Source organism: Prauserella flavalba (genome assembly GCF_003202235.1).
GTDB lineage: Bacteria > Actinomycetota > Actinomycetes > Mycobacteriales > Pseudonocardiaceae > Prauserella_A > Prauserella_A flavalba.
This window is the reverse complement of record NZ_MASU01000003.1, coordinates 1-113,892: the sequence shown is the minus strand read 5'-3', so window position 1 is coordinate 113,892 and position 113,892 is coordinate 1. Positions and strand designations below refer to the sequence as shown.

114 protein-coding genes and 2 rRNA genes are annotated in these 113,892 nt (G+C 71.1%); 56 read left to right on the top strand and 60 right to left on the bottom strand.

The genetic code is table 11. The features are described 5' to 3' along the window. The first annotated feature begins 19 nt into the window (after window positions 1-19). The 3 genes from BA062_RS06490 to BA062_RS06480 are packed head-to-tail and all read left to right on the top strand — an operon-like array spanning window position 20 to window position 2,983. Window positions 20-1,318, top strand: a complete 1,299-nt coding sequence (locus tag BA062_RS06490) for a magnesium transporter MgtE N-terminal domain-containing protein (protein WP_110335146.1) — start codon at window positions 20-22, stop codon at window positions 1,316-1,318. Then, entirely contained in the window at window positions 1,311-1,841 is a 531-nt protein-coding gene (locus BA062_RS06485; RefSeq protein ID WP_110335145.1) for a DUF1003 domain-containing protein, read from the top strand. Before BA062_RS06490 ends, BA062_RS06485 begins: the two co-directional genes overlap by 8 nt. Continuing rightward, a complete protein-coding gene (locus BA062_RS06480; RefSeq protein ID WP_110335144.1) occupies window positions 1,838-2,983 on the top strand; it encodes an Mrp/NBP35 family ATP-binding protein in 1,146 nt (381 codons plus the stop codon). The genes BA062_RS06485 and BA062_RS06480 overlap by 4 nt, the downstream gene beginning before the upstream one ends. A gap of 106 nt (window positions 2,984-3,089) precedes the next feature. On the opposite strand, the gene tatB is transcribed toward BA062_RS06480, so the two are convergent. From tatB to sigE, 4 genes are all read right to left on the bottom strand, one after another. After that, a complete protein-coding gene (gene tatB, locus BA062_RS06475; protein ID WP_110335143.1) occupies window positions 3,090-3,512 on the bottom strand; it encodes a Sec-independent protein translocase protein TatB in 423 nt (140 codons plus the stop codon). A 43-nt stretch (window positions 3,513-3,555) separates the two neighbouring features. After that, on the bottom strand, window positions 3,556-5,085 hold the full coding sequence (locus tag BA062_RS06470) for a trypsin-like peptidase domain-containing protein (protein ID WP_110335269.1): 1,530 nt from the start codon (window positions 5,083-5,085) through the stop codon (window positions 3,556-3,558). Window positions 5,086-5,196: 111 nt separating this feature from the next. Further along, window positions 5,197-5,874, bottom strand: coding sequence for an anti-sigma factor (locus BA062_RS06465; protein WP_110335142.1), 678 nt, complete (start codon window positions 5,872-5,874; stop codon window positions 5,197-5,199). Continuing rightward, entirely contained in the window at window positions 5,871-6,509 is a 639-nt protein-coding gene (gene sigE, locus BA062_RS06460; RefSeq protein WP_110335141.1) for an RNA polymerase sigma factor SigE, read from the bottom strand. Before sigE ends, BA062_RS06465 begins: the two co-directional genes overlap by 4 nt. 180 nt (window positions 6,510-6,689) lie before the next feature. On the opposite strand from sigE, the gene BA062_RS06455 reads away from it, so the two are divergent. Then, complete coding sequence (locus tag BA062_RS06455; RefSeq protein WP_110335140.1) at window positions 6,690-7,340, top strand: O-methyltransferase; 651 nt, start codon at window positions 6,690-6,692, stop codon at window positions 7,338-7,340. Here BA062_RS06455 and BA062_RS06450 read toward each other — a convergent pair. Beyond that, entirely contained in the window at window positions 7,294-8,511 is a 1,218-nt protein-coding gene (locus BA062_RS06450; protein WP_245959708.1) for an MFS transporter, read from the bottom strand. The genes BA062_RS06455 and BA062_RS06450 overlap by 47 nt on opposite strands. 105 nt (window positions 8,512-8,616) lie before the next feature. Here BA062_RS06450 and BA062_RS06445 point away from each other — a divergent pair, with 105 nt between their 5' ends. After that, window positions 8,617-9,534 (top strand): LysR family transcriptional regulator, encoded by a 918-nt coding sequence (locus BA062_RS06445; RefSeq protein ID WP_110335139.1) that lies wholly within the window; start codon window positions 8,617-8,619, stop codon window positions 9,532-9,534. Here the strand turns inward: BA062_RS06445 and BA062_RS06440 are convergent. Both BA062_RS06440 and BA062_RS06435 read right to left on the bottom strand, forming a co-directional pair. Then, window positions 9,519-10,988, bottom strand: a complete 1,470-nt coding sequence (locus tag BA062_RS06440; RefSeq protein WP_110335138.1) for a leucyl aminopeptidase — start codon at window positions 10,986-10,988, stop codon at window positions 9,519-9,521. The genes BA062_RS06445 and BA062_RS06440 overlap by 16 nt on opposite strands. Before the next feature lie 75 nt (window positions 10,989-11,063). Continuing rightward, on the bottom strand, window positions 11,064-11,231 hold the full coding sequence (locus BA062_RS06435; RefSeq protein ID WP_009152618.1) for a DUF3117 domain-containing protein: 168 nt from the start codon (window positions 11,229-11,231) through the stop codon (window positions 11,064-11,066). A 189-nt stretch (window positions 11,232-11,420) separates the two neighbouring features. On the opposite strand from BA062_RS06435, the gene BA062_RS06430 reads away from it, so the two are divergent. After that, window positions 11,421-12,215: an enoyl-CoA hydratase-related protein gene (locus BA062_RS06430; RefSeq protein WP_110335137.1), complete on the top strand. Its 795-nt coding sequence runs from the start codon at window positions 11,421-11,423 to the stop codon at window positions 12,213-12,215. Window positions 12,216-12,221: 6 nt separating this feature from the next. Here BA062_RS06430 and BA062_RS06425 read toward each other — a convergent pair whose 3' ends face one another. The 4 genes from BA062_RS06425 to BA062_RS06410 all read right to left on the bottom strand — a co-directional run bounded on the left by BA062_RS06425 (window position 12,222) and on the right by BA062_RS06410 (window position 14,542). Then, window positions 12,222-12,791, bottom strand: a complete 570-nt coding sequence (locus BA062_RS06425; RefSeq protein ID WP_110335136.1) for a DNA-3-methyladenine glycosylase I — start codon at window positions 12,789-12,791, stop codon at window positions 12,222-12,224. After that, window positions 12,788-13,240 (bottom strand): SRPBCC family protein, encoded by a 453-nt coding sequence (locus BA062_RS06420; protein WP_110335135.1) that lies wholly within the window; start codon window positions 13,238-13,240, stop codon window positions 12,788-12,790. The genes BA062_RS06425 and BA062_RS06420 overlap by 4 nt, the downstream gene beginning before the upstream one ends. Next, window positions 13,237-13,557: a DivIVA domain-containing protein gene (locus tag BA062_RS06415; protein ID WP_110335267.1), complete on the bottom strand. Its 321-nt coding sequence runs from the start codon at window positions 13,555-13,557 to the stop codon at window positions 13,237-13,239. The genes BA062_RS06420 and BA062_RS06415 overlap by 4 nt, the downstream gene beginning before the upstream one ends. A 67-nt stretch (window positions 13,558-13,624) precedes the next feature. Further along, window positions 13,625-14,542 (bottom strand): glucosyl-3-phosphoglycerate synthase, encoded by a 918-nt coding sequence (locus BA062_RS06410; RefSeq protein WP_110335134.1) that lies wholly within the window; start codon window positions 14,540-14,542, stop codon window positions 13,625-13,627. Between the two features lie 47 nt (window positions 14,543-14,589). On the opposite strand from BA062_RS06410, the gene BA062_RS06405 reads away from it, so the two are divergent. Next, complete coding sequence (locus tag BA062_RS06405) at window positions 14,590-15,258, top strand: lysophospholipid acyltransferase family protein (RefSeq protein ID WP_110335133.1); 669 nt, start codon at window positions 14,590-14,592, stop codon at window positions 15,256-15,258. Between the two features lie 72 nt (window positions 15,259-15,330). Here BA062_RS06405 and BA062_RS06400 read toward each other — a convergent pair whose 3' ends face one another. Genes BA062_RS06400 through dapE form a run of 3 tightly spaced genes read right to left on the bottom strand, consistent with a single transcriptional unit; the run spans window position 15,331 to window position 17,776 of the window. Continuing rightward, entirely contained in the window at window positions 15,331-15,897 is a 567-nt protein-coding gene (locus BA062_RS06400; RefSeq protein WP_110335132.1) for an LOG family protein, read from the bottom strand. Continuing rightward, window positions 15,897-16,682: an LOG family protein gene (locus BA062_RS06395; protein ID WP_245959698.1), complete on the bottom strand. Its 786-nt coding sequence runs from the start codon at window positions 16,680-16,682 to the stop codon at window positions 15,897-15,899. Before BA062_RS06395 ends, BA062_RS06400 begins: the two co-directional genes overlap by 1 nt. Before the next feature lie 17 nt (window positions 16,683-16,699). Beyond that, complete coding sequence (gene dapE / locus BA062_RS06390) at window positions 16,700-17,776, bottom strand: succinyl-diaminopimelate desuccinylase (protein ID WP_110335265.1); 1,077 nt, start codon at window positions 17,774-17,776, stop codon at window positions 16,700-16,702. A 37-nt stretch (window positions 17,777-17,813) separates the two neighbouring features. Here dapE and BA062_RS06385 point away from each other — a divergent pair, with 37 nt between their 5' ends. Next, entirely contained in the window at window positions 17,814-18,257 is a 444-nt protein-coding gene (locus tag BA062_RS06385) for a hypothetical protein (RefSeq protein ID WP_110335131.1), read from the top strand. A gap of 22 nt (window positions 18,258-18,279) precedes the next feature. After that, window positions 18,280-19,263, top strand: a complete 984-nt coding sequence (gene dapD / locus BA062_RS06380) for a 2,3,4,5-tetrahydropyridine-2,6-dicarboxylate N-succinyltransferase (RefSeq protein WP_110335130.1) — start codon at window positions 18,280-18,282, stop codon at window positions 19,261-19,263. Window positions 19,264-19,549: 286 nt separating this feature from the next. Here the strand turns inward: dapD and dapC are convergent, their stop codons facing one another. The 3 genes from dapC to BA062_RS06360 all read right to left on the bottom strand — a co-directional run bounded on the left by dapC (window position 19,550) and on the right by BA062_RS06360 (window position 21,253). Continuing rightward, a complete protein-coding gene (gene dapC / locus BA062_RS06370) occupies window positions 19,550-20,641 on the bottom strand; it encodes a succinyldiaminopimelate transaminase (protein ID WP_110335129.1) in 1,092 nt (363 codons plus the stop codon). Beyond that, a complete protein-coding gene (fdxA, locus tag BA062_RS06365; RefSeq protein WP_110335128.1) occupies window positions 20,638-20,958 on the bottom strand; it encodes a ferredoxin in 321 nt (106 codons plus the stop codon). Before fdxA ends, dapC begins: the two co-directional genes overlap by 4 nt. A gap of 109 nt (window positions 20,959-21,067) precedes the next feature. Continuing rightward, a complete protein-coding gene (locus tag BA062_RS06360) occupies window positions 21,068-21,253 on the bottom strand; it encodes a hypothetical protein (RefSeq protein WP_110335127.1) in 186 nt (61 codons plus the stop codon). Window positions 21,254-21,290: 37 nt separating this feature from the next. On the opposite strand from BA062_RS06360, the gene BA062_RS06355 reads away from it, so the two are divergent. The 5 genes from BA062_RS06355 to BA062_RS06335 are packed head-to-tail and all read left to right on the top strand — an operon-like array spanning window position 21,291 to window position 25,291. Continuing rightward, window positions 21,291-22,034 carry a GNAT family N-acetyltransferase gene (locus tag BA062_RS06355; protein WP_245959697.1) on the top strand — a complete coding sequence of 248 codons (744 nt, stop codon included), beginning with the start codon at window positions 21,291-21,293 and terminating at the stop codon, window positions 22,032-22,034. A 16-nt stretch (window positions 22,035-22,050) separates the two neighbouring features. Further along, the gene (gene cofD / locus BA062_RS06350) at window positions 22,051-23,046 is read left to right on the top strand and encodes a 2-phospho-L-lactate transferase (protein WP_110335125.1); all 996 of its coding nucleotides are present in this window, start codon (window positions 22,051-22,053) and stop codon (window positions 23,044-23,046) included. Further along, complete coding sequence (locus tag BA062_RS06345; RefSeq protein ID WP_110335124.1) at window positions 22,982-24,376, top strand: coenzyme F420-0:L-glutamate ligase; 1,395 nt, start codon at window positions 22,982-22,984, stop codon at window positions 24,374-24,376. The genes cofD and BA062_RS06345 overlap by 65 nt, the downstream gene beginning before the upstream one ends. Beyond that, a complete protein-coding gene (locus BA062_RS06340; protein WP_110335123.1) occupies window positions 24,376-24,909 on the top strand; it encodes an NUDIX hydrolase in 534 nt (177 codons plus the stop codon). The genes BA062_RS06345 and BA062_RS06340 overlap by 1 nt, the downstream gene beginning before the upstream one ends. Window positions 24,910-24,928: 19 nt before the next feature. Then, window positions 24,929-25,291: a GntR family transcriptional regulator gene (locus tag BA062_RS06335; RefSeq protein ID WP_110335122.1), complete on the top strand. Its 363-nt coding sequence runs from the start codon at window positions 24,929-24,931 to the stop codon at window positions 25,289-25,291. A gap of 121 nt (window positions 25,292-25,412) precedes the next feature. Here BA062_RS06335 and BA062_RS06330 read toward each other — a convergent pair whose 3' ends face one another. The 4 genes from BA062_RS06330 to BA062_RS06315 all read right to left on the bottom strand — a co-directional run bounded on the left by BA062_RS06330 (window position 25,413) and on the right by BA062_RS06315 (window position 29,076). After that, window positions 25,413-26,177 (bottom strand): putative hydro-lyase, encoded by a 765-nt coding sequence (locus BA062_RS06330; RefSeq protein ID WP_210406787.1) that lies wholly within the window; start codon window positions 26,175-26,177, stop codon window positions 25,413-25,415. Window positions 26,178-26,179: 2 nt separating this feature from the next. After that, window positions 26,180-27,055, bottom strand: a complete 876-nt coding sequence (locus BA062_RS06325; protein ID WP_110335121.1) for a 5-oxoprolinase subunit C family protein — start codon at window positions 27,053-27,055, stop codon at window positions 26,180-26,182. Window positions 27,056-27,208: 153 nt separating this feature from the next. Further along, window positions 27,209-27,820 (bottom strand): 5-oxoprolinase subunit B family protein, encoded by a 612-nt coding sequence (locus tag BA062_RS06320; RefSeq protein ID WP_110335263.1) that lies wholly within the window; start codon window positions 27,818-27,820, stop codon window positions 27,209-27,211. A gap of 2 nt (window positions 27,821-27,822) precedes the next feature. Then, on the bottom strand, window positions 27,823-29,076 hold the full coding sequence (locus BA062_RS06315; protein WP_110335120.1) for an NRAMP family divalent metal transporter: 1,254 nt from the start codon (window positions 29,074-29,076) through the stop codon (window positions 27,823-27,825). A 115-nt stretch (window positions 29,077-29,191) separates the two neighbouring features. Here BA062_RS06315 and BA062_RS06310 point away from each other — a divergent pair, with 115 nt between their 5' ends. Next, a complete protein-coding gene (locus BA062_RS06310) occupies window positions 29,192-29,890 on the top strand; it encodes a GntR family transcriptional regulator (protein WP_110335119.1) in 699 nt (232 codons plus the stop codon). Here the strand turns inward: BA062_RS06310 and BA062_RS06305 are convergent. Both BA062_RS06305 and manB read right to left on the bottom strand, forming a co-directional pair. Further along, window positions 29,875-30,786, bottom strand: coding sequence for a DNA-3-methyladenine glycosylase family protein (locus BA062_RS06305; RefSeq protein WP_110335118.1), 912 nt, complete (start codon window positions 30,784-30,786; stop codon window positions 29,875-29,877). The genes BA062_RS06310 and BA062_RS06305 overlap by 16 nt on opposite strands. Further along, window positions 30,779-31,858, bottom strand: coding sequence for a mannose-1-phosphate guanylyltransferase (gene manB, locus BA062_RS06300; RefSeq protein ID WP_110335262.1), 1,080 nt, complete (start codon window positions 31,856-31,858; stop codon window positions 30,779-30,781). Before manB ends, BA062_RS06305 begins: the two co-directional genes overlap by 8 nt. 150 nt (window positions 31,859-32,008) lie before the next feature. Here manB and BA062_RS06295 point away from each other — a divergent pair, with 150 nt between their 5' ends. Continuing rightward, window positions 32,009-32,365: a hypothetical protein gene (locus BA062_RS06295; protein ID WP_110335117.1), complete on the top strand. Its 357-nt coding sequence runs from the start codon at window positions 32,009-32,011 to the stop codon at window positions 32,363-32,365. Between the two features lie 85 nt (window positions 32,366-32,450). Here the strand turns inward: BA062_RS06295 and BA062_RS06290 are convergent, their stop codons facing one another. Beyond that, window positions 32,451-33,314: a glycosyltransferase family 2 protein gene (locus tag BA062_RS06290; protein WP_210406783.1), complete on the bottom strand. Its 864-nt coding sequence runs from the start codon at window positions 33,312-33,314 to the stop codon at window positions 32,451-32,453. Window positions 33,315-33,401: 87 nt separating this feature from the next. On the opposite strand from BA062_RS06290, the gene BA062_RS06285 reads away from it, so the two are divergent. After that, window positions 33,402-33,935, top strand: coding sequence for a hypothetical protein (locus BA062_RS06285; protein WP_110335115.1), 534 nt, complete (start codon window positions 33,402-33,404; stop codon window positions 33,933-33,935). Between the two features lie 119 nt (window positions 33,936-34,054). Here the strand turns inward: BA062_RS06285 and BA062_RS06280 are convergent, their stop codons facing one another. Then, window positions 34,055-35,188, bottom strand: coding sequence for a glycosyltransferase family 4 protein (locus tag BA062_RS06280; protein WP_110335114.1), 1,134 nt, complete (start codon window positions 35,186-35,188; stop codon window positions 34,055-34,057). A 24-nt stretch (window positions 35,189-35,212) separates the two neighbouring features. Further along, window positions 35,213-36,316: a glycosyltransferase family 4 protein gene (locus BA062_RS06275; RefSeq protein ID WP_110335113.1), complete on the bottom strand. Its 1,104-nt coding sequence runs from the start codon at window positions 36,314-36,316 to the stop codon at window positions 35,213-35,215. Between the two features lie 17 nt (window positions 36,317-36,333). Between BA062_RS06275 and BA062_RS06270 the strand changes: the two genes are divergently transcribed. Genes BA062_RS06270 through BA062_RS06260 form a run of 3 tightly spaced genes read left to right on the top strand, consistent with a single transcriptional unit; the run spans window position 36,334 to window position 40,855 of the window. Further along, entirely contained in the window at window positions 36,334-37,242 is a 909-nt protein-coding gene (locus BA062_RS06270) for a glycosyltransferase family 2 protein (protein WP_110335112.1), read from the top strand. 33 nt (window positions 37,243-37,275) lie between these two features. Then, window positions 37,276-39,777: a glycosyltransferase gene (locus tag BA062_RS06265; protein ID WP_110335111.1), complete on the top strand. Its 2,502-nt coding sequence runs from the start codon at window positions 37,276-37,278 to the stop codon at window positions 39,775-39,777. Further along, window positions 39,770-40,855, top strand: coding sequence for a glycosyltransferase family 4 protein (locus tag BA062_RS06260; protein WP_210406782.1), 1,086 nt, complete (start codon window positions 39,770-39,772; stop codon window positions 40,853-40,855). The genes BA062_RS06265 and BA062_RS06260 overlap by 8 nt, the downstream gene beginning before the upstream one ends. On the opposite strand, the gene BA062_RS06255 is transcribed toward BA062_RS06260, so the two are convergent. Beyond that, window positions 40,852-41,298, bottom strand: a complete 447-nt coding sequence (locus BA062_RS06255; protein ID WP_210406781.1) for a DUF6194 family protein — start codon at window positions 41,296-41,298, stop codon at window positions 40,852-40,854. The genes BA062_RS06260 and BA062_RS06255 overlap by 4 nt on opposite strands. A 37-nt stretch (window positions 41,299-41,335) precedes the next feature. On the opposite strand from BA062_RS06255, the gene BA062_RS06250 reads away from it, so the two are divergent. Then, complete coding sequence (locus BA062_RS06250) at window positions 41,336-42,112, top strand: MerR family transcriptional regulator (protein ID WP_110335110.1); 777 nt, start codon at window positions 41,336-41,338, stop codon at window positions 42,110-42,112. Here the strand turns inward: BA062_RS06250 and rfbD are convergent. Both rfbD and rfbB read right to left on the bottom strand, forming a co-directional pair. Continuing rightward, window positions 42,101-43,006 carry a dTDP-4-dehydrorhamnose reductase gene (gene rfbD, locus BA062_RS06245; RefSeq protein WP_110335109.1) on the bottom strand — a complete coding sequence of 302 codons (906 nt, stop codon included), beginning with the start codon at window positions 43,004-43,006 and terminating at the stop codon, window positions 42,101-42,103. The two genes, BA062_RS06250 and rfbD, sit on opposite strands and share 12 nt — an antisense overlap. Window positions 43,007-43,012: 6 nt before the next feature. After that, the gene (gene rfbB / locus BA062_RS06240; RefSeq protein WP_110335108.1) at window positions 43,013-44,005 is read right to left on the bottom strand and encodes a dTDP-glucose 4,6-dehydratase; all 993 of its coding nucleotides are present in this window, start codon (window positions 44,003-44,005) and stop codon (window positions 43,013-43,015) included. Between the two features lie 146 nt (window positions 44,006-44,151). Between rfbB and BA062_RS06235 the strand changes: the two genes are divergently transcribed. From BA062_RS06235 to BA062_RS06225, 3 genes are all read left to right on the top strand, one after another. Further along, a complete protein-coding gene (locus BA062_RS06235) occupies window positions 44,152-45,732 on the top strand; it encodes an LCP family protein (RefSeq protein WP_110335107.1) in 1,581 nt (526 codons plus the stop codon). A gap of 41 nt (window positions 45,733-45,773) precedes the next feature. Further along, entirely contained in the window at window positions 45,774-47,045 is a 1,272-nt protein-coding gene (locus tag BA062_RS06230; protein WP_110335106.1) for an LCP family protein, read from the top strand. A gap of 61 nt (window positions 47,046-47,106) precedes the next feature. Further along, entirely contained in the window at window positions 47,107-47,811 is a 705-nt protein-coding gene (locus BA062_RS06225) for a TIGR03089 family protein (protein WP_110335105.1), read from the top strand. 42 nt (window positions 47,812-47,853) lie between these two features. On the opposite strand, the gene BA062_RS06220 is transcribed toward BA062_RS06225, so the two are convergent. After that, complete coding sequence (locus BA062_RS06220; RefSeq protein WP_110335104.1) at window positions 47,854-48,291, bottom strand: DoxX family protein; 438 nt, start codon at window positions 48,289-48,291, stop codon at window positions 47,854-47,856. A gap of 108 nt (window positions 48,292-48,399) precedes the next feature. Further along, window positions 48,400-48,894 carry a GNAT family N-acetyltransferase gene (locus BA062_RS06215; RefSeq protein ID WP_245959695.1) on the bottom strand — a complete coding sequence of 165 codons (495 nt, stop codon included), beginning with the start codon at window positions 48,892-48,894 and terminating at the stop codon, window positions 48,400-48,402. Between the two features lie 72 nt (window positions 48,895-48,966). Between BA062_RS06215 and BA062_RS06210 the strand changes: the two genes are divergently transcribed. From BA062_RS06210 to BA062_RS06190, 5 genes are all read left to right on the top strand, one after another. Further along, the gene (locus BA062_RS06210) at window positions 48,967-49,623 is read left to right on the top strand and encodes a class I SAM-dependent methyltransferase (RefSeq protein ID WP_110335259.1); all 657 of its coding nucleotides are present in this window, start codon (window positions 48,967-48,969) and stop codon (window positions 49,621-49,623) included. Window positions 49,624-49,697: 74 nt separating this feature from the next. Beyond that, window positions 49,698-50,045, top strand: a complete 348-nt coding sequence (locus BA062_RS06205) for a hypothetical protein (protein ID WP_110335102.1) — start codon at window positions 49,698-49,700, stop codon at window positions 50,043-50,045. After that, on the top strand, window positions 50,042-50,434 hold the full coding sequence (locus BA062_RS06200; RefSeq protein ID WP_110335101.1) for a hypothetical protein: 393 nt from the start codon (window positions 50,042-50,044) through the stop codon (window positions 50,432-50,434). Before BA062_RS06205 ends, BA062_RS06200 begins: the two co-directional genes overlap by 4 nt. Before the next feature lie 55 nt (window positions 50,435-50,489). After that, complete coding sequence (locus BA062_RS06195) at window positions 50,490-50,690, top strand: hypothetical protein (RefSeq protein ID WP_110335100.1); 201 nt, start codon at window positions 50,490-50,492, stop codon at window positions 50,688-50,690. Beyond that, a complete protein-coding gene (locus BA062_RS06190) occupies window positions 50,690-51,172 on the top strand; it encodes a type II toxin-antitoxin system VapC family toxin (protein WP_210406780.1) in 483 nt (160 codons plus the stop codon). Before BA062_RS06195 ends, BA062_RS06190 begins: the two co-directional genes overlap by 1 nt. On the opposite strand, the gene BA062_RS06185 is transcribed toward BA062_RS06190, so the two are convergent. Further along, window positions 51,162-52,334, bottom strand: coding sequence for an acyl-CoA dehydrogenase family protein (locus BA062_RS06185; protein ID WP_210406779.1), 1,173 nt, complete (start codon window positions 52,332-52,334; stop codon window positions 51,162-51,164). The genes BA062_RS06190 and BA062_RS06185 overlap by 11 nt on opposite strands. A 99-nt stretch (window positions 52,335-52,433) precedes the next feature. Between BA062_RS06185 and BA062_RS06180 the strand changes: the two genes are divergently transcribed. Next, window positions 52,434-54,083: a class I adenylate-forming enzyme family protein gene (locus tag BA062_RS06180; RefSeq protein WP_110335098.1), complete on the top strand. Its 1,650-nt coding sequence runs from the start codon at window positions 52,434-52,436 to the stop codon at window positions 54,081-54,083. Between the two features lie 429 nt (window positions 54,084-54,512). On the opposite strand, the gene purE is transcribed toward BA062_RS06180, so the two are convergent. The 4 genes from purE to BA062_RS06155 form a co-directional block, all read right to left on the bottom strand. Further along, window positions 54,513-55,013, bottom strand: coding sequence for a 5-(carboxyamino)imidazole ribonucleotide mutase (gene purE / locus BA062_RS06170; RefSeq protein WP_245959694.1), 501 nt, complete (start codon window positions 55,011-55,013; stop codon window positions 54,513-54,515). Between the two features lie 14 nt (window positions 55,014-55,027). Next, on the bottom strand, window positions 55,028-56,209 hold the full coding sequence (locus tag BA062_RS06165; protein WP_110335096.1) for a 5-(carboxyamino)imidazole ribonucleotide synthase: 1,182 nt from the start codon (window positions 56,207-56,209) through the stop codon (window positions 55,028-55,030). A 41-nt stretch (window positions 56,210-56,250) separates the two neighbouring features. Further along, a complete protein-coding gene (locus tag BA062_RS06160; protein WP_210406786.1) occupies window positions 56,251-57,579 on the bottom strand; it encodes a glycosyltransferase 87 family protein in 1,329 nt (442 codons plus the stop codon). A gap of 129 nt (window positions 57,580-57,708) precedes the next feature. Beyond that, window positions 57,709-58,575, bottom strand: coding sequence for a PleD family two-component system response regulator (locus tag BA062_RS06155; protein ID WP_110335095.1), 867 nt, complete (start codon window positions 58,573-58,575; stop codon window positions 57,709-57,711). A gap of 205 nt (window positions 58,576-58,780) precedes the next feature. Here BA062_RS06155 and BA062_RS06150 point away from each other — a divergent pair, with 205 nt between their 5' ends. Together BA062_RS06150 and BA062_RS06145 are read left to right on the top strand one after the other, a co-directional pair. Continuing rightward, the gene (locus BA062_RS06150) at window positions 58,781-61,039 is read left to right on the top strand and encodes a sigma-70 family RNA polymerase sigma factor (RefSeq protein WP_110335094.1); all 2,259 of its coding nucleotides are present in this window, start codon (window positions 58,781-58,783) and stop codon (window positions 61,037-61,039) included. Window positions 61,040-61,071: 32 nt separating this feature from the next. Then, the gene (locus BA062_RS06145; RefSeq protein ID WP_110335093.1) at window positions 61,072-61,602 is read left to right on the top strand and encodes a GtrA family protein; all 531 of its coding nucleotides are present in this window, start codon (window positions 61,072-61,074) and stop codon (window positions 61,600-61,602) included. Here BA062_RS06145 and BA062_RS06140 read toward each other — a convergent pair whose 3' ends face one another. Continuing rightward, the gene (locus tag BA062_RS06140) at window positions 61,603-62,886 is read right to left on the bottom strand and encodes an ATP-binding protein (protein WP_110335092.1); all 1,284 of its coding nucleotides are present in this window, start codon (window positions 62,884-62,886) and stop codon (window positions 61,603-61,605) included. Window positions 62,887-62,889: 3 nt separating this feature from the next. Then, the gene (locus BA062_RS06135) at window positions 62,890-63,573 is read right to left on the bottom strand and encodes a response regulator transcription factor (RefSeq protein WP_110335257.1); all 684 of its coding nucleotides are present in this window, start codon (window positions 63,571-63,573) and stop codon (window positions 62,890-62,892) included. 48 nt (window positions 63,574-63,621) lie between these two features. On the opposite strand from BA062_RS06135, the gene hisN reads away from it, so the two are divergent. Next, window positions 63,622-64,407 (top strand): histidinol-phosphatase, encoded by a 786-nt coding sequence (gene hisN, locus BA062_RS06130; RefSeq protein ID WP_110335091.1) that lies wholly within the window; start codon window positions 63,622-63,624, stop codon window positions 64,405-64,407. A 144-nt stretch (window positions 64,408-64,551) separates the two neighbouring features. Here the strand turns inward: hisN and BA062_RS06125 are convergent, their stop codons facing one another. The 7 genes from BA062_RS06125 to BA062_RS06095 form a co-directional block, all read right to left on the bottom strand. Further along, a complete protein-coding gene (locus BA062_RS06125) occupies window positions 64,552-64,824 on the bottom strand; it encodes a hypothetical protein (RefSeq protein ID WP_110335090.1) in 273 nt (90 codons plus the stop codon). Continuing rightward, window positions 64,821-66,893 carry a TNT domain-containing protein gene (locus tag BA062_RS06120; protein WP_110335256.1) on the bottom strand — a complete coding sequence of 691 codons (2,073 nt, stop codon included), beginning with the start codon at window positions 66,891-66,893 and terminating at the stop codon, window positions 64,821-64,823. Before BA062_RS06120 ends, BA062_RS06125 begins: the two co-directional genes overlap by 4 nt. A gap of 10 nt (window positions 66,894-66,903) precedes the next feature. Further along, window positions 66,904-67,233: a WXG100 family type VII secretion target gene (locus BA062_RS06115; RefSeq protein WP_110335089.1), complete on the bottom strand. Its 330-nt coding sequence runs from the start codon at window positions 67,231-67,233 to the stop codon at window positions 66,904-66,906. After that, on the bottom strand, window positions 67,230-67,673 hold the full coding sequence (locus BA062_RS06110; protein WP_110335088.1) for a YbaB/EbfC family nucleoid-associated protein: 444 nt from the start codon (window positions 67,671-67,673) through the stop codon (window positions 67,230-67,232). Before BA062_RS06110 ends, BA062_RS06115 begins: the two co-directional genes overlap by 4 nt. 150 nt (window positions 67,674-67,823) lie before the next feature. After that, on the bottom strand, window positions 67,824-68,768 hold the full coding sequence (locus BA062_RS06105) for a hydroxymethylglutaryl-CoA lyase (RefSeq protein WP_110335087.1): 945 nt from the start codon (window positions 68,766-68,768) through the stop codon (window positions 67,824-67,826). 4 nt (window positions 68,769-68,772) lie between these two features. Beyond that, the gene (locus BA062_RS06100; protein ID WP_110335255.1) at window positions 68,773-69,354 is read right to left on the bottom strand and encodes a PH domain-containing protein; all 582 of its coding nucleotides are present in this window, start codon (window positions 69,352-69,354) and stop codon (window positions 68,773-68,775) included. Between the two features lie 64 nt (window positions 69,355-69,418). Further along, window positions 69,419-70,243 (bottom strand): biotin--[acetyl-CoA-carboxylase] ligase, encoded by an 825-nt coding sequence (locus BA062_RS06095; RefSeq protein WP_110335086.1) that lies wholly within the window; start codon window positions 70,241-70,243, stop codon window positions 69,419-69,421. A gap of 78 nt (window positions 70,244-70,321) precedes the next feature. Here BA062_RS06095 and BA062_RS06090 point away from each other — a divergent pair, with 78 nt between their 5' ends. Then, window positions 70,322-71,962, top strand: coding sequence for an acyl-CoA carboxylase subunit beta (locus BA062_RS06090; RefSeq protein WP_110335085.1), 1,641 nt, complete (start codon window positions 70,322-70,324; stop codon window positions 71,960-71,962). After that, the gene (locus BA062_RS06085; RefSeq protein ID WP_110335084.1) at window positions 71,959-72,195 is read left to right on the top strand and encodes an acyl-CoA carboxylase subunit epsilon; all 237 of its coding nucleotides are present in this window, start codon (window positions 71,959-71,961) and stop codon (window positions 72,193-72,195) included. Before BA062_RS06090 ends, BA062_RS06085 begins: the two co-directional genes overlap by 4 nt. On the opposite strand, the gene BA062_RS06080 is transcribed toward BA062_RS06085, so the two are convergent. Then, window positions 72,148-73,437 carry an MFS transporter gene (locus BA062_RS06080; RefSeq protein ID WP_245959693.1) on the bottom strand — a complete coding sequence of 430 codons (1,290 nt, stop codon included), beginning with the start codon at window positions 73,435-73,437 and terminating at the stop codon, window positions 72,148-72,150. The genes BA062_RS06085 and BA062_RS06080 overlap by 48 nt on opposite strands. Before the next feature lie 59 nt (window positions 73,438-73,496). Here BA062_RS06080 and BA062_RS06075 point away from each other — a divergent pair, with 59 nt between their 5' ends. The 4 genes from BA062_RS06075 (at window position 73,497) to BA062_RS06060 (ending at window position 77,249) form a co-directional block, all read left to right on the top strand. Further along, window positions 73,497-74,153, top strand: a complete 657-nt coding sequence (locus BA062_RS06075) for a GntR family transcriptional regulator (protein WP_110335083.1) — start codon at window positions 73,497-73,499, stop codon at window positions 74,151-74,153. A gap of 67 nt (window positions 74,154-74,220) precedes the next feature. Then, complete coding sequence (locus BA062_RS06070) at window positions 74,221-74,847, top strand: Maf family protein (protein WP_110335082.1); 627 nt, start codon at window positions 74,221-74,223, stop codon at window positions 74,845-74,847. A gap of 578 nt (window positions 74,848-75,425) precedes the next feature. Further along, window positions 75,426-75,806 (top strand): hypothetical protein, encoded by a 381-nt coding sequence (locus tag BA062_RS06065; protein ID WP_110335081.1) that lies wholly within the window; start codon window positions 75,426-75,428, stop codon window positions 75,804-75,806. A 90-nt stretch (window positions 75,807-75,896) separates the two neighbouring features. Further along, window positions 75,897-77,249 (top strand): dicarboxylate/amino acid:cation symporter, encoded by a 1,353-nt coding sequence (locus BA062_RS06060; RefSeq protein ID WP_110335080.1) that lies wholly within the window; start codon window positions 75,897-75,899, stop codon window positions 77,247-77,249. 248 nt (window positions 77,250-77,497) lie between these two features. Here the strand turns inward: BA062_RS06060 and BA062_RS06055 are convergent, their stop codons facing one another. Continuing rightward, window positions 77,498-78,205 (bottom strand): hypothetical protein, encoded by a 708-nt coding sequence (locus BA062_RS06055; RefSeq protein ID WP_110335079.1) that lies wholly within the window; start codon window positions 78,203-78,205, stop codon window positions 77,498-77,500. Window positions 78,206-78,280: 75 nt separating this feature from the next. Here BA062_RS06055 and BA062_RS06050 point away from each other — a divergent pair, with 75 nt between their 5' ends. The 5 genes from BA062_RS06050 (at window position 78,281) to BA062_RS06030 (ending at window position 82,824) form a co-directional block, all read left to right on the top strand. Then, entirely contained in the window at window positions 78,281-78,571 is a 291-nt protein-coding gene (locus BA062_RS06050) for an SAV_915 family protein (RefSeq protein ID WP_110335078.1), read from the top strand. A 69-nt stretch (window positions 78,572-78,640) separates the two neighbouring features. Further along, on the top strand, window positions 78,641-80,416 hold the full coding sequence (locus tag BA062_RS06045; RefSeq protein WP_110335077.1) for an acetyl/propionyl/methylcrotonyl-CoA carboxylase subunit alpha: 1,776 nt from the start codon (window positions 78,641-78,643) through the stop codon (window positions 80,414-80,416). Between the two features lie 71 nt (window positions 80,417-80,487). Then, entirely contained in the window at window positions 80,488-80,901 is a 414-nt protein-coding gene (locus BA062_RS06040) for a DUF1707 SHOCT-like domain-containing protein (protein ID WP_110335076.1), read from the top strand. 10 nt (window positions 80,902-80,911) lie between these two features. Further along, window positions 80,912-81,430, top strand: coding sequence for a GNAT family N-acetyltransferase (locus tag BA062_RS06035; protein ID WP_110335075.1), 519 nt, complete (start codon window positions 80,912-80,914; stop codon window positions 81,428-81,430). Further along, on the top strand, window positions 81,427-82,824 hold the full coding sequence (locus tag BA062_RS06030; protein ID WP_110335074.1) for a class I adenylate-forming enzyme family protein: 1,398 nt from the start codon (window positions 81,427-81,429) through the stop codon (window positions 82,822-82,824). Before BA062_RS06035 ends, BA062_RS06030 begins: the two co-directional genes overlap by 4 nt. Window positions 82,825-82,852: 28 nt before the next feature. On the opposite strand, the gene BA062_RS06025 is transcribed toward BA062_RS06030, so the two are convergent. Beyond that, window positions 82,853-84,562: a glycerol-3-phosphate dehydrogenase/oxidase gene (locus tag BA062_RS06025; RefSeq protein ID WP_110335073.1), complete on the bottom strand. Its 1,710-nt coding sequence runs from the start codon at window positions 84,560-84,562 to the stop codon at window positions 82,853-82,855. Between the two features lie 182 nt (window positions 84,563-84,744). On the opposite strand from BA062_RS06025, the gene BA062_RS06020 reads away from it, so the two are divergent. Continuing rightward, window positions 84,745-85,737 carry an MIP/aquaporin family protein gene (locus BA062_RS06020; protein WP_110335072.1) on the top strand — a complete coding sequence of 331 codons (993 nt, stop codon included), beginning with the start codon at window positions 84,745-84,747 and terminating at the stop codon, window positions 85,735-85,737. A 21-nt stretch (window positions 85,738-85,758) separates the two neighbouring features. Then, on the top strand, window positions 85,759-87,270 hold the full coding sequence (gene glpK, locus BA062_RS06015) for a glycerol kinase GlpK (RefSeq protein WP_110335071.1): 1,512 nt from the start codon (window positions 85,759-85,761) through the stop codon (window positions 87,268-87,270). Between the two features lie 93 nt (window positions 87,271-87,363). Here glpK and BA062_RS06010 read toward each other — a convergent pair whose 3' ends face one another. Together BA062_RS06010 and BA062_RS06005 are read right to left on the bottom strand one after the other, a co-directional pair. Further along, window positions 87,364-88,146, bottom strand: coding sequence for a VOC family protein (locus tag BA062_RS06010; protein WP_110335070.1), 783 nt, complete (start codon window positions 88,144-88,146; stop codon window positions 87,364-87,366). A gap of 71 nt (window positions 88,147-88,217) precedes the next feature. Then, window positions 88,218-89,618 (bottom strand): NAD(P)H-quinone dehydrogenase, encoded by a 1,401-nt coding sequence (locus BA062_RS06005; RefSeq protein WP_110335253.1) that lies wholly within the window; start codon window positions 89,616-89,618, stop codon window positions 88,218-88,220. A gap of 98 nt (window positions 89,619-89,716) precedes the next feature. Between BA062_RS06005 and BA062_RS06000 the strand changes: the two genes are divergently transcribed. After that, window positions 89,717-90,169, top strand: coding sequence for a gamma-glutamylcyclotransferase family protein (locus tag BA062_RS06000; RefSeq protein ID WP_110335252.1), 453 nt, complete (start codon window positions 89,717-89,719; stop codon window positions 90,167-90,169). 102 nt (window positions 90,170-90,271) lie between these two features. Here BA062_RS06000 and BA062_RS05995 read toward each other — a convergent pair whose 3' ends face one another. The 6 genes from BA062_RS05995 to mutA all read right to left on the bottom strand — a co-directional run bounded on the left by BA062_RS05995 (window position 90,272) and on the right by mutA (window position 98,237). Then, entirely contained in the window at window positions 90,272-91,171 is a 900-nt protein-coding gene (locus BA062_RS05995) for a DUF559 domain-containing protein (protein WP_110335069.1), read from the bottom strand. A 171-nt stretch (window positions 91,172-91,342) separates the two neighbouring features. Beyond that, complete coding sequence (locus tag BA062_RS05990; protein ID WP_110335068.1) at window positions 91,343-92,635, bottom strand: M20 family metallopeptidase; 1,293 nt, start codon at window positions 92,633-92,635, stop codon at window positions 91,343-91,345. 243 nt (window positions 92,636-92,878) lie between these two features. After that, the gene (locus BA062_RS05985; RefSeq protein WP_245959692.1) at window positions 92,879-93,166 is read right to left on the bottom strand and encodes a hypothetical protein; all 288 of its coding nucleotides are present in this window, start codon (window positions 93,164-93,166) and stop codon (window positions 92,879-92,881) included. A gap of 33 nt (window positions 93,167-93,199) precedes the next feature. After that, on the bottom strand, window positions 93,200-94,201 hold the full coding sequence (gene meaB, locus BA062_RS05980; RefSeq protein ID WP_110335067.1) for a methylmalonyl Co-A mutase-associated GTPase MeaB: 1,002 nt from the start codon (window positions 94,199-94,201) through the stop codon (window positions 93,200-93,202). A 2-nt stretch (window positions 94,202-94,203) separates the two neighbouring features. Beyond that, window positions 94,204-96,372: a methylmalonyl-CoA mutase gene (gene scpA / locus BA062_RS05975; protein ID WP_110335066.1), complete on the bottom strand. Its 2,169-nt coding sequence runs from the start codon at window positions 96,370-96,372 to the stop codon at window positions 94,204-94,206. After that, the gene (gene mutA / locus BA062_RS05970) at window positions 96,372-98,237 is read right to left on the bottom strand and encodes a methylmalonyl-CoA mutase small subunit (RefSeq protein ID WP_110335065.1); all 1,866 of its coding nucleotides are present in this window, start codon (window positions 98,235-98,237) and stop codon (window positions 96,372-96,374) included. Before mutA ends, scpA begins: the two co-directional genes overlap by 1 nt. A 182-nt stretch (window positions 98,238-98,419) precedes the next feature. On the opposite strand from mutA, the gene BA062_RS05965 reads away from it, so the two are divergent. Continuing rightward, window positions 98,420-100,042 carry a serine/threonine-protein kinase gene (locus BA062_RS05965; protein WP_245959707.1) on the top strand — a complete coding sequence of 541 codons (1,623 nt, stop codon included), beginning with the start codon at window positions 98,420-98,422 and terminating at the stop codon, window positions 100,040-100,042. A gap of 61 nt (window positions 100,043-100,103) precedes the next feature. On the opposite strand, the gene BA062_RS05960 is transcribed toward BA062_RS05965, so the two are convergent. Further along, the gene (locus BA062_RS05960) at window positions 100,104-100,745 is read right to left on the bottom strand and encodes a MerR family transcriptional regulator (protein WP_110335063.1); all 642 of its coding nucleotides are present in this window, start codon (window positions 100,743-100,745) and stop codon (window positions 100,104-100,106) included. A gap of 86 nt (window positions 100,746-100,831) precedes the next feature. On the opposite strand from BA062_RS05960, the gene BA062_RS05955 reads away from it, so the two are divergent. Genes BA062_RS05955 through BA062_RS05945 form a run of 3 tightly spaced genes read left to right on the top strand, consistent with a single transcriptional unit; the run spans window position 100,832 to window position 103,069 of the window. Next, the gene (locus tag BA062_RS05955) at window positions 100,832-101,833 is read left to right on the top strand and encodes a hypothetical protein (RefSeq protein WP_110335062.1); all 1,002 of its coding nucleotides are present in this window, start codon (window positions 100,832-100,834) and stop codon (window positions 101,831-101,833) included. Further along, on the top strand, window positions 101,830-102,291 hold the full coding sequence (locus BA062_RS05950; protein WP_110335061.1) for an ABA4-like family protein: 462 nt from the start codon (window positions 101,830-101,832) through the stop codon (window positions 102,289-102,291). The genes BA062_RS05955 and BA062_RS05950 overlap by 4 nt, the downstream gene beginning before the upstream one ends. After that, window positions 102,263-103,069 carry a purine-nucleoside phosphorylase gene (locus BA062_RS05945; RefSeq protein ID WP_110335060.1) on the top strand — a complete coding sequence of 269 codons (807 nt, stop codon included), beginning with the start codon at window positions 102,263-102,265 and terminating at the stop codon, window positions 103,067-103,069. The genes BA062_RS05950 and BA062_RS05945 overlap by 29 nt, the downstream gene beginning before the upstream one ends. 296 nt (window positions 103,070-103,365) lie before the next feature. On the opposite strand, the gene BA062_RS05940 is transcribed toward BA062_RS05945, so the two are convergent. Next, complete coding sequence (locus tag BA062_RS05940; RefSeq protein ID WP_110335059.1) at window positions 103,366-104,568, bottom strand: PucR family transcriptional regulator; 1,203 nt, start codon at window positions 104,566-104,568, stop codon at window positions 103,366-103,368. A 69-nt stretch (window positions 104,569-104,637) separates the two neighbouring features. Between BA062_RS05940 and BA062_RS05935 the strand changes: the two genes are divergently transcribed. From BA062_RS05935 to hisS, 5 genes are all read left to right on the top strand, one after another. After that, entirely contained in the window at window positions 104,638-106,293 is a 1,656-nt protein-coding gene (locus BA062_RS05935; protein ID WP_110335058.1) for a phospho-sugar mutase, read from the top strand. 105 nt (window positions 106,294-106,398) lie between these two features. Beyond that, entirely contained in the window at window positions 106,399-106,854 is a 456-nt protein-coding gene (locus tag BA062_RS05930) for a flavodoxin family protein (RefSeq protein ID WP_110335057.1), read from the top strand. A 38-nt stretch (window positions 106,855-106,892) separates the two neighbouring features. Beyond that, window positions 106,893-107,573 carry an LppX_LprAFG lipoprotein gene (locus tag BA062_RS05925; protein WP_110335056.1) on the top strand — a complete coding sequence of 227 codons (681 nt, stop codon included), beginning with the start codon at window positions 106,893-106,895 and terminating at the stop codon, window positions 107,571-107,573. Beyond that, the gene (locus BA062_RS05920; RefSeq protein ID WP_110335055.1) at window positions 107,570-109,081 is read left to right on the top strand and encodes an MFS transporter; all 1,512 of its coding nucleotides are present in this window, start codon (window positions 107,570-107,572) and stop codon (window positions 109,079-109,081) included. Before BA062_RS05925 ends, BA062_RS05920 begins: the two co-directional genes overlap by 4 nt. A 9-nt stretch (window positions 109,082-109,090) precedes the next feature. Further along, entirely contained in the window at window positions 109,091-110,383 is a 1,293-nt protein-coding gene (hisS, locus tag BA062_RS05915) for a histidine--tRNA ligase (protein ID WP_110335054.1), read from the top strand. Between the two features lie 105 nt (window positions 110,384-110,488). On the opposite strand, the gene rrf is transcribed toward hisS, so the two are convergent. Next, window positions 110,489-110,605 (bottom strand): 5S ribosomal RNA (gene rrf, locus BA062_RS05910). 79 nt (window positions 110,606-110,684) lie between these two features. Beyond that, window positions 110,685-113,808, bottom strand: a 23S ribosomal RNA gene (locus tag BA062_RS05905). Between the last annotated feature and the right edge of the window lie 84 nt (window positions 113,809-113,892).

Genomic DNA, 113,892 nt, shown 5'->3' with positions numbered 1-113,892 from the left:
GACGGCATAGTCTGGCCTCATGGCTGCCGTGAACAGGGTCTTCGCAGCTCAGCTGGCACGGCTGCCGGTGTTCGGCCCCGACGGCGAGTCGATCGGCAAGGTGCGCGATCTGGTCGCCGGTCTGCGTCTCGACCAGCAGCCGCCGCGCGTGCTGGGCCTCGTGGTCGAGCTGGCCACGCGCCGTCGCGTCTTCGTGCCCATGCTGCGGGTCACCGCGATCGAGCCGAACGCCGTGACGCTTGCCAGCGGCTCGGTGAACATGCGCCGGTTCACCCAGCGCCCCAACGAGGTGCTGGTGCTGGGCCAGCTGTTCGACGCGCGGGCGACGCTCTCCGCCACCGGTGCCAGGGTCACCGTCGTCGACGCCGCGATGGAACAGGCCCGTACGCGGGACTGGGTGCTCGCGAAGCTCGCGATCCAGGAACGCAGCGGACCGCTCGGCATCGGCAGGCGGCGCTCGGCGCTGCGTGTGCTGCCCTGGGCGGACGTCTCCGGCCTCGGGCTCGCCGACCTCACCGCCCAGCCGCAGGGCGCGGGCCAGCTGCTGATGCTGTTCGACACGATGCGCGCGGTGGACGTGGCCGCGACCCTGCGCGACCTGCCGCTCAAACGCAGGCAGGAGGTCGCCGACGCGATGGATGACGAACGGCTCGCCGACGTGCTGGAGGAGCTGCCCGAGGACAACCAGAAGGAGCTGCTCTCCCACCTCGCCGAGGAGCGCGCGGCCGACATCCTCGAGGCGATGAACCCCGACGACGCCGCCGACCTGCTCTCGGAGCTGACCCCGGCCGACCAGAACCGGCTGCTGGAGCTCATGCATCCGGACGAGTCGGAGCCGGTCAAGCGGCTGCTGGAGTACTCCTCGGACACGGCTGGCGGGCTCATGACTCCGGAGCCTGTCGTGCTGACGCCCGACGCGACCGTGGCCGAGGCGCTCGCGCACATCCGCAACCCCGACCTGACGCCCGCGTTGGCGAGCATGGTGTTCGTGTGCCGCCCGCCGAGCGCGACGCCCACCGGGCGCTACGTCGGCTGCGCGCATTTTCAGCAGCTGCTGCGCGAGCCGCCCGCCGACCTGGTGGCCGCCGCGGCCGACACCGACCTGCCTCCGCTGCGCGCCACCGCGTCGCTGACGGACGTCACGCGGTACTTCGCGGCGTACAACCTCACGTGCGCACCGGTCGTGGACGCCGAGGACCATCTGCTCGGCGCGGTGACCGTGGACGACGTGCTCGACCACCTGCTGCCGGAGGGCTGGCGCGAGACCGGGCTGCACGACGTGGGCACCGCGACGACACAGGAGGCCGAACATGCCTGAGCTGCTGAGCCGCCGACGCCTCGACCAGCCACGGCAGCCACGGCGGCTGGCGCTCAACGTCGACGTGGAGGCCTTCGGCCGGTTCTCCGAACGGCTCGCGCGCTTCCTCGGTACCGGGAAGTACCTGTTCTGGCAGACGCTCGTGGTGATCGTGTGGATCACGCTGAACCTGGCGGCGGTGTCGCTGCGCTGGGACCCGTACCCGTTCATCCTGCTCAACCTGGCTTTCTCCACCCAGGCCGCCTACGCGGCGCCGTTGATCCTGCTGGCGCAGAACCGGCAGGACGACCGCGACCGCGTCTCGCTGGAGGAGGACCGCCTGCGGGCGGCGCAGACCAAGGCCGACACGGAGTACCTGGCCCGGGAGCTGGCGGCGTTGCGGCTGGCGGTCGGCGAGGTCGCCACGCGCGACTACCTGCGCAGTGAGCTGGACAAGTTGCGGGAAGACCTGAATGGGCAGCCACGTAGCATGAGGAGAGCAACCGCAACCGCCAGCGACAGAAGGTCGGTGCCCGAGCAGTGACCACTACGCAAGAGACCCCCAGCGTCGAGGACGTCCGAACTGCGTTGAAGGACGTCCAGGACCCGGAGATCCGCAAGCCGATCACCGAGCTCGGCATGGTCAAGGACGTCACCGTCGGCGACGACGGTGCGGTGACCGTCGCCGTGTACCTCACGGTCGCGGGCTGTCCGCTCAAGGAGACCATCACGCGCGACACCACGGCGGCCGTGTCGAAGCTGCCCGGGGTCACGGACGTCCGCGTCGAGCTCGACGTGATGAGCGACGAGCAGCGCACCGAGCTGCGCAAACGGTTGCGCGGCGATTCGGCGGAGCCGGTGATCCCGTTCGCGCAGCCCGGCTCGATGACCAGGGTGTACTGCGTCGCGTCCGGCAAGGGCGGCGTCGGCAAGTCGAGCGTGACGGTGAACCTCGCGGTCGCGATGGCCGAGCGCGGACTGTCCGTCGGCGTCGTGGACGCCGACATCTACGGGCACTCGGTGCCGCGCATGCTCGGCGCGAGCGAGAAGCCCACCAAGGTCGAGCAGATGATCATGCCGCCGCAGGCGCACGGCGTGAAGGTGATCTCCATCGGCATGTTCACCCCCGGCAACACGCCGGTGGTGTGGCGCGGACCGATGCTGCACCGCGCGCTGCAGCAGTTCCTCGCCGACGTGTTCTGGGGCGACCTGGACATCCTGCTGCTCGATCTGCCGCCGGGCACCGGCGACATCGCGATCTCGGTGGCGCAGCTCATCCCGAACGCCGAGATCCTCGTGGTCACCACGCCGCAGCAGGCCGCCGCCGAGGTGGCCGAGCGGGCGGGCGCGATCGCGTTGCAGACGCGGCAGCGGATCGCCGGCGTGATCGAGAACATGTCGTGGCTGGAAACCCCGGACGGCTCGCGGATGGAGATCTTCGGTGCGGGCGGCGGTCAGACCGTGGCCGACTCGCTGTCGAAGTCCGTCGGCTCGGAGGTTCCGCTGCTCGGCCAGGTGCCGCTCGACCCGCGGCTGCGCGAACAGGGCGACGCGGGAACTCCGCTGGTGCTCGCCGAGCCGGACGCCGCCGCTTCGAAGGTGCTGAAGGGCGCCGCCGAGAAGCTGACGGTCCGCGCCCGCGGCCTCGCCGGCATGATGCTGAACGTCAGCCCCGCAGGCCGCTAGCCGCGAGTCTCCTGCTCAGGCCCCGCGAGTTTCCCACTCGTGCTTCGCCTGAGGTGACGCGAACGCGGAACTCGCGGGCACGAGCGGGGGACTCGCGGGCAGTCGGCTACGTCGCGTCGGGGTCCACCGGGGGCTTCTCACCCGGCTTGAGAGGTTCGGGCGCCGGCGCGGCCGCGGCTTTGGGGATGCCGTTCGCGTGGCCGTTCGAGCCGTTGGAGTGCCCGTTCGTGCCGTTGATGTTGTTCAGACCGAGCGGGTCCGGGTCGCCGTCGAAGAGGTGCTGGGTCACGGCGCGCTTCGGGTCGAAGTTGCGCAACGCGCGAAGGTCCTCGATGGGCTTGCGGTACTCCTCGAATTCGGGACCCATCTCGTCGCGCAGCTGCTGTCGCGCACCGGAGGCGAAGTCCCTGACCTTGCGCACCGACCGGCCGAGCCAGGCGGCCGCCTCGGGCAGACGCTCGGGGCCGAGGATGAACAACGCGGCAACGAGCAGGACGAGGATCTCGCCCCAGCCGATGTTTTCGAACACGCTGCGAACCTCCGCTCGGACCCGTCGCGACCAGCGTACCCCGTTAGTCTGAACCCAAGGTGACGTCGACGGTAAGGGGACGACCGTTACGGACCACCCTGACCGGCACCACCTCGCCGATGTCGTGCTCGCGGACGGCGACGGTCAGCTCGGCGGCGTTGCGTACCTGGCGGTCGCCGACCTTCGTGATCACGTCGCCTTCCTTGATGCCCGCGTTCGCGGCGGGGCCTCCGTCGACCACGTTCTGGATCTGCGCGCCCTCGGAGGTGTTGGCCGCGACGGACGACGCGTTGACGCCCAGGTCGGCGTGGTTGACCTTGCCGTCGCGCACGAGCGCCTCGCTGATCCGCATGGCCTGGTCCACCGGGATCGCGAAGCCGAGGCCGATGCTCCCGCCCTCCCCGCCGGTGCCGACGGTGCGGATGAGGGAGTTGATGCCCACGAGGGCACCGGTGGAGTCGACCAGGGCGCCGCCGGAGTTGCCGGGGTTGATCGCGGCGTCGGTCTGGATCGCGTCGTAGGTGACGGGCGGGTCGCCGTTCTCGCCGGGCGCCGTGACCGGCCGGTCCAGTGCGCTGACGATGCCCTCGGTGACGGTGTTCTCCAGGCCGAACGGTGAGCCGACGGCGATCACCGCGTCCCCTGGCGCCAGGTCGGACGACTTGCCGATCTCGATCACCACGGGGTTCGAGACGTTCACCTTGATCACGGCGAGGTCGGTCTTGGGGTCCGTGCCGACGATCTCGGCCTTCGCCCTGGTGCCGTCGATGAACACGGCGGTGATCTCTGCCTGCTCGTCGCGCGTGGCCTGGGAGACCACATGGTTGTTGGTGATCACGTAGCCCTGCGGGTCGATCACCACGCCGGAGCCGAAGCCGCCCGACTGCCCGGACTTGACCTCGATGGACACGACCGCGGGCGACACCCGCTTCGCGATGTCGGCGATGGAGCCCGCCGCCCGTTCCTTGCCCGCCTCCGCCTCGGCGATGTTGAGCTCACCGGTCAGCGAGTCGCCCGCGCTGGCCAAACCCCAGCCGACGAGGCCGCCCGCCGCGCCGACGAGCAGGGCGATCGCCCCGAGCAGGGCCAGCGCGGTGGGCTTGACGCGGCGGCCGAACAGCACCTCGGGCAGGCTGAGCAGCGCTCCGCGCGGACGTTCCTGCTCGTCGGGCTCGTCGTCCTCCGCGAGCACCGCGGGGCCGCCGAGCACCGCGCCGGAGCCGGGGTCTCGCCACGGATCACCCGACGAGGACCACAGCGGTTTACCCGGTTCCTGGCCGGGGTGGGCCCCGTTGTCGTCGGGTGGCCGCTGGAGGAGCACGCTCTCCGAGCCCGGCGGCTTGCCGAACGCCTCGGCCAGCGACTCCGGAGGCGGCGGTGTGACGGCGCCGCCGTTGCGGTGGCTCGCGCTGTCGGGGGTGTAGAGCTTGTCGAAGGGACCGTCGACCCCGCGCGGCCTGCCGAACGTCGCGGCGAGTGCCGGATCGACGGAGGGGCGGGCGATGGGCCTCGGCCGCAGCCGAGGGCCCTGCTCGCCGGGTTCCTCCTGGGGCGGGTTCGGTGGCTGGTTCATCATTCCCCGACAGACAGACGGCTTCAGTGCTCGGTGTGGTTGCTCGAAGCGACCCTACGCGCCGAGCTCAGCACTCGAATTCTGCCGCCCCCACAGTGAAGTGGGCGTTGCTCAGCGCGGACCTTCCATCGGCACGGCGGCCGGGGTGGTGCTCAGCGCCGGAGCCGGGGTGGTCGTACTGACGCTGGTGGTGGTCGGCGTCGGGGCGGGGCTGTTGCCGAACTGCGCCCGCAGTACCCCGGCGGGGGCCGTGCCGCCCTGCTCGCCGTCCGGGTCGTCGGCTCCGACCGTGGCGACGAGCGCGAGCGCGCTCAGCACCAGCCCGGACACGACGACACCGGCACCCTGTGCCGCGCGGCGCCGCGAGGAGCCGAGACGTGCACCGCTGCCCAGCACGTTGGCCGAGTTGCCCAGCGGGGCCGAGCTGCCCAGCGGTCCGCTCGGCAGGCCGTTGCGCAGGCCCGCGACGCGGTCCGGCCGCTGGATGGCGACGAGCTGGCCGTCCTCGGTGATCGCGAGGTTGTCCGGCGTGGTCGTGATGTCGGTGTGCTCCGGTATCGAGCGCAGGCTCGCGAGGAACCCTGGCGACATCGAGGGAGCCTGTGCGTGCTGCACGGCGGAGCGGGCCTGCCGCTGCGCGCGGACGTCGGCCGCGCAGCCTGGACACCGGGCGATGTGTGCCGCGGCGCGCTCGTGGGCGCCCAGCGACAGCTCCCTGTCGACGAACGCGACCACCGCGTCCGGCAACAGATGCGACTCGGGGAGCCCCCACCCCCGGTGTTCGGTCATACCGTGGCCTCCAGCTTGAGCGCGCGGCGACGCTCCAGGGAAGCCTTCAGTGCCTGGCGGCCGCGGTGGATCCTGCTGCGCACGGTGCCGAGCTTAACCCCGAGGGTAGCGCCGATCTCCTCGTACGAAAGACCTTCGACGTCGCACAGCACGACGGCGGCGCGGAACTCGGGAGGCAGCTCGTCGAGCGCGTCCTGCAGGTCGGGGTCGAGATGCGTCTCGGAGTAGACCTGCTCGGGGCTCGGGTCGTCACCGACGATGCGGTCGGTGTCGTCGGGCAGTCCCTCCATGCGCACGCGCGAGCGGCGTCGTGCCATGTCGAGGAACAGGTTGGTGGTGATGCGGTGCAGCCAGCCCTCGAACGTGCCGGGCTTGTACGACGCGAGCGAGCGGAACACCCGGATGAAGGTCTCCTGGGTGAGGTCCTCGGCGTCGTGCGTGTTGCCCGTGAGGCGGTAGGCCAGCCGGTAGACGCGGTCGGCGTGCTCCCGCACGACCTCGTCCCACGACGGCGGCGTCCACGCGGCGTCCCCCTGATCGCCCGCGGCGCTCACCGTGGTCGGCTCCGCCACCTCGGTATCGGTCGGCTTCGGCGCGGTCTGCGTGCTGTTTCGCGACAGCTGAGGCACCTCCATCGGCCTGTCTCCCCCTTTTCTACCCTGCCCAACGCAGTGCTTGCGTGGAGTGTTCCCATCCTTGGGACGTAGTTTTCCGTGCTTCCTTATGGTTCTAGTGAGATACGTCTGAGAGCAGCCTGAGAAGACGGTTCAGCGTGGTTGACCGAGTCGCCGGGACTCCCGCGCTAACCTCTGCGCGTGAACTCCGAGACGAGCATCACGGGGCCGGTCGACCTCGGCGACTTCGTCGAGACCTACCTCCCCGACGACGAGCTCCTCGCCGCCACGCGAGCGCGGGCCGAGGAGCTCGGCTGCCTGCCGGTGTCGTGCGCGACCGGCGCCGCGCTGGGTTTCCTCGCCGCGACGCTGCAGGCCAGAGCCGTCGTGGAGATCGGAACGGGCACCGGGGTGAGTGGCCTGCACCTGCTGAGAGGCATGGCCGCGGACGGGGTGCTGACCACGATCGACCTCGAACCGGAGTTCCACCGTTCGGCGCGCAGGGTGTTCCTCGACGCGGGCTTCCCGCCGGGTCGGATGCGGCTGATCATGGGCAGGGCGCTCGATGTGCTGCCGAGGCTCACCTCGGGCGGCTACGACATGGTGTTCGCCGACGCGGCGCGGGTCGAGTACCCGGGGTACTTCGACCTCGGGGTGCAGCTGCTGCGGCCGGGCGGCGTGATCGTGTTCCACAACGTGCTGGTCGGCGGCAGGCTCGGCGACCCGGCGCGGCGGGATCCCGAGCTGCTGGCCCTGCGCGAGGTGGCGAGGGCGGTGCGGGAGGACGAGCGGCTGCGCCCGGCGATCATCCCGGTCGGGAGCGGGCTGCTCGCGGCCGCGGTAGGCAGCTGAGCATCGCGAGCGCGAGCCAGGTGGTGACGACGGCGACGAGCCAGCCCCACCCCGCGTGGCCGTAGACGACGCTGCCGAGGGTGCCGCCGACGCTGCTGCCGAGATAATACGCGAGCGTGTAGAGGCCACCCGCCTGGCCGCGTGCCCCGTCGGGAGCCTCCGCGGCGGCCCACCCGTTGGCGACGGCGTGCGCGGCGAAGAACCCTGCCGTGAGCAGCAGGAACCCGGCGATGACGAGCGGCAGCGAGTCGGGCAGCGTCAGCAGGGTGCCCGCGATGGTCGTCGAGAGACCGAGCAGCAGGGCGCGGCGGCGGCCGAGCCGCCCGACGAGCCTGCCCGCCGTCGCGGACGACACCGAGCCCAGCGCGTAGGCGAGGAAGACCAACGAGGCGACGGCGGGGCGGAGCCCGAGCGGCTCCCCGGTGAGGCGGAACCCGGCGGCGTTGTAGAGCGCGACGAAAGAGCCCATCGCGAGCAGGGCGACCGCGTACTGGGCGAGCAGCACCGGCTTCCGCAGCGCCAGCCCGATCCCGGCGAACACGCTCCGCAACCTCCCCGACCCCGCCTCTCGGGGAGCAAGGGAGCTTTGCTCTCGTTTCGCGGTAGTAAAGCTCCCTTGCTCCCTACGCGAGCGGGGGCCGGGCGGCAGGGTGAACACGGTGAGTAGTGCGCAGAGGAGAGCCAGGAGCGCCACCGCGGCGAGTGCGCCGTGCCAGCCGAGCCAGTCGGTGGTGAAGCCGCTCGCCAGCCTGCCCGCCATGCCGCCGATGGTGTTGCCGGCGATCATCATCCCGACCGCCGCCGCGACGCCGGTGCGGCCGAGCTGCTCCACCAGGTACGCCGCGGCCACCCCTGGGAAGCCCGCGATCGCGATGCCCTGCAGCACCCGCAGCGCGAGCAGGGTCTCGAAGGATGGCGCGAACGGCAGCGCCAGCCCCAGCGCGGCCGACGCGAGTACCGACGCGACGATGATCGGGCGCCGCCCGACCAGCTCCGAGAGCACCGCGACCGGCAGCACCGCGATCGCGAGCGCTCCCGTCGCGACGCTCACCGCGAGCGACGCCCTCCCCGGGTCGAGCCCGAACTCCGCCGCCAGCTGCGGCAGCAGCGGCTGCGGCGCGTAGAGCAGCGCGAACGAGCACACGCCCGCCGCCGCCATCGCCAGGCTGATCCAGCGGGTCCCCACCGCGCGTTCCCGCGCCAACGTCGCCACTCCGGCGACGCTAAGCACCGGCAACCAATACGTCCAATACGCGGATCAGCGATAATCGATACCGTGCTGGATGAATCGGCGGACGCCCCGCTCACGGCCGAGATCGCCGCGCACGCGCCGCTGCTGCGCGTGCTCAGGCTCACTCGCAACGTCACCCGCGCGGCACAGGAACTCGGCATCCCGCAACCCACGGCCAGCAGGCGGCTCGCGGCACTCGGCGAGCACCTCGGCGCCCCGGTGATCGTCCCGGAGGGACGCGGCATCCGGCTGACGCGCGCGGGCGAGCTGCTCGCCGAGGCCGCCGACCGCGCGCTCGACGTTCTCGCGAGCGGAGTCCGCCAGGCCCGCGAGGAGATCGACCCGCAACGCGGGCACGTCGTGCTGGGCTTCCTGCACCTGCTCGGCCGCTCGCTCGTGCCCCGCCTGCTGCGCGACTTCCGCGTCGCGTACCCGCACGCCCGGTTCAGCCTGGTCCAGGGCTCCCGGCAGGACATCGTCGAGCGCCTGCGCGCGGGCACGATCGACCTCGCGCTGGTCGCCCCGCCGCCAGCGGACCCCGACGTCGAGGCCGTCACGCTCGCCGAGGAGGAGCTGTTTGTGTCGGTCCCGGCGGAGCACCGCTTCGCAGGCCGGGGGCACGTGCGGATGACCGACCTCGCCGACGAGGACTTCGTGCTGCTCGAACACGGCTACGGCCTGCGCACCATCACCGACGACCTGTGCCGCCGCGCCGGGTTCACGCCGGCGATCGCGTTCGAGGGGCAGGAGTCCGACACCGTGCGCGGCCTGGTCGCCGCGGGACTCGGCATCGCGCTGCTGCCGAAGTTCGAGCCGGGCACCCCGGCGGGCGTCGCGGAGGTACCGCTCGCGCCGAGGGTCACCCGCGCCATCGGGCTCGTCTGGCCGGTGCGCCACCCGCTGCCGCCTGCCGTGGCGGCGTTCCGGGACTTCGTCGGTGACCGGGCTCAGCCGGTGACGTAGGAGGCGGCAAGCTCCACCAGCGTGCGCGCCGCGAACCCGGTGCCGCCCGGCACCACCTCGTCGTAGTTCTTCTCCGAGCGCGCAGGGCCCGCGATGTCCAAGTGCGCCCACGGCAGCCCCGCGGTGAACTCGCGCAGGAACAGCGCCGCGGTGATCCCGCCGGGCCCGGGCGGGGCCTGCCGGACGTCGGCGATGTCGCTGTGCACGTCGGCGGCGTGGTCCTCCAGCAGCGGCATCCGCCACCACTGCTCACCGGCCCGCTCCCCGGCGGCCCGCACGCGCTCGGCCAGTTCGTCGTCGCTGGCGAAGAGACCACCGGTACGCAGGCCGAGCGCCACCTTCATCGCACCCGTCAGCGTCGCGACGTCCACGACGGCGTCCGGCCGGTACCGCTGGACGCCGTAGGCGATCGCGTCGGCCAGCACCATCCGGCCCTCGGCGTCGGTGTTGGCGACCTCCGTGGTGCGCCCGCCGTAGTGCCGCACGACGTCGCCGGGCCGGTAGGACGAGCCGGACACGTGGTTCTCCGCGGCAGGCACGAGGCCCGTCACGCGCACGCCGAGCCGCAGCGCCGCGATCGCCCGCATCGCCGCGATCACCGCGCCGCCGCCGGACATGTCGGTGCGCATGAGGTGCATGCCCTGAGCGGGCTTGATCGAGATCCCGCCCGTGTCGAACGTGATGCCCTTGCCGACGAGCAGCAGGTGTGTGGTGGCTCCGCGAGGCCGGTGGTTCAGCTCGATCAGCCTCGGCGGGCTCACCGAGCCGCCGCCCACCGCGAGCACGCCGCCGAAGCCCTGCGCCGCGAGCCACTCCTCGTCCCGGACCGTGACCGAGAGTCCCGGCACCTCGTCGGCGGCCTTCTCGGCCACGTCGGCCAGCCACGCCGGATTCTTGACGTTCGCCGGGGTGTTGGCGAGATCGCGGGCCAGCGCGGAGGAAGCCGCCAGCTCGCGCGCCCTGCTCACGGCGCCCTCGTGCGTGGACGCGGCCTCCGTCAGCAGGCGCACCGTCCGCACGCTCGCCTTCGGCTCCTCGGAGCTGACGCGGTAGCGGTAGCCGCCGAGCAGGGCGCCTGTCGCGAAGGCGGCGTACTCCTCGGATCCGGCATCGGCGGGCAGCTGGACGTGCACCCGCTTCGGCGCCTTGCGCCCCGCGTCCGACTCGGCCTCCGCGAACGCGTTGGCCGCGCGGATGAACGCCGCGCCCGCCGCCCGGTACTGCTTCTCCTCGCCGCCGCCGACGCCGACGAGCCACCTCGGCCCGTCGTCACCGGGCACCACGTGCACCTCACCCGCCTTGCCGGTCGCGCGCACCCGGTCCGCGACGTCGGCGAACGGTGACTCGCCGTCAGAGGTGAGCACCGCGGCGAGCGGCTCCCCCTTGCGCGCGGTGTCGCCGACCTCGACGTCGAGCAGCCGGCTGGGTACGGACGGGAGCGGGGAGCGCGTCATCAGCGGCCTCCAGGCACGATGAAGACAGCCAGCCCGAAAGGACTCGACGCTGGCGGGTACGGGCAGAGAACGTGATTAGCTGGTGGCCTCCTGAAGGGCCGCACCGAGGTCCTTGGCCTCCTCGGCCGACAGCTCGACGACGAGTCGCCCACCGCCCTCGAGCGGTACGCGCATCACGAGGCCCCGCCCCTCCTTAGTAACTTCGAGGGGACCATCTCCGGTCCGGGGCTTCATGGCCGCCATAGCGTGCTCCCTCCGTCTTCAAGCAGTGCCCGGCTCGCGCTCCTGGGAACAACCGGGTCGTGACCATTGTCCCCCATCAGCAGCGGGCCGTGAACGCGGACCGATCTTAGCGTCGGCGCATCCCTGCTGGTATGCGGCTCGCGGGGCTGCCAGACTCGCGTGGCGACCCAGACGAACGGAGGGTTTTTCGTGACCACCGAGGACGTGCTGCTGCGCAGCGACAGCGGCCGCGTGCGCACCCTGATCCTGAACCGCCCCAAGGCATACAACTCGCTCACGGTCGAGCTGAAGGAGCGGCTGCTCGCCGAGCTGCGGGACGCCTCGGCCGATCAGGAGGTCCGGGCGATCGTGCTCACCGGCGCGGGCAAGGCGTTCTGCGCGGGGCAGGATCTCAAGCAGCACATCGGGCTGCTGCAGGCGGGCGACGACGCACCACTGCGCACGGTCACCCAGCACTACAACCCCATCGTGCGGGCGATCGTCGAGGCACCCAAGCCCGTGATCGCCGCCGTGAACGGCCCGGCCGCCGGGGCGGGCGCCGCGTTCGCCTACGCCGCCGACCTGCGGATCGCCGCGGCCTCCGCCAACTTCCTGATGGCCTTCGCCAGCGTCGGCCTCGGTCCCGACTCGGGCGCGTCGTGGACCCTGCAGCGGTTGGTCGGCTACGGCCGCGCGGCGGAGCTGATGCTGCTCGCGCGTCCGGTCGACTCCGCCGAGGCGCTGCGCATCGGCCTCGTCGGCGAGGTCGTCGCCGACGAGGACCTCGCGGCGAGGGCGCAGGAACTGGCAGCGAAACTCGCCGGGGGGCCGACCGCGGCCTACGCCAGAATCAAGGGCACCCTCACGGCCGCCGCCGAGAGCACGCTGGAGGAGGCGCTCGCCGAGGAGGACGCCGCGCAGACGGCGCTCGGCGCCACCGCCGACCACCGCGAGGCCGTGGACGCGTTCGTCAACAAGCGCAAGCCCGACTTCACCGGCGCCTGAGCCTGCTCAGCCCGCGCGGAAGCAGCCCTCGACGTGGTCGTCGACCATGCCGGTGGCCTGCATCATCGCGTAGCACGTGGTGGGGCCGACGAAGGCGAAGCCGCGCTTCTTCAACGCGCGCGCCATCGCCTTCGACTCGGCCGTCACCGCGGGCACGTCCGACATCGTGGCCGGCCGGACGCGGACTTCCGGGTCCGGCGCGAACGACCACAGCAGCTCATCGAGCGGCACGTCGAGGTTCGCGATGGCCCGCGCGTTGGTGATGGTCGCGTGGATCTTCGCACGGTTGCGCACGATCGAGGCGTCGGCGAGCAGGCGCGTCACGTCGTCCTCGCCGAAGGCGGCCACGCGCTCGGGGTCGAAGCCGTGGAACACCCGCCGGAACGCCTCGCGTTTGCGGAGGATCACCAGCCACGACAGCCCGGACTGGAACGCCTCCAGCGAGAGCCGCTCGAACAGCGCCACCTCGCCCCGCAACGGCACGCCCCACTCGGTGTCGTGGTAGGCGGCGTAGTCGGGCGCGGAGTTGCCCCACGAGCACCGCGCGACGCCATCCTGGCCCAGCAGCTCGCTCATCCGCCCACCACATACGACTCGGCGAACTTCGCGAAGTTGTGCAGCGAGCGGCGCAGGCCAAGGGAGAACACGGGCTTCACCACCGGCCAGCCGAGCCGCCCCACGACCCCGAACGGCAGGTCCAGCTGTTCCGACCAGATCAGCACCGAACGGTTCTGACCCCGCTCCTGCACGTGGAAAGAACCGGTCCCGCGCACCAGGAATCCCAGGTGACGCACGGTGCAACGCACGGGCGGCTCCCAGCTCATGATCTCCATCGAGTCGGTGAAGCCGACACCCGCGACACCGGTGAACGCCTCCAGCTTCGAACCGACGCTGCGGCCGTTGCCGGACACCACCCGAACCTCGGTGCCGAGCATCCACTCGCGCTGCCGGTGCCAGTCGGTGAGCGCCAGCCACGTCGTCCCCGCCGGCGCCGCGACGTCGACGGACGACACCAGATCGCTCACTGGGACGCCTCGCGTTCGTTGCGCTGGGCCAGCTGCGCCTCGAGCTCGGCCACCCGCGCGCGCAGACTGTCGATCTCGCCGCCGAGCCGTCCCATCACCCAGTCGACCTCGGACATCTTGTAGCCGCGCAGCACGAGCTGATACTTCACGGCGCTCACGTCCTCACCGGTGATGTCCTCGGCAGGCAGCCGGGTCGGCGAGCTGCCGGGCGCCAGCGGTGCCAGCTCCTCGCCCCGGCCGAACACCACGGCCGCGAGCAGGAACACCACGGCGGCCACGAGCAGCATCACGACGAGATAGATGAGCGCGGTGGTCACGCCCCGATCGTGGCACACGGCACCGACACCCGCGGGAGAGCCACCACCCGGGCCACCGTCGGCCACCTCAGCGGCGGGCGGCGAGCACCTCGCGCATCGGCGGGCGGTCGGTGACGGCCACCTCGGTGTGCTCGGGCAGCCACTCCCCCGCCACCTGCGTGAACTGGGTCAGCCCAGCGCCGGACGCGTCGATGTCGCAGCGGGAGAGTGCCGTGCCGAGGATCTGCCGCGCCATGACGCCGAGCTGCAGCAGCGAACGGTTGCGGTGCTTGCGCACGCCCAGGTTCACCTGCGCGAGCGCGTCGAGCCCGTACCGGGATTCGGCGTCGAGCAGCAGGCCGATCTCCACGCCGTACCCGGTGGCGAACGGCACCGACTCCAGCAGGTCCCGTGTGCCCGCGTACTCGCCGCCGAGCGGCTGCACGAGTCCGGACAGCGCGGGCCGCAGCGCTGCCAGCAGCGGCCTCGCGAGCAGCTCGGTGACGCGGCCTCCGCCGGTGCCCAGCTCGGCCGATTCGAGCCGCAGCGGCCTGCGGTAGAAGCCCTTGACCAGCTGGACGCCGTCCTCGCACAGCAGCGGACCGAGCAGCGACGGCACGAACCCGGGATCGGGGTCGACGAGGTCGGAGTCGAGGAACACCACGACGTCGCCGGTGGTCGCCGCCAGCGACCGCCACAGCACCTCGCCCTTGCCGGGCAACGGCGGCCAGTCCGGCAGCACGTCCTCGCGGTGCACCACGCGCGCCCCCGCGCGCTCGGCGACGTCGGCCGTGCCGTCGGTGGAGCCCGAGTCGACCACCACGAGCTCGTCGACGAGCGTGCCCAGCAGCGGGCGCACCGACGCGACGACGTCACCCACCGTGCCGGCCTCGTCCAGCGCGGGCAGCACCACGGACACCGTGCGCCCGCCCTTGGCGAGCCGCAGCTCATCGGCCGTCCACTGTGGAGCCTGCCAGGTTCGCCGGGCGAACCACTCCTCGTTCATGAGAACCGATCGTGCCATGCTGGACGGACAACGCCGCTGGAGGAGACGTGCTGCAACTGCTGATCCGCCGGATACTCGCGCCGCTGGCCAGGCTCGTGTACCGGCCGGTCGTCGTCGACGCGGACAAGGTGCCACTGAACGGGCCGGTGATCCTGGCCGCCAACCACCGCTCCGCCGCCGACACCTTCGTGATCCCCATCGTGACGCCGCGGCCCGTGGCGTTCCTCGGCAAAGCCGAGTACTTCACCGGCAAGGGACCGAAGGCGCGGCTGATGGCGGCGTTCCTCTCCGCCCTCGGCTACGTGCCGGTGGAGCGCGGCAACGCGGCGGCGGGCCTGGCCGCGCTCGGCGCCGCCCGCAGGGTGCTCGATGACGGCGGCGCGTTCGGCATCTACCCGGAGGGCACGCGTTCGCTCGACGGCCGCCTGCACCGGGGGCACACCGGGGTCGGGGCGCTCGCGCTCGCGACGGGTGCGCCTGTGGTGCCCGTGGCGCTGACCGGCACCGACCGGCTCCTCCCACATGGCAAGAAGGTGCCGAGGCTCGTGCGGGTCACCGTGCGCTTCGGTGACCCGCTGGAGTTCTCCCGTTACGACGGACTCAGGGATTCGCCTGCCATCCGCCGCGCGGTGACCGACGAGATCATGTACGCGATCATGGAACTGTCGAAGCAGGAGTACGTGGACGCCTATCACAAGCGTCCCGACGCGGCCTGAGTCCTCAGCAAGTGGCCCCCAAGGCCACCTTTGTTGCGTTCAACGCAACAAAGGTGGCCTTGGGGGAGGTCATCAAGCCCACTTGTCGACAGGGACCGCGTCGTGCTTCTCGAAGGCGTCGAGCAGCGCGGCCGGGTCCGCGTCGATCGTGATCAGCTCGCGGCTGGCCCGGTTGAGGAAGCCCTCGGCCGACATGTGGTCGATGAACTCGGCGAGCTTGGCGAAGTAGCCCCCCGAGTCGACGAGGCCGATCGGTTTGGCGTGCAGCCCGAGCTGGGCCCACGTCCACACCTCGAACAGCTCCTCCAGCGTCCCGGCCCCGCCCGGCAGCGCGAGGAACGCGTCCGACAGCGCGGCCATCGTCGCCTTGCGCTCGTGCATGTCCTCCACGACATGCAGCTCGGTGAGGTTGTGGTGCGCGATCTCCACCCGCATCAGGTGCTTCGGGATCACACCGATCACCTCACCACCCGCGGCCAGCGCGGCATCGGCGACGGCACCCATCAGGCCCACGCTCGCCCCGCCGTAGACCACGCCCAGGCCGCGTTCGGCGAGCAACGTGCCCACCTTCGCGGCCTCCTCCGCGTAGTCGGAGCTGTTGCCGGCCGACGAGCCGCAGAACACGCATACGCGTCGCACTAGTGAGTGTCCTCCCACGCCTTGTACGCCTCGAGCACGACGCCCACCGCGTCGTCGATGTCGTCGGTGACGTGGAGCAGAGCGGCGTCGCGCTCCCCGATCTTGCCCTCCGCGAGCACCGTGTTGCGAACCCATTCGTAGAGCCCGCCCCAGTAGTCGCGGCCGAAGAGCACCACGGGGAACTTGGTCACCTTCTTCGTCTGCACGAGCGTCAGCGCCTCGAACAGCTCGTCCAGCGTGCCGAACCCGCCCGGCAGGCAGATGAACGCCTGCGCGTACTTGATGAACATCGTCTTGCGGGTGAAGAAGTAGCGGAAGTTGACGCCGAGATCCACCCACGGGTTCAGGCCCTGCTCGAAGGGCAGCTCGATCCCGAGGCCGATGGACAGCCCGCCGGCCTCCGACGCGCCCCGGTTGACGGCCTCCATCGAACCGGGCCCGCCACCGGTGATCGCGGCGAAGCCCGCGTTGGCCAGCGCGGTGCCGATGTCGCGGCCCAGCTGGTACTCGGGGTGGTCGCGCGGCGTGCGCGCGGAACCGAACACCGTGACGGCACGCGGCACCTCGGCCAGCGCGCCGAAGCCCTCCACGAACTCGGCCTGGATGCGCAGCACGCGCCACGGATCGGTGTGCACCCAGTCGCTGGGGCCCCTCGAGTCCAGCAGGCGCTGGTCGGTGGTCGAGTCCTCCGCCTGCCGGGACCGGCGCAGCACCACCGGACCGCGGTGCCGCTCGGGAGGGTGTTCCGCGTCGTCCTGGACGCTGTGTGTCACCTGGTCACTCACAGCGCCCAGCCTAAAGGTCAGGACGACAGGAACGCCCCGAGAACCTTCGCGACGCGGCGGATCTCGGCGGCGGCGACGTGCTCCTGCCGCGTGTGCGCGAGCGTCGGGTCGCCGGGGCCGAAGTTCACCGCGGGCATCCCGAGCGCGGCGAAGCGGGCGACATCGGTCCAGCCGAGCTTCGCCGCGACCTCGCCACCCGCGGCCGCCACCAGCTCCGCCGCAGCGGGCTCACCGAGCCCCGGCAGCGCACCGGGTGAGCTGTCGACCACGGTCACGTCGAAGCCGTCGAACACCTCGCGCAGGTGCTGCTCGGCCTGCTCGGGGCTGCGGTCGGGGGCGAACCGGTGGTTGACGGCGAGCAGGGCCGCGTCCGGCACGACGTTGCCGGAGACCCCGCCGCCGATGCGCACGGCCTGCAGGCCCTCGCGGTAGGTGAGCCCGTCGATCTCCACGACCCTCGGCTCGTAGGCGGTGAGCCTGCGCAGCGGTTCGGCGAGTGCGTGGATGGCGTTGCTGCCCATCCACGCCCGTGCCGTGTGCGCCCGCGTACCGGCCGTGCGCAGCTCGATGCGCATGGTCCCCTGGCAGCCGGCCTCGATCACGGCGTTGGACGGCTCCCCGACGATCGCGAGGTCACCGCCGAGCCACTCGGGCAGCTCACGCTCGATCCGGCCGAGACCGTTGCGGACGGCCTCCACCTCCTCGCAGTCGTAGAACACGAACGTCACATCGTGCCTCGGCTCCGGAAGGGTGGCGGCGAGGTGCAGGAACACGGCGTCGCCGCCCTTCATGTCCACGGTGCCGAGGCCGTGCAGCACCTCGCCGGCTCCGTCTCCGGTGCGCTTGCCGGGGAGATTGTCGTTGACGGGCACCGTGTCCAGGTGCCCGGCGAGCACCACCCGTGACGGCCTGCCGAGCGACGTGCGCGCGAGCACGGCGTCGCCGTTGCGAACCACCTCGAGGTGCGGTGCCTGGGCACGGAGCGCGGACTCCACGGCGTCGGCGATCACCGCCTCCTCCCCCGAGACGCTCGGGATGTCCACCAGCGCGGCGGTGAGGTCGACGGGATCGGTACGCAGGTCGAGCAAGGGCATGAGCAGCACCGTATCTCGCGGTGCGTACCGTGAAGTCGTGCGTACCCGTGCTCTTCTGGTCACCGCCGCCGCGGTGGTGTTGCTGCCGCTGTCCGCTTGTTCCCGCGAGGCGGGCCCGACCCCGAAGGCTGCCGCGCCCGACCCCGGCCCCGCGGAACTCCGCGTGAAGCTCGAGGCACTGACGGTGGACGTGTGCTTCACCGACCCGAGGGAGATGGACCCGCCCGGCTGCCAGAAGTACGTCACCCAGCTCGGCACCATCCCCGGCACGGCGCAGAAGTTCGCGGGTACTGAACATCCCGAGCTGGCCGGCGCGGGACGGTCGCTCGACAAGGCCATCCGGGCCTACCGCGACAACACGTGCGGCACCGAGGGTGCTGCCGACGCGTGCACGCAGGCACTGGTCGACATGTCGACCGCGCTCGGACAGGTGGAGGCGCACCTGGCGAAGCTGCCCGAAGTCTCGACGCAGTCGAGCTGAGCCACGGGTTACCGTTACGGCCGTGAGTGAGCAGACCCCCAATCCGGAGACCACGGGCGCGACCGGCGTCGGCCTGGCGACCATCACCACCGACGGCACGGTGCTCGACACGTGGTTCCCGCACCCGAAGCTGACCACCGACGGCGAGGCCGGCACCACGCGGTTGTCGAGCGAGGAGGCCGCCGAGGTGCTCGGCGAGGCCGCCGTCGCGCTGCTCGGCACGGACACCGACCGCGGGGTCGAGGTCGTCGCCGTGCGCACCTCGATCGCCTCGCTGGCGAAGGCGCCCGCCGACGCGCACGACGTGTACTTGCGCCTGCACCTGCTGTCGCACCGGCTCGTCCGGCCGCACGGGCTGAGCCTCGACGGCCAGTTCGGGCTGCTGGCCAACGTGGTGTGGACCAACCACGGCCCGTGCCCGGTGGAGGGCTTCGAGGCGACGCGCCTGCGGCTGCGCGCGAAGGGCCCGGTGACCGTCTACAGCGTGGACAAGTTCCCGCGCATGGTGGACTACGTGACGCCCAGCGGTGTGCGGATCGGTGACGCCGACCGCGTCCGGCTCGGCGCCCACCTGGCGAGCGGCACCACCGTGATGCACGAGGGCTTCGTGAACTTCAACGCCGGCACGCTCGGCGCCTCCATGGTCGAGGGCCGCATCTCCGCGGGTGTCGTGGTGGGCGACGGCAGCGACGTGGGCGGCGGCGCGTCGATCATGGGCACGCTCTCCGGCGGCGGCACCGAGGTGATCTCGGTCGGCGAGCGCTGCCTCATCGGTGCCAACGGTGGCGTCGGCATCTCGCTCGGCGACGACTCCGTCGTCGAGGCCGGCCTGTACGTCACGGCGGGTACGAAGGTGGTCGTCGAGGGCAGGTCCGTCAAGGCCCGCGAGCTGTCCGGCGTTTCCGGCGTGCTGTTCCGCCGCAACTCGGCGACGGGCGCTGTCGAGGTCGTGCCCCGCGAGGGCACCGGCATCGAGCTGAACGCCGCCCTGCACGCGAACGACTGACCCAGGGCACCGACTCGCGCGCCGGCGGTGGTCGGCGCGCGAGTCGTGCACTCCAGCGCGCGAGTCGTACCTCCAGGGCCGCGAGTCGTGCACTCCAGCGCGCGAGTCGTGCGTCCAGGACGCCGAGTTGTGCGCTCGGACCCGCGAGTCCCCGCCCGAGCCCGCGAGTTGCCCGCTGCGGAACGCACAACTCGCGGTCGGGAACGCACAACTCGCGGTCGGGAACGCACGACTCGCGCGCGGGAGCGCACGACTCGCGGGCCGGAGCGGGGGACTCGCGGTGGGGTCAGGCCCGCAGGCGTTCGGCGGCGGCGTTGACGCGCTCGTCGGTCGCCGTCAGGGCGACCCGGACGTGCTTGCCGCCACGGGGGCCGTAGAAGGTACCCGGCGCGACGAGGATGCCGCGTTCGGCGAGCCAGCCGACCGTCGCGGCCGACTCCTCGTCCCTGGTCGCCCAGAGGTACAGGCCCGCCTCGGAGTGGTCGATCCGGAAACCGCTGCCCAGCAACGCCTTGCGCAGCACCGACCGGCGCGCCGCGTACCGCTCACGCTGGGCGAGCAGGGCCTTGTCGTCGGTCAGCGCGACCGTCATGGCCTCCTGCACCGGCCTCGGCACGATCATGCCGGCGTGCTTGCGCACCGCGAGCAGCCGACGCACGAGCGCGGGGTCACCGGTGACGAAACCGGCCCGGTAGCTGGCGAGGTTCGCCGACTTCGACAGCGAGTGCACGGCGAGCAGGCCGTCGAGGCTGCCGCCGTGGACGTCGGGGTGCAGCACCGACACCGGCTCGCCCTCCCACCCAAGCGCCAGATAGCACTCGTCGGAGACGACCACGGTGCCGCGTTCCCGAGCCCACTCCACGACCTTGCGCAGGTGCTCGACGCCCAGCACGCGGCCGGTCGGGTTCGACGGGGAGTTGAGCCAGATCATCGCCGGCTTCTGCGGCCCGAGCTGGGTCAGCCCGTCGGCCCGCACCGGCGACGCACCGGCGAGCAGCGCACCCACCTCGTAGGTCGGGTACGCCAGTTCGGGAATGACGACGACGTCGCCCGCCCCGGCGCCGAGCAGCGTCGGCAGCCACGCCACGAGCTCCTTGGAGCCGATCGTGGGCAGCACGGCCTCGGGGTCGATCCCCTCGATGCCGTGCCGCCTGCGCAACGCCTCCACGGCGGCGGCGCGCAGCTGTGGCGTGCCGTGCGTCGTGGGATACCCGGGGATGTCCGACACCGAGGCCAGCGCCTCACGGATGGGCTCGGGCACCGGGTCCACCGGGGTGCCGACCGAGAGGTCGACGATCCCGTCGGGATGTGCCCGCGCCTTCGCCGTGTGGTCCGCCAGCGAGTCCCAGGGAAAGTCGGGTAGAGCGGCGCGGGTCATTCGCCCTGCGGGGGCAGGTCCTTGATCCACTGCGGGTCGTGAGCGGTCTTGCCGACCTTCGACGCACCACCCGGGGAACCCAGCTCGTCGAAGAAGTCGACGTTGGCCTTGGTGTAGCCGTTCCACTCGTCAGGGACGTCGTCCTCGTAGTAGATGGCTTCCACCGGACAGACCGGCTCGCAGGCTCCGCAGTCGACACACTCGTCGGGGTGGATGTAGAGCATCCGCTCGCCCTCGTAGATGCAGTCGACGGGGCACTCGTCGATGCATGCCTTGTCGAGCACGTCGACGCAGGGCTCGGCGATCACATAGGTCACTGCGTTCTCCTGCTGTTTTCTTTGGTCTGGCCCGCTCATGGACACTACGCGGTCCCGGCAGGCATCCTATGCTCAGGCTGCCCTAATCGGGCGATCCCCGAGGGCTCGGTCACAGCCTCTTGTCGCGGCCCGGCTTGGGCGGATTGCGCATGTCCCCGGTGACGACGAAACGCGGCTTCTCGGTGGCGGCCTCCTCGCCTTCCTCCGGCTTGGGACCCACGGCGCGATTGAAGCCGTCGGCGATCTCCCGCACCAGGTCGTCGTTGTGCCGGTCGTCCTTGCGCGCGATGCTCATCGGCTCTCCTTTCAGCGCTTTTGGTACCAATCTAGTCGTGAAGGACGACGCCGAGCAGATCGAACGAGCGTGTGCCGACGCGTGGCCCGCCCAGATCGAGCGACCGCTCGGGCAATGGCGGTTGCGCGCGGCGGGCGGCTTCACCGGGAGGGCCAACAGCGCGCTGGCGCTCGGCGACCCGGGCACGACGATGGGCGACGCACTGCACTCGGTGTGTGACTTCGCCCACGTCCACGGCATCGATCCGGTGGTGCAGGTGATCCAGGGCGGACGGGTCGAGCGCGAGCTGCCCGCACACGGCTGGCGCCCCTACGACGAGTACGCCAACGGCAACGTGGTGTCGGTGCTCGTCGGCGAGGTCACCGCTGGAAGCGACGACCGGGTGCGCGTGCTCGACGCGCCGACACCCGGCTGGTGGCGGCTCACGGCGGACACGACCGAGCCCACGGAGGCGCAGCGCCACGTGCTCACCGGCGGCCCGCTGGTCGGCTACGGGGTCGCCGAGGCCGACGGGCACACGGCGGGTGCCGTGCGCGGCGCCGTCGCGGGCGACGTGCTGCTCGTGGCCCGCCTCGCCGTCGACCCCGGCTACCGCAGGCGGGGGCTCGCGACCGCGTTGATGGCGGGCATCGGTGACTGGGCTGCCACCCACGGCGCTACCCGCTGTGTTCTCCAGGTCTCCGTCGGTAACACCGAGGCGCTGGCCCTCTACGAAGGGCTCGGTTTCCGTGAACACCACCGGTATCGGTACTGGGTTCCGTGGAAGGATCGGGCGTCGTGAGGGAAAGGCAGGCGCTGTGAAGGTTGTCGTTGTGGTCGGCGGGGTCGGCGGCGCCCGGTTCCTGCTGGGGGTCAAGGCCGCGCTGGGACTGCCGCCGATCGGCGAGGGCGAGTCACCGCACGAGGTGACCGCACTGGTCAACACGGGTGACGACGTGTGGCTGCACGGGTTGCGGATCTGCCCGGACCTCGACACGTGCATGTACACGCTCGGCGGGGGCATCGACACCGCGCGCGGCTGGGGGCACGCGGGCGAGACCTGGACCGTCAAGGCCGAGCTCGAGGCGTACGGCGCGGAGCCGACGTGGTTCGGGCTCGGCGACAAGGACATCGCCACCCACCTGATCCGCTCGCGGATGCTGCGGGCCGGCTACCCGCTCTCGGCGGTCACCGAGGCGCTGTGCGACCGGTGGCGGCCGGGGGTGCGGCTGCTGCCGATGACCGACGACCGCGTGGAGACCCACGTGGTGGTGGACGATCCCGAGGAGAAGGGCCAGCGCAAGGCGCTGCACTTCCAGGAGTGGTGGGTGCGGTACCGGGCCGAGCTGCCCGCCCATTCGATCGTTCCGGTCGGGGCCGACGAGTCCACGCCGGGCCCCGGGGTCGTGGAGGCCATCGAGGAGGCCGACGCGGTGCTGTTGGCGCCGTCGAACCCGGTGGTCTCGATCGGGACCGTGCTCTCGGTGCCCGGGGTGCGCGAGGCGCTGCGCAAGACGTCGGCGGGCATCGTCGGCATCTCGCCCATCATCGGGAACAAGCCGTTGCGCGGTATGGCCGACGCGTGCCTGAGCGCGATCGGCGTCGAGACCTCGGCCGAGGCGGTGGGCAGGCACTACGGCTCGCGGCAGACGTCCGACGACGGGCTGCTCGACGGCTGGCTCGTGCAGTCGGGCGAGTCGGTGGACGTGCCAGGGGTCGCCGTCCGCGCGGTCCCCCTGCTGATGTCCGATGTGGACGCGACGGCGAAGATGGCCCGCGCCGCGCTCGATTTGTCCGGAGTGGACGTTGACTGACCACAGCGCGAGCAAGCTGGAGATCATTCCTGTCGAGGGGCTACCGGAGTTCCGGCCCGGCGACGACCTGACCGGTGCCCTCGCGAAGGCCGCGCCGTGGCTGCGTTCCGGCGACGTCGTGGTGGTGACCAGCAAGGTCGTCTCCAAGGTCGAGGGCAGGCTCGTCACCGTGCCGAGCGAGCCGGAGGCCCGCGATGCCGTGAGGCGCAGGCTCGTCGAGGAGGAGTCGGTGCGCGTGATCGCCAGGATCGCGCGCACGATGATCACCCAGAACCACCTCGGCATCGTGCAGGCGGCCTCGGGGGTCGACGCCTCCAACGTCGCGCTGAACGAGATCGCGTTGCTGCCGGCCGATCCGGACGCCTCGGCGCTGGCGCTGCGCAACGGGTTGCGCGAGCGGCTCGGCGTCGAGGTGGCCGTAGTGGTCACCGACACGATGGGCAGGGCGTGGCGCGTCGGGCAGACCGACGCGGCGATCGGCTCGTCTGGCCTGCGGGTGCTGCATTCCTACGAGGGTCAGGTGGACCCGCAGGGCAACGAGCTCGCCGTCACCGAGATCGCCGTGGCCGACGAGGTGGCCGCGGCGGCGGACCTGGTGAAGGGCAAGCTCGGCGGCACCCCGGTCGCGATCGTGCGCGGACTGGAGATCGGCGACAACGACTCGTCGGCGCGTGACCTGGTGCGGCCCGTCGAGGAGGACCTGTTCCGGCTCGGCACCAACGAGGCCATCGCGCAGGGCCGCCGCGAAGCGGTGCCCGCGCGGCGGTCGGTGCGCGAGTTCAGCGACGAGCCGGTGGCCGAGGAGTCGCTGCGGGCGGCGATCGGCTCCGCGCTCACCGCGCCCGCCCCGCACCACACGCACCCGATGCGTTTCGCGTGGCTGCGCAACCGGCCGGTCCGGATCAAGCTGCTGGAGGCCATGCGCGACGCGTGGCGGGCCGACCTGGTGGCCGACGGCTTCACCGAGGAGCAGGTGGCCAAGCGCCTGCGGCGCGGCGACATTCTGTTCAACGCGCCCGAGGTGGTGGTGCCGTTCCTGGTCGCCGAGGGCGCGCACACCTACCCCGACGCGCGGCGCAACGCCTGCGAGCACACGATGTTCACGGTCGCGGGCGGGGCCGCCGTGCAGGGGCTGCTGGTGGCGCTGGCGGCGGAGGGGCTCGGCTCGTGCTGGATCGGCTCGACGATCTTCGCCGCGGACATCGTGCGCGAGACGCTCGGGCTCGACGAGACGTGGGAGCCGCTCGGCGCCGTCGCGATCGGTCATCCCCTGCGAGCCCCGGAACCGCGCGAACCGCGGGACCCCGGAGAAGGACTGGTGGAGTTCTAGTGCTGCACGCCGATGTCGTGTCCGTCCTGGACGCCTGGCGGCCCTCGACGCGGGGCCAGGAGTCGTTGCGGCAGAGCTACCTCGGTTTCCTCGCCGCGCGCCAGGACGCGTGCGCGCGTGAGTGCGCACCCGGGCACATCACGGCGTCGGCCGTGGTACTGGACGAGCCGGGCGAGCGGGTGCTGCTGACGCTGCACCCGAGGGTCGGCCGGTGGCTGCAGCTCGGCGGGCACTGTGAGCCCGGCGACGCGACGCTCGCCGAAGCGGCGCTGCGCGAGGCCACGGAGGAGTCGGGCATGACGGGGCTCAAGCTCGACCCCGAGCCGGTGCACCTCGACGTCCACCCGATCACGTGCTCACTCGGGGTGCCGACGCGGCATTTCGACGTCCGGTTCCTCGTGCGCGCGCCGCAGGGGGCCGAGCCGGTGGCGAGCGACGAGTCCGACGACCTGCGCTGGTGGCCGGTGCACGCGCTGCCGCCGGGCAGCGAGGAGCTGACGGAGCTGATCGCCGCCGCGCTCGAACGCGCGTGACATCCCCGCCGGAGGCACCATGATCGTCAACGTGGACAGCGGCTCGAAGGTGCCGCCCTACGAGCAGGTCCGTTCGGAGCTCGCGCGGCAGATCAACGACGGCACGCTGCCGGTCGGCACGAAGCTGCCGACCGTGCGGCAGCTCGCCACCGATCTCGGCATCGCGCCGAACACGATCGCCCGCTCCTACCGTGAGCTGGAGGAGGCGGGGCTCATCGAAACGCGCGGCAGGGCGGGCAGCTTCGTGGGCACTTCGGGCGACCAGAGCCGCCGTCGCGCCCGCGACGCCGCGGCGAGGTACGCGCAAACCGTGCACAAGCTCGGCCTCGGCACCGAAGAGGCACTGGCGATCGTCACCGCGGCGCTGAAGTCTCCGCAGTGAAGGCCACCTTCACTGCGTTGAATCAAGCACAGCGACGCGAAGCGTCTCCGTTTGGGTGGTGGCGGGAGACGGGCGGGCGCAGTGAAGGTGGCCTTCACTGCAGCTGGGCCCTGGTCGCGCGTCAGGGCACCTGGAACGTCGAGTCGCGGACGTCGGTGATCGCCATGTGGCCCGGCGCGTGGCCGATCGCGAACGACGGCCTCGAGCGCATCACCGCGGCCTGCGGGGTCACGCCACACGCCCAGAACACCGGGATCTCACCCGGCCGGACCTCCACGGCGTCGCCGAAATCAGGGTTGCCGAGGTCGTCGATGCCGAGCAGGCCGGGCGATCCGATGTGGACGGGGGCACCGTGCACGGCCGGGTACCGCGAGGTCACCCGCACCGCCGTCGCCACCAGGTCGGCGGGGATCGGCCGCATCGACACCACCAGCGGCCCGGACAGTGAGCCCGCGGGGCGGCATTCGCGGTTGGTCCGGTACATCGGCACGTTCGAACCCGCGTCGATGTGCCGCACCGGGACACCCGCGTCCAGCAGCGCCGCCTCGAAGGTGAAGCTGCAACCGATCAGGAACGACACCAGGTCGTCGCGCCAGAGGTCGGCGACCTCGACGCGCTCGTCCACCAGCTCGCCGTCGCGGTAGACGCGGTAGGCGGGCAGGTCGGTGCGCAGGTCGCCGGCGAAGATCGACGCACTCGTCTCCCCCGGTTCGGTCACGTCGAGCACGGGGCACGACTTGGGGTTGCGCTGGGCGAACAGCAGGAAGTCGTAGGCGTCCTCCTTCGGCAGGCACAGCAGGTTCGCCTGTGTCCACCCCGGACAGTAACCGGAGGTGGGAACCCTCAGCCCGGCACGGAACTTCTCCCTGATCTCCGCTGGTGACACCATCATCGGTTTCTCCTTCTCCCCACGGCGAACCGCAGCCGCATCCCCGGACGCGCCTGTGCCGCCTTGTCGACGTCGCCCGACACGACGACGGCGATCACCGGATAGCCTCCGGTGACCGGATGATCGGCGAGGAAGAGCGTCGGCCTGCTCGACGGCGGCACCTGGAGCGCACCGACGACCATTCCCTCGCTCGGCAGTTCCTCGTCCCTGCTGCGTTTGAGCTCGGGACCGTCGAGCCTGATGCCGACGCGGTTGGCCTCGGCCGTCACCGTGTACGGCTCGGACAGCAGCGCGTCCAGCGCGCCGCCGGCGAACCAGTCGGCCCTCGGCCCCGGCACCACGGTGAGCACGAGCTCATCCGCGGGCAGCTCGGCGACCGGCGCGAAGTCGGTGACCGGGCACCGCCCTGGAGGGGGTCCGACCGGCAGCATCGCGCCCGGGCTCAGCCGGTCCGGCCCCAGCCCGGCGAGCACGTCCGTGGAGCGCGAACCCAGCACTGGCTCCACCGCGATCCCGCCGCGCACGGCGATGTAGCTGCGCAGGCCGCGCTCGGGCACACCGAGCCGCAGCAACGCCCCTGCCCGAACCCGCACGAGCGCGTTGGTCGCCGCGCCCCTGCCGTCCACCGTGACCGGGCACGGCGCTCCCGTGATCGCCACCGTGAGGTCGCGTCGCGCCCGCGCGGCGAACCCGCCGAGGGTCACCTCCACGGCGGCGGCGCTCTCGTCGTTGCCGAGCAGCCGGTTGGCGAGCCGCAGCGAGCCGCGGTCGGCCGCACCCGAGATCCCGACGCCGATACCGGCCAGCCCCGGGCGGCCCAGGTCCTGGACCGTCGACAGCGGACCGGTTTCGAGCACCTCGAGGCCGACGCTCACGAGCCGGCCTCCTCGGTGTCTCGCGGGACACCCGCACCCGGTCGGCGGAACTGAGCACGGGCTACGCGATTCTGGCTCATTCCGCCTCCTCGGTTTCCTGCGGGACACCCGCACCCGGTCGGCGGAACTGAGCACGGGCTACGCGATTCTGGCTCATTCCGCCTCCTCGAATCGCACCCGCACGCCGGGCCGCAGCAACGCGGGCGGATCCCGGTCGACGTCCCACATCCTCAGCTCCGTGCGTCCGATGAGCTGCCAGCCGCCAGGCGACTCCCTCGGATAGACCCCCGAGAACGTCCCGGCGAGTCCGACGGCGCCGACCGGCACCCTCGTCCTGGACTCCGCCCGCCTCGGCACCTCCAGCCGGGGCGATCCGCCCGTCAGGTAACCGAAGCCGGGCGCGAACCCACCGAAAGCGACCGTCCACTCCGTACCGGTGTGCTCCTCGACGACCTCGCACTCGGTGAGTCCGGTCAGCATGGCCACCTCTTCGAGGTCGGCGCCGTCGTAGACCACCGGGATCCGCAGCAGCTCGCTGTCCTGCGTGCTCACCTCGCCTGGCCGGACCGACCGGACCGCCTGCTCGATCCCGGCCGCGTCGGCGGCAGCGGGATCGAGCCGCAGCAGCAGCGTCCTGGCCGCGGGCACGAAGTCGGTCACGCCGTCGGGCGGATCGGCTTCGAGTGCCGCGTGCAACGCCCTGACCTGGTCGAGGTCGTCGAGCTCGACCAGCAGGCCGGAGTCGGCACACGGCAGCACACGCATCGTCAGCTCCACAGATCGGCGATACCGCTCAGCGAGTTCCAGCCGAGGTACAGCGTCAGCAGCCACGCCAGTACGCCGATCACCAGCAGCCAGCGCGGATAACGGTAGCCACCCAGCAGGTCACGGCGCCGCGCGGCGACCCACATCAGCACACCGAAGCCGACCGGCAGGATCAGCCCGTTGAGCGCGCCCGCCAGGATCAGCAGCGTGGTCGGCGCCTGGTTCAGCAGCAGGAACGCGATGAGCGAGACGGCGATGAACCCGCCGACCAGCCAGTTCTGCCGCCGCTTGAGCGCGGGCGAGAACGTCACGAGGAACGAGACCGACGTGTAGGAGGCGCCCACCACGGACGTGATCGCGGCCGCCCACAGCACCATGCCGAACAACCGGAGGCCGACCTCGCCCGCGGCGTGGCCGAACGCGTCGGCGGCCGGGTTGTCGGCCGCGAGGGTGACGCCGCCCGCCACGACGCCGAGGATCGCGAGGAACAGCACCACCCGCATCACACCGGTCACCAGCAGCGCCACGACCGAGCTGCGGGAGACCTCCTTGACCTGCTCGGGTCCGGTGGTGCCCGAGTCGACGAGCCGGTGCGCGCCCGCGTAGGTGATGTAGCCGCCCACCGTGCCGCCGATGAGCGTGGTGATCACGAGGAAGTCCACGGTATCCGGCACCACGGCCTGCGTCAGGGCCTCGCCGACCGGCGGCCCCGACACGATCGCGACATAGGTGGTGAGGCCGATCATCAGCACGCCGAGCACCACCACGAGCCGGTCCATCGCGATGCCGGCCTTCTTGCTGAGGAAGATCCCGATCGCGATGGCCGCGGAGATCGTGCCGCCGATCTTGACGTCGAGGCCGAACAGCGCGTCCATGCCCAGTGACGTGCCCGCGACGTTGCCGATGTTGAACACCAGCCCGCCGAGCACCACCAGCGCCGCCATCACGTAGCCGATGCCCGGCAGCACCTTGTTGCCGAGGTCCTGTGCCCGCATGCCCGAGACGCCGATGACGCGCCACACGTTCAGCTGCACGGCGATGTCGATGATGATCGACAGCAGGATCGCGAACGCGAATGCGGCGCCGAGCTGCGCCGTGAACGACGTGGTCTGGGTGATGAAGCCGGGGCCGATGGCACTGGTCGCCATCAGGAAGATCGCACCGAGCAGGGCACCGCGTTTGGTGGCGGCACCCAGCGCGGTGCCCGCCTTCTCGCCGGTTTTCTCGCTGGTGGACGTGCTGATGTCGTCGGCCATGGGGGCCTCCCATTTCCCGTCGGTTTCCGAAGACGGTACTGAGTTGTTGAACAATCCTGCAAGACCCTTGGTGAACTTCTTTTGTTAAGCTGCGGCGACACGGAACGGAGGGGTCATGGCCGCCACAGACCCGTGGGTGGATCTGCTCGCGGGCGACCGCTCGCTGCTCGACCGCACGAGCACGGCCGAACGCGTCGCCGACCTGCTGCGACAGCGCATCATCGAGGGCGCGCTCCCCCCGGGTACCCGCCTCTCCGAGGAAAGTGCCGGCCGCGCGCTCTCCGTTTCCCGCAACACGCTGCGGGAGGCGTTCCGCCTCCTCGTCCACGAGCGGCTACTGGTGCACGAGTTCCACCGCGGCGTGTTCGTCAGGGTGCTCGACGCCGACGACATCGTGGACCTGTACCGCACGCGGCGGGTGCTGGAGACCAGCGCCATCCGCCACGGCCCCCGCGCCGACGCGGAGCGCATCGCCGCGATCGACGCCGAGGTCACCATCGCCGAGAAGGCCGCGCCGCAGGAGCGCTGGGTCGACGTCGGCACCGCGAACATCCGGTTCCACCAGGCCGTCACCGGCCTGCTCGGCAGCCCGCGCGTCGACGACATCATGCGCAGGGTGGTGGCGGAGCTCCGGCTGGCCTTCCACGTGATGGCCCGCCCCCGGGAGTTCCACGAGCCTTACATCGAGCTCAACCGCGGCATCGCCGACCTGCTCACCAAGGGCGAGTTCACCGAGGCCGAGAGCCGGATGGAGTCCTACCTCGACATCGCCGAGGCGCAGCTGCTCGACGCCTACCGTCAGATCGCGCGGTAGTCGCGAACCGGGTAGCGCGGGCCGAACCTCGGCCGGGAGAACCCGGCGGACTCCAGGTACCGCACCGCGCGCTGCCGCTGCGGCGCGTACGGAGCGAGCACGGCGTGCATGCCCTCGTCGTCGAGCGCCCTGCCCACGAGCGCGTGCCCCACGACAGCGGGAATGTGGAAGTCGCCGAAGCTCACGGCATCCGGATCGCCCCACGCGCGCTGCGCGATCTCGGCCGCCGTCCAGACGCCGATGCCGGGCACCTTCCGCAGCAGCGCCCGCCCCTCGGCGCCACGCAGCTCAACCGCCCGCTCCAGCCTCGGCGCCACGCTCGCCGCCGCGAGCAACGCCCTGCGCCTGCTCACGTCCACGCCCGCCTTGTGCCAGTTCCAGTCCACAATGGAGCGGATCGCCCTGGGCGTCGGCGGCACCCGCATGCCCTCGGGCGCCGGGCCGGGCGCCGGCTCGCCGAAGCGGCGGCACAGCTCCCGCCACGAACGGCGCGCCTCGTGCCCGGTGACCTTCTGCTCCAGCACGGCGGGGATCAGCACGTCCCACACGCGGCCCGTCGCACCGAGCCGCAGCAGCGGCCGCTGTCGCCGTGCCCAGGCGACGGCGTCGTGGTGGGCCACGAAGCCGGAGTCGTCATCGTCGGCGCCGAGCAGCGCGGGCAGCCCGTCGAGCAGGACCTCGGCGCCGCCGCCCCACGCCTTCGCCTCCACCGCGCCGTCCGTGCGGCACACCAGCACGAGCGTGCCGGGGCCGCCCTCGGTGTTCGCGGTGAGCCACAGCCTGCCCGCGTCGTCCTGACGCAGGCACGGGTCACCCCGGCCGCGCCGCAGCGGGGCGATCGCCGAGGAGACGTCCACCGGGAAGTCCGGTTCCCAGCGGCGGAACAGCTCAGGCATCGCTGGAGAACCGGATCGACCCTGGTGGCAGCACCGCGTCCGGCCACACGCGGGCCCCGTCGAGCAACTCGCATCCGGCGCCGACCGAAGCCCCGTCACCGAGCACCACGCCACGCAGCACGGTGCCGGCGCCGACGCACGCGCCCGTGCCGAGGACCGAGTTCTCCACCACGGCCCCATTTTCCACCCGCGCGCCGTCGAAGAGCACGGATCCCGTCACCCGCGCGCCCGCTCCCACGACCGATCCGGCGCCGAGCGTGGTGCCGCCGGTCACCTCGGCGTCGTCGGCCACCGTGGCACCGTCGAGCCGCAGCACCTCGCCGACCGGACCGGGCAGCGCCGACGTGGGAGCCAGCCCGCGCACGAGGTCCGCCGACCCACGCACGAACGCCTCGGGCGTACCGACGTCGAGCCAGTAGGAGCTGTCGACAAAACCGTGCACGTGCGCGCCCTCGGCGAGCAGGCCGGGGAACGTCTCACGCTCGACCGACACCCTGCGGCCTGCGGGAATGGCCTCGACCACCTCGCGCCGGAACACATAGCACCCGGCGTTGATCTGGTCGGTCGGCGGGTTCGGCGTCTTCTCCAGAAACGCCGTCACACGCCCGTTCTCGTCGGTCGGCACGGAGCCGAACCGGCTCGGGTCGTCGACGCGCTGGAGGTGCAGCGTCACGTCGGCCGACGCCTCGCGGTGGGTCGCTACGAGCGCGCCGAGGTCGGCGCCCGACAGGATGTCGCCGTTGAAGATCACGACGTCGTCGGCGCGGAGGTGCTCGGCGACGTTGCGGATGGCGCCGCCGGTGTCGAGCGGCTCGTCCTCGACGACGTACTCGATCTCCAGCCCGAGCGACGAACCGTCACCGAAGTAGTCCTCGAACACCTCGGCGCGGTACGACGTGCCGAGCACCACGTGCGTGATCCCCGCCTCCCGGATCCGCGACAGCAGGTGCGAGAGGAACGGCGCGCCCGCGGTGGGGAGCATGGGTTTCGGCGCGGAGAGCGTGAGCGGGCGCAGGCGGGTGCCCTTGCCACCGACGAGCACGACGGCGTCGGCTCCGGTCACGGACGTCATCACGAGCACCTTTCCCTTCCTCGGCTGCGATCATCCGGCGACAAACCGGGGGAAACGCTGACGGTGAGCGGCCGGAGGGCCTACCCTAGACAGCAACGCGGCGGCCCCGGCGAGAGAGGGCCTCGGTTGAAGTATCGGGGAGGCGAGGGAATGGATCCCCGCGATCGGGCGAACGCCGTGCTGTCCCGCGCGCAGACGCGCGACGGTGTGGTGACGCCGGACAACATGACGTCGCCGATGGATGCCGCGAACACGCAGCAGATCCCGGGATCGGTGGTCCGGCGGCTCGACTCCGAGCAGGACCCGGACACCACGACGAAGCTGTCGGCGTCGTTCATCGAGAGCAGCGACAGCCACCTGGCCGAGTCGCCGCCGACCACGCGGCTCGACGCCGCCAGGGCGGACGCCGAGCCGGATGTCGAGGAGACGGAGATCAGCGGATTGGTCCCGACCACTCGCACGGTGCCCACCCGCTCGAACGTCGCCCGCCGCCTCGAAGGACTCTGACCCCACGGCGCACCCAGCCGCAGTGAAGGCCACCTTCACTGCGTTCAACGCAGTGAAGGTGGCCTTCACTGCGGTTTGACGGGCCTCAGCCGCGGCGGGTCTCCATGCGCAGGCGGACCGCCAGCCCCGCACGGATCGCCAGCAGCACCGGCTTCCACAGCAGCCCGCGGTGCCGGTCGGCGAGGTAACGGTAGGCGCTGTCGTGGTGGGCGGCGAGCATCTTCGCCGACGCCTTCGACGTCGCCTGCCCGCCGATGTGCATCACCGCGGCCGAGGGCGCGTAGACGTTGAGCCAGCCCGCCCGCGTGAGCCGGTCGCCGAGGTCGACGTCCTCGAAGTACATGAAGTAGCGCGGATCGAAGCCGTCGACGGAGTCGAACGCCTCCCGCCGGACGAGCTGGCACGAACCCGACAACCAGCCCGCGGTACGCTCCGTCGGCTCGGCGGTCTCCTGGCGGTAGGCGCGGGTCCACGGGTTGCCGCGCCAGATCTTGCCGAAGATCGCGTGCCCGACACCGCGCCCGAGCGAGGGCAGCAGCCGCGCCGACGGGTAGACGGTGCCGTCCGGCTCGCGGATGAGCGGACCGAACGCCCCTCCGCGCGGCCAGCGCTTGGCGACCTCGAGAAGCGCGTCGAGCGAGCCGGGGTCCCATTCGAGATCGGGGTTGGCGATGACGACCCAGCCGACGCTGTCGTCGAGCTCGGCGACGCCCCGGTTGACGGCGGTGCCGTAGCCGAGGTTCTCGCCGGTGCGCAGCAGGTGCACGTTCTCGCGCTCGGCGGCCTTCTCGGGCGCGCCGTCGACGGAGCCGTTGTCGGCCAGCACCACCCGCACGTCGCGGTCGGTCGCCTTGGCGAGCGTATCGAGGAACCGCTCCAGCGTCTCCCCTGGCGAGTACGTCACGGTCACCACGGCGACGCCGTCGCCGTAGGTCTTCGGCTCGGTCACGCGGCCATTGTGCACCCGGCACGGTGGGTAGTTCCCGACCGGTCCTTGCGCGCACTCCTGTCGGGGGTCGACAGCAAGATGAGCCGGATGACGGTGCACGCCTTCGTCGACGAATCGATCCGCAGCGGGCTCTACCTGGTGGGTATGGCCATTGTCGAGCCTGCTCAGCTCACTCCGACCCGGCGGGAGCTGAGCAAGCTCCTGCTGCCCGGCGCCCGCGAACTGCACTTCAACCGGGAGAAGGCCCCGCGAAGACGGAAGCTCGCCGACCGCATCGGGAGGGCTACCGGTCTCGACCAGGTCTACTCCGCGTCCTGCGTGCCGAAGACGCAGGAGGGCGCCAGGCAACGCTGCCTTCGCCAGGTCGCGGCCGATCTCGTGGACGTGGGCGCGCACCGGCTGGTGCTCGACTCACGAGAGCATCGCGACGCCGACGACAAGCGCACCCTTCGGCAGGCACTCGGCGCCCGTCCGTCCAAGACCGAGCTGACGTACGAACATCTCGCCTCGACGGCGGAGCCGTTGCTCTGGATCGCGGACGCGGTGGCCTGGTGCCACGGGGCCGGTGGCGAGTACCGCAGGCGCGTCGCGCGCATCATCGCCGAGGTCGTGTGCCTCTGAGGGCCGGACAGGCGAAAGGCCCGCAAGACGACCGTCCGGTCGCGTCGCGGGCCCTCATACTCGGCTCCACAGGAGCTTCGCATCGACAACCATATCCCTTCCCTCTTCCCCCTGTCACCTCACATCTCACGGGCGCGGTGCCGGTGCCACGCCCGGTCATAGGCCTCCTGGTGACGCTCGGCGGACGACGCCCACGAGAACTCCTTCGCCCTGCGCTGCGCGGCCTCGGCGAGCGCGGCCCTGCGCGTCGGGTCGTCAAGCAGCTCACCCAGCGCGGCCGCGACGTCGCCCGCGCCCACGCCGCAGTAGGCCACCGCGTCACCGCCCACCTCGGGTAGCGCGAGCCTGCGCGTGGTGAGCACGCACGCACCGGAGGCCATCGCCTCCAGCACCGGCAGCCCGAAGCCTTCCCCGAGGCTCGGGTAGGCGACCAGCTCGGCACCGCCGAGGAACCCGGCGAGCGTGCCGAACGGCAGGTACCCGGCGCGGATGACGCGCAGCCGGTGCGGCACGGCGTCGAGCGCGTTCTCCACCTGCCGGTCCCAGCCGGGCTGCCCGGCGAGCACGAGCGCGGGCGGTTCCGGCCTGCCGGCGACCGCCAGCGCGAAGCCTCTGATCAGCGCGGGAACGTTCTTGCGGGGTTCGAGCGCGCCGAGGAACGCGACGTACGGGGTGTCGCCGAGGCCCACGGCGTCGCGGGCCGCGCGGATCTCCTCCAGCGACGGCGGGTGGAACCGCTCCTCGTCCACCCCGTGCTGGATGATCTCGACCTCCGCGCCGCGCACGCGCGTGACCCTCGCCAGCTCCTCCGCGGTTGCCGCGCTCGGCACCACGCACACCGACGCCCTGCGCAGCGCCGTGGCGGTCCACGCCCGGAAGAAGCGGGCCTTCACCGAGGAGTGCAGCACCGCGTCCGTGAAGAACGTCGCGTCGTGCAGCGTCACGACCGATGCCGCCCGGCTGGCGAGCGGCATCGTGTAGTGCGGGGAATGGACCACGTCCACGCCGAGTCTCCGAACGAGCCTCGGCAGCGTCGTCTGTTCCCAGGTCAGGCGGGCCGTCCTGGTCGCGGTCGACTCGGCGGCACCCACCATCCGCGAGCGAGGAGCCAGCTCGGCGTACAGCTGGACGTCCCTCGGCTGGCACACGACGGTGATGTCGGCACCGGCCACGTCGAGCGCGGCCACGAGGGAGTCGACGTACCGGCCCACGCCGCCGCGATCGGCAGGCACGGCCGTCGCGTCGATCAACACGCGTGGTTCTGCCACCCGTGCAGACTACGACCCCGGCGACTCCGGCCGGACAGGATCCAACGAACTGGTGGTGTGGATTGTCCAGACCGCCTCGGCGGCGGCCCGCCACGAGAACGCGGCCGCCCTGGCCCGCCCGGCCTCGGCGAGCGTCTTCGCCGTCGCCGGTGAGCCCAGCACCTCGCGCAACGACGCGCCCAGCGCCGTGGCATCGCCGCGAGGCACCGGGCGGCCCGCTCCCCCGGCCACCTCGGCGAGCGCGGGAGCGTCGGAGTGGACCACCGGCACCCCGGCCGACATGGCCTCCAGCACGGGCAGCCCGAAGCCCTCCGCGAGGCTGGGCGCGGCCAGCACCGACGCGCCCCTCAGCACGGTCGCCAGTTCGGCGTCGGTGAGCCTGCCGAGCACGCGGACCTGGCCGTCGCGCAGGCCGGCCTCGGCCGCGAGCCGGAGCGGGTCGAGTCCGCCCCAGCCGGGCTGGCCCGCGAGCAGCAGCGGCTCGTCGAGCCCCGTCATGGCGCGCACGAGCACGTCGATGCCCTTGCGCGGTTCGAGGGTGCCGATCGCGAGCACGTACCGCGGCGGCAGCTCCATCGGCACCGGGTCGGGCAGCGCCGTGACGCCGTGACAGATCACGCGCGCGCCCTCGGCGCCCGGCACGTACGCCGCCAGCTCACGTGCGACCGCGTGCGTGGGCACCACGAGCGCGTCGGCCCTCGCCGCGGCCCTGGTGATCATCGACCGGTGCCACGCGACGCCCCTCGGCGTGAGCGTCTCGGGATGGGTCCACGGCACCGTGTCGTGCACGGTCACCGACAGGGTCCGCCCCCGGCCCGCACGCGGCGGCGCGAGCGGCGTCGGCGCGTGCACCGCCGTGCCGCCCGGCCACAGCGGCAGCCCGTACTGCCACGCCGCGACCAGCGCCTTTCCTGGCAGCGGCAGCCGGCGAGGTCCCCGCACGCCCTCGACGCGGGCGGGCTCGACGTCGCGGTGTCCCGCCACGGCACTGGAGAGCGTCCAGCCGTCGGGCACCGTTTCCGCCAGCGCGCGCAGCAGCTCGGCGGTGTAGCGGCCCGTGCCTCCGGGAACGGGCGCCAGCAGCTGCTCGGCGAGCACGACGAGTTCACCCACGCCGCTATTCTGCCCGCGTGCCCGCAACCACCGTCGTCGTCGTCACCTGGCGTGGCGCCGCGCACCTGACCGACTGTCTCGACGCGCTCGCGGCACAGGATCGTCCACACCGGACGCTGGTGGTCGACAACGCCTCCGACGACGGTTCGGCCCGGCTGCTCGCGGAGCACCCTTCGCGGCCGGAGGTGCTGCGACTGCCCCGCAACGCGGGTTACGCCGGCGGGCTCGCGGCCGCGCTGTCCGCTGTGGACACCGAGTACGTGGCGTGGCTGAACGACGACGCCGCGCCACAGCCGGGCTGGCTGGCGGCGCTGGAGGACGCGATGCGCCCTGGCGTGGCCGCGGTCGCCTCCCGCCTGGAGTACCCCGACGGCAGCGCGCAGTCGCTCGGCGTGCGCCTGACGGCCGACGGTCACGGCGCCGATCTGCTCTCCACGGGCGAGCCCTTCGGCTTCTGCGGTGGCGCCGCACTGCTGCGCACGGACGTGCTGCGGGCCGAGGGCTCGGTCCCGGCCGGCTTCTTCTGCTACTACGAGGACACCGACACGGCGTGGCGGCTGCGGCTCGCCGGATGGGACGTCGTCGTGGCGCCGGATGCCGTCGCCCGGCACCGGCACGGCGCGAGCACGCGGCCCGGCTCCGCGTTGTTCCACCGGTGGAACGAGCGCAACCGGCTGCTCATGCTCGTGCGCTGCGCCCCCGCGATCGTGGCGGCACGAGAGCTGGCGCGGTTCGCGGCCATCACGGTCCTGCTGCCCCTGCGCCGCGACGTGCCCGCGGCTGCCAACTTCCGGGCCGGGCTCCGAGTCCGCGTACTCGCCGAGACCGCGGCGCGACTGCCCGCGGCGCTGTGGGCCCGCGCCGGCATCGGCAGGCGCGCGAGCGTGCGCCGAGGCGTCCTCTGGCGGCGGTGGGCGGGCCGATAAGCTCTGTCCAAGCAGACACAGGGGAGCGCGACCTTGGTACAACCGCTGGTCTCGGTGATCGTGGTCAACTACCGCGGCGCCGACGACACCATCACGTGCCTGCGCGCGCTCGCCGAGCACGACTACCCCCGGCTCGAGGTCGTCTGCGTCGACAACGCCTCCCCCGGCGACGACGCCGCCCGCATCCGTGCCGCCGCGCCGGGCGCGCGGGTGATCGAGTCGGACCGCAACCTCGGCTTCGCCGGTGGCTGCAACCTCGGCGCCAAGCACGCCGAGGGCACCGTGCTCGCATTCCTCAACAACGACGCCCGCCCCGGCGCTCGCTGGGTCGAGGCGGCGGTCGCCACGCTGCGCGACGACCCGGCCGTCGGCGCCGTCGCGAGCAAGGTCCTCGACTGGGAGGGCACCGGCACCGACTTCGTCGACGGTGGGCTCACCTGGTTCGGCATGGGCTACAAGCGGCACGCGGGCACGCCCATCGCCGACGTCCCGGAGGGCGAGCACGAGTCCGCCAAGGACGTGCTCTTCGCCACGGGCTCGGCCATGTTCGTACGGGCGAGCGTGTTCGCCGAGCTGGGCGGGTTCGACGAGCGCTTCTTCATGTTCTACGAGGACGTCGACCTCGGCTGGCGGCTGAACCTGCGCGGCTGGCGGGTGCGCTACGTTCCCGAGTCGCTCGCCTACCACCGCCACCACGCCACGATGTCCGAAGTGGACACGCCGGACAGCGGCCGGGAGACGTTCCTGCTGGAGCGCAACGCACTGTGCGCGCTCTACAAGAACCTCTCCGACGAGACGCTGGCGAGGGCGCTGCCCGCCGCGCTCGCGCTGAGCGTGCGCCGCGCCACGGCCAGGGGCGAGCTCGACCCCACGCAGCTCGACCTCGAACGCGGCGCCGGCCCCGCCGAGACCGATCCGGTGCCCGTGCCGAGGAGCACGCTCGCCGGGGTGCTCGCCGTCGACCAGTTCGTGGAGCTGCTGCCCTCGCTCGCCCAGGCCCGCGAGGAAGAACAGGCCGCGCGCGTGCGCACCGATGCCGATCTGCTTCCGTTGCTGCGCAACGCACTCGAGCCCGCCTACCCGCTGCCGCGCTACCTCGCCGCGCACGACATCCTCGTGTCGGCGTTCGGCATCGAGCAGGCGTTCGGCAAGCGCCGCAGGGTGCTGGTGATCACCGGCGACGCGATCACCGAGCGCATGGCGGGACCCGCGATCCGCGCGTGGAACATCGCCGAGGTGCTCTCGGGCGAGCACGAGGTGCGGCTCGTGACCGTGAACCCGCTCGCCGACCCGCCGCCCGCGCCGTTCCAGGTCAGCGCGGCGCGCAGGCGCGACCTGAGCGAGCCCATCGCCTGGGCCGACATCGTGATCCTGCAGGGGCACGTGCTGGAGCTGGCTCCGGCGCTGAAGAAGGAGTACGCGCACAAGATCGTGGTGTGCGACCTCTACGACCCCATGCACCTCGAGCTGCTCGAACAGGGCAAGGACGCGCCCGACGACAAGCGGGCCGCCGATCTCGCGGGCGTCACGAAGGTGCTCGACGCCCAGCTGGAGCGGGGTGACTTCTTCGTGTGCGCCTCGCAGCGGCAGCGGCACTTCTGGCTCGGTCACCTCGCCGCGCTGGGCAGGCTCACGCCGCGGCTCTACGACGCCGACCCCACCACGCGGTCGCTGCTGTCGGTGGTGCCGTTCGGCCTCTCGCCGAAGCCACCGCGCCGCACCGGCCCCGGCCTGCGCGCGAACCTCGACGGAATCGCCGAGACCGACCACGTGGTGCTGTGGGCCGGCGGTGTCTACAGCTGGTTCGACCCACTGACGCTCGTGCGCGCGATCGAGCGGCTGAGCACCCGCCGCGCCGACGTGCGGCTGGTCTTCCTGGGGATGCGGCACCCGAATCCCGAGGTCGCCGAGATGGACATCGGCGCGCGGACCATCCGGCTCGCCGACTCGCTCGGGCTCACCGGCAAGCACGTGTTCTTCAACGAGCAGTGGGTGCCCTACGACGAGCGGCAGAACTGGCTGCTCGACGCCGACTGCGGTGTCACCACGCACTTCGAGCACGTCGAGACCACGTTCGCCTTCCGCACGCGGGTCCTCGACTACCTGTGGTCGGGGCTGCCGATCGTCACCACCGACGGCGACGCGTTCGCCGACCTCGTCCGCCAGGAACGGCTGGGCGTCGTCGTCCCGGCGGAGGACACCGAGGCGCTGGCCGACGCACTGGAGCGCTGCCTCTACGACACCGAGTTCGCGCAGGCGTGCCGCGAGCGGATCGAACGGGTCGCTCAGCGCTACACGTGGCCGGTGGTGCTGGAGCCGCTCGTGGAGTTCTGCCGCGACCCCCGGCCCGCAGCCGACCGGCTGCCCGGCGCGGCCGATCTCGCGCCGGCGGAGCCGGTGCGCGGCAGGGAGCTGGTGCGGCGCGATCTGGCGCTGGTGAAGGAGTACCTCGCCGAGGGAGGGCCCGTCGAGCTCGCTCGCCGTGCGGGCGGCCGGGTCAGGAAGCTCGCCAAACGGGGACTGCGCCGTGGCTAGGCAGGAGCTGCGGGTGCTGCTCGACGGCACACCCCTGCTCGGCGACCGGACCGGCATCGGCCGCTACACCGCGTCGCTGTCCGAGGAGCTGGCCTCACTGTCCGGTGTGGACACCCGGGCCGTCGCGTTCACGTTGCGGGGCTGGCGAAAGCTGCGCTCGGTGCTGCCGCACGGGGTGCGGGCACGCGGGATGCCGGTGGCGGCGCGGCTGCTGCGCAAGACGTGGCTGCGCTCGTCGTTCCCGCCGGTCGAGCTGTTCGCCGGTGCCACCGATGTCGTGCACGGCACCAACTTCGTGCTGCCCGGCACGTTCCGCGCCGCCGGGGTGCTCACGATCCACGACCTCGCCTTCATCGACGCACCCGGCGAGCTGGCACCCAGCGACGCCGAGCTGCCGCAGCTGGTGCGCCGCGGCGCCGCGCGCGCCGACGTCATCTGCACGCCGACCGCCGCCGTCGCCGACGCCGTTGCCGAGCGGCTCGACGTCGACCGCGCGAAGATCGACGTGACCCCGCTCGGTGTCGACGCGGGCTGGTTCACGGGCAGGCCGCCGAGCCAGCAGGTGCGCGAGCGGCTCGGCCTGCCGCCCGAGTACCTGCTGTTCGCGGGGGCGGCGGGCCCGCGCAAGGGCCTCGGCTGGCTGCTCAAGGCCCACGCCGCCGACGCGGACCTGCCGCCGCTCGTGTTCGCGGGCCCCGGCACGTTCCCGGCCACCGACCGCACCCGGCACGTCGGCTATCTGTCCGACCTGGACCTGCAGCGCGTGGTCGCCGGCGCCTCCGCCCTCGTGCTGCCCTCGCGCGACGAGGGCTTCGGGCTGCCCGTGCTGGAGGCGATGGCCTGCGACGTGCCCGTGGTGTGCACCGATGTGCCCGCGCTGCGCGAGGTGTCGGGAGGGTTCGCGCACCTCGTCGAGTACGGCGACGTCGAGGGGCTCGCCGCCGAACTGCGGGCCGCGGTGAGCGAGCCCAACGCGGCGTCGACGGCGGCCACGCGCAGGGCGCACGCGGCCAGCTTCACCTGGCGGCGCTGCGCCGAGGCCACGGTCGCCGCGTACCGCCGGGCCGTCGAGCACTAACCGAGCTTTCGCAGTGCCCTTGCCCTGGCCCGCTCGTGTGCGTCGCGCAGCAGCTTCAGCACCTGCGCCGACGTCCGCTCACCGGGGTTGACGACCGCGATCCAGCCCTGCCTGCCGTAGACGGGATGCGGCAGTACCACGTCGGGCTCCGCGGGGTCCGTTCCGCCGCCGTGGCTCGTGAGCCGTTCGAACGCGGCACGGCCGACGTGGACGTTGACCCTCCACCGGTCGTCGCCGTCGAGGTCGGAGCCGGTGTCGCCGGGGTAGTTCTTCGTGACGATCGTTGCGTAGGGCTGCCCGTTCGCCGGGACCCGGCCGTCCGGGGCGTAGTAGAAGAAGTAGTCGCCCCACGCCAGCTCGGGCGCGCCGCTGGAGGCATCCGGCGCGAGCACCAGTGCACCGTCGAACGAGGTGACCGTGTCAAGGATCTGCTGGATCATCATGGTTCAAGTGTGAGGTTGAAGTGCTGATGGAGGGTTGATGGCGCAGCGCTACCGGACGGCGCAGGTCGCGGCGGAGTCCGGCTACTCCGTCCAGCAGGTGCGCGACCTGGAACGCCTCGGCGTGATCCCGCCCGCCGTCCGGGCCGCCAACGGCTACCGCGAGTTCACCGGCGAGCACCTGCTGGCGCTGCGCGCCTACCGGGCACTGGCGACGGCCGTGGGCCCGGTTGTCGCCCGCGAATCGCTGCGGGAGGTCCGGGTGTCGCCGCTCGCGGACGCGGCGGCGCGCGTCTCCGAGCTGCACGTCGGCCTGGCGAAGGAGCGCCACGACGCGCTGGCCGCCCTCTCCGCGCTCCGGGCGATCCAGGCCGAGGCGCCGCTGGAGGTGGGCGAGGAGGATTCGATGTCCATCACGCAGCTCGCCGGCGCGCTCGGGGTCCGCTCGTCCACGCTGCAGTTCTGGGAACAGGAGGGGCTGGTCGTGCCCGAACGCGTCACCTCGCAGGCCGCGCGGCGCTACCCGCCCGCGGCGATCCGCGAGGCGCGGATCACCGCCGTGCTGCGGGCCGCGGGTTACCGGATTCCCGAGGTGCGCCGGGCGATCGAGGCGGTGCGCGAGCATGCCGGTCTCGACGACCTCGCCGACGCGCTGCACGACCGGTTGACGGCCATCGCCCAGCGCACCCTTTCGCTACTCACCGCAGGCACCGCCTTCACCCACCTGATAACCCCCAACGCTCCCCAAGGCCACCTTTGTTGCGTTGAACGCAGCGAAGGTGGCCTTGGGGGCAGTGGGGGCGCACTACTTCAGTGACGCCGCGTGATCGGCGAGGAAGGCGCGCAGGGCGTCGCGCCACGGGCGCAGGGGCGTGAGGCCCGCGTCGCTCCACGCGGCGTTGGACAGCACCGAGTAGGCGGGTCGCGGCGCCGGGCGCGGGAACTCCTCGGTCGTGCACGGCTTCACGCGGTCCGGGTCGGCACCCAGCTCCTCGAAGATCGCGCGCGCGAACCCGCACCACGTCGTGTCGCCGCCGCCGGTGCAGTGCAGCACCTTCCGCGACGGGCCGTCACCCTCGGCGATCCGGCCCGCCAGTTCGAGCAGGCCCGCGGCGAGGTCGGCCGACCACGTCGGCGACCCACGCTGATCGTCCACAACGGACAGTGTCTCGCGCTCGCTTTCCAGGCGCGTCATGGTTTTCACGAAGTTGGCACCGTTCGCGCCGTACACCCACGCCGTGCGCACGACCCACGCCTGTGCGCCGGAGCCGAGCACCGCGTCCTCGCCCGCGGCCTTCGTGCGGCCGTAGGCGGTACGGGGCCCAAGCGGCGCGTCCGGCTCGTACGGGGTCGAGGCGTCACCGGCGAAGACGTAGTCGGTGGAGACGTGCACCAGCGGCACCCTGCGCGACGAGCACACGGCGGCGAGCACCCTCGGCCCGTCGGCGTTCACCGCGAACGCCCTCGCCTCGTCCTCCTCGGCCCTGTCCACTGCGGTGTAGGCGGCGGCGTTGACCACGACGGGGAACCGGCCGGACTCCCGCGCTGAGGCGGCGAGCTCCGTGACGGCCTCCACCACCGCGCCCGGTCGCGTCACGTCCAGCTCGGCCGAGCCGGGGGCGCGCACCTCGACGTCGTCGCTCGCGAGCGCGGCGAGGTCACGGCCGAGCTGCCCGCCGCCCCCGGGTACGAGTAAGGCCAGTTTCGGCAAGACAGATCACCTTTCCGTGAGCGCGGCCCGCCCCTTGAGGGGCTCCCACCACGCCCGGTTCTCCGTGTACCAGCGCACGGTGTCGGCCAGACCGGTGGTGAAGCCGACCCGGGGCCGGTAGCCCAGTTCGGTACTGATCTTCGTGATGTCGACGGAGTAACGCCGGTCGTGCCCCTTGCGGTCCTCCACCGGCCGCACCATCTCCCAGCCGACGCCGACAGCGGCGAGCAGCCGCTCGGTCAGCTCGCGGTTGGTGAGTTCCGTGCCGCCACCGATGTTGTAGATCTCGCCGGCCCTTCCCTTCTCGGCGACCAGCTGAATGCCGTGGCAGTGGTCGTCCACGTGCAGCCAGTCGCGAACGTTGAGGCCGTCACCGTAGAGCGGCACGGGCTGCCCGTCGAGCAGGTTCGTCACGAACAAAGGGATGACTTTCTCGGGGAACTGGTACGGCCCGTAGTTGTTCGAGCACCGCGTGACGCACACCGGCAGCCCGTAGGTGCGGTGGAAGGACCGGGCGAGCAGGTCCGACGACGCCTTCGACGCCGAGTAGGGGGAGTTCGGCTCGAGGATGTGGTCCTCGGTCCAGGAGCCCTCGTCGATCGAGCCGTACACCTCGTCGGTCGACACGTGCACGAACTTGCCGACACCGGCGTCGCACGCCGCCTGCAACAGGGTCTGCGTGCCGAGGACGTTCGTGAGCACGAAGTCCGCGGCACCGAGGATCGAACGGTCCACATGGGACTCCGCGGCGAAGTGCACGACGAGGTCGACACCGCGCATCACCTCGGTGACCACGGTCGGGTCGCAGATGTCGCCGCGGACGAACCGCAGCCGCGGGCTGTCGGCGACGGGCGTGAGGTTGGTCTCGCTGCCCGCGTAGGTCAGCTTGTCCAGCACGACGATCTCGGCGTCCCGCAGCGCCGCGTACTCCCCGGAAAGCGCCTGCCGCACGTAGTGCGAACCGATGAACCCGGCACCTCCGGTGACCAGGACCCGCATGTTTGTTTCCTCCCGTGCTCGTCCGCGCAGTCTGCCACGGCGCCCCGTCCGGCATACGCAACATCCAGGCAACGTTTCGCGATCGAACGGCCGTCTCACAAGTACATCAGTAATGTGAATCGTGGGACTGACTGGGAGGAGCGCACGTGACCGGCTGGCGTCGGGGACCGGTCGAGGCGCCCACGGTGGACCGCAGGGGACGTGTGGGCACGTTCGCCCTGCGCGGAGGCAAAGTCGTCATCTCGCTGCTCTCCGTCACCGTACTGGCTCTGACCTGGTACGTCTGGCAGTTCATCGGCAACGTGAACGAGGGCGTCACCACCACGGACGTGTTCGACGGCGAGGAGAGCCTCCGGGCCGAGCCGCTCGACGGGGCGATCGACATCCTGCTCGTCGGTCAGGACAGCCGCACCGACGCGCAGGGCAACCCGCTGCCGCAGGAGGTGCTCGACCGGCTGCACGCCGGTGAGGCGAACGGCGAGCGCCAGACCGACACGATGATCCTCGTGCACATCCCCCAGGACGGCACGCGCGCCTCCGCGATCTCCTTCCCCCGCGACTCGTGGGTCGAGCTGGCGGGCGGCTACGGCTCGCACAAGCTCAACAGCGCGTTCGTCTACGCCTACAACGACACCTTCAACACCCTGCAGGAGCAGGGGCGCACCGATCTGGAGCAGATCGACGAGGAGGCCAAGGTCGCGGGGCGCAAGAACCTGATCGCCACCATCGAGCAGCTGCTCGGCAAGCCGGGCCTCATCGACCGTTACGCCGAGGTGAACCTGGCGAGCTTCTACGAGGTCACCAAGGCGCTCGGCGGCGTCGAGGTGTGTCTCAGGAACCCGGTCCGTGAGCGCAACTCCGGCATCAACCTGCGCGCTGGCAGGCAGACGATCCAGGGCGTGCAGGCGCTCGCGTTCGTCCGGCAGCGTTACGACCTGCCGAACGGTGACCTCGACCGCATCGCGCGGCAGCAGGCGTTCCTCTCCGGGCTCGTCCGCAAGATGCTCTCCCCCGACGTGCTGTTCGATCCCGGCAAGATCAGCGACGTCGTCGGAGCCGTGCAGAAGTCCGTCGTGCTCTCCAAGGACTGGGACCTGCTGCAGTTCGCCGCGCAGCTGCGCAACCTGAACGGCGCCAACGTCGAGTTCCGCACCATCCCGGTCGTCGGCAACACCTGGATCGGCGGCGCCGCCGTGCTCGAGATCGACGTCGACGAGGTGCGCCGGTTCGTCGACGGGCTCATCGCGCACCAGAACGATCCGGAAACCTCGCCGGGCGGGTCCTCCGCCCCGTCGACCATCCCCGGCGCCGAGGCGTACACGGTGGAGATCTACAACGCCTCGGGCCTCGATGCGCTCGGCGGGCAAATACGGGAACAGTTGCGGCAACAGGGTTTCCTCGGCGAGAGTTCGGCCACAATGGACCCACAGGCGAGCACCGTGGTGCGATACGCGCCGGGCGACGAGGCCGGGGTGGAGCTGCTGCGGCAGGCCCTCGGCGCCGACCTGGCCGCCGAACGCGACGCGACCGTGCCGCCGGGCCAGCTTCAGGTGCTGTTCGGCACCGACTTCCAGGCGGCCACCACCGACACCACGCCCGCGAACTACGCGGGCCAGGGCCCGCAGTTCTTCGCTCCCCCGCACCGTGCGCAGACGCAGCAGGACGACGGCGGGGATGACCCGCCCGATGAGCCGATAACCGCCGGTGACGTGCCTTGCGTCAACTAAGCTGACCGTCCGGATCGCACGCGGGGTGGGGAGGAGCCAGCGTGGACGAGCGCGAGGAGCGCGAGGCCGGAGAACGGGGTGAAGCGGAGCCTGCCGAGGCTCCCGCGCGCCCGGTTCCGACGCCGTACCCGCGGCCCCGTCCCGCGCCGGAGCCGCCGCCGCCTCCGCGCAGCAGGGCTCGTTCGGTGCTGCGGGGCACCAACCGCACGGTGATGGCGCTGCTGTCGGTGATCGCGCTCGTCGCCACCGGCTACGCCTATCTCGCCCTCGACGACCTGCAGGACAACGTGCAGACCACGGACGCGCTGCAACAGAACCTCGGTGACGACCCCGGGGCGCCCCCGCCGCCACCGCAGGACGACGGCGCCACCGACATCCTGCTCGTCGGCGCCGACGCCCGCACGGACATGCAGGGCAACCCGCTGCCGCTGGACGTCCTCAAGGAACTGCGCACGGAGGACAAGGCGGGCATCAACACCGACACCCTGATCATCCTGCGCATCCCGAAGGACGGCGGGAAGCCGGCCGGCGTCTCGATCCCGAGGGACACGTGGGTCGACGTCCCGCAGGGCGGCAAGGCGAAGATCAACTCGGCGTACGGGGCGGCGAAGGTCGAGGAGGCCCAGCGGCTGCGCGCCGAGGGCATGACCGACGGGGCGCGGATCGAACGCGACTCGAACCAGGCCGGGCGCAGGGCTCTGGTGCGGACCGTCCAGGACTTCACACAGATCCACATCGACCACTACGCCGAGATCAACCTGCTCGGGTTCTACCTGCTCACCGAGGCCCTCGGCGGAATCGAGGTGTGCCTCAACAGCCCCACCGCCGACAAGGACTCCGGCGCCGACTTCGCGGCGGGCCCGCAGGTGGTGTCCGGTGGCGAGGCACTGTCGTTCGTCCGCCAGCGCAAGAACCTGCCGAGGGGAGACCTCGACCGCATCGTGCGCCAGCAGGTGTTCCTCTCCTCCGCCCTGAACCAGGTGCTCTCGGCGGGCACGCTGGCCAGTGCCGACCGGCTGAACCAGCTGACCGAGACCGTGCGCCGCTCGCTCGTGCTCGACCCGGGGCTCGACCTGCTGCAGTTCGCCGAGCAGGCCAAGGGCATCGCCACGGGCGACATGGAGTTCGTGACCATCCCCGTGAAGCAGGTCGGAGCCCGCAGCAAGGACGGTCAAAGCATCATCACCGTCGACGTGGGCGAGGTGCGCCGGTTCGTCGAGAACCTGGTGAGGGGCGGGCAACAGCAGCCGTCGGGCGGCGGCTCGGCCTCCGCGGGCTCGCCGGTGCGCGCGGCCGTTCCGTGCGTGAACTGATCCCGCCCGTCTCCCCCACCTCCCCGACGGAGACGCTCCGCGCCGCGGTTACATTCGTGCCGTGAGCCTCACCGAACGCCTCCTCCGCCCCCTGCTCAAGTCCTCGGCCCGGCCGCTGGTGACCCACTACGACGACGTGCTGGGCAGCCGGATCGAGCTGTCGGTCGCGACACTCGCCAACTGGGCCGCGAAGACGGCGAACTGGCTGGTCGAGGAATTCGACGTGGAGGAGGGCGACGAGGTGGCCGTGGAGCTGCCCGCCCACTGGCAGACCGCAGGTGTGCTGCTCGGCGCGTGGTGGTGCGGGGGGCACGTGGTGGCCGACGCGGCGGGCGCGCGGGTCGCGTTCGTCGGCCCGGAGGGCTCGGTCGGCAAGGCGGAGGCCACCGCTGTCGTCGCGCTCGACCCGCTCGGCCGCGGTCTCGGCGGGTCGGTGCCCTCCGGCGCGCTGGACTACCTCTCGGAAGCGCGCCTGGCCGGTGACGACTTCTCGCCGCTGGTTCCCATCGCGGGTGACACGCCCGCGCTGCTGGGCTCGACGGTGGACGATGTGCTCGCGCGGGCGGGCGCGAGGGCGGGTGAGCTCGGCATCGATGAGGGGGCCCGGGTGCTTTCCACGAGGGACTGGACGTTGCCGGACGGGGTGCTCGACGCGCTGCTGACGCCACTCGTGGTGGGAGCGCATCTGGTTCAGGTCACCGGTTCCACGCCGGACAAGCTCGCCGCGCATCGCGAGGCGGAGCGCACGACGGTGGACCTGACCTGAACGGTCCCCCTCCGCGCTGAGGGGAACCGGGGTTGGCCGCTGTTACGCGGCCTGCAGCTCGGCGTCCTGTGTCCCGGCCGCCTTCCTGCGGCCGAGCACCAGGTAATCGAGCGAGAGCCGTCCGCCGTTGCAGCCCAGCGCCAGCCCCGCCAGCGCGAGCACCAGCACCAGCTCGTAGCCGCCCTGGCCGGTGAGCCCGGCGTCGGCATGTACGAAGAACACGGCGCCGAGTCCCGTGATGGCATAACCGAGCCCCACGAGCGGCAGCGCCAGCCCGACGATGAACAGGATCGAGCCGATCACCTCCACGGCGATGACGAAGAGCGCGCTCAACGTGGGAAGCGGAATACCGGTCGCCGACATCATGTCGGTGGTGCCGCCGACGCCCATCTCCCATTTGTCGAGCCCGTGCGCGAGGAACACCACCGCGACGCCGATGCGCCCGATGAGCGCCGCGACGTCCTGAACCCTGGTGAACATGTCCGAATCAGCCCCTCTAGCGTCTTAGCTGAATGTTCAACTAACAGGCCTCAGGGTAGCCAGGACGCGTAAAGCGGATGGAAAGAACCCCACCGCAGGGGTGACACGTCAGGAAAGCTTCTTCTCGAACCAGTGCTCGGCGTACGGCTCGTCGTTGTACGCCGGGATCTCCCGGTAGCCGTGCTTGGCGTAGAGGTTGCGGGCCTCGACGAGGTCGGCCCGCGTGTCGAGACGGATCGCGGAAATGCCCAGCTCACGCGCGATGCGCTCGATCTCGGCCAGCAGCCGCGCGGCGATGCCGCGACCCCGGAACTCCGGTAGCACGAACATGCGCTTGAGCTCGGCGAAGCCGTCGCGATGCCGCCGCAGGCCCGCGCACGCCACGGCGGCGCCGTCGAGGCGCGCGAGCAGCAGCGTGCCCCGCGGTGGGGCCAGCTCGTCGCTGGGATCCTCCGTCATGGCCTCGTCCAGCTCGGCCTCCGTCGCCGGACGGCCGTAGTAGCGGCCTGCCACGTCGTCGAAGTACGTGCGCAGCAAGGCCGTGGCCTCCGCGTCGTGAACGGAGACCGCGGTGATCTCCAAAGGTCCGGACCAAGTCGTCACCACGCGATCCTGTCACGCATGGCAAGGGGAAATCGGTGGTCGCAAGCGGTTGTGGCGGCTACCGTGCGCATCGTGAGGGAACCCGACTTCCTCGCCCGCACCCGCGTCTCCTACGACTCGATCGCCGCGGAGTTCGCCGGGTGGATCGAGGACGAGCTCGCGGCGAAGCCGCTGGATCGCGCCGTGCTCGGCGGGTTCGCGGAGCTCGCGGGCCGCGGCCTGGTCGCCGACATCGGCTGCGGCACCGGACGCGTGACCGCACACCTGCACAGGCTGGGTCTGCGCGTGTTCGGCATCGACCTGTCGCCGAACATGATCGCGCAGGCCATCGACAGGTATCCGGACCTGCGGTTCGAGGTCGGCTCGATGACCGCGCTGGACGTCGCGGACGGCTCGCTCGGCGCTATCGTGGCCTGGTACTCGATCATGCACGTCCCACCGGACCGGCTGCCCGCGGTCTTCGCGGAGTTCCACCGCGTGCTGGCCCCCGGCGGTCACCTCCAGCTCGCGTTCCCGGCCGGTGAGGGCCTGGTGCACCGGACCGACGCGGGCGGCCACGAGGTGTCGCTCGACTTCCACCAGTGGCACCCGGACGAGGTGGCCGGCCTGCTCCGTGAGGCCGGTTTCGAGGAGCGCGCCAGGCTGGTCAGGGAACCGGACGAGGACGGCAAGTACGCGGAGACCACCCGGCAGGCGTTCCTGCTGGCCCGCAAGCGAGACGCCGTGTAGCCGGTTCGGCAGCGGGCAAGGCACCATCCGGCATCCCGGCGCAACACCCCTCGCGAAACGATGTGGTGCGGAGAGTGGCAGAAGCAGTGAACGACCCCCACGTGCACGTCGGCAAGGACGTGGTCCACGGCGACGCCGCGGCCCGGAACCTGCTCGCGTCCACGTTCGGCCTGGTCGGCGAACTGCCGAACACGGTGACCACCGGCTGCGGTAGCACGGTCCCGTACGCGATGACGTCCCCTCGCCCGGAAAGCGTCACCTGCCTGCCCTGCCGCGAGTACGCCCGGGCGCGGCATCTGCGGCTCGCCGAACAGGTCGAGGGGCTGGCCCGGATGCCGGGCTCCCCCGTCACCGCGGCGCAGGCACACGAGGCCGCGACGCGACACCGTGACCTCGCGAACCGGTTCGGACGGCTCACATGACCGCGGTGACCCGCCTCGTGACCTCGGTCGACGTCGACGACCTCGCGACCGCGACCGTTTCGGTGTCGGCCCTGCACGAGGCCGAACTCGCCGACGGGCGCCGCGTGGTCCTGCTCGCCGACCGCGGCTGGGGCACAACAGAGAGCTGGTCAGAGGCCTCGGCCGAGGAATTGCGCGCGACCGCGCGCGTCGTGGTCGGCCCCGACGAACCGTCCGGCGATCGCACGAGGGAGGGCATGGAAGCCGACCACTGGCGCTCACTGGCGAGCGCCGCGCAACGAGCGGGAGCCGATGTCGACGCGGGCCGGCTGGGGCGGTTGCCGCACGACGTGGTGCTCAGCGACCGGGTGCTCATCCGCCTCGACGCCACCCCGAACGGAACCGACTAGCGCCGGAATCGCGGTAAGGTCTGTTGGAGGAGCGCGGTCGCGAGGGAGGTGGACCATGACGACGAGCAACGCCGAGGAACCTTCTCACGAAGGCATGGATGGTCCCGCCCTGCTGGAGGCGCTGCTGGCCGACAAACACGTCCGGCCGATCGAGTCTGTCGACGAGCTGGCCGATGAGGGCATCTTCGAGGGAGACGATGAGCTGGACGAGTTCCTCTCCTGGGTGGCGACCGAGCGAAAGGCCGATCTGGCGTAGTGGCTCCAGCTGTCGTACTGGACACCGATGTCGCGTCACTGGTGTTCAAGCGAAGGCTTCCCCCGTGGCTGGCATCCCAGCTGGTGGGCTACCGGCCGACGATCACATTCGTCACGCTGGCCGAGCTCAGCAAGTGGGCTCACCTGCGCTCCTGGGGCCTCCCCCGTCGTGAGCGCCTCGAGCAGTGGTTGCAGCCACTTCCGGTCTTGCCCGGCACACCGAAGGTCGCGCGGGTGTGGGGCGAGATGTCGGCCTACGCGCAGCGGCGAGGCCGCCCACGTCCGGAGAACGACACGTGGATCGCGGCCTGCTGTCTCGCGTTCGAGGTTCCACTGGCGACCCTGAACGTGAAGGATTACGCGGACTTCGCTGAGCGCGAGGGTCTGCGGATACTCATGCCGTGGTCCTCGTCGTGTTCGGGCGGCCGCAGGGTACCCGCGGCCGCCCGGAGAACCACCATGCCGACTCGGCTCAGCCCTTGAGCAGGCTCCTCGCCATCACCATGCGCTGGATCTGGTTGGTGCCCTCGTAGATCTGCGTGATCTTCGCGTCGCGCATCATGCGCTCCACCGGGAAGTCACGGGTGTAGCCGGCGCCGCCGAAGAGCTGCACCGCGTCGGTGGTGACCTCCATCGCGATGTCCGACGCGTACGACTTCGCCGCGCTGGCCACGAAGCCCGCGCGCGCGTCGCCGCGCTCACTCGCCGCCGCGCTGGCGTACACCAGGTGCCTGGCCGCCTCGATCTTGGTGCCCATGTCGGCGAGCATGAACTGCACGCCCTGGAACTCGCCGATCGCCTTGCCGAACTGCTTGCGCTCCTTGACGTAGGCCACCGCCGCGTCCAGTGCGCCCTGCGCGATGCCCAGCGCCTGCGCGCCGATGGTCGGGCGCGTGTGGTCGAGCGTCCGCAGCGCGGTCTTCAGCCCGGTACCCGGCTCGCCGATGATCCGCTCGGCGGGGATGGTGCAGTTCTCGAAGTAGATCTCGCGCGTCGGGGAGCCCTTGATGCCCAGCTTCTTCTCCTTGGGCCCCACCGAGAAGCCGGGGTCGTCCTTGTGCACCACGAACGCCGAGATGCCGTTGGACTTCTTCTCCGCGTCGGGGTCGCTGACGGCCATCACCGTGTACCACGACGACTCGCCCGCGTTGGTGATCCAGCACTTGGTCCCGTTGAGCACCCAGTGGTCACCGTCCAGGCGGGCACGGGTGCGCATCGACGCGGTGTCCGACCCGGCCTCCCGCTCCGACAACGCGTAGGACGCGGACGCCTCACCGGAGGCGATCGAGGGCAGTACGAGCTTCTTCAGCTCGTCGGACGCCGAAAGCAGAATGGGCTGCGTACCCAGCTTGTTCACGGCGGGGATCAGCGAGGCCGACGCGTCGACGCGCGCGACCTCCTCGATCACGATGCACGCCGCGATCGCGTCGGCGCCCTGCCCCTCGTACTCCTCGGGGATGTGCACCGCGTTGAACCCGGCCTTGACCAGGGCCTCGCTCGCCTCGACGGGGTAGCGCTCCTGCTCGTCCACCTCGGCGGCGTAGGGCGCGATCTCCTTCTCGGCGAGCGCACGCACAGCCGCGCGCAGTTCTTCGTGCTCCTCAGCGAGCTGGTAGAGCCCAGGGCCGTCGGTCACCTGCGCCACCTTTCGATCGGGACAAAGTCGGCTACCACCAATCGATGTTAGTGACGGTTTACTAGGACATCCTTGTGTTCTTGGCCGCACTCTCCCTACTGTCGAGTGATGTCGATCACAGCAGCGTCGCATGCTCCCGGCCTTCCCTGCTCCCTCACCTACCCCGACGCCCCGGTCGGCTCCCTGCTCGCGGGCGCGGCGGCTCGATACGGCGACCGCGTCGCCTTCCAGCACGGCGAGCAGCACCTCACGTTCACCGGGCTCTGGAACCAGGCGTGCCGGTTCGCCAACGCACTGCGGGACCGCGGCATCGGCCAGGGCGACACCGTCGCGCTCCACCTCCCGAACTGCCTCGCCTTCCCGGTCGCCTACTACGGCACGCTGCTGTCCGGGGCCACGTTCAGCCCCGCCAACCCGCTGCTCCCACCGCGGGACCTCGCCGCGCAACTCGCCGACTGCGGCGCCGTCGCGGTGGTGACCTACGGCCCCGTGGCCAAGGCACTGGAGGGCACCGGCATCGGCACCGTCCTCGTGTACCAGCCGGCGGAGCACGGGCAGCTCGACTTCGAGGCCTTCCACGCCGACTCCGACGACACGCCGCCCTCGGTGAGCATCGACGTCGCACGCGATCTCGCGCACCTCGCCTACACGGGCGGCACCACGGGCAGGTCGAAAGGGGTCCGGCTCACGCACCGCAACGTGGTCGTCAACACGCTGCAGTACGCCTGCTGGGGCTCCGGTTGCGTGCCCACAGTGGACGATGACGGCAACCCCGTGCTGGACCAGATCGGCTCCGAGGAGGAGTGGCCGATCCGGCTCGGCACGGGCATCGGCATCAACCTCACGCCGTGGTTCCACGCCATGGGCACCATCGGTGCGCTGAACGTCAGCGTGCTGAACGGCGGCACTGCGGTGGTGCACCAACGGTTCGACCCTCCGTCCTATGTGGCCGATGCCGAACGGCTGCGCGTCACGACGATGGGCGGCGCGCCCGCGCTGTTCGCCGCCCTGCTCGCGTGCCCGGAGTTCCACGCCGGCGACCTGTCGTCGGTGCGCACGATCACCTCGGGCGCGGCGCCGATGCCGCACGAGATGATCAACGCGTTGCGCAGGAGGTTTCCCGATGCGGTGATCGCTGAGGGCTACGGGCTCACCGAGGTGACGATGGGCGCGACGCTCTCGCCGACGTGGCGTTCCGGTGTCCGCAAGGTCGGCGCCGTGGGGGTGCCGACGTTCGACACGGAGGTCAAGATCGTCCCGGCCGAGGGCGGCGAGGAGGCCGTCGGGCCGAACGTGCCCGGCGAGGTGTGCATCCGGGGACCGCAGGTCATGCAGGGCTACCACAACCGGCCGGAGGAGACGGCCGCCGTGCTCGTCGACGGCTGGCTGCACACCGGCGACATCGGCGTGCTCGACGACGATGGGTATCTCTCCATTGTGGACCGCAAGAAGGACATGCTGCTCTACAAGGGCTACAACGTCTACCCGCGAGAGCTCGAGGAGCTGCTCATCTCGTTGCCCGAGGTCGCCGCGGCGGCGGTGGTCGGCAGGCGGAGCCCCGAGGCGGGCGAGCTGCCGGTCGCGTTCGTCGTGCGTGCCCCTGGGCACGAGCAGACCGAGGCGGAGGCCCTGCTGGACGCCGTGAACAAGCAGGTCGTGCCCTACAAACGGCTACGGGAGCTGCATTTCGTCGACGCGATTCCGGTGTCGGCGGCCGGCAAGGTGCTCAAACGCCGGCTCCGGGAGCAACTCACCTGAACCCGGCGCGAGTCGTGCACTCCCGACCGCGAGTCGCCCGCTCCCGACCGCGAGTCGTACGCTCCCGACCGCGAGTCGTGCACTCCAGACCGCGAGTCGTGCACTCCAGACCGCGAGTCGCCCGCTCCCGACCGCGAGTCGTACGCTCCCGACCGCGAGTCGTACGCTCCCAACGCGCGAGTGCCCCGTTCCCGCACGCGAGTCGCCGTTCCAGATCGCGAGTCGCCCACTTCGGCCGCCGGCGCCGCATGACGCCGGCGGGAACTCGCCGTCCGGAACGGGGGACTCGGGAGCCCGAGCGGGGGGCTCGCGAACGGGAACGCACAACTCGGCGTCGGGAACGCACAACTCCCGTGCCTGAAGGTACGACTCGCGAGCGGGAACGCACGACTCGCGAGCGAGCGAGCGGGCGGGCCGCCGGCGCGGGCGTCAGTGGGTCAGCTTTTCGCGGAGGGCGGCGTCCTTGTCGAGGACGAGCTGCTCCAGGTCGGCCTGGAAGGCCGTCATGCGGGCGCGCAGCGCCTCGTCGCCTGCCGCGAGGATCCGTACCGCCAGCAGGCCCGCGTTGCGGGCACCGCCGACCGACACCGTCGCGACCGGCACCCCTGCCGGCATCTGCACGATCGAGAGCAGGGAGTCCAGGCCGTCGAGGTACTTCAGCGGCACCGGGACCCCGATCACGGGCAACGGCGTCGCCGAGGCCACCATCCCCGGCAGGTGGGCGGCACCGCCCGCACCCGCGATGATCACCTTGATCCCGCGGTCCCCCGCGCTGCGCGCGTAATCGAGCATGCGCTGCGGGGTCCGGTGCGCGGAGTAGACACCGACCTCGTAGGCCACCTCGAACTCGTCGAGGGCCTGGCCCGCTGCTTCCAGCACCGGCCAGTCCGAGTCGCTGCCCATGATGACGCCGACGACGGGGTTGCTCACGATCTTCGTACCTCTCAGTGGATCTGGTAGCCGTCGAGCCATTCGGCGTGGGACAGCCAGTGCGCGGCGAGCCGGGCGCGCTGCCGCAGCTCGTCGGTCAGCGGGCCGAGCATGTTCACGTGCCCCAGCTTGCGGCCGGGCCGCTCGCCCTTGCCGTACAGGTGCACGCGCGCGTCGGGGAAGCGCGCGAACAGGTGGTGCAGCCGCTCGTCGGGGCGCATCGCCGGGGTCTCCGGTGCGCCGAGGACGTTGGCCATCACGGTCGGCGACAGCAGCTCCGTCACGCCGAGCGGGTAGTCCAGCACCGCACGCAGGTGCTGCTCGAACTGCGACGTCCGGCTGCCGTCCATCGTCCAGTGCCCGGAGTTGTGCGGGCGCATCGCGAGCTCGTTGACGAGCAGTCCGGCGTCGGTCTCGAACAGCTCCACCGCCAGCACGCCCACGACGTCCAGCTCCGTCGCGATCCGCAGCGCGAGGTCCTGCGCCTCCTGCGTCCGCCGCGCGGTCAGCCCGGGCGCGGGCGCCAGAACCTCGGTGTTGATCCCGTTCGACTGCACGGTCTCCACCACGGGCCACGCCGCGCCCTGGCCGAACGGCGAGCGAGCCACGAGCGCCGAAAGCTCCCTGCGCATGGCGACCTTCTGCTCGACGAGCAGCGACGTGCCCGCGTCGAGCAGCTCCGGTACGAGGCCGCGGGCGTCGGCGGGCGAGTCGACCATCCACACGCCCCTGCCGTCGTACCCACCGGTCGCGGCCTTGAGCACCACCGGCCAGGAGTGGGTGTCGCCGAACTTGAGCACGTCGTCCACATCGGACACCTCGGCGAACGCGGGACCGGGGAAGTGGTGCGCCGCCATGCGCTCGCGCATCAGCAGCTTGTTCTGCGCGAACGCCAGCGCGCCAGGGCCCGGGCGCACGACGACGCCTTCCATCGCGAGCGTCAGCAGGTGCTCGCCCGGCACGTGCTCGTGGTCGAACGTCAGCACGTCGACGCCGCGCGCGAACGAGCGCAGCGCCTCGAGGTCGGTGTGGTGGCCGTACACGACCTCGCCTGCGACGAGGCCCGCCGATTCGTTCTCGCCGGCCGCGAGCACGCGCAGCGACTGGCCGAGCGAGATGGCCGCTTGATGGGTCATCCTGGCGAGCTGGCCGCCGCCCACCATGCCGACCACGGGAAGTCCGGTGCGAGTATCCATAGCGGGTTCAGCTTACGGGCAGGTCAGGAGCGCTTCGCGAGTCAACGGGCCCCGGTGAGATCCGGGGCACGTTCCGCCGCCGTCCGGCGTCGCCTCCACAGCCAGCGACCGGCCAGCACGGCTGTCAGCACGAGCGGCATGAGGATGTAGGCGCTGCCGAGGACGTACTGCCAGACCGCCCAGTGCAGCTCCAGGTTCCGCCCGTTGGGCAGCACCAGCAGCACGCAGCTCACGAACACCACGATCACCGCACCGGCCGCGAACCAGCGCTTGCCCGCCGTCGCCGGGGTGGTCTGCGGCAGCCGCGACACGAGCAGCACGATCAGCGGCACCGCCCACACCCAGTGGTGCGACCACGACACCGGCGAGATGAGCAGCGCGTAGAACGCGGTCACCAGCAGCGCCTCCAGCGGCTGCCCCCGCCGGTGGAAGCGCAGCATGAGCCAGATCGCGGCCGGTGCGAGCGCCGCGCCGATGGCCATCGCCACCGTCGACGACCACGGTGCGAGGTCCGAGAGGCGGTTGACCAGGCCGTTCAGCGACTGGTTGCCTGCCCAGTGCATCGGCCCGATGCGGCCCTGGTCGGACACGGTGTGGGTCCAGAACCGCCACGCGTCGTTGGGGATCAGCGCGAACATCAGCGCCTGCAGCCCGAAGAACGTCAGCAGCGCACGCAGGGCGTCCCTCTTGCGGCCGGTGAACAGCAGGTGCGGAATGAAGATCAACGGCGTGAGCTTGACGGCCGCGGCGACGCCGACGAGCACCCCGCCCCAGCGGCTGCCCCGTGCGCTGATCACCAGCACGTCTAGCACGACCAGCGCCATGAGGATCAGGTTGATCTGGCCGAGGAAGATCGTGCGCCACACCGGTTCGAGCGCGAGGAACACGATGGCGAAGATCAGCGTGGTGCGGGCGGGCGAGGCCCAGCGCGGCAGCTCACCGGAGGGCCGGGGCAGCGCGCCGATCGCCACGCGGATCACCAGCGCCATCGCGAGGAACGACACCGCGGCGACCACACCCCACGCCACCTGCACGGGCAGCACGGCGAGCGGGACGAACAGCAGCGCGGCCGTCGGCGGGTAGGTGAACGGGAGCAGCGCCCACCACGGCTCGGGCCCGAGGGTGTTGCCCTCGTACAGCGGGTCGCCGTTCAGCAGCGTCACCGCGCCCGCGCGGTACACCGCGCTGTCGACACCGAGCCGCCAGTCGAGCAGCCAGCCGACGATGCCGGCGACCACGGCCAGCACGGGCAGCGCCACCAGCAGGGCCATCGAGCGGGGGCGGACGAACAGCCGGAGGAGGGAGGTGCGCAGCGCGAGCCGTCGCGGTTCCGGCTCGGAGCGGACTCCGGGATCGGTGGTGGTGGGCAGGACCTGCTTCACGGTTCTCCATCCCCGCTGGTCAAAGTCTAGTTTCCTGGAGTGCCGCCGCGCCGTTCCCTGGCTGCCTCACCCATCAAGGAAATCACGAATCGGAATCGACCCGCGCACAAGCCCCGATCAATTCCGGCTCAGCGTGTCGAGCAGCTCGCACGCCGCCTCGTGGTCGCCAGGCAGCCGGACGACGTTGATCCTCGGAGTACCCACCTCGTGCAGTTGTGCATCCACCTCGAGCCGTTCCGTCAGCTCCCTGCGCAGACGCACGGCCCTGGTCGCGACGCCCCCGTCGCGCGTCGCCACGGCGGCGACGGTCGAGGGGCCCAGCACGGCGAGGCTCTCCCCTCCGTCGAAGGCGACCCGCAGTGCGTCGGCGGCGAGGATCATGCCGGTCAGCCTGGTCCAGCCCGCCGCCGTCGCGAAGTCCATGGTCACCACTACGAGCGCGTGGTCGTCGGCCACGCGCTCGCCGTCGCGCTCGGCCTGGCGGTACAGCTCGGCGAGCCGGGTTCGCAGGTACGCGCCCGTGGGCAACCCGGTCAGCGGGTCGCTCACCTCGGCGCGCGTCAGCTGGTCGAGGGCGACATCCGCCCAGGCGACAGCGGTGACGCGGAGTAACCGGGCCGGGGTCGCGTCGACATCGGGTGCGACGAACCCGTCCGTGGCCGCAGGGTCGGCGAGCACGGCGTGCAGCGCCGCGAGGTCCGTGAGCGTCTCCTCCAGCCCCGCGCCCGAGGTCGCCCTCGCCCGGCCGAGCCCGGCGAGCGCGGGCAGGGCGCCATCGGCGCCGCCGTGCTTCACGATGGCGGCGCACACGGTGTCGACCTCGGGAATCCCCCAGTCACTGGGGTACCGCCAGCCCGACGCGAGGCTCGCCGTCCGCCAGCGGGCACGCAGAGTGCGCAGGAAACGGTCCGGCGCGGCCCGCCACGCGGCTTCGGGGCGCTCGCCGCCCGGATCGGACAGCGAACCCGTCGCAGGCGCGTCCACACACACCCCCTAACCAACTGAAAAACCTTGCCTGATCACGTGACGCGCGTACCCGGCCCCCGTGACGACAATCGGACGAAACATCGGGTGAACCGGTTGCGACTCCCGGGGCATGGCCTCACCCATCGCGTGACGCGATAAACCCGATCCGTCACACTTGGCGCTGAGCGGCATCTAAAAAGGTGTCTGCCAGGAAAGGAGAGCCGTGACCACCGCCCCCGCCGACCCCAGTGGTCCCAGCGATGCCGAGCTCATCGCGGCGGTGAGAGAGGGCAGGCTCGAGTCCTACGGGCCCTTGTACGAGCGGCACGTCTCGGCCGCCTACAACCTCGCCAGGCAGCTCGCGCGGTCGTCGACGGAGGCAGACGACCTGGTCTCCGAGGCGTTCTCCAAGGTGCTCGACGCGCTGCGCGCGGGCAAGGGCCCGGACAGCGCGTTCCGCGCCTACCTGCTGACGGCCCTGCGGCACACGGCCTACGACAAGACGCGCAAGGACAAGCGCGTCGACCTTTCCGACGACATGACCGCCATGACCACCGGCGGTGGCGCGGCGGCCGAGGCGCTGACGGTGCCGTTCTCCGACACGGCGATGGCCGGGCTCGAGCGCACGCTCGCGGCCAAGGCGTTCGCGCGGCTGCCCGAGCGCTGGCAGGCCGTGCTGTGGCACACCGAGATCGAGCAGCAGTCGCCCGCCGAGGTGGCGCCGCTGCTCGGGCTCACTCCCAACGGCGTCTCCGCGCTCGCCTACCGGGCGCGCGAGGGGCTGCGCCAGGCGTACCTGCAGGTGCATCTCGCCGAGGTGTCCGCCGACCGCTGCCGGGCCACGGCCGACAAGCTCGGCGCGTGGACGCGCTCGGGGCTGTCCAAACGCGAGCGGGCCCAGGTGGAGCAGCACCTCGACGAATGCGCCGACTGCCGCGCGCTGGCCGCCGAGCTCGCCGACGTCAACGGCGCGCTGCGCGCGATCGTCGCTCCGCTCGTGCTCGGCGGCGGGGTGCTCGGTTACCTCGCGCTGGCCGGTGCGGGCAAGGCGAGCGCCGCGACCGCGATCGGCGCCGGTGCCGCTGCCGGGTCGGCAGGCGGTGCCGCGAGCGCCGCCGCGTCGGGGCCCCGCCAGTTCGTCGGCGTCGCCGCCTCCGGGGTCGCGATGGCGGCCGCGATCGCCGTCGCGCTCACGGCGGGCGGCCAGCGGGAGATCCCGGCGGCCGCCGCACCCCCGCCGCCCCCAGCGGTGCAGGCACCGGCCAACCCGCCTGCCGTGCCGCCCGCTCCACCGGCCGCGCCGCCCGCGCCGGAGCCTCCCGCGCCCGCTCCGCCACCCGTCGTTCCGCCCCCGCCCGCGCAGCAGCCTGCCCCGCAGGAGCCCGCACCGCCGCCGGCTCCGGCACCGCCCGGGGTCACGGCGGAGTCCCCCGCCGACGGCATCGCGCTCGACCCTGGCGGCGACCCGGTCGACCTGCCGATCACGGTCCGCAACGACGGGGGCTCCGTGTCCGAGCCGGTGGCCGTCACGCTGAACCTGCCCGAGGGGGTCTCCGCCATCGGCCCGGCGAGCGGCGGCGGCGGGGCGCCGGCGAGCGGTCCGGTGGCGCGCCAGGCACCGCAGGCCGAGCGCGTCACGTGCCCCGGTGGCACGGGCACCGTGACCTGCCGGACGCAGGAGGGACTCGAACCCGGCGAGTCCGCGGTGCTGGTGTTCCGGTTGCAGGCGGCCGCCGACGCGGTGTCGGGGCAGATCACGGGCACCGTCAACTCGGGCAGCCCCGTCGAGGTCTCGATCCGGGTCCCGGTGCGGGTCGCGCCCGTGCAGGACGCGGTGTTCCTGAAGGTCGACCCGGCCTTCCACCCGTGGGGCCGGATGCTGTCGGTGCAGGTCCGCAACGACGGCCCGCTCGCCCGCGAGGCGACGATGACCGTCGACGAGGCCGCACACGCCTCGCCCCTCAACCGGCCAGCGAGGTGCGACCGGGACGGCGACTCCGTGACGTGCCGGAGCACCCACGCGCTCGAACCTGGCGAGACCATCCGGTTCTGGGTGGTCGTGCGCTCGCACTTCCTCAAGGAGAAGGACGTCACCGTCACCGCGACGGTCGGCAGCGCCAGCACGTCCGAGACCGTGGAGATCAAGTGCCTCGGGCACTGGTGTCACTGGCCGGACCGGCCGGGCAAGAACCGGCCGACCCCGACCGCCACCCCCGAACCGGCACCGTCCGCACCGGCGACGCCGAGCACCACGACCGGCACGACCACCACGCCACCCGCGGAGCCGGCGGTATCACGCTGGCCCGGCCCGCCCACCTCGCCAGAGCCGCCGACGACACCGGAGCTGTCACCGCCCTCACAGCCGGAGCGCTCGAAGCCCCGGAAACCCGAGAAGCCGACGCCGACCCCGGCGCCCGAACACTCGCGGCCACCGAAGTCGTCGCAGCCCCCGCCGTTCGACTGGCTCGGCTGGTTCGACTGATCGGCCACGGCGACGCTGCGTAGACTGCGGGAGTGGCCGTCGTCGAATCCGTGCTCGCCCGAGTGCCCGAGCCTCTGCGGTCGGTGCTGATCAAGCATCGGGAGCTGCTGAAGTTCGCGATCGTGGGCGGCACGACGTTCCTCGTCGACAACGGCGTCTGGTACCTGCTGAAGCTGACCGTGCTGAGCACCAAGCCGACCACCGCGAAGGCCATCGCGATCATCATCGCGACGATCGTGTCCTACATCCTCAACCGCGAGTGGTCGTTCCGCACGCGCGGCGGCCGGGAACGCGCCCACGAGGCGGCCCTGTTCTTCCTGATCAGCGGCGTCGCGGTGGTCGTGAACCTGATCCCGCTACTGGCCTCGCGCTACGTCTTCGACCTGGAACGGCCACACGTGTCGCTGTTCGTTCAGGAGACGGCCGACTTCATCTCGGGGTCCGTGATCGGGATGCTGCTGGCGATGGTGTTCCGCTTCTGGGGCCTGCGGAAGTGGGTCTTCCCCGACGAGCTCGGCCGCAGGCACCGCGACAGCGAACTGGCGGGCGCGCCCCGCGCGTGATCAGCGCGGCACCCGCTCGGCGGGCCAGCTCACGCCCGCGACATCGGCGGGACTCGGCACGCGCAGGAACAAGCTGAACGTCGCAGGCCGCTTGCCGGACAGCTCCAGCCTGCCGCCGTCCGCCTCCGCGAGCGCCCTCGCCAGCGCGAGCCCCACACCGAACGAGCCCGCGCCGGAGAAGCCGCGTTCGAAGATGTGCGGCGCCAGCTGGTCCGGCACGCCGTTGCCCGAGTCGGTCACCTCGATCACCACGGTGCCGTCGGCCTCGCCGCGCCGGGCCGTGAGGGTCACGTTGCCCGCGCCGTGCCGCAGCGCGTTGTCCAGCAGCACCCCGATGACCTCCCGCAGCCGAGCCGGGGTCGCCCGCGCCATGAGCCCGTCGGCCACCCGCAGCCGCAGCGTGCGGCCCTCGGCCTTGAGCAGCTGCCGCCACTCCTCGCTCACCTCGGGCAGCACCGCGGTGAGCTCCACCGGCTCGGCGCCGACCTCGCTCGCCGCCCGCGCGGCGGCCAGCAGCTCGTCGAGCGCCTCGGCGAGCCGGTCGGCCTGCTCCTGCGCGGCCTGCGCCTCCTCGGCGACGTCCGAGTCGGGGTGGCCGGTGAGGCTCTCCAGCCGCAGCTGCAACGCGGTCAGCCTGCTCCGCAGTTGGTGGGAGACGTCGCCGACGAGCTGCCGTTCCCGCTGCACGAGCTGGGCGAGCGCGGTGGCGGAGGCGTCGAGCGCGTCGGCGACCATGTCCAGCTCGGCGACCTCGTAGCGCCGCCCGTCCGGCCGGAAGTCCCCGCCGCCGAGCCGCGCGGCGCGGTCGGCGACGTGCCGCAGCGGTTTGGCGAGCCTGCGCGCGGTGACCGTCGCGACCACCGTGCCCGTGCCCACCGACAGCACCACCAGCAGGATCACGGCGGCCGCGACCTGCATCTGGCGGGTGCGCAGCGGGCCGGCCGGGATCGCCAGCTCCACGGTGCCGCCCCGCGCGATCGGCACGCTCTCCACCACCACCTCGGGCCCGGGATCGACACCGTAGGTGAGGTCCTGAGCGCGCGGCTGGCGAACGGTGAGCTGCCCCGACTGCGGCACGGCCGCCCGCACCTGGTCGAGGTCGAGCGGCCGGTTGTCGGCGAGCTGGTCGTCGAGGATCGCGGCGATCCGCTGGGCGTTGGAGGCGAGATCCTCCTTCGCGAGGTTGTTCACCAGCAGCCAGCCGGTGACGCCGAGCGGGCTGCCCAGCGCCGCCGCGGTGACGGTCACCGCCAGCAGGATGGCCAGGAGGATGCGGCGCCGCATGGGTCACTCGGTGTTGAACCGGAAGCCGACACCGCGGACGGTGGCGATGTGCTCCTCGCCCGGCTTGCGGCCCGCGCCGTTCTCGCCCGCGATGGCGAGCTTGCGGCGGAGCCAGGACATGTGCATGTCGAGTGTCTTCGAGGTCTTCGACTCCAGGTCGTTCCACACCTCGGAGAGGATGTCCTCGCGGCTGACCACCTGGCCTGCCCTGCTCATCAGCACCCTGAGCAGTTCGAACTCCTTGTTGGCGAGCTGAACCTCCTTGCCGTCGACGGTCACCATGCGGGCGCCGACGTCCATGCGCACCCCGCCCGCCTCGATCACCTCGGGGGCGCGCCTGCGCAGCAGCGCGCGGATGCGGGCGAGCAGCTCGGCGAGGCGGAACGGCTTGGCGACGTAGTCGTCGGCGCCCGCGTCGAGGCCGACCACGAAGTCCACCTCGTCGGTCCTCGCGGTCAGCATCAGCACGGGCAGCTCACTGCCCTTGGCGCGCAGCCTGCGGCACACCTCGAGGCCGTCCATGCCCGGCAGACCGAGGTCGAGCACCAGCAGGTCCACCCGGTCCCGGGAGGTCAAATCCAGCGCTGACGACCCGTCCCCGACCACCACGACCTCGTAACCTTCCCGCTGCAACGCCCTCGACAGCGGCTCCGCGATCGCCGGATCGTCTTCGGCAAGTAGGACCATGCTCACCTGGCCAACCTTACGGCCGGAACCCATGAAACCATCGTTGCCGTGTCCAGCTACTCCCCCGATCTGACCCTCGCAGGCAGGCTGGCCGACGCCGCCGACAAGATCACCTCGGCCCGGTTCCGGGCGCAGGATCTGCGGGTGTCGAGCAAGCCCGACCGCACCCCGGTGACCGACGCCGACACCGCCGTCGAAGACGCGATCAGGGAGCTGATCACGGCAGAGCGGCCCACCGACACGGTCGCGGGTGAGGAACGCGGCGGCTCGGCGAGCGCGGCGGGCCGGGTGTGGGTGCTGGACCCGATCGACGGCACGAAGAACTTCCTCCGCGGCAACCCCGTGTGGGCCACGCTGATCGCGCTGGTCGAGGACGGCACACCGGTGGTGGGCATGGTGAGCGCGCCGATGCTCGGCAGGCGCTGGTGGGCGAGCGCGGGCGGCGGGGCGTGGCTGCGGGATGGCGCGGGCGAGCACCGGCTCTCGGTCTCGGGCGTGTCCGAGCTGTCCGACGCCTACGTCTCCACCACCGACCTCGGCGCGTGGACCGAGTACCACTCTCGCGACGCCTACCTCGCCTTCCTGGACGCGTGCTGGGAGAGCAGGGCGTTCGGCGACTTCTGGCACCACTGCCTGGTCGCGGAGGGCTCGCTGGAGGTGGCGGCGGAGCCGATCGTCAACCCGTGGGACGTGGCGGCCGCGCAGGTGCTGGTGACCGAGGCCGGGGGCCGCTTCACCGACCTGGCCGGGGCGGAACGCTTCGACACCGGCACGGCCCTTTCGACCAACGGCCTGGTCCACGACGCCGCGCTGAACCTCCTGCGCAAGCCCTGAGCCCCGGCCCGCAGTGAAGGCCACCTTCCCTGCACCCGACGCAGTGAAGGTGGCCTTCACTGCGGTCAACGCAGGCATGGTGGCCTTCACTGCGGTCAACGCAGGCATGGTGGCCTTCACTGCGGCTGGGTGCGCCCGAGGAGGTCAGGGCAGGACGCCGACCGCGCCCCTGGCGACCTGGGCCCAGGCGAGCCGTCCGAAAAGGTAGTGGCAGGCGACCTGCTCGTTGGTGAAGCGGGCCCAGTCGTAGCGGTTGCCCTGCTCGCGCCAGAACACCTCGAACGCGACGTCGCCGTCCTCGCCCGCGTCCTCGGTGCGGAGCAGGCACCACGCGTTGTCGGCCTCGCTGCCGACCGACACGACCTCGGGCGGCACGCCCACGGCCTCCAGCCAGCGCATGATCGACTCGGTGTTCATGCCCTCTCCTCGAACGTGATGTCGGCAAGGTAGCCCAGCGTCACCAGCTCGGCGGCCGAGTACACCGAGCGGTACCGCTCACCCCCGCCCGCCTGCGCGAACCAGCCCGCGGAGATCGCCTTCCACATGGGCACCTCGCGCACCACGCGGTAGCGCCGGTAGCCGGCCTCGCGGTGGGCGGGCGGTAGCGAGCGCCGCGCGAACGGCGTGCCGTCGCCCGCGAAGACCCGGCCATGCGCGGTGCCGAAGCGGTCGAGCAGCGTGCCCTCGCCGAGCAGCACCGGCTCACCGTCCTCGCACCCACCCTCCGGGTAGCGCTCACCCGGAGGCCAGACGTACTCGGTCCGCTCACCCGGCACGAGGTAGCGGCCGTCCCACTCGCGCTCGGAAAGGTCGCCGAGCGGGTCGTAGCCCTCGGTCAGCGCCTCGGGCGGGCACGGCAGCACCTCCGCGGGCGGCGGCGCGGGCTGACGCCAGCCGTTGCGCAGCCACGCCAGCGCGTGCCCCGGGTCGATGAAATCCGAACGGGGGTGGTCGTGCGGTGGGAACCGCAGCCACACGGCGGTGTCGGCGTCCGCGTCGGGCAACGGTAGCTGCCGCGCGGGCCGGTCGGCGGCGACCGGCAGGTGCCCGATGGGGAACATGTGCACTCGGAACAGCGCGACGATGCTCTCCCGCTCCTGCCTCGGTGCCCCGAGCGGAACCGGCGCCGCCGGCTGCTGCGGGCGGACCGGCTCGGGCGGACGCCCCTGCGGCGGGTACGGCTGTGCCGGAGGTGCCGGTTGCGGGTCGGGCGCCCAACGGGCGGGCGGTGCCGGGACGCCGGGCGCGAGGCGGGGCGGTGCCGGCGCGACGCCCGCCGCCTGCCCCGGCGGCGGCATCGGCGGCGACATCGGTGCCTGGCCCGGTGCGGCACCTGCGTAGGGCGCGGGGCCGAACTGCTGGCCCGCAAACGGTTGCGGCGCATAGGGCTGGCCCGCGAACTGCTGGCCGGGCGGCAGGATCGGCGCCGGTGGCGGCGGAACAGGTGCGGCGGGACCCCCGGAGAACCCGGCCAGGTGCGTTTGCGCCGGTGGCGTCGGGATGCCGTGCGCGCCCGGTCCCGGCGCGGCGATACCGGTGGGCGGGGTGGGAACGTCGTCGAAGCCGCCAGGGGACAGAAAGCCGCCGTAGGCGCCCCTCGGCGGGGTCGGCGCGTCGGCGCCGGGCAACGCGATGGGGCCGGTGCCCACGTCGTCGGGTACGGACACCGGCGGCGACGCCGGTTCGGGCCGCACGTCCGGCAGCTCGGACCGCACCTCCGGCACCTCGGGCGCCCGGTCGCCGAGTGGGCGCTCCCCCGGCAGTGGGAGGACGTCCTCGGGCCGGTGTCGCTCGGGCAACGGCACGACATCGGCGGGCAGCGCCTCGACCGGGGAAAGCCCTGGCGGTCCCCCCACCGGCGACAGCGCACCGTCCACCACCGTGGCCGGCAGGCCGGTCGCGGTGCTGAGCAGCCCGGCCTGCCCGTCGGGCGAGTGAGTACCGGGGTTCGGGTCGACGACGTCGCCGACGGCGTGCACGGTGCCGTTCGCGCCGGGGCCGACGGCGTCCACGAGCCCGCCCGAGATCGCACCGACGTTGGTCGCCGTGCCGCGCAGCGCGGTGTCGAGCCCGGCCAGCGCGGTCGGATGCCCCGAGTCGGCCGCGGCGACCGCGGCGTCGTGGTTCCTCGCGGCGTCCACGAGCTGGCGCACGATCTCGACCTTCGCGGCACCGACCTGCTCGGCTGCGGACTCGAGCCGGTTCGCGGCCTCGTCAGCGCCGCGCGCGGCGACGGTCAGGCGCCCGTGGTCCGGCTCGACGAACCCCGACCACCGTTCGCCCGCGGCCTCGGCGGCGGGCCCCGTCATCGCGCTGAGCGCCTTGCCCGCCACGGTGTCGGCGTCGGCGGCGAGCGTGGTCAGCTCACGCGCGGCCTGGCGCCACGCCCCCGCCTGCTCACGCATCGCGTCCTCGTCGGCCTCCGGCCAGCTCACGCCGGTCCGCGCCGCGATGTCCGCCAGCTCGGCGGGCAGCTCGATCCCCATCCGCACGCCCCTACCCGGCCGAACCGGCGTCGCTCAGCTCTCCTGCCGCGTCCGCGTCGGCGGAGCGGTACGTGCCCGCCGCCGACGAGAACCTCGACCCCATGTCGCCGAGCCCGCCCGCGAGCTCGCCGAGAGCGCCGAGCACCGCGCTCGACGGGCCCTCGTGCGCCTCGGCGAAGCTCTGCCCCACCGCGTCGCTTCCCCACGGCGCGGGGCCATCCTCCAGGCAGGCGCGCAGGTCGGCGGCGATGCGGGCGGCCCGCTCGGCGAGTCCCTCGAACTCGGCGGCGTGCGCGCCGAGCCGCTCGGCGTCGACCTCGAAACCCGGTCCCCCGCTCATCGCGCCCTCGGCCAGTCGGCATCGTCGAGCCAGCTGCGGTCGTCGAAGCTCTCGTCCTCGTCGTCGGGCACGTCGTCGGCTGCGATGTCCTGCGCGCCGAGGTCAGCGGTGCCGAGCAGGAGGGCCTGCGGGTCGGTGCCGGACGGCAGCGCCGGGGCGAGCACCTCGCTTGCGCCCGTCAGCGCCTTCACTGTCGCACCGCCGGTCAGCTTCACGATCTGCGCGGCCAGCTCGGCAGGCCGGTACTTCTCGTACGCCTCGTCGGCGATCACGAGTCCGGTGAGCATGCCGCGCGCGCCGACCGTGGCCGTGACGAGGCCGTCGTCGCTGGTGGCCGACTCGCTGATCGACGCGAGCTCACGGTGTACGGAGGCCAGCTGCTCGCGACTGCGGCGGTAATCGGCGAGGAGCTGGTCCACCTGCGCACGATGGTCGGTCACGGCACTCTCCCCGACGTCCGTTGGTCTGCTGTCACAGCGGTCGGCAACGCATCAGACGCAGCCTGCTGGCGCGCGGTTCCCTTCGCAACCGAAGCGTTGTGCGATCAGCGTCCCGAGATACAGATCGGCACGAGAGGGTCTCTCCTTGACCTATCCGGCGAGAGCGCGCACCACACGCGAGGGGCTGGGCCTGCCGAGGCGCTCCGCCATCCACGCGCTCGCGGACACCAGCGCGTCGAGATCGGCGCCGTGCTCGATGCCGAGCCCGTCGAGGAACCACACCAGGTCCTCCGTGGCGAGGTTGCCCGTGGCCGACTCGGCGTAGGGGCAGCCGCCGAGGCCACCCGCCGAGGAGTCCACAGTGGACACGCCGCGGCGCAGTGCGGCGAGGGTGTTGGTCAGCGCCTGGCCGTAGGTGTCGTGGAAGTGCACGGCGAGCGCGTCCACGCCGATGCCCTGCCCGGTGAACGTGTCGACCAGCCGCTCGACCTGGCCCGCCGTGGCCACGCCGATGGTGTCGCCGAGGGAGAGCTGCGAGCAGCCGAGCTCCAGCAGGCGCTTGCCGACGCGCACGACCTGCTCGGGCGACACGGGTCCCTCCCACGGGTCGCCGAAGCACATGGAGAGGTATCCGCGCACGTCGAGCCCTTCGGCTCGCGCCCGCGTAACGACCGGCTCGAACATCGCGAACTGGTCGTCGAGGCTCGAGTTGAGGTTGCGTTTGGCGAAGGTCTCCGTCGCGCTGCCGAACACCGCGATGTGGCTCACCCCGGCCGCCAGAGCCCGGTCGAGGCCGCGCTCGTTGGGCACGAGCACCGGGTAGCGCACGCCGTCGCGGCGGTTCAGCCCGGCGAGCAGCTCCTCGGCGTCGGCGAGCTGAGGCACCCACTTCGGGTGCACGAAGCTCGTCGCCTCCAGCGTGGTCAGCCCCGCGGCCGCGAGCCGGTCGAGGAACTCCAGCTTGACCGTCACCGGCACGGTCGACTTCTCGTTCTGCAGACCGTCGCGGGGACCGACCTCCCAGATCGTCACCCGCTCCGGAAGTCCGTCCGTCGCCGGAACCCGCTCCGGCAGACCCAGCTCGCGCGTACCCACTACCTCAGCGTCCCCTTCCACGCGGCGGCTGACGGGGCGGCGGCTCCTGCTGCCCGTAGGGAAGCTGCTCCGTCTGCGCCACGCCGTAGTCGTCGTACGGGTTGTCGTTGACCTGGCGGTAGATCACGGTGTGCACGCGCTCCACCCTCGGAATGTCGTCGAACGTCAGCGGCTCGTCGGAGGCCGACTCGATGATGAGCGTGCCGCAGCCGAAGACCCGGTCGATCAGACCGTGCTCGAACCGTACGCTGTTGATGCGGGCCATCGGGATGTCGATGCCGGTGCGCTTGATCACGCCCTCGCGCGCGATGACGCGGTCGGTGGTGACGATGAAGTGCGTGGTGCGCCAGCGCACGAACGGCACGAGCACCAGCCACACGATCAGCACCAGTGCGACGACCCCGATCGCGATGAGGCCCACGGAGTTCCACGGCGACTCGGCGTCCCGCGCGAGCAGGGCGAGCCAGGTGCCGACGCCGATGGTGGCGAGCAGCACGAAGATCGGGAACAGCAGCATCTTGAAGTGCGGATGCTTGTGGGTTACGACTTGCTCACCTTCGCTGAGCAGATCGTCTGGATAGGCCACCTCGAACACTCCCCGAACTCGTTCTTGCGCGCCGTGCGCTCACCGTACCGCCAAGTAGCGGGATTCACCCCGAAACAGGGCGCAAGTGCACGACATCGCCCGCGAAGATCGTCCGCCGGGCTCCCGTGTTCGTCTCCACCACGAGCGCGCCGGTGCGGTCGAGGTCGACGGCGTTGCCGAGCAGCTTCTCGCCGCCCGCGATCATGATCTTGACCTCCTGCCCGAGGGTCGCGCAGTGCGCGCGGTAGTCCTCGAGCAGACCGGAGGTGGCGAGGTCGCCCGCACCGGCGCGCCAGGCGTTCTCGCGTTCGTGCAGGAACGTCAGCAGCAGGCGCGAGATCTCCGTCCGGTCCGTCGTGCGCGCACCCAGCTCGGACAGGGCCGCCGCGGTCAGCCCGCCGGGGCCGGGCTCGACCGGCTCGCGCGAGGGCGTGACGTTGAGGCCGATACCGAGGATCACGCCCTGCTCCTCCGAGGCCGCCGCCTCGGAGAGGATGCCGGCGAGCTTGCCGCGGCCGTCCGAGGCGAGCACGTCGTTGGGCCACTTGAGCACCGCGGGAACGCCCAGCTCGCGCGTCAGGTCCATCAGCGCGAGCCCGGCCACCGAGGCGAGTGAACCGAGCACCGCGAGCGACACCCCGGCCGGCCGGAACAGGACGCTGCAGTACACGCCGGCCCCCGAGGGCGAGACCCACGTCCGGCCCCGGCGGCCGAGCCCGGCGGTCTGCTCCTCGGCGATCAGCACTGTCCGGTCCTCCGCGCCCTCGACCAGGGCCTCCCGCAGGTCTGCGTTGGTGGAACCGGTGCTGGCGACGACGTCGAGACGGGCGTACGGCCCGACCGGGCGGACGAGTTCGGCCCGCAGTCGCGCCGCGTCGATACGCTTCATGCGCGTTAGCGTAGGACGTTCGAGGACGTTGGCTACGCCACATCTGCGGCTACGGGCACGGAGCTAAGCTGCGGTTCCATGAGCAGCGCAACGGAGCCGATCGGGACACCACCCGACGAAGAGCCGGACATCCACACCACGGCCGGCAAGCTCGCAGACCTCTACCTGCGCTACGAAGAGGCCGTGCACGCCGGCTCCGCGAGAGCGGTCGAACGGCAGCACGCCAAGGGGAAGAAGACGGCGCGCGAGCGCATCGACCTGCTGCTCGATCCCGGTTCTTTCGTCGAGCTCGACGAGTTCGCCCGGCACCGCTCCACCAACTTCGGGCAGGAGCAGAACCGCCCGTACGGCGACGGCGTGGTGACCGGTTACGGCACCATCGACGGCCGTCCGGTGTGCGTCTTCAGCCAGGACGTGACGGTCTTCGGCGGCTCGCTCGGCGAGGTCTACGGCGAGAAGATCGTCAAGGTCATGGACCTCGCCATCAAGACCGGCCGCCCGATCATCGGCATCAACGAGGGCGGCGGCGCGCGCATCCAGGAGGGCGTGGTCTCGCTCGGCCTCTACGGCGAGATCTTCCGCCGCAACACGCAGGCCTCCGGCGTGATCCCGCAGATCTCGCTGATCATGGGCGCCAACGCGGGCGGGCACGTCTACTCCCCCGCGCTCACCGACTTCGTGGTGATGGTCGACCAGACCTCCCACATGTTCATCACCGGCCCCGACGTGATCAAGACGGTGACGGGCGAGGAGGTCACCTTCGAGGACCTCGGCGGTGGCCGCACGCACAACACCAAGTCCGGCAACGCGCACTACCTCGGCTCCGACGAGGACGACGCTATCGCCTACGTCAAGGAGCTGCTCAGCTTCCTGCCGTCGAACAACCTCTCCGAGACTCCCGTGTTCGAGGCCCCTGAGCCCTCGGGCGACTCGATCGCCGACGGCGTCACCGACACCGACCGCGAGCTCGACACGCTGGTTCCCGACTCGCCGAACCAGCCGTACGACATGCACGAGGTGATCACGCGCGTCGTGGACGACGGCGAGTTCCTCGAGGTGCACGAGCTGTTCGCGCCCAACGTGATCGTCGGCTTCGGCCGCGTCGACGGGCACAGCGTCGGCGTGGTGGCCAACCAGCCGACGCAGTTCGCGGGCTGCCTCGACATCGACGCCTCCGAGAAGGCGGCCCGGTTCGTGCGCACGTGCGACGCGTTCAACGTGCCGGTGCTGACCTTCGTGGACGTGCCCGGCTTCCTGCCCGGCACCGACCAGGAGTGGAACGGCATCATCCGGCGCGGCGCGAAGCTGATCTACGCCTACGCCGAGGCCACCGTTCCGCTGGTCACCGTGATCACGCGCAAGGCCTACGGCGGCGCGTACGACGTGATGGGCTCCAAGCACCTCGGCGCCGACGTCAACGTCGCGTGGCCGACCGCGCAGATCGCCGTGATGGGCGCACAGGGCGCGGCGAACATCGTGCACCGCAAGCGCCTCGCGGCCGCCGCCGACGGCGGTGAGGACGTCGAGGCGCTGCGCGCGCAGCTGATCCAGGAGTACGAGGACACGCTGTGCAACCCGTACGTCGCCGCCGAGCGCGGCTACGTCGACGGCGTCATCCCGCCCGCCCACACACGTGGCTACGTCGCGCGTGCGCTGCGGATGCTGCGGGACAAGCGCGAGACCCTGCCGCCGAAGAAGCACGGGAACATTCCGCTGTGAGCACCGAGGAGACCACCGAGGAGCCCCGGCGTCCGTTGCTGCGCGTCGTCAGGGGCAACCCGGACGACGCCGAGATCGCCGCGCTCACCGCGGTGCTGGCCGGGCTCGCCTCGGCGAGCACGGAGCCGCCCGAGCAGCCCGCGCGTTCGCGGTGGGCCGACCGGGCGGCGCTGGTCCGCGCCCCGCTACGTCCGGGCCAGGGCGCGTGGCGCGCGTCCGCGCTTCCGCGCTGACCCGCTCTCGGAGGGCAGAGCCCCGGCGTGCCGGTGCAGCACGACCACGCGCGTGATCCCGGCGAGCGCGAGCACGAGCGGCACGCCGAACGCGAGCCGGTGGGCCGTGGACTCCGGCACGCCCGCGCCGGTGAGCGCGTCGAGGGCGATCCCGACGCCGAGCTGGGCGACCACGGCGAACGTGAAGCCGCCCATGTTGGCGATACCGCTGGCGATGCCGGCGCGGTGGCCGTGGTTTGCCGAGCGGGCGAGGTCGAAGGCCAGCATGCTCACGCCGCCGCCCGCGCCGATGACGAACAGCACGGGTGCCAGCACGGTCGCGGGCGCCGAGGCGGGCAGCGCCACGAGCAGCGCAGAGCCCGTGATCGCGGCGACCGCGGCACCGAGCACCAGCGCGCCGCGCACGCCGGGCCTGCGGGAGGCGAGCTGACCGGCGGCTGTGCTGGCCAGCACGAACCCGAGCACGACCACGCCGAGCAGCGTGCTCGCCGTGCCCTCGGACAGTGCGTGCGCGCCGACGAGATAGGGCTGGCCGAGCACGGCGCTGAACGAGACGAACGTGCCCATGAGCGTGAAGTGAGTCCACATCGCGTGCCGGGTGCCCTGGTTGCGCCACGCGTGGCGCAGGCTCTGCCGCAGCGGCTCGCCCGGAGCGTCGGCGTGGCGCATGGGCCCAGGGCTCTCGCGCAGGCCGATGCCGGTGGCGACCAGCAGCACGACGGTGACCACGCCCGCGATGAGGAAGGTGCCGGTCCAGCCGCGGGCGGCGAGCAGCGCCGCGAGCGGAGCCGTCGCGATCAGCTGGCCGAGTCCGCCGATCATGCCGGTGAGCGCGGCGACGAACGCGTAGCGCCTGCCGGGGAACCAGTTGTGCGCGATGCGCAGGACACTGACGAACATGCACGCGTCGCCTGCGCCGATGAGCGCGCGCCCCGACATCGCGGCGGCGTAGCCCGTGGCGATGGCGAACACGACCGTGCCCGCGGCCATGAGCGTCATCCCGGCGAGCAGCAGCCTGCGCGGGCCGAGGCGGTCGGCGCCGACGCCGACGGGCACCTGCAACGCGGCGTAGAGGGCGAGCTGCACGACGGAGAACGCGGCCAGCCCAGTGGCGTCGATGCCGAACCGTTCCTGCGCGGTGAGCCCGGCGACGGAGAGGCTCATGCGGTGGAACAGCGCCGTGAGGTAGCAGAGGGCGCCGAGGCCCCACATCGCCCACGGCAGCCACGGTCTCACGCGCACTCCAGCTCCTCCACGTCTTGTATCTATCTTGCATCTAAGTTGCGCGCTAGGATGCCCGTGTGTCAACGAGCGACCGGTCACAGCGAAGGGCGGCCGGCGAGCGCGCCTACGAATGGGTGAAGGACCGGATCCTCGACGGCAGGCTCGAAGGCGGCCAGCTGCTCAGCGAGGGCGAGGCCGCGTCGGCACTGGAGATCTCGCGAACCCCGGTGCGAGAGGCGTTCCTGCGGCTGGAGGTCGAGGGCCTGCTGCGGCTCTACCCCAAGCGCGGAGCGCTGGTGGTGCCCGTGTCGGCGGGCGAGGTCGCGGAGGTCACCGAGGCGCGGATCCTGCTGGAGTCCCACGCGGCGGCGACCGTGATCGCGCGCGGCATCCAGGCCGACGTCGCCGACGCCATGACCGCGGTGCTCGGCGGCCAACGCCGCCTGGACGTGCCGAGGGAGACGGCCGCGTTCTCCCGGCTCGACCGGCAGTTCCACGCCACGCTCGTGGAGGCGGCGGGCAACAGCCTGCTCACGCAGTTCTACTCGGGCCTGCACGACCGGCAGGTGCGGATGGCCAACTCCGCGCTGCACCGGGCACCGAGCCGCTACGGCGCCATCCTCGACGAGCACGAGCGGCTGTGCACACTCCTGCGTGACAGCGACGCCGACGCCTTCCGCGAGCAGCTGGCCGCCCACATCGGCGGCACCCACGGAGCCCTCCTCGACAGCTGACCCTGCCCCCGGCGCCCGCAAAAGTGCCCTCGGGCGCGGCGGGCCGGGCGTGTTCTAACCTCGGCGCGTGCGTTTCGTGCTGGCCTCGGCCTCTCCCGCCCGGCTCGCCGTGCTGCGAGCGGCGGGCATCGATCCGAGCGTGATCGTGTCCGGTGTCGACGAGGACGCGGTGGCCGCGAGCCTCACCGACCCCACCCCCGCCGAACTGGTCACCGCGCTCGCCAGGGCGAAGGCCGTGGCCGTCGCCGAGACGGCGGGCATCGCGGGCTCCGACGCCGTGGTGGTCGGCTGCGACTCGATGCTGGCGATCGGCGGCGAGGTGGTGGGCAAACCGGGCACGCCGGAGATCGCCCGCAAGCGCTGGGCCGGCATGGCGGGCGGCACGGGCGAGCTGCTGACCGGTCATGTGGTGCTGCGGCTGGAGAACGGCGCCGTGACGGCCGAGGCGGCGGGCAGCCAGACCACGACCGTCCACTTCGCGACGCCCACCCAGGACGAGCTGGACGCCTACCTCGCCACGGGCGAGCCGCTCAACGTGGCCGGTGCGTTCACCCTCGACGGACTCGGCGGCTGGTTCGTCGAGGGCATCGAGGGCGACCCGTCGAGCGTGATCGGGATCAGCCTGCCCCTGACGCGCCGCCTGCTGGGCGAGGTCGGCGTGAACGTGACGGACCTCTGGCGCGCCAACGGGTAGACCCGTGCCGATCCTCGAGCCGGCGCCGCAGCCCCGTGACTGGCAGCCACGACGGCTGTGGCCGCTCGCGCTGAACACCGCCTTCCTCGCCTTGATCGCGATCACGGCGGTCCTCGTGGGCGCTGGATCGCGGCTGACCGGCGGCGAGGGCCAGGGCACCTACTTCCTCGTGGGCGGCCTGTTCATCGGGGGCATCGCGCTCTGCACCGGCCTCGTCAACCTGCACCGCCGACGAAGGACCGCCGAGCAGAGCCAGGCGACACAAACCGACGGCTCACTGCGGGTGCCGTACCGGCCGGCGGCGTTCGCCGGTTACCTGTTGCTCCCGCTGGTGACCCTGGCGCTCTTCGGCCTGCTGTTCATCGGATTCGTGGTGACGCTCTCGAACGGCGATCTCGACGGTGCGGGTGTCACGGTCGGGGTGTTGTCGGCAGCGGTCGTGGCGCTGGCGCTCTGGTGGACCGTCGAGCTGGCTCGCGGTGCTTTCCGGAGGGGCGCGCTGACCCTGAGTCCCGAGGGCGTCTCCCATCGAGGCTGGACGTTCGGAGTCCTTCAGCTCGTGGGAGGACATTCGCGCGGTGAGCGCCGACAACACCGCAGGGCCCAGCGTCCGGCTGTCCACCGATGCCGGACGTGCGCTGTGGTCTTCGGCAGACCTGCGCAGCGCGGTGTCGGACCTGCGTTCGGGCGCCCCCGTCGACCCGGCACTCCCCGCGCTCGCCGGCCAGGAGCGGACATCCGGCGGCACCCGGGTCCGCCGCCGGACCTCCCGCGCGCTCCCCGCCCCCGAGTTCGACGACGGGCGCGACATCGTGCTGCCGGTGCGCTGGTTCGCGGTCGATCCGGTGCTGCTCTACCGGCTCGTCCGGTTCTACGCCGACACCCCTTCGGCACGCCCCGAGCTGGCCACCGGAGCGGCCGCGCAGCGCCTGCGCAGCGATCAACTTCCCATGATGTGAGAGGCGACCGCGCGTGGAAGCTCCTCGCGTGGTTCCGCGTTGTGCACACCGGCAGATTCGAGAATTACTTTCACCTACCGGAGTGGACGCGTGTCTTTCCTGCGCACCTACACCAAACCCTCGGTCTTCGCGGCCGCGGTCATCGGCTCACTGGTCGCGGGTGCGCTGCTGGGCGCACTCGCCAGAGCCACCGAAACCGCGTGGCTCACCGAGGTCCTCGACCAGCTCGGCTCGGTCTTCACCACCCTGCTCCAGATCGCCGTGATCCCCCTCGTCTTCACGGCGATCATCGTCGGCATCAACAGCCTCCGCAGGCTCGGCGGCGGGCGCACCGCGGCCAGGCTCGGCGGCAAGACCGTGCTGTGGTTCGCGATCACGTCGCTCATCGCCGTGCTGATCGGCATCGTCGTCGGGCTGATCTTCAACCCCGGCAGCGGCGGGATCGGCGACGCACAGGCCACTGCGGAGAACGCCGAGAAGGCCGCGGGCAGCGTCGACAGCTGGGGCTCCTGGACGGCGTTCATCGAGGGCATCGTGCCCAGCAACTTCATCGCCGCGTTCGCCGAGGGCGAGACGTTGCAGGTGCTGTTCCTCGCGCTCGTCATCGGCGCCGCCGCCTACAGCCTCGGTGACCGCGCCAAGCCGTTCGTCGACTTCACCACCAGCGTCTTCGAGATCATCCAGCGCTACCTCGGCTGGATCGTGCGCCTGGCCCCGATCGGCATCCTCGGCCTGATCGGCGCGGCCGTGGCGAACTACGGCGACTCGCTGTTCCGGCCGCTGCTGTCGACCACCGTCGCCGTCTACGTCGGTTCGCTGCTCGTGCTGTTCGGCGTCTACCCGATTTTGCTGCGGGTCTTCGCCAAGGTGAGCCCCGGCCGGTTCTTCGGCAAGGCGTGGACGGCGATCCAGTTCGCGTTCGTGTCCCAGTCCTCCGGCGCGACGCTGCCGCTGACCCGGCAGACCGCCGTCAACCTCGGCGTCGACCCCGGCTACGCCGCGTTCGCGACGCCGCTCGCCAGCGCCACGAAGATGGACGGCTGCGCGGCGGTGTTCCCCGCGATCGGCGCGATCTTCATCGCCAACATCTCCGGCGTGTCGCTGAGCTTCGGGCAGTACGTCGGCATCGTGGTGGTGGCCGTGCTCGGCGCGTTCGCCACGGCGGGCACCACCGGCTGGCTCACCGCGCTGACCCTCACCACCACGGTCATCGGCCTCGACGCCGAGCAGGTGGCGCTGGGCATCGCGCTGATCTACTCGGTCAACCCGATCATGGACATGATGCGCACCGCCACCAACGTCGCAGGCCAGATCGTGGTGCCGACCGTGGTGGCCCGCAGCGAGGGCCTGCTCGACGACGACGTGCTCAACACGCCGAGCACCCCGCCGCTGCTCAGCGACACCGGCGAGGCCGCCAAAGCCCCCGCCCATGCCGGCGCCTGACCCCGTCTCCCCGGCTGCAGTGAAGGCCACCATGCCTGCGTTGACCGCAGTGAAGGTGGCCTTCACTGCGGTCGCCGTACCGCGCTAGGAGCGTGCTGAACAACCCCGCCCGTAGCGAGCGGCGATCCAGGCGGCGGCCTCGCCAGGCGGAGGGAAGCCCTCGTACCGGGCGTACTCGGGCTTTCCGACAACGCAGCGAGGCGCCGTCTGGGCGTCGCGCAGTAGGGCAGCGGTTGTTCAGTGCGCTCCTAGGGGCACTCCGTGAGTTCGTCGGCTTCCACGTCGACATCGGGCCAGCCGCGCAGGGAACCGGGTGAGCCGTAGGTACCGGTGCACCCGGCCACCTCGCCACCCAGGTCGAACACCTGCGCCAGCACCGGAGCCAGCTGGCATTCGGCGGCGTCCTCGGTGTCGCTGCACTCGTGCCGCACCACGATCACCTCGGGCGCGGCGTCGCCGACCGCGTCGTCGAGGACGATGTTGCCCGCGTCGGAGAAGTACGGCCGCTGCGCTGGGCGCCAGCTGTCGCCGCGCCACACGTGGACCTCTCCCGCCATGCCGCCGTCGTGCGGCCCCCTCACGAGACACACCGGCGTCTCCGTCTGCGCACACCGCAGCGAGTCGTGGTTGAGCCGAACACCCATCGCCGTGATCGCGACCTCCGAGACGCTTCCGGACGCGGGGCCGCCCGCCCGCAGCCGCCCGGTGCCTCCCTCACTGTCGGCGAGCAGTTCCACCGTCATGCCGTTGACCGAGGCCGAGGCGAGCACGCGGCACGCGTCGTCGCCGCAGCTCGTGCTCGACACCGACGTCGGTTGCTGCGCGGGCCCCTCCTCGCCGACGGACAGGTCCACGTCGGGCCGCAGCAGGACCGCGGTCACGAGCGCACCGACGATCACGACGCCGGCCAGCACGGCGGTGAGCACCACGGGCCGTGGTGGCGCCGGCTCGGGCACGACGGAACTCCTCCCCCTCGGTTACCCGGACGAGCGTAGATCAGGTGACGCTGCGCGCACGTCTATGTTGACGGCGTGACGAACCCACACCTGCCGCCCGTGCTGTACCTGCCCACGGCCCCAATCGCCGCCGACGGCACCGGCGAGACCAACGTCGAGCTGCGGCGGACCGGCGACGGCCGCGTCGCGCTGCTCGCCTACACGGCGCTCGACCGCCTCGTCGAGTGCTGCGGCGAGCACCAGCCGTGGCTCATGGTGCACACCGAGCACCTGCCGAAGCTGCACGAACGCCACCCCTACGACGTCATCCTGCTCGACGGCGAGATCCCCGAGGAGCTCAGGCGCACGGCCGTCACCCAGGCGTGAGGCTCCTCTCACCTGCGGCACCTTGCGCGTCCGTAAACTCCACCCTGAGCAGCAAACAGGGAGGTAAGCGTGCCTGAGCCAGCCAGCGTGACGAAGGTGCTCATCGCCAATCGCGGCGAGATCGCCGTCCGCGTGATCAGAGCGGCCAAGGACGCAGGGCTGGCGAGCGTGGCCGTGTACGCCGACCCGGACCGGGACGCCCCGCACGTGCGCCTTGCCGACGAGGCCTTCGCGCTCGGCGGCACCACGGCTGCGGAGAGCTACCTCGTGTTCGACAAGCTGCTCGACGCCGCGAAGCGCTCCGGCGCCGACTCGGTGCACCCCGGCTACGGCTTCCTCTCCGAGAACGCCGACTTCGCGCAGGCCGTGATCGACGCGGGGCTCACCTGGATCGGCCCGAGTCCGCAGGCGATCCGCGACCTCGGCGACAAGGTCACCGCCCGGCACATCGCGCTGAAGGCGGGCGCCCCGCTGGTGCCCGGCACGAAGGACCCGGTGGAGACGGCCGACGAGATCGTCGCCTTCGCCGAGGAGCACGGTCTCCCCGTCGCCATCAAGGCCGCGTTCGGCGGTGGCGGCCGCGGGCTGAAGGTGGCCCGCACCAAGGAGGAGATCCCCGAGCTGTTCGAGTCGGCCACCCGCGAGGCGGTGGCCGCGTTCGGTCGCGGCGAGTGCTTCGTGGAGCGCTACCTCGACAAGCCCCGGCACGTCGAGGCGCAGGTGCTCGCCGACAAGCACGGCAACGTCGTGGTGGTCGGCACCCGCGACTGCTCGTTGCAGCGCCGCCACCAGAAGCTCGTGGAGGAGGCCCCCGCGCCGTTCCTCACCGACGAGCAGCGGGCCACGATCCATTCCTCGGCCAAGGCCATCTGCAAGGAGGCCGGCTACTCCGGCGCCGGCACGGTGGAGTACCTCGTCGGTGTCGACGGCACCATCTCGTTCCTGGAGGTCAACACCCGCCTGCAGGTCGAGCACCCGGTGTCGGAGGAGACCACGGGCATCGACCTCGTGCGCGAGCAGTTCCGCATCGCCGAGGGCGGCAAGCTCCCGTTCACCGAGGACCCGACGCCGCGAGGGCACTCCATCGAGTTCCGCATCAACGGCGAGGACGCGGGCCGCAACTTCCTGCCCGCGCCGGGCACCGTCACCAGGCTCGTCTTCCCCGAGGGGCCCGGCGTGCGCGTCGACTCCGGTGTCGAGACGGGCAGCGTGATCGGCGGGCAGTTCGACTCGATGCTCGCGAAGGTGATCGTCACCGGCGCCGACCGGCAGCAGGCCATCGAGCGCAGCCGTCGCGCGCTGGGCGAGATGGTGGCCGACGGGCTCGCCACGGTCCTGCCGTTCCACCGCACGATCCTCGACGACCCGGCGTTCGTCGGCGACGGCACCGGCTTCTCGGTGCACACCCGCTGGATCGAGACCGAGTTCGACAACCGGATCGAGCCGTTCACAGCGCCGACCGAGGCCGACGAGGAGCCCGAGGAGCGGCAGAACGTCGTCGTCGAGGTCGGCGGGCGGCGCCTCGAGGTGTCGCTGCCTGGCGGGCTCGCGCTGGGCGGCAACGCCGGTGGCGGCGCGGCGAAGGCCAAACCGCGCAAGCGGGGTGGCGGCGCCAAGGCCGCGGTGAGCGGTGACGCCGTGACCGCGCCGATGCAGGGCACGATCGTGAAGGTCGCCGTGTCCGACGGCCAGCAGGTCGAGGCGGGCGAGCTGATCGCGGTGCTCGAGGCGATGAAGATGGAGAACCCGGTCACCGCGCACAAGTCGGGCACCGTCACGGGTCTTTCGGTGGAGGTCGGCAGTGCCGTCACGCAGGGCTCGGTCCTGCTGGAGATCAAGGACTGACGGTTTCGCCCGGCTTGAGAACACGCTCAGTTTCGTGGCCGAGTCCAGGACAACGGACCTACCATCGAGACGTGGCCGTGGAACGACCGGAGTACCGGCTCAGCGACGCTGAGCGGCAGGACGCGCTGGACGCGCTCTCCGAACACGTCCGCACCGGCAGGCTCGACCTCACCGAGTTCGATGAGCGTTCGCAGCAGGTGAGTGCGGCGAAGTTCCGGCGTGACCTCGCACCGCTGTTCACCGACCTGCCAGAACCGAAACCGGCGGTGCTGGTGCCTGGCAGGGCCCTCACACCGAGGCAGCCGATGCCGGTGGCGCAGCCGTGGCAGCAGCGGCTGGCGGCGAGCGCGGTGCCGATCGCGGCCGTACTCGCGGCGATTCTGTTCTTCACGGTGGCCCGCGGCATGGTGTTCGTGTTCCTGCTGCCCGCGATCGTGGCGATGCTCGCGGGCTCGTGCGCCGCCCGCAGGCACGGCCGGCCGTAGGATCGCCCGGGTGGAACCGGTCGAGATCAACGCGGGCGGCTACTACCTGCGGCAGTTGAGGGCGGATCACCGGCTGGATGACCGGCCCGCGCTCGTCGAGGCGTTCACCGATCCCGTGCAGCAGCGCTTCGTGACCGGTTACGTCGTCGACGACCTGCACTCCGCGAGCGCCTACGTCGAGCTCCGCGCGAGCGAGTGGGCGAGCGGCAAGCGCTGTTCGTGGGCCGTCGCCGAGCCGACGACGGGCGACCTGCTCGGCGAGGTGGGTCTGAAGGCGCTGGACCCCGACGCCGGTACCGCCGAGACCGCCGTGTGGGTGCATCCCGCGGCGAGGGGCCGCGGTGTCGCCGTCGCCGCCGTGGGGGCGGCCCTGCGGTTCGGCTTCGGCGCGCTCGGCCTGCACAGCGTGGACTACCTGCACGACCCGGCCAACCACGCCTCGGAAGGCGTCGCCAGGCGCTGTGGGTTCTCGTTCGTCGGCCCCGATGCCGCTGGACCCGACGTGCGCTGGACCCGCGTGGCGCCATGAGCTTCTTCCTCGGCCGGATCCTGGACGTGCTGGGCCGGGGCGGCGACGCGCCCGCGTTCGTCCGCGACGGCCACACCACCACCTACGCGCAGGCCCGCGAGCTGCTGCTGCGGCTGCACGGCACCGTCGAGGGAGGGGGCGTCGGCGAGGGCGACCTGGTGGCGGTGCTCGGCGGCAACCGGCCCGAGACGGTCCTCGGCCAGCTCGCCGTGCAGCTGCGAGGCGCGAGCGTGCTGCTGGTGCCCGAGTCGGCGAGCAGGTCCGCACGCGCGGAGGTGCTCGCCGGGGTCACCGCCTGCCTCGCCGAGCCGGGCCGGGAGCCGGACGGCGCACGCCGGGTCATTCCACTGCGTCCCTCCGAAAAGGACACTGTGAACGAGCCGGGCGAGCTGCCGCCGTCGGTGCAGACGGTGTTCGCCTCGGGCGGCACCACCGGCAGGCCCAAGCTCATCTCCCACCGCGGCATCTACGACGGCATGGCGCACATCTTCCAGCCCGACCCGCTGGGCCCCAACCGCGTGCTGCTGGTGGCTCCGCTGTCGCACCTCACCGGCAACTGCGCGGTGCTGGGCGCCCTGCTGTGCGGGGACACAGTCGTGCTGCACGAGGGGTTCGAGGCGGGCGCGGTGCTGGACGCGATCGCCCGGCACCGCATCACGCGGCTGACGCTCACCCCGCCCCGCCTGGCGAAGGTGCTCGACCACCCGGCGCTACCCGGCACGGACGTCTCGAGCGTGCGCGGGCTGTCCCTCGGTGCGAGCCCGCTGCCCGCCCGCAGGCTCGGCCAGGCCCTCGCGGCGTTCGGCCCGGTGGTGGGGCAGGGCTACGGGCTCACCGAGGCGCCGATGATCGCGAGCATCGCCCCGGAGGAGTACGAGGGGCACCCCGAGCGGCTGCGGTCGGTGGGCCGGATCGTGCCCGGCATGGAGGCACGCATCGACGACGGTGAGGTGCTCGTGCGCGGGCTCGCGCTCATGGAGGGCTACCACGACAGCCCCGAGCTGACCGAGCAGGCGTTCACCGACGGCTGGCTGCGTACCGGTGACCTCGGCCGGTTCGACGCGGAGGGCTACCTGTACCTGCTCGACCGCGCCGACGACGTGATCGTCACCGGCGAGCACGGCACCAAGGTGTACTCGACGGTGGTGGAGGACGCCATCGTCGCCCATCCGCGGGTGCGGCAGGCCGCCGTGCTCGGCGTGGACGGCCCTGACGGCAGGCTCGTGCACGCCGTCGTGGCCGCGGAGCCGGGCCTCACCGCCGACATGGTGCGGGCTCACGTACGGCGGGTACTCGGCGGCGAACACTTCGTACCCGCGAGCGTCGACTTCGTGCCCGCCCTGCCACTGACGCCCATCGGCAAGATCGACAAAGCCGCCCTCCGCCGAAGCTGAAAGTGCCCCTGGGGTCGGGTGGGCCGGCTCAGCCGACGGGCTCGATCAGCTTGCCCCTCGCCTCGGGGGCGGCCGAGCGGCGGGCGTCGGCGGACTCGTCGTTCGGCTGCGTCTGCGAGTCCCGCTCTGCCTCCACCCTGGCCCGGTAGACCGACACCTCGTGCGCGGTGGTCTCGGCCGACCAGCCGAGCACCTCGCCCATCAGCTCGGCCACCTGCTCCGCGCAGTCCACCCCACGATGTGGGTACTCGATCGAGATGCGGGTCCGCCTGGCGAGGACGTCCTCCAGATGCAGGGCGCCCTCGTGGCCGGCGGCGTAGGCGGCCTCCACCCGCAGGTAGTCGGGCGCGTGCTCGATCGGCTTGAGCAGCTCGGGTCGGCCGTCGGCCAGCGCCAGCACCTCGTTGACGAGCGAGCCGTAGCGGTCCAGCAGGTGCCGGACGCGGTACGGGTGGAGCCCGTGCGCCGCCGCGAGGTGGTCGGCCTGGTTCACCAGCGCGTGGTAGCCGTCGGCACCGATGAGCGGCACCTTGTCGGTGATCGACGACTGGACGCGCGCCGGCAGGTCGACCGACGCGGCGTCCACGGCGTCGGCCGCCATCACCCGGTACGTCGTGTACTTGCCGCCCGCGATCGCGACGAGCCCCGGCGCCACCCGCGCGACGGCGTGCTCGCGCGACAGCTTGGACGTCTCCTCGCTCTCCCCTGCGAGCAGCGGCCGCAGCCCCGCGTAGACGCCCTCGATGTCGTCGTGCGTCAGCTGCGTCGCGAGCACCGAGTTGACGTGCTCGAGGATGTAGTCGATGTCGTGCTTGGTCGCCGCGGGGTGGGCGAGGTCGAGGTTCCAGTCGGTGTCGGTGGTTCCCACGATCCAGTGATTTCGCCACGGGATCACGAACAGCACCGACTTCTCGGTGCGGAGGATGAGGCCGCTTTCCGACACGATGCGGTCACGCGGGACCACGATGTGCACACCCTTGCTGGCCCGGACGCGGAACCGGCCCCTGCTGCCGGAGAGCCGCTGCAGCTCGTCGGTCCACACGCCCGTGCAGTTGATGACGGCACTGGCCTGGACCTCTGTCTCCCGCCCGTCCTCGACGTCGCGCACGCGCACGCCCGACACGCGGTCGGCCTCGCGCAGGAACTCGACGACCTGGGTCGACGTACGCACCACCGCGCCGTAGTGGGCGGCCGTGCGGGCGACGGTCATCGTGTGCCTGGCGTCGTCGGCCTGCGCGTCGAAGTACCGGATGCCACCGATGAGCGCGTCGCGTTTGAGCGCGGGCACCATCCGCAGCGCACCGGCCTTGGTGAGGTGCTTCTGGCCGGGCACCGACCGTGCGCCGCCCATCGTGTCGTACATGAACAGGCCCGCCGCCGTGTAGGGCCGCTCCCACACCCGGTGTGTCAGCGGATACAGGAAGCTTACGGGTTTCACCAGATGCGGAGCGAGTCTCGTGAGCATCAGCTCGCGCTCGCGCAGGGCCTCGCGCACCAGCCCGAACTCCAGCTGTTCGAGGTAGCGGAGGCCGCCGTGGAAGAGCTTGCTCGACCTGCTCGACGTGCCGGAGGCGAGGTCGCGCGCCTCGACCAGGGCGACGCGCAGGCCCCGCGTGGCCGCGTCGAGCGCGGTCCCGGCTCCCACCACGCCCCCACCGATCACGACGAGGTCGAAGTTCTCGCTGCTCAGCCGCCGCCACGATTCCTCGCGGGTGGCCGGACCCAACGACGCAGTCACTACTCGCCTCCTCACCACGGCAGACGCCGCCGCACGACACGACGGCCTTCTGGGAGCTTCCCACGTCAGGCCGGATCGAATCAGCCCTGAACGACACCCCCCGCTTCAGATCTTGTCCCAGATCGAGGCGCGGAGCACGATGAAAACGAGGGACGACGCAGTCCCGATACCGGAGGTGTGGCATGAGTGCGACAAACACCAGACACCAGACCAACGGCTTGGCCAGACTACGTCAAACCACCGGTGGCGAGTTACTGGCCGAGTTCCTGGGCACGGCGATACTTATTCTCCTCGGCTGCGGCTCGGTCGCCGTGGCGCTGGCGGGCCTGCCTGGATCCGGCAGGCAAACCGCGGACTTCGGTCCCGCGAACTGGCTCATCATCGCCTTCGGCTGGGGACTGGCCGTGGTGTTCGCCGTGTACGCCGCGGGTGGTGTGAGCGGCGCGCACATCAACCCGGCGGTGACACTGGCGATGGCGGTGCGGCGCGCGTTCCCCTGGGTGAAGGTGGTTCCCTATTGGATCGCGCAGATCCTCGGCGCGTTCGCCGGCGCGGCGGTGGTCTACGCCGTGTACTACGACGCGATCAACGCCTTCCTGCAGGCCGCGGGAACGCCGAAGTCCGGTGACGTCGCTACATTCTCGATATTCGCGACGTTCCCAGCGGAATACTTCGGCAACGGAATATGGGGACCGCTGGTCGACCAAATCGTCGGCACGGCCATTCTCGTGATGCTGGTGGCCGCTTTGATCGACAGCCGGAACCAGGCGCCACAAAGCAACTTCGGACCGTGGGCGATCGGTTTCGTGGTGGTGGCCATCGGCCTGAGCTTCGGCACGAACGCCGGTTACGCGATCAACCCGGCTCGTGACTTCGGGCCACGGATGCTCGCCTGGATCGCCGGCTGGGGTGATGCCGCGATGCCCGGCAACGGCGACTGGTTCAGCAACTACTGGTGGATCCCGATAGCCGGGCCGCTGGTCGGTGGTGTGGTCGGCATCCTGATCTACGACTTCTTCATCGGCCAGGTCCTCGTCGCGCGTGAAACCCCGTTCGGTGTGGAGGGCCCGCCGCCTGGGCGCGTCCCCGAACCGACCGACGAAACCGTGACCAGGACATCCTCGGAGGAGGCGATTTCGGAGTCGCGGCCGCCACAGACGAGCACATCGGAATAGCAGCTCCAGAAAGGAAGCAGGATGGCTTCATATGTGGCCGCGGTCGACCAGGGCACGACGTCGACCAGAACGATGCTTTTCGATCATTCCGGCAGCGTCGTCGCCGTCGACCAGCGCGAGCACGAGCAGATTTTCCCGCAGGCCGGATGGGTGGAGCACGACGCCGAGGAGATCTGGGCCAACGCCAGGGCGACCGCGGGCGGCGCACTCGCGAAGGCCGACGTCACGACCGCCGACATCGCCGCGGTCGGCATCACCAACCAGCGCGAGACCACGCTGGTGTGGGACCGCAAGACCGGCAAGCCCGTGTACAACGCGATCGTGTGGCAGGACACGAGGACCGACCGGATCGTCAACGAGCTCGGCGCGCTCGGCGGCGGGCAGGAACGGTACCGGGAGAAGACGGGCCTGCCGCTCGCGACGTACTTCTCGGGGCCGAAGGTCAAGTGGATCCTGGACAATGTGGACGGTGCACGGCAACGTGCCGAAGCCGGTGATTTGCTGTTCGGCAACATGGACACGTGGGTGTTGTGGAACATGACCGGCGGGGTGGACGGCGGTATCCACGTCACCGACCCGACCAACGCCTCCCGCACGATGCTGATGGACCTCGACACGCTGCAGTGGGACGAGGGCATCGCGTCCGACATGGGCATTCCGATGTCGATGCTGCCGGAGATCCGGTCGTCGTCGGAGGAGTACGGCAAGGTGCGGGAGCGTGGCGCGCTCGGCGGGGTGCCGATCGCCGGCATCCTCGGCGACCAGCAGGCGGCGACGTTCGGCCAGGCGTGTCTCTCCCCCGGCGAGGCGAAGAACACCTACGGCACCGGCAACTTCGTGCTGCTGAACACCGGAACCGAGAAGGTGCTCTCGCAGAACGGTCTGCTCACGACGGTCTGCTACAAGATCGGCACGAACGACACGGTGTACGCGCTGGAGGGCTCGATCGCGGTCACGGGCTCGCTGGTGCAGTGGCTGCGTGACAACCTCGGCATGATCTCCTCGGCCGCGGAGATCGAGGAACACGCACGCACGGTGGAGGACAACGGCGGGGCGTACTTCGTGCCGGCGTTCTCCGGTCTGTTCGCGCCGTACTGGCGTTCGGACGCGCGCGGCGCGATCGTGGGGCTGACGCGTTACGTCAACAAGGGTCACCTGGCGAGGGCGGTGCTGGAGGCGACGGCGTTCCAGACGCGCGAGGTGATCGACGCGATGAACGCCGACTCGGGCGTGCCGCTCAAGACGCTGAAGGTGGACGGCGGCATGGTCGTCAACGACCTGCTGATGCAGTTCCAGGCCGACATCCTCGGCGTATCGGTGATCCGCCCGGTGGTGAACGAGACGACCGCGCTCGGCTCCGCCTACGCCGCGGGTCTCGCCGTGGGCTTCTGGAAGAGCGAGGAGGACATCCGCAACAACTGGGCCAAGGACAAGCAGTGGGACCCGGGGATGGACGACATCCGCCGGGAGCGCGAGTACCGCAACTGGAAGAAGGCCGTGACGAAGACCTTCGACTGGGTGGAGAGTGACTGACCCGTTCGCACCACCTCGATCGGGTGGTTCTCAGGTGAGCAAGGGAGCTTTACTCCCGTTTTTCGGGAGTAAAGCTCCCTTGCTCCCTTCTCGTCACGGTGCCTCGGTTGCGGTGATGACGCGGAAGTGGGCTCCCTGGTTGTCGGTGACCTGCGCCAGCCTGCCGTAGGGCGAGTCCCACGGCTCCCGCACGAGCTCGCCGCCCAGCTCGGTCACCCTCGCGACGGTCGCGTCGGTGTCGCTCACCGCGAAGTAGACCGCCCAGTGAGGCGGAACGTCGGCGGGCACCTCGTCGGGCAGCAGGCCGACCCCGCCGACCACCTTGCCGCCCGCCTTCAGCGTCGAGTACCGGAAGCCCTCGTCCGACATGTCCTCGAAGGTGTGCCCGAACACCGCGGCGTAGAAGTCCCTCGCCCGGTCGTAGTCCCGCGTGAGGCACTCGTTCCAGTTCAACGAGCCCGCCGCGTTCGCGAGCCCGACGCCGTTGTGTTCCCCCGCCTGCCAGAGCCCGAAGACCGCACCGGTCGGATCGGCCGCGACGGCGAGCCTGCCCGCCGGTCCCACGGCCGTCGGCGGCACCATGACCTGTCCGCCGTGGTCGCCGACCATCGCCACCGTCTTGCCGAGGTCGGACGTCGCGAGGTACGTCGTCCACGCCGCGGGCGCGTCTTCCTGGCCGGGCGGCATCCCGCCCACCCCGGCGACCAGCCGCCCGCCGAGCGACGCCAGCAGGTAGTTGCCGGTCTCGTCGCCCTGGTCGGCGAACGCCCACGCGAACAGGGCCCCGTAGAAGTCGATTGCCATGCGAGGGTCGGGGGCCATCAGGTCGACCCAGCACGGAGTCCCGTCGGGCCACGGTGTGTCACGAGTGACCATTGCCGCACTCCCCTACTCGTCAACGATGTGGCGTGACCAGTGTCACCCCGCACCGCTGTCGGTGGGGAGCGTCAGTCGAGGTCGTCGTGGCGCATGAGCTGCCTGCCCGCCTCGGTGATCGAACCGGACAGCGACGGGTACACCGAGAACGTCAGCGCCAGGTGCTCCACCGTCAACTGGTTCTGCACCGCCAGCGCGATCGGCAGGATCAGCTCACTCGCGGTGGGCGCCACCACCACGCCGCCGACCACGACGCCCGTCGCCGGGCGGCAGAACAGCTTCACGAAGCCCTGGCGCAGGCCCTCCATCTTGGCCCGCGCGTTCGTCGCCAGCGGCAGCATGATCGTGCGGGCGGGCACCTCGCCGGAGTCGATGGCCTGCTGGCTGATGCCGACCGTCGCGATCTCGGGGTGGGTGAACACGTTCGCGGCGACCGTCCGCAGGCGGATCGGCGCCACCCCCTCGCCGAGCGCGTGCCACATCGCGATGCGGCCCTGCATGCTCGCCACCGAGGCCAGCATCAGCACACCCGTGCAGTCACCCGCGGCGTAGACACCGGGCGCGCTGGTGCGCGACACCCGGTCGACGGTGATGAACCCGCCGGGGCCGGGCTCGATGCCGACGCGATCCAGCCCGATGTCGGCGGTGTTGGGCACCGAGCCGACGGTCATCAGCGCGTGGCTCGCCTCGATCTGCCTGCCGTCCGTGAGGTGGATCAGCACACCCTTCTCGGTGCGCTCGACGCGGTCGGCGCGGGCGTGCTTGACCACGGTGGTGCCGCGCTGGGAGAAGACCTCTTCCAGCACGGCGGCGGCGTCGGCGTCCTCGTGGGGCAGGACCCGGTCGCGGCTGGAGACGACGGTGACCTTGACGCCCATCTCGGTGTAGGCGGAGGCGAACTCGGCGCCCGTGACACCCGAGCCGATCACGGCGAGGTGCTCGGGCAGTTCGGGCAGGTCGTAGAGCTGGCGCCAGTCGAGGATGCGCTCGCCGTCGGGAACGGCGCCGGGCAGCACGCGCGGGGTGGCGCCGGTGGCGATGAGCACCACGTCGGCATCGAGCACCTCGTCGATCTCGGCGCCGGTGACGGCGACCTTGTGGGTGGCGAGCCCGGTCTCTTCGTCGCAGAAGCGGGCGGTGCCGGTGATCACGCGCACACCCTCGCGCTGCACGCGGGCGCGGATGTCCGCCGACTGCGCGAGCGCGAGCCCGCGCACGCGACCGTGCACGGTTGGCAGGTCGATGCTCGTGTCGGCGAGATCGGTGGTGATGCCCAGCTCGGCGAAGCCGTGGAGGCTCGCGCGGGCACCTGACGACGCGATGAACGTCTTGGAGGGCACGCAGTCGTACAGCACGCAGGCGCCACCGAGTCCGTCGCGCTCCACGACGGTCACGTCGGCCCCGTGTTGCGCCGCGACCAAGGCCGCCTCGTAGCCGGCTGGTCCGCCGCCCATGATCACGATCCTGGTCACGCTGGTTCCCTTCTCGTTGAGCGCCGTCGAGCCCACTCTAGGCGGGGACACGCGGAGTGCGTCCTTTCGGGTGAGCGCACGGCCGTTAGGCTGTGGCCGTGCCCTTGTATGCCGCTTACGGGTCCAACATGGCGCCCTCGCAGATGATGGAGCGAGCTCCGCACTCGCCGATGGCGGGTACCGGTTGGCTCGAAGGCTGGCGCCTGACCTTCGGTGGCGAGGATCTCGGCTGGGAGGGCGCGCTCGCGACGATCGTGGAGGATCCGTCGTCGCGGGTGTTCGTGGTGCTCTACGACGTGACCCATCTCGACGAGTCCGCCCTCGATCAGTGGGAGGGCGGCGAGCTCGGGATGCACAACAAGATCCGGCTCCGGGTGCAGACCATGGACGGCTCGGTGCTGGCCTGGCTCTACGTGCTGGATGCCTACGAGGGCGGTCTCCCCTCAGCGCGGTACCTGGGCGTGCTCGCCGATGCGGCGGAGGACGCCGGCGCCCCGGCCGACTACGTCGAGGCGCTCCGCACCCGCCCCTGCAAAGGCATAGGCCCCTAACCCCGCGCGAGTCGTGCGCTCCCGCACGCGAGTCGTGCCTTCCCGCTCGCGAGTCTTGCGTTCCTGCTCGCGAGTCTTGCGTTCCCGACAGCGAGTCGTGCGTCAAGCGGCCAACCCTCGTCTCCGGAAGGCCGCCCTGACCGCACCGATCAGCCGTCCCGGGTCCTTGAGGTCGGCAGCGTCCGCGCGAATGACGATCCAACCCCGCCGCTCGAGGTCCGCGTCGCGTGCGGCATCGGCTTCCTGGCGGGACTCGTGCGCCTCGTAGCCGTCGTACTCCACCGCCACCCGCGGCTCCGGCCAGGCGAAGTCCAGCCGGTAGATCTCGTTCCCGGCCAGGTCCGTGATGCGGTACTGCTGCTGGGGAACGGGAAGGTCGGCGTCGACGAACACGAGCAGCGTCCAGCTTTCCGCCGGCGACTCGGCCAGGCCGGTCGCCAGGTCGAGCAGGCCACGCGCTTGCCGTCGGCCGCGCGGATCGGCGCGCGACCGGATCCGCTCCTCGACCCACGCTCGGAACTCCGCCCGCGCGTCCTGGGCGACGAGGCGCAACGCCTGGTCGGCGCAGGCAATCCCGGCCCGTCGGGTGCCGCGGCTCAGCACCTCGGCCACGGCCACGTCGAGCGCCAGCACCCGCAGTCCGCAGATCACCTCGACGTCCTGCGGGTCGACCACGCCGTGGTGCAGCACCATCCCGGCGCGCCGCCGAGGCTGTGATCGATACGGCACGAGGATGTGGATAGGTGCCGTCTCGGCGACGCTGCAGCCGTGGACGGCCAACGCGCTGTGGCTCGTCAGCACCGCGTCGGAACCAGCGCCGAGCAGGCAGGCCGCTGCACGCGTGACAAAGTCGGCGGCCCGACGCGGGTCGACCAGCACAGTGCGAGAAGCCCTGGTCAGGCGCCCTTCTCGGAGCAGGCCGCGAAGTTCGCCGGACCCGAGCTCACGCTCCAACTCGGCACGCAGGTAGGCCCCGTGGAGGCCTTCGGGAAGTGAGTTCATGCATCCACGGTCCGGCCTTCGCCTGCCCTTCCGGGCGGCTTTTCACAAACTGTGGATAACTCACCCGGCTGTGGATAACTGCGACAACGCGCGAACGCACAACTCGCCGTCTGGAGTGCACAACTCGCGGTCGGGAACGTACGACTCGCGAGCGGGAGTGCACGACTCGCGCTACGCCAGTGCTCCCAGTGCGGTGTGGACCATCACGCGGATGCCGGTCAGCAGGGCCCGCTCGTCGAGTTCGAAGGTGGGCTGGTGAAGGTCTCGCATGGAGCCCTCACCGGACCACACGCCGAGGCGCGCGAACGCACCCGGCACATGCTCCAGATACCACCCGAAGTCCTCGCCGCCCGACGACTGCTCGGTACCCGCCGTCGCCTCCTCGCCCAGCGCCGCCTCGACGCCGGCCCGCATGAGGGCCGTGCTCTCCTCCTCGCTGACCACCGGCGGCACACCACGCCGGTAGTTGAGCTCGTAGCCGACACCGGTGGGGGCCAGCAGCGACTGGATGGACGACGCCACCAGGGGCTCCAGCGACTTCCACGTCTCGTGGTCCGCCGTGCGGAGCGTGCCCCTCAGCACGCCCTCCTGCGGCACCGCGTTAGCCGCCTCGCCCGCGTGGACGGCGCCCCACACGAGCACCGTGCCCGACCTCGGGTCCACGCGCCGCGACAGCAGCGCGGGCAGCGACGTGATCACGGTGCCCAGCGCGTGCACCAGGTCGGCGGTCAGATGCGGGCGGGACGTGTGCCCGCCGGGCGAGGTGAGCCGCAGCTCGATCAGGTCGGCCGCCGAGGTCAGCGCGCCGACCCGCGTGCCGACCTGGCCCACCCGGAGCCGGGGATCGCAGTGCAGGCCGAAGATCCGGTCGACGCCGTCGAGCACGCCCGCGTCGATCGCGTCGAGCGCGCCACCGGGCATGACCTCCTCCGCTGGCTGGAACACGAGCCGTACGCGGCCGGGCAGTTCGGGGGCGGTCGCCAGCGCCATGCCGGCGGCCAGCAGCACCGTCGTGTGCAGGTCGTGCCCACACGCGTGCGCCACACCGTCGACGGTCGACGCGTACGGCAGCCCGGTCGCCTCGGTGAGCGGCAGGGCGTCCATGTCGGCGCGCAGGGCGACACAGGTCGTGCCGCTGCCGATGTCACACACCACGCCGGTGCCGCCCGGCAGCACCTTGGGAGCCAGCCCCGCCGACCGCAGGAGGCTCATCACGAGCTCGGTGGTGCCGTACTCCCGGCGCGCGAGTTCCGGGTTCGCGTGGATGTGCCTGCGCCAGGCCAGCACGTCGGCGGCATGCGCCACGAGCCACTCGTCGAGCCAGAACGGGCCTCTGCCCTCACCCAGATCGTCCAACGGCGCCATGCTCACACCGCTCTCGGTGAGCAGGGCGTCGGCCGAGTCCGCCGAAGGGGAGCCACCAGGCTCCCCCGGCGATTCGGGTCGCGAGTCGAGCACAGTCACGCCGCACCTCCGCACGAGCCCAGCACAGCGCGCGTCGACACAACTGTCTCTCGCTGGGAAATCATTGTCGTACGCATTTGCACCTAGTCTTGCACCAAATAGGTGATCGGTAGACCCGGATGTCCTAGCGACAAGACAGACGGTAGCCGGTTTGCGCTGAGCGGCTACAGAGAGTTCGGCTTCACTGTTCGACGTGCCACAGCTCGACGGACGGCGAAACGCGCCGGAGCCGAGCGGCCGGAACTACTTCTTCTTCGGCTTCTTCTTGCTGCGGATGTGCCTGCCCCAGATGACGATGCCCAGCAGCACCGCGGCGGCGACGCCCACGACCAGCTTGTTGCGAGAGTTCCTCGCGTCAGCCTCGTTCTGCGGGTCGAGGACGGGACCCGGCTCCGTCTGGGTCAGCGCGGGGGCTGCCGCGACGACCGGTTGAGCGGTCGCGGGAGCGGCCGAGGCGGTGGCGGAGGGCACACCGAGAATCAGCACACCGGCGAGGACGGTCAGCACACCCAGGACGGCAAACACGCGCACGGGCCCCAGTGTGCCCTGTCGAGCTGATCGCCGTCAGCCGCCACGCGGTGACTCTCCGCCGAAAGCCTCGAGGATCCGTTCGGCGGCCAGCGTCGCCGTGAGCCTGCCCTCCCGCACGTCCCGCTCGACCTCGGGGACCAGCTCGCGCACGTTCGGATGGGTCGCGAGGCGGTCGAGCAGCTGGTCGCGCACCATCGACCACGTCCAGTCCACCTGCTGCGTGCTGCGCTTGCGGGCCAGCTCGCCGGAGTCCTCCAGTGTCTGCCGGTGCCTGCCGATCTGCTGCCACACGGTGTCGAGCCCATTGCCGGTCAGCGCGCTGCACGTCAGCACGGGCGGGGTCCACGCGGCGTCAGGGCCGTAGATCATCCGCAGCGCGCCGGACAGCTCCCGCGCGGCCTTGCGGGCCTCGGGCTCGTGCTCCCCGTCGGCCTTGTTCACGGCGATGACGTCGGCGAGTTCCAGCACGCCCTTCTTGATGCCCTGCAGCTGGTCGCCCGTTCGCGCCAGGGTGAGAAACAGGAAGCAGTCGACCATGTTGGCCACGGCCACCTCGGACTGCCCGACCCCCACCGTCTCCACCAGCACGACGTCGTAGCCCGCGGCCTCCATCAGCACGATGGTCTCCCTGGTCGCCCTCGCGACCCCGCCGAGCGTGCCGGAGGTCGGCGACGGCCGGATGAACGCCGAGGGGTCGACCGCCAGCCTGGCCATGCGGGTCTTGTCGCCGAGGATGCTGCCGCCGGTGCGTGTGGACGACGGATCGACGGCGAGCACGGCGACCTTGTGTCCCGCCTCGGTCAGGTTGGTGCCGAGCTGGTCGATGAAGGTCGACTTGCCGACCCCGGGCACGCCCGTGATGCCGACGCGCTGGGCGCCCCCGGCGTGCGGCAGCAGCTCCACCAGCAGGTCCTGCGCCTGCCCCCGGTGATCGGCCCTGCTGGACTCGACCAGGGTGATGGCCCGCGAGAGGATCCCGCGATCACCGGCGAGGACACCCTTGGCGTACGCGGTGACGTCGATCGTGCGAGGCATGCCTACGAGTGTCGCGCGTCGAGCTGGTCGAGCAGGCCCATGGCGGCCTCCGCGATCACCGTGCCGGGACCGAAGATCGCCGCCGCGCCCGCCTTGCGCAGCTCGTCGTAGTCCTGCGGCGGGATCACACCACCCACCACGACCATGATGTCCTCGCGCCCCAGCTCGGCGAGCTCGGCGCGCAGCGCGGGCACCAGCGACAGGTGCCCCGCGGCGAGCGACGAGACGCCCACAATGTGCACGTCGGCCTCGACCGCCTGCCGCGCGACCTCGGCCGGGGTGGAGAACAGCGGGCCCACGTCGACGTCGAAGCCGAGGTCGGCGAACGCGGTGGCGATCACCTTCTGGCCTCGGTCGTGGCCGTCCTGGCCCATTTTGGCGACGAGGATGCGCGGGCGGCGCCCCTCGGCCTCGGCGAATGCGGCGACCCGTTCGCGGGCTGTCTCCACGTTCTCGGATTTCCCGACCTCGTCCCGGTACACGCCGGAAATGGTACGAATCTGCCCTGAGTGGCGGCCCCAGATCTTCTCCAGTGCCTCCGAGATCTCCCCGACCGTGGCCTTGGCCCTCGCCGCGTCGATCGCGAGCGACAGCAGATTGCCGTCCGACTCAGCCCCCGCGGTGAGCCTGCGCAGCGCGTCCTCGACGGCGCCGGAGTCACGTTCCTCACGCAGCCTGCGCAGCTTCTCCAGCTGCTGGGCTCGCACGCCAGCGTTGTCGACCTTGAGCACGTCGATCTGTTCTTCCTCGTCGACGCGGTACTTGTTGACGCCGATCACCGGCTGCCTGCCCGAGTCGATGCGCGCCTGCGTGCGCGCGGCGGCCTCCTCGATGCGCAGCTTGGGGATGCCGGCGTCGATCGCGCGAGCCATGCCGCCCGCCGACTCGACCTCGCTGATGTGGCCCCACGCCTTGCGCGCGAGGTCGTAGGTGAGCCGCTCGACGAACGCGCTGCCGCCCCACGGGTCGATCACGCGCGTGGTGCCGGACTCCTGCTGCAGCAACAGCTGCGTGTTGCGCGCGATGCGGGCGGAGAAGTCGGTGGGCAGCGCGAGCGCCTCGTCGAGGGCGTTGGTGTGCAGCGACTGCGTGTGCCCCTGGGTGGCCGCCATCGCCTCGACACACGTGCGGACCACGTTGTTGTAGACGTCCTGTGCGGTCAGCGACCAGCCGGAGGTCTGGCAGTGCGTACGCAGCGACAGGGACTTCTCCGACTCGGGCGAGAACTGCTTGACGAGCTTGGCCCACAGCAGGCGGGCCGCGCGCATCTTCGCGACCTCCATGAAGAAGTTCATGCCGATCGCCCAGAAGAACGACAGTCGCGGCGCGAACTTGTCGATGCCGAGGCCCGCGTCGAGCCCGGCGCGGATGTACTCGACGCCGTCGGCGAGCGTGTAGGCGAGCTCCAGGTCGGCGGTCGCCCCGGCCTCCTGCATGTGATAGCCGGAGATCGAGATCGAGTTGAACCTCGGCATGTGCTGCGAGGTGAAGCCGAAGATGTCGGAGATGATCCGCATCGAGGGCTGCGGCGGGTAGATGTAGGTGTTGCGGACCATGAACTCCTTGAGGATGTCGTTCTGGATGGTCCCCGTGAGCTGTTCGGGCTTGACGCCCTGTTCCTCGGCGGCGACGACGTAGAGCGCCATCACCGGCAGCACCGCGCCGTTCATGGTCATCGACACGCTCATCTTGTCGAGCGGGATGCCGTCGAAGAGCTGCCGCATGTCGTAGATCGAGTCGATCGCCACGCCCGCCATGCCGACGTCGCCGGACACGCGCGGGTGGTCGGAGTCGTACCCGCGGTGCGTGGCCAGGTCGAACGCGACCGAGAGACCCTTCTGCCCGGCCGCGAGGTTGCGGCGGTAGAAGGCGTTGGACTCCTCGGCCGTGGAGAAGCCGGCGTACTGCCGGATGGTCCACGGCTGGTTGACATACATCGTCGGGTACGGCCCGCGCAGGAACGGCGCCATGCCGGGGTACGTGTTCAGGAAGTCCACATCAGACAGATCGTCGGCGGTGTAGAGCGGCTTGACGCCGATGCCCTCCGGCGTCTCCCACACCAGCGCGTCGGCGCCCTTGCCGGTGCTCGCGTGCAGCGCGTCCGCCCAGTCCCGCTGCGCACCCCGCTCCGGGGTGCCGAGCTCGACGTCGGTGAAGTCGGGAATGGTCATCAGTCGACTCCCAGCTTGTCGAGGGTGCTCCTGAGCACCGCCAGCGCGTCGCATCCGGCGTGGACGTACCCGGTGACGCCGTCGTAGTCGCCCGGCTTGCCGGCCAGCAGCACCTCGGTGGCTCCGGCCTCCCGCAGCGCCGCGGCGAGCTCGGCCGCCTCCTCGGCGTAGGACTTGTCGCTGCCGCACAGGCACGCGACCGGGGTGCCGCTCTCCCGGAACGCCCTCACCACGTCGTCGGTCACGCCCGGGTTGACCGGCCGCACGCCGCCCGCCTGGAACAGGTTGGCCGCGAACGTGGCGCGCGCCGTGTGGGCGGCGAGCGGGCCGAGGGTCGCGAGGAACACCGACGGCCGCTCACCGTGTGCGGCGAGGTAGGCGTCGGAACGGTCCCGCAGCTCTTCGTACTCCTGCGCGTAGCGAACGCGGGGAAGGCCGCCACCGTCCACAACCGACGGTGCGGGCTCGCGCTCGACGCCCTTCTCGTCCAGGTGCGGGAACTCGCTGACGCCGGTGATCGGGTCCTCGCGGGTGGCGAGCCGCCTGGCCCGCGCGTCCCACGTCGCCGCGAGCCGCTCGGCCAGCGCGCCGGAGGACAGCTCGGCCCGGATGCCGCCCGCCTTCTCGATGGCGGTGAACTCGCGCCACGCGGCCTGTGCCAGCGCGTCGGTGAGGTTCTCGACGTACCAGGAGCCGCCCGCAGGGTCGATCACACCGGCCAGTTTGGACTCCTCGAGCAGGATCGTCTGCGTGTTGCGGGCGATCCGGCGGGAGAACGCGTCGGGCCTGCCGATGGCGGCGTCGAAGGGCAGCACGGTGACGGCGTCCGCGCCACCGACGCCCGCCGCGAAGCAGGCGACCGTGGTGCGCAGCATGTTCACCCACGGATCGCGCCTGGTCAGCATGGCGGGCGAGGTGACGGCATGCTGGCGCATCGCGACGCCGTTCGCGCCGGACACCTCCGTGACGCGGGCCCACAGCCTGCGTGCGGCACGGAACTTGGCGATGGTGAGGAACTGGTCGCCGGTCGCCGCGTACCGGAACTCCAGCTGGGCCGCCGCGTCCTCCACGCTCAGGCCCGCGTCCGTCAGCGCGCGAAGGTAGGCGACACCCGCGGCGACGGACGCGCCGAGCTCCTGCGCGTCCGAGCCGCCCGCCTCGTGGAACGGCAACGCGTCGACCACGAGCGTGCGCAGGCCCGGGTACCGCTGCGCGACCCTGGCGGCGAGCGCCGCCGCGGGGGCGAGGTCGTGTTCGGTGCCGGTGCGTGCCTGCAGGCCGATCGGATCGGCGCCGAGGGTTCCGGACGCCTCACCGGAGGGGATCTCGCGCTCGGCGAGCACCGCGAGCAGGGCCTCGGCGGCGGCCTCGTACTCCTCGCCCGCGTCGAGCACGATCGGCGCCAGGTCGAGGTAGACGTCCCGCAGCGCGCGCCCGAGGTCGGCCACGGGCACGGCCGTCTCGCCGACGCGCAGCCACACGGAGTTGACGCCGTTCTCCAAGTCGGCCAGCACGTCCTCGTTCACGGTCGCGGCGTCGGAGCCGGCGTGCAGGGCACGCACGTCCCAGCCCGTGCTCACCTGGCCCTCGGCGCGGCCACCGCGCACGAACGGCGGCAGCCCGGGAAACCCGGCGGGCGGCGCACCGTCCTCGGCGGTGTAGAGCGGCTGGATCTCGATGCCGTCATAGGTCGTGGTGGTGAGCAGACTCTGCGGCGCCCCCGTGAAGTCCTCCGGCAGCGCGCCGCTCTTCTTCAGCACGCCTGCCACGAGCCGCTCCCAGCCGGCCCGGTCGGGGGCGCCGAACTCGGCCGCGAGCGTGAGCTCAGCGGGCGCGGACGCCGGTGTCCCAGCCACTTCTGTCATAACAACTCATGGTAGGGGCACCGACCGGCCCGCAAATGTGATGCAAATCCCGGCTAACAACACTGGGCGAGCGTGGCCCTCGCCGGCGGTTCGCCACAATAGGGGTCGTGTCCGCCCCCACTGACGATTCGCGCCTCGTCGCCGGTCGCTACCGGCTGCGCTCGGTGCTCGGCTCGGGGGCGATGGGCACGGTCTGGGCGGCGCGCGACGAGTTCCTCCAGCGGCCCGTCGCGGTCAAGGAGGTCCGGATGCCGGCGGGCGTACCGCCGGACCAGGCGGGAGAGGTCCGCGAGCGCACGCTCCGCGAGGCCAGGGCGATCGCGGTGCTGTCCCACCCGAACGTGGTCATCCTGCACGACGTCGTGCTGGAGCACGGCGATCCGTACGTCGTGATGGAACTGCTGCCCTCGCGCAGCCTCGCCGCGCTGCTGAGGGACGGCAGGCGGCTCACGGTCGCGCAGGCGGCGGCGGTGGCCGACGCGGTGGCCGCGGCACTGGAGGCGGCGCACGCGGCAGGCATCACCCACCGGGACGTCAAGCCCGGCAACGTGCTGGTGGCGCAGGACGGCCGCATCAAGCTCACCGACTTCGGCATCGCCCGCAACGTCTCCGAGGTCACCATGACCCACACGGGGACCATGCTCGGCTCGCCCGCGTTCATCGCGCCCGAAGTCGCCTCCGGTGGCGCGGTGACGTACACGGCGGACCTGTGGGGGCTCGGCGCGACGCTGTTCGCCGCCACGGAGGGGCGCCCGCCCTACGACGTCGACGGCGATCCATTGGAGACGGTGAGCAGCGTCGTGCACGGCGAGGTGCCGAAACCCTCCCCCGGTCCGCTCGCCGCGTTGATCCGGGGCCTGATGGCCAAGGAGCCGTCGGCGCGGATGTCGCTGTCGGAGGTGCGGCGAAGGCTGTACCCGTTCCTGGCGCAGCCCCGGCACCCGCTGTTCCCTCCGGAGCTGTTCCGCCAGAGCACGCCCGCCGGGCCGGAGGCGAGCGTGACGCGGGTGATCCCGGCGATGCCGGCCGCCGCACCGGAGTCCGGAGCCGACGACAGCGGCGGAGCGCTCGCGGCCGACCCGGGACCGCTGCCGTTCGGCGGGGGTGCCGCGGCGGCCAGCGGTCCGGCCCCGGTGCACGCCGGGCGGTCGACGGCGCGAACGGTGGCCCTTGTCGTGGTGGTGATGCTGCTGTTCGTGCTGGCGGTGGCGGGCGGGTTCGTGCTCACGCGTGTCCTCGCGGGCCAGCCGCTGTCGGCGCCGGACCGCGCGGAGGAGCCGACACCTGCCGCGGCTCCCGCCCCGCGGCAGGAACTGGTCACGCGCGAGGGCGACGCGACCAACCTGCAGGGCGCGAAGGGCGGCCTGTTCTCGGTCGAGGTGCCCGCCGACTGGACGAAGTTCGTCACCCAGCAGCCGGAGACGGAGCTGCCCACCAGCACCAAGGTGCAGTTCGTCTCCGCCGATGGCGCGCAGGTGCTGGGCGTGGAACGGTTCGCGCAGTATTCGGACGCCTACACCGTGGACGACTACGTCACCACGCTCGGCGGGTTCTGGGCCCAGGGTGATTTCACGCTGGTGCGCTCGGAGCCGCTCGGCGACCGTGACGGCGTGCTCGTGACGTACCGGACGGCGGAGCGCGGCGCGAGCGGTGAGCGGGCGATGAACAGGACGACGGTCGCGGAGGTGTTCCTCAGCGGGTCGAGCCTGTGGGTGGTGAGCGTGACGGTGCCCGTCGAGCAGGAACGCCTCGGCCGCAGTGAGTTGTTCGACCGCATCGTGCCGACGTTCCAGATGACCGACTAGCGGGCGAGCCCAACTGCAGTGAAGGCCACCTTCACTGCGTTCAACGCAGTGAAGGTGGCCTTCACTGCAGCTTCACCGCGGTTGCACCGAACCGGTCACGTGAGGCTTTCGCGTGGGCGAGCCTGCGCAGCGCGGCGTGCAGCGCGTCGCCGAGCACGGTGCCGATCACGGCCGCCTCCACGATCGCCTCCCGTTGTCCGAGGGCGGCGACGGTGTCGAGATCGGTGCCCGCGACGAGGTCGGCGGCCTCGGCGTAGTCGTCGAGCCGCTCGGCGAGTTCGGGGTGGCCGAGGTCGCGGTAGGTGCACAGCACGCCCACCAGCGCCTCGACGATGGGCGTGCCGGGCGCGATCACCCAGTCCCGTTTGTCGGCGAGTGCCTCCAGCCGCTCCATCGCCCACGCCCGCGCCTCCTCGCTCACCTCCACGGTGGGCAGCGGAAGGCCGTGCTGCGCGATGCCGAGCACGTCGTGGGTGGAGGTCTCCTGCCCGAGCCCGGCGATCACGTCGCGGACGGCCGCGATGGACAGCCCGCCGATGTCGAGGAGGGCGCGGATCAGCTTGAGCCTGCGCACGTGGGCGGCGTCGTAGCGCGCCTGGTTGGGGCTGGTGCGCTCCCCGGGCGGGAGCAGGCCCTCGCGCAGGTAGTACTTGATCGTCGCGACCGGGACCCCGGACTCCCTGCTCAGCTCGGCCATCCGCATACGTTCGTCGCCTTCCTGTGGAATCCTCAGCATGGATAGTGTAGCTTCCCGCTATAGGTAGTATCACTATCTATAAGGAGCCCGGCATGTCCGACCTGCTCGGCCAGGCAAGGACCTGGCACCGCCCGATGACGATCTGCGCAGGCGCGATGGCGGCGATGGCCGTCGTCTCGGCCGGAGGACTACTGCTCGACGACCGCGTGCTGCTCGGCGCGCCGATCTGGCTGAAGCCGTTCAAGTTCGCGGTGTCCATCGCCCTGTACTGCGTCACGTGGGCGTGGCTGCTGACCCTGCTGCGGTCACGGCAACGGCTGGCGTACCGGGTGTCCACCGGGATCGCGGTGATCCTGTTCGTGGAGTACGCGATCATCGTCACGCAGGTGGTGCGCGGAAGGGCCAGTCACTTCAACGCCTCGACGCCGGTGGACCAGGTGCTGTTCAGCGTCATGGGCGGGTCCGTCGCGGCACTGTGGGCGGGCACGCTCGTGCTGACCATCCTGCTGCTGCGCACACCGATCCCCGACGGGGCCTCGCGCTGGGCGATCCGCCTCGGCGCCGTGATCTCGCTGGTGGGAGCCGGGCTCGGGGCGCTCATGCTCGGGCCGACGAGCGAGCAGCTGGAGTCGATGCGCAACGGCACACCCACGGGGTTCATCGGCGCGCACAGCGTCGGCGTCGCGGACGGCGGCCCGGCCATGCCAATCACCGGCTGGAGCACCACCGGCGGTGACCTGCGCATCCCGCACTTCGTCGGCATGCACGCCCTGCAGGTGCTGCCGCTGCTGGCGTTGCTGCTCGGCCTGCTCGCCACCCGGTTGCCGGTGCTGCGCGACGGCACGGTGCGGATGCGGCTGATGTTCGTGGCGGGCTTCGCGTACGCGGGGCTGACCGGGCTCGTCACGTGGCAGGCGCTGCGCGGCCAGCCGCTGCTCTCCCCCGACGCCTGGACCCTCGCGGCCCTCGCCGCACTGGTCGTGACGGTGACTCTCGCGACCGTCCTGATCATCACCAAGCGGGAGCAAGGGAGCTTTACTCCCGTTTTTCGAGAGCAAAGCTCCCTTGCTCACCCGGAAAGGACCCCGCGATGACCGGCGCCCTTTTCGAAGTCACCTTCTACCTCGCGGCGCCGTTCTGGGCGCTGATGATCGTCGCGCCCCGTTGGCGATGGACCACCCGCGTCATCGGCTCGCCGTGGATCGCCCTCCCGCCGCTGCTCGTCTACCTCACGCTCGCGCCCGGCGACTTCGCGGAGCTGTGGACGGTGGTGAGCAGGCCGGACCTCGAGGCGCTGCGCGCGTTCCTCTCCTCCGCCGATGGCGCGGCGATGATCTGGGCCCACCTCATCGCGTTCGACCTGTTCATCGGCAGGTGGATGTACCTCGACGCACGCAGGCGCGGGGTTCCTCACCTCGCGCTGGCCCCGGTCCTGGTGCTGACGATCCTGCTGTCGCCGATCGGCCTGCTCGCCTACCTGCTGGTCCGCGCGGTGACGCCCGAAGCACGTAGGCTGCACGACCGTGAACGAGAAGATCAGCCAGCCCAGTGACCTCGCCGCCGCTGCCGCCTCGGTGCTCGCCGAGCGCACCGGAACCGACCGGCACGACATCGCCGTGGTGCTGGGCTCGGGCTGGCGCCCGGCCGCCGATGTGATCGGCGAGCCCCAGACCGAGGTCCCGCTCGGCGAGCTGCCCGGGTTCGAGACGCCCAGCGCCGTCGGCCACGGCAGCACCGCACGCTCGGTGAAGATCGGCGACAAGCGCGCACTGGTGCTGCTCGGCCGGACGCACCTGTACGAGGGCAAGGGCGTCGCGCGGGTCGTGCACGCGGTGCGCACCGCGGCCGAGGCAGGCGTGCGCACGGTGCTGTTGACCAACGCCGCGGGCGGACTGCGCGACGGCTTCCAGGTCGGCCAGCCGGTGATCATCTCCGACCACCTGAACATGACCGCGACATCGCCGATCACCGGCGCGAACTTCGTCGACCTCGTCGACCTCTACTCCGGCCGGCTGCGGGACGTCGCGAAGGAGATCGACCCGTCGCTCGCGGAGGGCGTGTACGCCGGACTGCCGGGCCCTCACTTCGAAACCCCCGCCGAGATCCGGATGCTGCGCACGCTCGGCGCCGACCTCGTCGGCATGTCGACGGTGCTGGAGGCCATCGCGGCGCGCGCCGCGGGCGTCGAGGTGTTCGGGCTTTCGCTCGTGACCAACCTCGCCGCCGGGATGACGGGCGAGCCGCTCAGCCACGAGGAGGTCATCGAGGCGGGCAAGGCGGCCGCAGAGCGGATGGGCGGCCTGCTGCGTGAGCTCGTACTGCGCGCGTGACCGTCGTCACTTTCCGGTGGAGACCGGGGTGGTCGTAATGGGTACGTCGGCCATTTCCCTACGCGTCATCGAAGTCCCTTTCGCGCGTTTATCGCACTGCGGAATGGAGTGGCCACCGCGTACCCCGGCGAGCTGGTCGAGCTCGGAATCGTTGTGGCAGAGCCAATTTGGCCCATCATTGACGGCTCGACAATAACCCAATCGGGTTCTCCCCGGCGCTTTCCGGACTGACGCTGAGCGACTTGTCACCCGGCTGACAAAAGCGGGAAAACCGATGCTCACGGAAATGCGGACCGCTACTCCGGACGAGTGCGCCGGAGCCGGCGGGCCCGTAGCGCCACCGCCAGTGCGAACCGCTCGTCCGCGTCCCGCAGCCGGTCGCCGTAGCACTCCTCGAGCTGATGGATCCGGTAGCGCACGGTCTGCGGGTGCACCTTCAGCTGGCCCGCGACCTCCGGCGCGCCTCCCCGCGTCTCCAGCCACGCGGAGAGGGTCTCGGCGAGCCGCTCGCGCTGCCGGGCGTTGAACCCGTCGAGCGGCGCCATCGCGCTGTGCACGAACCGCTCGGCGAGCGTCGGATCGCTGAGCAGCCACAGCGTCAGGAGGTGGTCGGCGCACGAGACCACCGGCGCCCGCTCCACGACGCCGTCGTCGATGAGTCCCGCGAGCTGCCGCGCCCAGCGCAGCGAGTCGCGGGCGTCGGCGAGGCGGACGACGGGGCCGACCACGCACCACCAGCCGGTGAGCGCGGCCGCGAGCTCGGACACGACACCGCCGGGCGCGGGCACGACCAGGCACGGCGCGTCGCTTTCGAGGTCCACGAGCACGTCGTCGGCCAGCTCGGGGTAGCCGGGCGGCTCGGTGTCGCCGTCGCGTTCGAGCACGACCACCGTCACCTCCTCGGGCAGCGTCCAGGCCGCCGCGGCGGCCTGGTCCACGAGCACGCCCGGGGGCACCGGCTGCTCGGAGAGCAGAAGCTCCAGCAAGCGCTTGCGGCGACGTTCGAGCGCCCCGGCCGCGCGGGCCTGCGCGGCCACGTAGCCCTCGTGCGAGAGCGCCGACAGCTCGTCGATGTAGGCGAACAGGGCCGCGGCGAGCTCGCACATCGTTTCCACCGGAAGCTTCGAGCGCAGCCCGAAGTCACTGAGGGCCTGCCAGCCGACCCGCCCGCCGATGCGGTACGCCGACTGCAGCACGTCGATGCTGCGGCCCTCGCTCACCTCGTACCTGCCGAGCTGGCGGAAGAGCGCGGCGGTGCCGTTGCCCGCCGCGGCCGGGTCGAGCAGCCGGTCGAGGAACTCCAGCACGCCCTGCTGCACACCGTGCAGGATGGCGTTGCCGAACGTGCCCTCCAGAGGCCTGGCATAGGCGGGAATGGACGACTGGATCTGCTGCAAGATCAGTTGTGCAACATCCGCCGAGCGACGCCGCATCGCGGGAGCCAGCACGGCCAGCTCCGCACGGGCGGCTGCTCCGATCGGCGCCGTGTCGTTGCGCATGACGGCCTAACCCCCTTGGCGAGCGGGGGCGACGGTAGCGGCAATCCCGGGCCTTGACAACATTGTGCGGTGACGCAACCTTCGCCGAGGCTCACCACAGACCTTCGTGACCAGGCCTTTCGCTGGATCGCCGACGACGTCGACCCGGACACGCGCACAGAGTTGCAGACCGTGCTCGCCAGGGCGATGGGTGGCGACGCCGACGCGGTCGCGGAGCTCGCCGACCGCATGGACGGCCCGCTGACGTTCGGCACCGCGGGCCTGCGCGGACCGGTGCGGGCGGGACCGAACGGGATGAACCCGGCCGTCGTCGTGCGCACCACCGCGGGGGTGGCCGCGTGGCTGACGAGACACGGCAAGGCCGGCGGGACCGTGGTGGTCGGCAGGGACGCGCGGCACGGCTCGGCGGCGTTCGCGGCGGCCGCGGCCGAGGTGCTCAGCGCCGCCGGGTTCGCGGTGACGGTGCTGCCGGGTCCGTTGCCGACCCCGGTGCTCGCTTTCGCCGTCGGACAGCTGGGCGCCGTCGCCGGCATCCAGATCACCGCGTCGCACAACCCGCCTGCCGACAACGGTTACAAGCTCTACGACGACACGGCCGCGCAGATCGTGCCGCCCGCCGATCGCGAGGTGGAGGCCGCGATCGCGGCGGCCCCGGCGGCGGTGGCGGTGCCGAGGGCTCCCGGTGCCACGACGGCAGGCGGGGACCTGCTGGAGGCGTACCTTTCGCGCTGCGCGGCGTTGCCGAGGGGCACGGCGCGGACGTTGCGGGTGGCGGCGACGCCCATGCACGGCGTGGGCGCGGACGTGCTGGAGCGCGCGTTGCGAGCGGCGGGTTTCGCCGACGTGCACCTGGTGGCCGAGCAGGCGGAGCCGGACCCGGACTTCCCGACCGTGGCGTTCCCGAACCCGGAGGAGCCGGGCGCGACCGACCGGTTGCTGGCGCTCGCGGCCGACGTCGACGCCGACCTGGCGATCGCGCTCGATCCGGACGCCGACCGGTGCGCGCTCGGCGCGCGCGAGCCGGACGGCACGTGGCGGATGCTGCGGGGCGACGAGACGGGTGTGCTGCTCGGCGAGCACGTGCTGTCCACAACGGACAGCGCCGATCCGTTGGTCGCGACGACGATCGTGTCGTCGTCGATGCTGGGCAGGATCGCCGAGGCGCACGGCGCGCGGTACGTGGAGACGCTCACGGGCTTCAAGTGGCTGGCGCGGGCGGGCGAGGGCCTGGTGTTCGCGTACGAGGAGGCGCTCGGGGTGTGTGTGAACCCGGGGTTCGTGCGGGACAAGGACGGCATCGCGGCGGCGGTGCTCGCGTGTGATCTGGCGGCGACGGCGAAGGCGGCGGGCCGCACGCTGTTCGACGTGCTCGACGACCTCGCCGTGCGGCACGGGGTGTATCTGACCGACCAGGTGTCGGTTCGGATCCCGGACCTGCGGGCGCGGGCCGAGCTCATGGACCGGGTGCGCACGGCGCCGCCCGCGACACTCGCGGACGTGACCGTGACGGCCGAGGATCTGCTGCCGGACGCGGACGTGCTGCGCCTGCGGGGCGAGGGCCTGCGGGTGGTGCTCCGCCCGTCGGGAACGGAGCCGAAGCTGAAGGTCTATCTGGAGGTGACGGCCGACGTCCCGTCGGCCGAGTCCCTCCCGGAGTCCCGCCGGACGGCGGCCGAACGCCTCACCGCGCTGCGAACGGAACTCTCACAGCTGCTCGACGGGTAGCCCAGAGGGGAGCAAGGAGCTTTACTACCGAAAAACGGTAGTAAAGCTCCCTTGCTCCCTCACGGCGCTTGCGCCACCCGCTCGCCGAGTGCACGCTGAGCCACTGTGCCCACGTTGCTGATCGTCCACCACACGCCGTCGCCTCACCTGCAGGCCATGTTCGAGGCTGCGGTCTCCGGCGCGACCGACCCGGAGATCACCGGCGTCGACGTGGTCCGGCGGCCCGCGCTGTCCGCCACCGCCTCGGACGTCCTCGCCGCCGACGCCTACCTGCTCGGCACGCCCGCCAACCTCGGCTACATGTCGGGCGCGCTCAAGCACTTCTTCGACACCGTCTACTACCCGTGCCTCGACGCGACCCGCAACCGGTCCTTCGGCTTCTACCTGCATGGCAACCAGGGCATCGAGGGGGCGCAGCGGGCGATCGAGAGCGTCACCAAGGGCCTCGGCTGGCAGCAGGCGGCGCCGCCCGTGGTGGTCATGGGCGAACCGGACAAGGACGACCTCGCCGGGTGCTGGGAGCTGGGCGCGGCGCTCGCCGCCGGTCTCATGCCGGAATAGCCGGTACGCGGGTACCCCGGTGGCCCTACGATTCCGGCATGGTCATCCGCCGAATCCTGTTGGGGATGCTCGCGCTCACGGCCGCCGTGACCGCGGGCTGCACGTCCGACGACGCTCCGAGTGAGTCACTGCCCGACGGTCCCGCCCTGATCAAGGACGCCGCGGCGGCCACGGGCGACATCAAGAGCACGCATTTCACCCTGCAGGTGAACGGCACGGTCAAGGGACTGAGCGTGCAGAGCCTCGACGGCGACCTGACGAAGCAGGGCGACGCGAAGGGCACCGGCACACTCAAGCAGGCGGGGCAGCTCGTCGAGGTCGAGTTCGTGCTCGCGGGCGACACTCTCTACCTCAAGGGCCCCACTGGCGGGTACCAGGAGATCCCGGCCGCGCTCAGCTCCACTTTGTACGACCCGTCCGCGGTGCTCGACCCGGAGCGCGGCGTCTCGAAGCTCCTCTCCGGCCTGCGCAACCCGGTCACCCAGGCGCAGGAGGAGGTCGAGGGCACCCAGACCTACAAGGTCACCGGGCAGCTCGGCAAGGACGTTCTCTCCGGCCTGCTGCCGGGAATCCAGTCCGACGCCGACGTGACGTTCTGGCTGCGCACCGACGGTGAGCACCTGCCCGTCAAGGCCTCCGCGGCGTTCCCCGACGACGCCACCGTCGACGTCACGCTGTCCGATGTGGACAAGCCCGTGACCGTCACCCCGCCGGCGTGACCGAGGTCGGCACCACGCGGCGCGCGCGGTCGGTCGCGATCGGCGCCGGTGGACTCGCGGTACTGCTCGGGGCGCTCGACACCTACGTCGTCATCGGCCTGCTGCGGCAGATCATCGAGGACCTGCAGATCCCGGTGAACCGCCTCGAACAGGTCACGCCCATCGTCACGGGCTACCTGCTCGGCTACGTGGCCGCGATGCCGCTGCTGGGCCAGGCGTCCGACCGGTTCGGCCGCAAGACGCTGCTGCAGGCGTGTCTGGCCGGGTTCCTCGTGGGCTCCGTGCTCACCGCGGTCGCCGGTTCGGTGCCGCTGCTCGTATTCGGGCGCGTCGTGCTCGGTGTCGCGGGCGGTGCGCTGCTGCCGGTGACGATGGCGCTCGCCGCCGACCTGTGGTCGGAGCACCGGAGGGCGACCGTGCTCGGAGCGGTCGGCGGTGCACAGGAGCTCGGCAGCGTGCTGGGGCCGGTGTACGGCATCGCGCTCGCCGCGCTCGCGGGCTGGCGCAGCGTGTTCTGGGTGAACGTGCCGCTCGCGCTGCTGGCGATGGTCGCCGTCTACTTCTCCGTGCCCGGCGGCAGGCGGCCCGCCGAGCGCGCCAAGGTGGACCTGGTGGGCGGCGGGCTGCTCGCGGTCGCGCTGGGCCTGCTGGTGGTGGGCCTCTACAACCCGAACCCGCGCGAGCAGGTGCTGCCGAGCTGGGGCCTGCCGCTGCTGGTCGTCGCCGCCGTGGTGTTCGTGCTGTTTCTGGTCTGGGAGTCGCGGGCGAAGACGCGGCTGCTGGACCCCACTAACGTGCGGATGCGGCCGTTCCTCGCCGCGCTGGGCACCAGCATCGCTGCCGGTGCGGCGCTCATGGTCACGCTCGTCGACGTCGATCTGTTCTCGCAGACCCTGCTCAGCCGTGACGACCAGGGCAGCGTGGAGCTGCTCCTGCGCTTCCTCGTGGCGCTCCCGGTGGGTGCGGTCGCGGGCGGGTTCGTCGCGTCGCGGTTGGGGGAACGCTGGGTCGCGTTCACCGGCATGCTCGTGGCGGCGGCGGGCTTCCTGCTGATGTCGGGGTGGACGGCCGACGTGCTCTCCACACCGCACGAACTGGGGCCGTTGACGCTGCCGAGGCTCGACACGGACCTGGTGATCGTGGGGCTCGGGCTCGGCCTGGTCATCGCGCCGGTCTCCGCGGCGGTGCTGCGTGCGGCACCGCTGGAGCAGCACGGCGTCGCCTCGGCCGGCGTCGTGGTGGCGCGGATGACCGGCATGCTCGTGGGCATCGCGGCGCTCTCGGCGTGGGGCCTGCACCGCTTCCACAGCATGACCGCCTCACTCGACGTGCCGATCCGCGTGCTCTACCCGTCCGACGCGGCCTACGAGACCGCGCTCGGCGACTACGTGGGCGCCGTGAAGAACGCACTGCTCACGCAGTACACGGAGATCTTCCTGATCACGGCCGTCGTGTGCGCGGCGGGCGCCGCCCTTGCCCTGCTCATCGGCTCGCGGCGCGGTCACTAAACTCGGTACGTGCCTGAATTCCTGCCGACCGCGCCCTACCGGGGTACCCGGGACTTCCTCCCGCCGGAGATGTCCGTCCGTACCCAGGTCTTCGGGAGGCTGTACGAGGTCATCGAGCGGTACGGGTTCCAGCGCTACGACGGTCCGATCCTGGAGTCGGCTGAGATCTACGAGGCGAAATCCGGTGAGGAGATCGCCAATCAGCAGCTCTACACGCTCACCGACCGCGGGGGACGCCGCCTGGCGCTGCGTCCCGAGATGACGCCGTCGGTGGCCAGGATGATCGCCGGCAACGCCGGTGCCCTGCAGTTCCCCGTCCGCTGGTACAGCCACCCGAACTGCCACCGCTACGAACGCCCCCAGCGGGGCCGGGTGCGCGAGCATTGGCAGATCAACGTCGACATCTTCGGCTCGACCAGCGCGAACACCGAGATCGAGATCTTCGAGCTGATCCACGACATGCTCGCCGGGCTTGGTGCGAGCGAGGACATGTTCGTGGTCAGGGCGAACGACCGTAACCTGCTGTCCTCCGCGCTCACCGACGTCGTGGGCGTGAGCGACGAGCAGTTGCCCGAGGTGTTCGCGCTCGTCGACCGCTGGGAGAAGTACGAGCGGGAGAAGCTCGCCGCCAGCGCCGAAGAGATCGGCCTGACTGACAAGCAGTTCGAGAAGCTGGGCGACGTGCTGACAGCCGGGACGGCTCTGCTCGACGAGCTGCCCGAACAGGTCAAGGAGAACTCGAACCTGGTCAGGGTGCTCGGCAGCAACGCCGCGAGCCTGATCCGCTTCGACCCGATGATCGTGCGTGGCCTTGCCTACTACACGTCGACGGTGTTCGAGGTCTTCGACACCTCGCCGGAGAACAACCGCGCCCTGTTCGGCGGCGGCGCCTACAGCGACCTGGCTTCGCTGTTCACCGCACAGCAGATCCCGGGCATCGGGTTCGGCATGGGCGACGTGACGCTCATGGACTTCCTGGGCACGCACGGTCTGCTGCCGCAGCCGAAGGCCGAGGTGGACGTGGTCGTGATCCCGGTGACGGAGAACCTCGGCGACGCCGCCCGCACGGTGGCGACGTCGCTGCGCCGTTCCGGTGTGCGCACGTCGGTGCCGCTGGAGTTCCGCAAGCTGGGCAAAGAGCTCGGCCGTGCGGACAAGGCCGGCGCCCGGGTGGTCGTGATCGTCGGCCAGGAGGACTGGGACGCCGGCAACGTGACCGTGCGCAGCCTCGCCACCCGCGACCAGCGCGTGGTCGCCGTGGACTCCGCGCCGGCCACGGTCGCCGAACTACTCGCCGAATAGCACGAAGGCCGGTCATTCGAGAGTTCGAATGACCGGCCCGTTTCCCTTGTCACGCAATAGAAGAAGGCCCGCCAGGTGAATACCTGGCGGGCCTCCGTAAGTTAAGTTCGGCGGTGTCCTACTCTCCCACACCCCCACGGGTGCAGTACCATCGGCGCTGGTGGGCTTAGCTTCCGGGTTCGGAATGGGACCGGGCGTGACCCCACCGCTATAACCACCGAAACACTGGTGAAACCATCACTATCCACATATCACATGCGTGTGGTGTTTCAGAATCGTAGAGTGAGTGCGTAGCACCTTTGTAGGCAAGTCCTCGGCCGATTAGTACCAGTCCACTCAAAAACACGTTACCGTGCGTCCATGTCTGGCCTATCAACCCAGTGGTCTACTGGGAGCCTTAACCCACAAAGGGGTGGGAGACCTCATCTAGGAACAGGCTTCCCGCTTAGATGCCTTCAGCGGTTATCCCTTCCGAACGTAGCCAACCAGCCATGCCACTGGCGTGACAACTGGCATACCAGAGGTTCGTCCGTCCCGGTCCTCTCGTACTAGGGACAGCCTTCCGCAAGTCTCCTACGCGCGCGGCGGATAGGGACCGAACTGTCTCACGACGTTCTAAACCCAGCTCGCGTGCCGCTTTAATGGGCGAACAGCCCAACCCTTGGGACCTACTCCGGCCCCAGGATGCGACGAGCCGACATCGAGGTGCCAAACCATGCCGTCGATATGGACTCTTGGGCAAGATCAGCCTGTTATCCCCGGGGTACCTTTTATCCGTTGAGCGACACCCCTTCCACCAGGAGGTGCCGGATCACTAGTCCCTACTTTCGTACCTGCTCGACCCGTCAGTCTCACAGTCAAGCTCCCTTGTGCACTTACACTCAACACCTGATTGCCAACCAGGCTGAGGGAACCTTTGGGCGCCTCCGTTACCCTTTAGGAGGCAACCGCCCCAGTTAAACTACCCACCAGGCACTGTCCCTGAACCGGATCACGGTCCGAAGTTAGATTCCCAGCACGACCAGAGTGGTATTTCAACAACGACTCCACCAACACTAGCGTGCCAGCTTCACAGTCTCCCACCTATCCTACACAAGCCGAACCGAAAACCAATACCAAGCTATAGTAAAGGTCCCGGGGTCTTTCCGTCCTGCCGCGCGAAACGAGCATCTTTACTCGTAGTGCAATTTCGCCGGGCCTGTGGTTGAGACAGCCGGAAAGTCGTTACGCCATTCGTGCAGGTCGGAACTTACCCGACAAGGAATTTCGCTACCTTAGGATGGTTATAGTTACCACCGCCGTTTACTGGCGCTTAAATTCTCAGCTTCACCCCCCGAAAGGAGTTAACCGGTCCTCTTAACGTTCCAGCACCGGGCAGGCGTCAGTCCATATACATCGACTTGCGTCTTCGCATGGACCTGTGTTTTTAGTAAACAGTCGCTTTCCGCTGGTCTCTGCGGCCACTCCCACCTAGCCCGAAAAAGGCTTCAGCAGGCTTGGCCCCCCTTCTCCCGAAGTTACGGGGGCAATTTGCCGAGTTCCTTAACCACAGTTCACCCGATCGCCTTAGTATTCTCTACCTGACCACCTGTGTCGGTTTGGGGTACGGGCCACACATGCACTCGCTAGAGGCTTTTCTCGGCAGCAGAGGATCACCCTACTTCACCACAAACGGCTACGCATCACGCCTCACCCTTCATGCCTGGCGGATTTACCTACCAGACGGGCCACACGCTTACACCAGTATCACCACTGACTGGCGGGGCTACCTTCCTGCGTCACCCCATCGCTTGACTACTACAGGATCAGGCCCCACGCTCACCAACACCACAACTCCGAAGAGTCATGATACGGCTCGGGTGGTTAGTATCCCCTGCCTCGCCAGGGACGCACACACGCGGGTACGGGAATATCAACCCGTTGTCCATCGACTACGCCTGTCGGCCTCGCCTTAGGTCCCGACTTACCCTGGGCGGAACAACCTGGCCCAGGAACCCTTGGTCATCCGGCGGCAGAGATTCTCACTCTGCATTCGCTACTCATGCCTGCATTCTCACTCCCACACCCTCCACGACTCGCTCACGCGGCCGCTTCCCTGGATGCAGGACGCTCCCCTACCCACCCACACGACTACACCCCCCTCCCAAAGAGAGGAGCGGATCTCCTGTGTGAGTGACACAGCTTCGGCGGTGTGCTTAAGCCCCGCTACATTGTCGGCGCAGAACCACTTGACCAGTGAGCTATTACGCACTCTTTCAAGGATGGCTGCTTCTAAGCCAACCTCCTGGTTGTCTCAGCGACTCCACATCCTTTCCCACTGAGCACACACTTAGGGGCCTTAGCTGGCGTTCTGGGCTGTTTCCCTCTCGACGACGAAGCTTATCCCCCGCCGTCTCACTGCCGCACTCTCACACACCCGTATTCGGAGTTTGGTTGACTTCGGTAACCCGGTAAGGCCCCTAGGCCACCCAGTAGCTCTACCCCAGGTGTGAAACATACGACGCTGCACCTAAATGCATTTCGGGGAGAACCAGCTATCACGGAGTTTGATTGGCCTTTCACCCCTACCCACAACTCATCCCCCAGGTTTTCAACCCTGGTGGGTTCGGCCCTCCACGCCGTCTTACCGGCGCTTCAGCCTGGCCATGGGTAGATCACCCCGCTTCGGGTCTCGACCACGCAACTAACACGCCCTCTTCAGACTCGCTTTCGCTACGGCTACCCCACACGGGTTAACCTCGCCACGCAGCACGAACTCGCAGGCTCATTCTTCAAAAGGCACGCCATCACAACGACCAGCGCTGCTCTGACGGCTTGCAGGCACACGGTTTCAGGTACTCTTTCACTCCCCTCCCGGGGTACTTTTCATCTTTCCCTCACGGTACTCGTCCGCTATCGGTCACCAGGAAGTATTTAGGCTTACCGGGTGGTCCCGGCAGATTCACAGCAAATTCCACGAGCTCGCTGCTACTCGGGAACACCATCACACCAACACAACACAGTTTTCGCGTACGGGACTCTCACCCACTCCGGCCCGCCATCCCAAGCGGTTCCACTAACCATGTGTATCAGCGCCAGAAGTGTCAGCCCCTGGACGACAGGTCCCACAACCCCGCACACACAACACCTGACAGCTTGACATGCGCACGGTTTAGCCTCCTCCGCTTTCGCTCGCCACTACTCACGGAATCACACTTGTTTTCTCTTCCTACGGGTACTGAGATGTTTCACTTCCCCGCGTTCCCTCCACACACCCTATACATTCAGGTGCGGGTGACACCTCATAACAGGTGCCGGGTTACCCCATTCGGACACCCTCGGATCACAGCTCGGTTGACAGCTCCCCGAGGCTTATCGCAGCCTCCCACGTCCTTCATCGGCCCCTAGTGCCCAGACATCCACCATGTGCCCTACACAACTTGACCACAAAGATGCTCGCACTCACTCTACAATTCTCAAACACCACACCGAAACAACACCACCGTGCTGCCTCAGGACCCAACAGTGTG

Excerpts from the sequence above, each read along its gene's own strand:
- meaB (WP_110335067.1), bottom strand. The coding sequence starts at position 94,201 with ATGCCTCGCACGATCGACGTCACCGCGTACGCCAAGGGTGTCCTCGCC.
- BA062_RS06200 (WP_110335101.1), top strand. The coding sequence starts at position 50,042 with ATGACCGCGGTGACCCGCCTCGTGACCTCGGTCGACGTCGACGACCTC.
- scpA (WP_110335066.1), bottom strand. The coding sequence starts at position 96,372 with ATGACCATTCCCGACTTCACCGACGTCGAGCTCGGCACCCCGGAGCGG.
- BA062_RS06250 (WP_110335110.1), top strand. The coding sequence starts at position 41,336 with ATGGCGCAGCGCTACCGGACGGCGCAGGTCGCGGCGGAGTCCGGCTAC.
- mutA (WP_110335065.1), bottom strand. The coding sequence starts at position 98,237 with ATGACAGAAGTGGCTGGGACACCGGCGTCCGCGCCCGCTGAGCTCACG.
- BA062_RS05940 (WP_110335059.1), bottom strand. The coding sequence starts at position 104,568 with ATGCGCAACGACACGGCGCCGATCGGAGCAGCCGCCCGTGCGGAGCTG.
- BA062_RS06120 (WP_110335256.1), bottom strand. The coding sequence starts at position 66,893 with ATGGGGATCGAGCTGCCCGCCGAGCTGGCGGACATCGCGGCGCGGACC.
- BA062_RS06180 (WP_110335098.1), top strand. The coding sequence starts at position 52,434 with ATGTCGATCACAGCAGCGTCGCATGCTCCCGGCCTTCCCTGCTCCCTC.
- dapC (WP_110335129.1), bottom strand. The coding sequence starts at position 20,641 with ATGACCCGCGCCGCTCTACCCGACTTTCCCTGGGACTCGCTGGCGGAC.
- BA062_RS06345 (WP_110335124.1), top strand. The coding sequence starts at position 22,982 with ATGTGGACGCGACGGCGAAGATGGCCCGCGCCGCGCTCGATTTGTCCG.
- BA062_RS06090 (WP_110335085.1), top strand. The coding sequence starts at position 70,322 with ATGAGCAGCGCAACGGAGCCGATCGGGACACCACCCGACGAAGAGCCG.
- BA062_RS06285 (WP_110335115.1), top strand. The coding sequence starts at position 33,402 with ATGACGGTGCACGCCTTCGTCGACGAATCGATCCGCAGCGGGCTCTAC.
- BA062_RS05995 (WP_110335069.1), bottom strand. The coding sequence starts at position 91,171 with ATGAACTCACTTCCCGAAGGCCTCCACGGGGCCTACCTGCGTGCCGAG.
- BA062_RS06255 (WP_210406781.1), bottom strand. The coding sequence starts at position 41,298 with ATGATGATCCAGCAGATCCTTGACACGGTCACCTCGTTCGACGGTGCA.
- BA062_RS06425 (WP_110335136.1), bottom strand. The coding sequence starts at position 12,791 with ATGAGCGAGCTGCTGGGCCAGGATGGCGTCGCGCGGTGCTCGTGGGGC.
- BA062_RS06010 (WP_110335070.1), bottom strand. The coding sequence starts at position 88,146 with ATGGTCACTCGTGACACACCGTGGCCCGACGGGACTCCGTGCTGGGTC.
- BA062_RS06470 (WP_110335269.1), bottom strand. The coding sequence starts at position 5,085 with ATGAACCAGCCACCGAACCCGCCCCAGGAGGAACCCGGCGAGCAGGGC.
- BA062_RS05955 (WP_110335062.1), top strand. The coding sequence starts at position 100,832 with ATGTCCGACCTGCTCGGCCAGGCAAGGACCTGGCACCGCCCGATGACG.
- BA062_RS06440 (WP_110335138.1), bottom strand. The coding sequence starts at position 10,988 with ATGACGCGCTCCCCGCTCCCGTCCGTACCCAGCCGGCTGCTCGACGTC.
- BA062_RS06435 (WP_009152618.1), bottom strand. The coding sequence starts at position 11,231 with ATGGCGGCCATGAAGCCCCGGACCGGAGATGGTCCCCTCGAAGTTACT.
- BA062_RS05960 (WP_110335063.1), bottom strand. The coding sequence starts at position 100,745 with ATGCGGATGGCCGAGCTGAGCAGGGAGTCCGGGGTCCCGGTCGCGACG.
- BA062_RS06030 (WP_110335074.1), top strand. The coding sequence starts at position 81,427 with ATGAGCTTCTTCCTCGGCCGGATCCTGGACGTGCTGGGCCGGGGCGGC.
- BA062_RS06165 (WP_110335096.1), bottom strand. The coding sequence starts at position 56,209 with ATGGATACTCGCACCGGACTTCCCGTGGTCGGCATGGTGGGCGGCGGC.
- BA062_RS06310 (WP_110335119.1), top strand. The coding sequence starts at position 29,192 with ATGGCCGCCACAGACCCGTGGGTGGATCTGCTCGCGGGCGACCGCTCG.
- manB (WP_110335262.1), bottom strand. The coding sequence starts at position 31,858 with ATGACGTCCGTGACCGGAGCCGACGCCGTCGTGCTCGTCGGTGGCAAG.
- BA062_RS06125 (WP_110335090.1), bottom strand. The coding sequence starts at position 64,824 with ATGAACACCGAGTCGATCATGCGCTGGCTGGAGGCCGTGGGCGTGCCG.
- BA062_RS06485 (WP_110335145.1), top strand. The coding sequence starts at position 1,311 with ATGCCTGAGCTGCTGAGCCGCCGACGCCTCGACCAGCCACGGCAGCCA.
- BA062_RS06410 (WP_110335134.1), bottom strand. The coding sequence starts at position 14,542 with ATGAACGAGGAGTGGTTCGCCCGGCGAACCTGGCAGGCTCCACAGTGG.
- glpK (WP_110335071.1), top strand. The coding sequence starts at position 85,759 with ATGGCTTCATATGTGGCCGCGGTCGACCAGGGCACGACGTCGACCAGA.
- BA062_RS06305 (WP_110335118.1), bottom strand. The coding sequence starts at position 30,786 with ATGCCTGAGCTGTTCCGCCGCTGGGAACCGGACTTCCCGGTGGACGTC.
- BA062_RS06295 (WP_110335117.1), top strand. The coding sequence starts at position 32,009 with ATGGATCCCCGCGATCGGGCGAACGCCGTGCTGTCCCGCGCGCAGACG.
- BA062_RS06220 (WP_110335104.1), bottom strand. The coding sequence starts at position 48,291 with ATGTTCACCAGGGTTCAGGACGTCGCGGCGCTCATCGGGCGCATCGGC.
- BA062_RS05925 (WP_110335056.1), top strand. The coding sequence starts at position 106,893 with ATGGTCATCCGCCGAATCCTGTTGGGGATGCTCGCGCTCACGGCCGCC.
- BA062_RS06095 (WP_110335086.1), bottom strand. The coding sequence starts at position 70,243 with ATGAAGCGTATCGACGCGGCGCGACTGCGGGCCGAACTCGTCCGCCCG.
- BA062_RS05965 (WP_245959707.1), top strand. The coding sequence starts at position 98,420 with ATGGGCACGGTCTGGGCGGCGCGCGACGAGTTCCTCCAGCGGCCCGTC.
- BA062_RS06020 (WP_110335072.1), top strand. The coding sequence starts at position 84,745 with ATGAGTGCGACAAACACCAGACACCAGACCAACGGCTTGGCCAGACTA.
- BA062_RS06115 (WP_110335089.1), bottom strand. The coding sequence starts at position 67,233 with ATGAGCGGGGGACCGGGTTTCGAGGTCGACGCCGAGCGGCTCGGCGCG.
- BA062_RS06465 (WP_110335142.1), bottom strand. The coding sequence starts at position 5,874 with ATGACCGAACACCGGGGGTGGGGGCTCCCCGAGTCGCATCTGTTGCCG.
- sigE (WP_110335141.1), bottom strand. The coding sequence starts at position 6,509 with ATGGAGGTGCCTCAGCTGTCGCGAAACAGCACGCAGACCGCGCCGAAG.
- rfbB (WP_110335108.1), bottom strand. The coding sequence starts at position 44,005 with ATGCGGGTCCTGGTCACCGGAGGTGCCGGGTTCATCGGTTCGCACTAC.
- BA062_RS06360 (WP_110335127.1), bottom strand. The coding sequence starts at position 21,253 with ATGAGCATCGCGCGCAAGGACGACCGGCACAACGACGACCTGGTGCGG.
- BA062_RS05950 (WP_110335061.1), top strand. The coding sequence starts at position 101,830 with ATGACCGGCGCCCTTTTCGAAGTCACCTTCTACCTCGCGGCGCCGTTC.
- BA062_RS06320 (WP_110335263.1), bottom strand. The coding sequence starts at position 27,820 with ATGCGTGTGCTGCCGTGTGCCGACTCCGGCCTGCTGGTCGAGCTCGAC.
- BA062_RS06195 (WP_110335100.1), top strand. The coding sequence starts at position 50,490 with ATGACGACGAGCAACGCCGAGGAACCTTCTCACGAAGGCATGGATGGT.
- BA062_RS06490 (WP_110335146.1), top strand. The coding sequence starts at position 20 with ATGGCTGCCGTGAACAGGGTCTTCGCAGCTCAGCTGGCACGGCTGCCG.
- BA062_RS06140 (WP_110335092.1), bottom strand. The coding sequence starts at position 62,886 with ATGCGGCGCCGCATCCTCCTGGCCATCCTGCTGGCGGTGACCGTCACC.
- BA062_RS06335 (WP_110335122.1), top strand. The coding sequence starts at position 24,929 with ATGATCGTCAACGTGGACAGCGGCTCGAAGGTGCCGCCCTACGAGCAG.
- dapE (WP_110335265.1), bottom strand. The coding sequence starts at position 17,776 with ATGCCCTTGCTCGACCTGCGTACCGATCCCGTCGACCTCACCGCCGCG.
- BA062_RS06315 (WP_110335120.1), bottom strand. The coding sequence starts at position 29,076 with ATGGCCGACGACATCAGCACGTCCACCAGCGAGAAAACCGGCGAGAAG.
- BA062_RS06135 (WP_110335257.1), bottom strand. The coding sequence starts at position 63,573 with ATGGTCCTACTTGCCGAAGACGATCCGGCGATCGCGGAGCCGCTGTCG.